104 protein-coding genes, 2 tRNA genes and 2 pseudogenes (1 of these 108 running past the window's edge) are annotated in these 115,343 nt (G+C 44.9%); 59 read left to right on the forward strand and 49 right to left on the reverse strand.

Annotation, left to right across the window (positions count from 1 at the left end):
* Positions 1–2,572: the 5' portion of a DNA polymerase I gene (gene polA, locus HYN59_RS02215; RefSeq protein WP_108776706.1), read on the reverse strand. 260 nt of this gene lie to the left of the window's left edge; the window shows 2,572 of its 2,832 coding nt (coding positions 1–2,572); the start codon lies at positions 2,570–2,572; its stop codon lies off the left edge, out of view.
* A gap of 501 nt (positions 2,573–3,073) precedes the next feature.
* On the opposite strand from polA, the gene HYN59_RS02220 reads away from it, so the two are divergent.
* Together HYN59_RS02220 and HYN59_RS02225 are read left to right on the forward strand one after the other, a co-directional pair.
* Positions 3,074–4,306 (forward strand): metallophosphoesterase, encoded by a 1,233-nt coding sequence (locus HYN59_RS02220; RefSeq protein WP_108776707.1) that lies wholly within the window; start codon positions 3,074–3,076, stop codon positions 4,304–4,306.
* 74 nt (positions 4,307–4,380) lie between these two features.
* The gene (locus HYN59_RS02225; protein WP_108776708.1) at positions 4,381–4,677 is read left to right on the forward strand and encodes a thioredoxin family protein; all 297 of its coding nucleotides are present in this window, start codon (positions 4,381–4,383) and stop codon (positions 4,675–4,677) included.
* Here the strand turns inward: HYN59_RS02225 and HYN59_RS02230 are convergent.
* From HYN59_RS02230 to HYN59_RS02240, 3 genes are all read right to left on the reverse strand, one after another.
* Positions 4,674–5,306: a polysaccharide deacetylase family protein gene (locus tag HYN59_RS02230; RefSeq protein ID WP_108776709.1), complete on the reverse strand. Its 633-nt coding sequence runs from the start codon at positions 5,304–5,306 to the stop codon at positions 4,674–4,676. The two genes, HYN59_RS02225 and HYN59_RS02230, sit on opposite strands and share 4 nt — an antisense overlap.
* A 104-nt stretch (positions 5,307–5,410) precedes the next feature.
* Positions 5,411–8,695, reverse strand: a complete 3,285-nt coding sequence (locus HYN59_RS02235) for a glycosyltransferase family 117 protein (RefSeq protein WP_108776710.1) — start codon at positions 8,693–8,695, stop codon at positions 5,411–5,413.
* A 211-nt stretch (positions 8,696–8,906) separates the two neighbouring features.
* Positions 8,907–9,932: a LacI family DNA-binding transcriptional regulator gene (locus HYN59_RS02240; RefSeq protein WP_108776711.1), complete on the reverse strand. Its 1,026-nt coding sequence runs from the start codon at positions 9,930–9,932 to the stop codon at positions 8,907–8,909.
* 415 nt (positions 9,933–10,347) lie between these two features.
* On the opposite strand from HYN59_RS02240, the gene HYN59_RS02245 reads away from it, so the two are divergent.
* From HYN59_RS02245 to HYN59_RS02255, 3 genes are all read left to right on the forward strand, one after another.
* Positions 10,348–11,082, forward strand: coding sequence for a ferritin-like domain-containing protein (locus tag HYN59_RS02245; RefSeq protein ID WP_181369495.1), 735 nt, complete (start codon positions 10,348–10,350; stop codon positions 11,080–11,082).
* Between the two features lie 18 nt (positions 11,083–11,100).
* Positions 11,101–11,934 carry a ferritin-like domain-containing protein gene (locus HYN59_RS02250; RefSeq protein ID WP_108776713.1) on the forward strand — a complete coding sequence of 278 codons (834 nt, stop codon included), beginning with the start codon at positions 11,101–11,103 and terminating at the stop codon, positions 11,932–11,934.
* Positions 11,935–12,142: 208 nt separating this feature from the next.
* Positions 12,143–12,745, forward strand: a complete 603-nt coding sequence (locus HYN59_RS02255) for a hypothetical protein (protein ID WP_108776714.1) — start codon at positions 12,143–12,145, stop codon at positions 12,743–12,745.
* Between the two features lie 140 nt (positions 12,746–12,885).
* Here HYN59_RS02255 and HYN59_RS02260 read toward each other — a convergent pair.
* Positions 12,886–12,967, reverse strand: a tRNA-Leu gene (locus tag HYN59_RS02260).
* 142 nt (positions 12,968–13,109) lie between these two features.
* Between HYN59_RS02260 and HYN59_RS02265 the strand changes: the two genes are divergently transcribed.
* From HYN59_RS02265 to HYN59_RS02285, 5 genes are all read left to right on the forward strand, one after another.
* Positions 13,110–14,498: a dipeptidase gene (locus HYN59_RS02265; protein WP_108776715.1), complete on the forward strand. Its 1,389-nt coding sequence runs from the start codon at positions 13,110–13,112 to the stop codon at positions 14,496–14,498.
* A 178-nt stretch (positions 14,499–14,676) separates the two neighbouring features.
* The gene (locus HYN59_RS02270) at positions 14,677–15,114 is read left to right on the forward strand and encodes a WG repeat-containing protein (protein WP_108776716.1); all 438 of its coding nucleotides are present in this window, start codon (positions 14,677–14,679) and stop codon (positions 15,112–15,114) included.
* Complete coding sequence (locus HYN59_RS02275; RefSeq protein ID WP_108776717.1) at positions 15,114–15,659, forward strand: RNA polymerase sigma factor; 546 nt, start codon at positions 15,114–15,116, stop codon at positions 15,657–15,659. The genes HYN59_RS02270 and HYN59_RS02275 overlap by 1 nt, the downstream gene beginning before the upstream one ends.
* The gene (locus HYN59_RS02280) at positions 15,649–16,611 is read left to right on the forward strand and encodes a hypothetical protein (protein WP_108776718.1); all 963 of its coding nucleotides are present in this window, start codon (positions 15,649–15,651) and stop codon (positions 16,609–16,611) included. The genes HYN59_RS02275 and HYN59_RS02280 overlap by 11 nt, the downstream gene beginning before the upstream one ends.
* An 80-nt stretch (positions 16,612–16,691) precedes the next feature.
* Positions 16,692–17,195: an endonuclease V gene (locus tag HYN59_RS02285; RefSeq protein WP_108776719.1), complete on the forward strand. Its 504-nt coding sequence runs from the start codon at positions 16,692–16,694 to the stop codon at positions 17,193–17,195.
* Between the two features lie 63 nt (positions 17,196–17,258).
* Here the strand turns inward: HYN59_RS02285 and HYN59_RS02290 are convergent, their stop codons facing one another.
* Positions 17,259–18,209: a hypothetical protein gene (locus HYN59_RS02290; protein WP_108776720.1), complete on the reverse strand. Its 951-nt coding sequence runs from the start codon at positions 18,207–18,209 to the stop codon at positions 17,259–17,261.
* Between the two features lie 126 nt (positions 18,210–18,335).
* Between HYN59_RS02290 and HYN59_RS02295 the strand changes: the two genes are divergently transcribed.
* The 4 genes from HYN59_RS02295 to HYN59_RS02310 all read left to right on the forward strand — a co-directional run bounded on the left by HYN59_RS02295 (position 18,336) and on the right by HYN59_RS02310 (position 23,072).
* Complete coding sequence (locus HYN59_RS02295) at positions 18,336–18,704, forward strand: BlaI/MecI/CopY family transcriptional regulator (RefSeq protein ID WP_108776721.1); 369 nt, start codon at positions 18,336–18,338, stop codon at positions 18,702–18,704.
* Positions 18,704–20,455: a M56 family metallopeptidase gene (locus HYN59_RS02300; RefSeq protein WP_108776722.1), complete on the forward strand. Its 1,752-nt coding sequence runs from the start codon at positions 18,704–18,706 to the stop codon at positions 20,453–20,455. The genes HYN59_RS02295 and HYN59_RS02300 overlap by 1 nt, the downstream gene beginning before the upstream one ends.
* 65 nt (positions 20,456–20,520) lie before the next feature.
* Complete coding sequence (locus HYN59_RS02305; protein ID WP_108776723.1) at positions 20,521–21,849, forward strand: M56 family metallopeptidase; 1,329 nt, start codon at positions 20,521–20,523, stop codon at positions 21,847–21,849.
* A 122-nt stretch (positions 21,850–21,971) separates the two neighbouring features.
* Entirely contained in the window at positions 21,972–23,072 is a 1,101-nt protein-coding gene (locus tag HYN59_RS02310; RefSeq protein WP_108776724.1) for a DUF4407 domain-containing protein, read from the forward strand.
* A gap of 221 nt (positions 23,073–23,293) precedes the next feature.
* Here HYN59_RS02310 and HYN59_RS02315 read toward each other — a convergent pair whose 3' ends face one another.
* From HYN59_RS02315 to ruvC, 6 genes are all read right to left on the reverse strand, one after another.
* Positions 23,294–24,052, reverse strand: a complete 759-nt coding sequence (locus HYN59_RS02315) for a PH domain-containing protein (RefSeq protein WP_108776725.1) — start codon at positions 24,050–24,052, stop codon at positions 23,294–23,296.
* Between the two features lie 46 nt (positions 24,053–24,098).
* Positions 24,099–24,470, reverse strand: a complete 372-nt coding sequence (locus HYN59_RS02320; protein ID WP_108776726.1) for an MmcQ/YjbR family DNA-binding protein — start codon at positions 24,468–24,470, stop codon at positions 24,099–24,101.
* Positions 24,467–24,826, reverse strand: coding sequence for a DUF4260 domain-containing protein (locus tag HYN59_RS02325; RefSeq protein WP_108776727.1), 360 nt, complete (start codon positions 24,824–24,826; stop codon positions 24,467–24,469). The genes HYN59_RS02320 and HYN59_RS02325 overlap by 4 nt, the downstream gene beginning before the upstream one ends.
* Entirely contained in the window at positions 24,823–25,587 is a 765-nt protein-coding gene (locus tag HYN59_RS02330; protein WP_108776728.1) for a cyclase family protein, read from the reverse strand. Before HYN59_RS02330 ends, HYN59_RS02325 begins: the two co-directional genes overlap by 4 nt.
* A 149-nt stretch (positions 25,588–25,736) precedes the next feature.
* Entirely contained in the window at positions 25,737–26,930 is a 1,194-nt protein-coding gene (gene hemW / locus HYN59_RS02335; protein ID WP_108776729.1) for a radical SAM family heme chaperone HemW, read from the reverse strand.
* Positions 26,931–26,933: 3 nt separating this feature from the next.
* Positions 26,934–27,518 carry a crossover junction endodeoxyribonuclease RuvC gene (gene ruvC, locus HYN59_RS02340; RefSeq protein ID WP_108776730.1) on the reverse strand — a complete coding sequence of 195 codons (585 nt, stop codon included), beginning with the start codon at positions 27,516–27,518 and terminating at the stop codon, positions 26,934–26,936.
* Between the two features lie 25 nt (positions 27,519–27,543).
* Between ruvC and HYN59_RS02345 the strand changes: the two genes are divergently transcribed.
* A complete protein-coding gene (locus HYN59_RS02345) occupies positions 27,544–28,506 on the forward strand; it encodes a lysylphosphatidylglycerol synthase transmembrane domain-containing protein (RefSeq protein WP_108779619.1) in 963 nt (320 codons plus the stop codon).
* A 50-nt stretch (positions 28,507–28,556) separates the two neighbouring features.
* On the opposite strand, the gene HYN59_RS02350 is transcribed toward HYN59_RS02345, so the two are convergent.
* The 4 genes from HYN59_RS02350 to HYN59_RS02365 form a co-directional block, all read right to left on the reverse strand.
* A complete protein-coding gene (locus HYN59_RS02350; protein WP_108776731.1) occupies positions 28,557–29,033 on the reverse strand; it encodes a hypothetical protein in 477 nt (158 codons plus the stop codon).
* Positions 29,034–29,238: 205 nt separating this feature from the next.
* Positions 29,239–29,312: transfer RNA gene (locus tag HYN59_RS02355), tRNA-Asp, on the reverse strand.
* An 86-nt stretch (positions 29,313–29,398) separates the two neighbouring features.
* Complete coding sequence (locus tag HYN59_RS02360) at positions 29,399–30,325, reverse strand: DUF58 domain-containing protein (RefSeq protein ID WP_108776732.1); 927 nt, start codon at positions 30,323–30,325, stop codon at positions 29,399–29,401.
* Positions 30,326–30,623: 298 nt separating this feature from the next.
* Positions 30,624–31,688, reverse strand: a complete 1,065-nt coding sequence (locus HYN59_RS02365; RefSeq protein ID WP_108776733.1) for an NADH:flavin oxidoreductase — start codon at positions 31,686–31,688, stop codon at positions 30,624–30,626.
* A 101-nt stretch (positions 31,689–31,789) separates the two neighbouring features.
* Between HYN59_RS02365 and HYN59_RS02370 the strand changes: the two genes are divergently transcribed.
* Positions 31,790–32,191 carry a winged helix-turn-helix transcriptional regulator gene (locus tag HYN59_RS02370; RefSeq protein WP_108776734.1) on the forward strand — a complete coding sequence of 134 codons (402 nt, stop codon included), beginning with the start codon at positions 31,790–31,792 and terminating at the stop codon, positions 32,189–32,191.
* Between the two features lie 129 nt (positions 32,192–32,320).
* Here HYN59_RS02370 and trxA read toward each other — a convergent pair whose 3' ends face one another.
* From trxA to HYN59_RS02390, 4 genes are all read right to left on the reverse strand, one after another.
* On the reverse strand, positions 32,321–32,638 hold the full coding sequence (gene trxA, locus HYN59_RS02375; protein WP_108776735.1) for a thioredoxin: 318 nt from the start codon (positions 32,636–32,638) through the stop codon (positions 32,321–32,323).
* A gap of 115 nt (positions 32,639–32,753) precedes the next feature.
* Positions 32,754–37,265 (reverse strand): DNA polymerase III subunit alpha, encoded by a 4,512-nt coding sequence (gene dnaE, locus HYN59_RS02380; protein WP_108776736.1) that lies wholly within the window; start codon positions 37,263–37,265, stop codon positions 32,754–32,756.
* A 250-nt stretch (positions 37,266–37,515) separates the two neighbouring features.
* Entirely contained in the window at positions 37,516–37,896 is a 381-nt protein-coding gene (locus HYN59_RS02385; RefSeq protein ID WP_108776737.1) for an RNA recognition motif domain-containing protein, read from the reverse strand.
* Between the two features lie 130 nt (positions 37,897–38,026).
* Positions 38,027–38,500, reverse strand: coding sequence for a DUF6252 domain-containing protein (locus tag HYN59_RS02390; RefSeq protein ID WP_108776738.1), 474 nt, complete (start codon positions 38,498–38,500; stop codon positions 38,027–38,029).
* A gap of 230 nt (positions 38,501–38,730) precedes the next feature.
* On the opposite strand from HYN59_RS02390, the gene HYN59_RS02395 reads away from it, so the two are divergent.
* From HYN59_RS02395 to HYN59_RS02470, 15 genes are all read left to right on the forward strand, one after another.
* Positions 38,731–39,282: a 30S ribosomal protein S16 gene (locus HYN59_RS02395; RefSeq protein ID WP_108776739.1), complete on the forward strand. Its 552-nt coding sequence runs from the start codon at positions 38,731–38,733 to the stop codon at positions 39,280–39,282.
* A 13-nt stretch (positions 39,283–39,295) separates the two neighbouring features.
* Positions 39,296–39,826: a ribosome maturation factor RimM gene (gene rimM, locus HYN59_RS02400; protein ID WP_108776740.1), complete on the forward strand. Its 531-nt coding sequence runs from the start codon at positions 39,296–39,298 to the stop codon at positions 39,824–39,826.
* 113 nt (positions 39,827–39,939) lie between these two features.
* Positions 39,940–40,647, forward strand: a complete 708-nt coding sequence (locus tag HYN59_RS02405; RefSeq protein WP_108776741.1) for a tRNA1(Val) (adenine(37)-N6)-methyltransferase — start codon at positions 39,940–39,942, stop codon at positions 40,645–40,647.
* 139 nt (positions 40,648–40,786) lie between these two features.
* A complete protein-coding gene (locus HYN59_RS02410; RefSeq protein ID WP_146185845.1) occupies positions 40,787–41,224 on the forward strand; it encodes a hypothetical protein in 438 nt (145 codons plus the stop codon).
* A 155-nt stretch (positions 41,225–41,379) separates the two neighbouring features.
* A complete protein-coding gene (locus tag HYN59_RS02415; protein WP_108776743.1) occupies positions 41,380–42,462 on the forward strand; it encodes an efflux RND transporter periplasmic adaptor subunit in 1,083 nt (360 codons plus the stop codon).
* Between the two features lie 25 nt (positions 42,463–42,487).
* Entirely contained in the window at positions 42,488–45,691 is a 3,204-nt protein-coding gene (locus HYN59_RS02420; RefSeq protein ID WP_108776744.1) for an efflux RND transporter permease subunit, read from the forward strand.
* Position 45,692: 1 nt separating this feature from the next.
* Positions 45,693–47,129, forward strand: coding sequence for a TolC family protein (locus HYN59_RS02425; protein WP_108779620.1), 1,437 nt, complete (start codon positions 45,693–45,695; stop codon positions 47,127–47,129).
* Between the two features lie 27 nt (positions 47,130–47,156).
* Positions 47,157–47,894 (forward strand): hypothetical protein, encoded by a 738-nt coding sequence (locus HYN59_RS02430; protein WP_108776745.1) that lies wholly within the window; start codon positions 47,157–47,159, stop codon positions 47,892–47,894.
* Between the two features lie 97 nt (positions 47,895–47,991).
* The gene (locus HYN59_RS02435; protein ID WP_108776746.1) at positions 47,992–49,170 is read left to right on the forward strand and encodes an acyl-CoA dehydrogenase family protein; all 1,179 of its coding nucleotides are present in this window, start codon (positions 47,992–47,994) and stop codon (positions 49,168–49,170) included.
* 346 nt (positions 49,171–49,516) lie between these two features.
* Positions 49,517–50,302 carry a DUF3050 domain-containing protein gene (locus HYN59_RS02445; RefSeq protein ID WP_108776748.1) on the forward strand — a complete coding sequence of 262 codons (786 nt, stop codon included), beginning with the start codon at positions 49,517–49,519 and terminating at the stop codon, positions 50,300–50,302.
* Positions 50,303–50,411: 109 nt separating this feature from the next.
* Positions 50,412–52,193, forward strand: a complete 1,782-nt coding sequence (locus HYN59_RS02450) for a hypothetical protein (RefSeq protein ID WP_108776749.1) — start codon at positions 50,412–50,414, stop codon at positions 52,191–52,193.
* A 182-nt stretch (positions 52,194–52,375) separates the two neighbouring features.
* Positions 52,376–54,412 (forward strand): M43 family zinc metalloprotease, encoded by a 2,037-nt coding sequence (locus tag HYN59_RS02455; protein WP_108776750.1) that lies wholly within the window; start codon positions 52,376–52,378, stop codon positions 54,410–54,412.
* Positions 54,413–54,547: 135 nt separating this feature from the next.
* Positions 54,548–55,576 (forward strand): sensor histidine kinase, encoded by a 1,029-nt coding sequence (locus HYN59_RS02460; RefSeq protein WP_108776751.1) that lies wholly within the window; start codon positions 54,548–54,550, stop codon positions 55,574–55,576.
* Positions 55,573–56,253 (forward strand): LytR/AlgR family response regulator transcription factor, encoded by a 681-nt coding sequence (locus HYN59_RS02465; protein WP_108776752.1) that lies wholly within the window; start codon positions 55,573–55,575, stop codon positions 56,251–56,253. The genes HYN59_RS02460 and HYN59_RS02465 overlap by 4 nt, the downstream gene beginning before the upstream one ends.
* A 187-nt stretch (positions 56,254–56,440) precedes the next feature.
* Positions 56,441–57,820, forward strand: a complete 1,380-nt coding sequence (locus tag HYN59_RS02470) for a T9SS type A sorting domain-containing protein (protein ID WP_108776753.1) — start codon at positions 56,441–56,443, stop codon at positions 57,818–57,820.
* 73 nt (positions 57,821–57,893) lie between these two features.
* Here HYN59_RS02470 and HYN59_RS02475 read toward each other — a convergent pair whose 3' ends face one another.
* The 9 genes from HYN59_RS02475 to HYN59_RS02515 all read right to left on the reverse strand — a co-directional run bounded on the left by HYN59_RS02475 (position 57,894) and on the right by HYN59_RS02515 (position 64,595).
* Entirely contained in the window at positions 57,894–58,220 is a 327-nt protein-coding gene (locus HYN59_RS02475) for a 2Fe-2S iron-sulfur cluster-binding family protein (RefSeq protein WP_108776754.1), read from the reverse strand.
* A gap of 93 nt (positions 58,221–58,313) precedes the next feature.
* A complete protein-coding gene (locus HYN59_RS02480; RefSeq protein ID WP_108776755.1) occupies positions 58,314–59,366 on the reverse strand; it encodes an NAD(P)/FAD-dependent oxidoreductase in 1,053 nt (350 codons plus the stop codon).
* Between the two features lie 90 nt (positions 59,367–59,456).
* A complete protein-coding gene (locus HYN59_RS02485; RefSeq protein ID WP_108776756.1) occupies positions 59,457–59,696 on the reverse strand; it encodes a NifU family protein in 240 nt (79 codons plus the stop codon).
* Position 59,697: 1 nt separating this feature from the next.
* Positions 59,698–60,828: an Mrp/NBP35 family ATP-binding protein gene (locus tag HYN59_RS02490; RefSeq protein WP_181369496.1), complete on the reverse strand. Its 1,131-nt coding sequence runs from the start codon at positions 60,826–60,828 to the stop codon at positions 59,698–59,700.
* A 233-nt stretch (positions 60,829–61,061) separates the two neighbouring features.
* A complete protein-coding gene (locus tag HYN59_RS02495; protein WP_108776758.1) occupies positions 61,062–61,397 on the reverse strand; it encodes an MGMT family protein in 336 nt (111 codons plus the stop codon).
* A gap of 12 nt (positions 61,398–61,409) precedes the next feature.
* Positions 61,410–62,045: a LysE family transporter gene (locus tag HYN59_RS02500; protein WP_108776759.1), complete on the reverse strand. Its 636-nt coding sequence runs from the start codon at positions 62,043–62,045 to the stop codon at positions 61,410–61,412.
* Positions 62,046–62,048: 3 nt separating this feature from the next.
* Positions 62,049–62,723: a tRNA (guanosine(46)-N7)-methyltransferase TrmB gene (gene trmB, locus HYN59_RS02505; RefSeq protein WP_108776760.1), complete on the reverse strand. Its 675-nt coding sequence runs from the start codon at positions 62,721–62,723 to the stop codon at positions 62,049–62,051.
* A gap of 145 nt (positions 62,724–62,868) precedes the next feature.
* A complete protein-coding gene (locus tag HYN59_RS02510; RefSeq protein WP_108776761.1) occupies positions 62,869–63,912 on the reverse strand; it encodes a sensor histidine kinase in 1,044 nt (347 codons plus the stop codon).
* Complete coding sequence (locus tag HYN59_RS02515; protein ID WP_108776762.1) at positions 63,912–64,595, reverse strand: response regulator transcription factor; 684 nt, start codon at positions 64,593–64,595, stop codon at positions 63,912–63,914. Before HYN59_RS02515 ends, HYN59_RS02510 begins: the two co-directional genes overlap by 1 nt.
* Positions 64,596–64,791: 196 nt before the next feature.
* On the opposite strand from HYN59_RS02515, the gene HYN59_RS02520 reads away from it, so the two are divergent.
* From HYN59_RS02520 to HYN59_RS02545, 6 genes are all read left to right on the forward strand, one after another.
* Positions 64,792–67,563, forward strand: a complete 2,772-nt coding sequence (locus HYN59_RS02520; protein ID WP_108776763.1) for a TonB-dependent receptor — start codon at positions 64,792–64,794, stop codon at positions 67,561–67,563.
* 57 nt (positions 67,564–67,620) lie between these two features.
* Entirely contained in the window at positions 67,621–68,979 is a 1,359-nt protein-coding gene (locus HYN59_RS02525) for a hypothetical protein (protein ID WP_108776764.1), read from the forward strand.
* A 97-nt stretch (positions 68,980–69,076) separates the two neighbouring features.
* Positions 69,077–69,451, forward strand: coding sequence for a T9SS type A sorting domain-containing protein (locus HYN59_RS02530; RefSeq protein WP_245895647.1), 375 nt, complete (start codon positions 69,077–69,079; stop codon positions 69,449–69,451).
* 127 nt (positions 69,452–69,578) lie between these two features.
* Entirely contained in the window at positions 69,579–70,610 is a 1,032-nt protein-coding gene (locus tag HYN59_RS02535; protein WP_108779622.1) for a T9SS type A sorting domain-containing protein, read from the forward strand.
* 75 nt (positions 70,611–70,685) lie between these two features.
* A complete protein-coding gene (locus HYN59_RS02540; protein WP_108776765.1) occupies positions 70,686–71,666 on the forward strand; it encodes a LuxE/PaaK family acyltransferase in 981 nt (326 codons plus the stop codon).
* 109 nt (positions 71,667–71,775) lie between these two features.
* Positions 71,776–73,065 (forward strand): T9SS type A sorting domain-containing protein, encoded by a 1,290-nt coding sequence (locus HYN59_RS02545; protein ID WP_108776766.1) that lies wholly within the window; start codon positions 71,776–71,778, stop codon positions 73,063–73,065.
* A 49-nt stretch (positions 73,066–73,114) separates the two neighbouring features.
* On the opposite strand, the gene tyrS is transcribed toward HYN59_RS02545, so the two are convergent.
* Positions 73,115–74,413: a tyrosine--tRNA ligase gene (gene tyrS, locus HYN59_RS02550; protein WP_108776767.1), complete on the reverse strand. Its 1,299-nt coding sequence runs from the start codon at positions 74,411–74,413 to the stop codon at positions 73,115–73,117.
* A 93-nt stretch (positions 74,414–74,506) separates the two neighbouring features.
* On the opposite strand from tyrS, the gene HYN59_RS02555 reads away from it, so the two are divergent.
* Positions 74,507–75,514 (forward strand): NAD-dependent epimerase/dehydratase family protein, encoded by a 1,008-nt coding sequence (locus HYN59_RS02555; protein ID WP_108776768.1) that lies wholly within the window; start codon positions 74,507–74,509, stop codon positions 75,512–75,514.
* Here the strand turns inward: HYN59_RS02555 and HYN59_RS02560 are convergent.
* From HYN59_RS02560 to HYN59_RS02570, 3 genes are all read right to left on the reverse strand, one after another.
* The gene (locus HYN59_RS02560) at positions 75,509–75,904 is read right to left on the reverse strand and encodes a DUF4296 domain-containing protein (protein WP_108776769.1); all 396 of its coding nucleotides are present in this window, start codon (positions 75,902–75,904) and stop codon (positions 75,509–75,511) included. The two genes, HYN59_RS02555 and HYN59_RS02560, sit on opposite strands and share 6 nt — an antisense overlap.
* Before the next feature lie 220 nt (positions 75,905–76,124).
* Complete coding sequence (locus HYN59_RS02565) at positions 76,125–77,465, reverse strand: dihydroorotase (RefSeq protein WP_108776770.1); 1,341 nt, start codon at positions 77,463–77,465, stop codon at positions 76,125–76,127.
* Between the two features lie 7 nt (positions 77,466–77,472).
* The gene (locus tag HYN59_RS02570) at positions 77,473–78,195 is read right to left on the reverse strand and encodes a polyprenol monophosphomannose synthase (protein WP_108776771.1); all 723 of its coding nucleotides are present in this window, start codon (positions 78,193–78,195) and stop codon (positions 77,473–77,475) included.
* 105 nt (positions 78,196–78,300) lie between these two features.
* Between HYN59_RS02570 and HYN59_RS02575 the strand changes: the two genes are divergently transcribed.
* Both HYN59_RS02575 and HYN59_RS02580 read left to right on the forward strand, forming a co-directional pair.
* Complete coding sequence (locus tag HYN59_RS02575) at positions 78,301–78,966, forward strand: DUF4271 domain-containing protein (protein ID WP_108776772.1); 666 nt, start codon at positions 78,301–78,303, stop codon at positions 78,964–78,966.
* Positions 78,967–78,983: 17 nt separating this feature from the next.
* Positions 78,984–79,733, forward strand: coding sequence for a uroporphyrinogen-III synthase (locus HYN59_RS02580; RefSeq protein ID WP_108776773.1), 750 nt, complete (start codon positions 78,984–78,986; stop codon positions 79,731–79,733).
* 350 nt (positions 79,734–80,083) lie between these two features.
* Here the strand turns inward: HYN59_RS02580 and pckA are convergent, their stop codons facing one another.
* Positions 80,084–81,685: a phosphoenolpyruvate carboxykinase (ATP) gene (gene pckA / locus HYN59_RS02590; RefSeq protein ID WP_108776775.1), complete on the reverse strand. Its 1,602-nt coding sequence runs from the start codon at positions 81,683–81,685 to the stop codon at positions 80,084–80,086.
* A gap of 79 nt (positions 81,686–81,764) precedes the next feature.
* The gene (locus HYN59_RS02595) at positions 81,765–82,151 is read right to left on the reverse strand and encodes a DUF423 domain-containing protein (RefSeq protein ID WP_108776776.1); all 387 of its coding nucleotides are present in this window, start codon (positions 82,149–82,151) and stop codon (positions 81,765–81,767) included.
* Between the two features lie 112 nt (positions 82,152–82,263).
* Here HYN59_RS02595 and HYN59_RS02600 point away from each other — a divergent pair, with 112 nt between their 5' ends.
* On the forward strand, positions 82,264–83,634 hold the full coding sequence (locus tag HYN59_RS02600; protein WP_108776777.1) for a saccharopine dehydrogenase family protein: 1,371 nt from the start codon (positions 82,264–82,266) through the stop codon (positions 83,632–83,634).
* A 306-nt stretch (positions 83,635–83,940) separates the two neighbouring features.
* On the forward strand, positions 83,941–84,411 hold the full coding sequence (locus HYN59_RS02610) for an Lrp/AsnC family transcriptional regulator (RefSeq protein WP_108776779.1): 471 nt from the start codon (positions 83,941–83,943) through the stop codon (positions 84,409–84,411).
* Between the two features lie 146 nt (positions 84,412–84,557).
* On the opposite strand, the gene HYN59_RS02615 is transcribed toward HYN59_RS02610, so the two are convergent.
* Both HYN59_RS02615 and HYN59_RS02620 read right to left on the reverse strand, forming a co-directional pair.
* On the reverse strand, positions 84,558–85,265 hold the full coding sequence (locus HYN59_RS02615) for a zinc metallopeptidase (RefSeq protein WP_108776780.1): 708 nt from the start codon (positions 85,263–85,265) through the stop codon (positions 84,558–84,560).
* A gap of 559 nt (positions 85,266–85,824) precedes the next feature.
* Complete coding sequence (locus tag HYN59_RS02620) at positions 85,825–89,475, reverse strand: class I tRNA ligase family protein (RefSeq protein WP_108776781.1); 3,651 nt, start codon at positions 89,473–89,475, stop codon at positions 85,825–85,827.
* A gap of 202 nt (positions 89,476–89,677) precedes the next feature.
* Between HYN59_RS02620 and HYN59_RS02625 the strand changes: the two genes are divergently transcribed.
* From HYN59_RS02625 to HYN59_RS02650, 6 genes and pseudogenes are all read left to right on the forward strand, one after another.
* Complete coding sequence (locus tag HYN59_RS02625) at positions 89,678–90,550, forward strand: cell division protein FtsX (protein WP_108776782.1); 873 nt, start codon at positions 89,678–89,680, stop codon at positions 90,548–90,550.
* A 112-nt stretch (positions 90,551–90,662) separates the two neighbouring features.
* Positions 90,663–90,890, forward strand: a pseudogene (locus tag HYN59_RS02630) (DUF3098 domain-containing protein); the annotation flags it as partial.
* Between the two features lie 120 nt (positions 90,891–91,010).
* A complete protein-coding gene (locus HYN59_RS02635; protein ID WP_108776784.1) occupies positions 91,011–91,817 on the forward strand; it encodes an undecaprenyl-diphosphate phosphatase in 807 nt (268 codons plus the stop codon).
* A 7-nt stretch (positions 91,818–91,824) separates the two neighbouring features.
* Entirely contained in the window at positions 91,825–92,526 is a 702-nt protein-coding gene (gene truB, locus HYN59_RS02640) for a tRNA pseudouridine(55) synthase TruB (RefSeq protein ID WP_108776785.1), read from the forward strand.
* Between the two features lie 2 nt (positions 92,527–92,528).
* Complete coding sequence (locus HYN59_RS02645) at positions 92,529–93,155, forward strand: hypothetical protein (RefSeq protein ID WP_108776786.1); 627 nt, start codon at positions 92,529–92,531, stop codon at positions 93,153–93,155.
* A gap of 52 nt (positions 93,156–93,207) precedes the next feature.
* Positions 93,208–93,801, forward strand: coding sequence for a YiiX/YebB-like N1pC/P60 family cysteine hydrolase (locus HYN59_RS02650; protein ID WP_245895649.1), 594 nt, complete (start codon positions 93,208–93,210; stop codon positions 93,799–93,801).
* 60 nt (positions 93,802–93,861) lie between these two features.
* Here the strand turns inward: HYN59_RS02650 and HYN59_RS02655 are convergent, their stop codons facing one another.
* On the reverse strand, positions 93,862–94,464 hold the full coding sequence (locus HYN59_RS02655; RefSeq protein WP_108776787.1) for a thioredoxin family protein: 603 nt from the start codon (positions 94,462–94,464) through the stop codon (positions 93,862–93,864).
* A gap of 90 nt (positions 94,465–94,554) precedes the next feature.
* Here HYN59_RS02655 and HYN59_RS02660 point away from each other — a divergent pair, with 90 nt between their 5' ends.
* The 6 genes and pseudogenes from HYN59_RS02660 (at position 94,555) to HYN59_RS02685 (ending at position 99,979) form a co-directional block, all read left to right on the forward strand.
* Positions 94,555–95,334 carry a patatin-like phospholipase family protein gene (locus tag HYN59_RS02660; RefSeq protein WP_108776788.1) on the forward strand — a complete coding sequence of 260 codons (780 nt, stop codon included), beginning with the start codon at positions 94,555–94,557 and terminating at the stop codon, positions 95,332–95,334.
* A gap of 191 nt (positions 95,335–95,525) precedes the next feature.
* Positions 95,526–96,232: pseudogene (gene pyrH, locus HYN59_RS02665) on the forward strand (UMP kinase).
* An 18-nt stretch (positions 96,233–96,250) separates the two neighbouring features.
* A complete protein-coding gene (frr, locus tag HYN59_RS02670) occupies positions 96,251–96,814 on the forward strand; it encodes a ribosome recycling factor (protein ID WP_108776789.1) in 564 nt (187 codons plus the stop codon).
* An 81-nt stretch (positions 96,815–96,895) separates the two neighbouring features.
* Positions 96,896–97,141, forward strand: a complete 246-nt coding sequence (locus HYN59_RS02675) for a hypothetical protein (protein WP_108776790.1) — start codon at positions 96,896–96,898, stop codon at positions 97,139–97,141.
* A gap of 45 nt (positions 97,142–97,186) precedes the next feature.
* Positions 97,187–99,670, forward strand: a complete 2,484-nt coding sequence (locus HYN59_RS02680) for a DUF5686 family protein (RefSeq protein ID WP_108776791.1) — start codon at positions 97,187–97,189, stop codon at positions 99,668–99,670.
* 42 nt (positions 99,671–99,712) lie between these two features.
* The gene (locus tag HYN59_RS02685; RefSeq protein ID WP_108776792.1) at positions 99,713–99,979 is read left to right on the forward strand and encodes a hypothetical protein; all 267 of its coding nucleotides are present in this window, start codon (positions 99,713–99,715) and stop codon (positions 99,977–99,979) included.
* Positions 99,980–100,007: 28 nt separating this feature from the next.
* Here the strand turns inward: HYN59_RS02685 and HYN59_RS02690 are convergent, their stop codons facing one another.
* Positions 100,008–100,334 (reverse strand): DMT family transporter, encoded by a 327-nt coding sequence (locus HYN59_RS02690; RefSeq protein WP_108776793.1) that lies wholly within the window; start codon positions 100,332–100,334, stop codon positions 100,008–100,010.
* Between the two features lie 174 nt (positions 100,335–100,508).
* On the opposite strand from HYN59_RS02690, the gene asnS reads away from it, so the two are divergent.
* Positions 100,509–101,945, forward strand: a complete 1,437-nt coding sequence (gene asnS, locus HYN59_RS02695) for an asparagine--tRNA ligase (protein WP_108779624.1) — start codon at positions 100,509–100,511, stop codon at positions 101,943–101,945.
* A 422-nt stretch (positions 101,946–102,367) separates the two neighbouring features.
* Here the strand turns inward: asnS and HYN59_RS02700 are convergent, their stop codons facing one another.
* The gene (locus HYN59_RS02700) at positions 102,368–103,738 is read right to left on the reverse strand and encodes a leucine-rich repeat domain-containing protein (RefSeq protein ID WP_108776794.1); all 1,371 of its coding nucleotides are present in this window, start codon (positions 103,736–103,738) and stop codon (positions 102,368–102,370) included.
* 221 nt (positions 103,739–103,959) lie between these two features.
* Between HYN59_RS02700 and rpoN the strand changes: the two genes are divergently transcribed.
* Both rpoN and HYN59_RS02710 read left to right on the forward strand, forming a co-directional pair.
* A complete protein-coding gene (gene rpoN, locus HYN59_RS02705; RefSeq protein ID WP_108776795.1) occupies positions 103,960–105,432 on the forward strand; it encodes an RNA polymerase factor sigma-54 in 1,473 nt (490 codons plus the stop codon).
* 3 nt (positions 105,433–105,435) lie between these two features.
* Positions 105,436–106,053: a hypothetical protein gene (locus HYN59_RS02710; protein ID WP_108776796.1), complete on the forward strand. Its 618-nt coding sequence runs from the start codon at positions 105,436–105,438 to the stop codon at positions 106,051–106,053.
* A gap of 4 nt (positions 106,054–106,057) precedes the next feature.
* On the opposite strand, the gene HYN59_RS02715 is transcribed toward HYN59_RS02710, so the two are convergent.
* The 5 genes from HYN59_RS02715 to HYN59_RS02735 form a co-directional block, all read right to left on the reverse strand.
* Positions 106,058–106,894 (reverse strand): tetratricopeptide repeat protein, encoded by an 837-nt coding sequence (locus HYN59_RS02715; RefSeq protein ID WP_146185846.1) that lies wholly within the window; start codon positions 106,892–106,894, stop codon positions 106,058–106,060.
* 25 nt (positions 106,895–106,919) lie between these two features.
* Entirely contained in the window at positions 106,920–107,615 is a 696-nt protein-coding gene (locus HYN59_RS02720) for a porin family protein (RefSeq protein WP_181369497.1), read from the reverse strand.
* A 159-nt stretch (positions 107,616–107,774) separates the two neighbouring features.
* Positions 107,775–109,022: a beta-ketoacyl-ACP synthase II gene (fabF, locus tag HYN59_RS02725; protein WP_108776799.1), complete on the reverse strand. Its 1,248-nt coding sequence runs from the start codon at positions 109,020–109,022 to the stop codon at positions 107,775–107,777.
* Positions 109,023–109,195: 173 nt separating this feature from the next.
* Positions 109,196–109,633 carry a PaaI family thioesterase gene (locus HYN59_RS02730; protein WP_108776800.1) on the reverse strand — a complete coding sequence of 146 codons (438 nt, stop codon included), beginning with the start codon at positions 109,631–109,633 and terminating at the stop codon, positions 109,196–109,198.
* 74 nt (positions 109,634–109,707) lie between these two features.
* Complete coding sequence (locus HYN59_RS02735; protein WP_108776801.1) at positions 109,708–110,298, reverse strand: TetR/AcrR family transcriptional regulator; 591 nt, start codon at positions 110,296–110,298, stop codon at positions 109,708–109,710.
* Between the two features lie 157 nt (positions 110,299–110,455).
* Between HYN59_RS02735 and HYN59_RS02740 the strand changes: the two genes are divergently transcribed.
* Positions 110,456–110,770: an HPF/RaiA family ribosome-associated protein gene (locus HYN59_RS02740; protein ID WP_108776802.1), complete on the forward strand. Its 315-nt coding sequence runs from the start codon at positions 110,456–110,458 to the stop codon at positions 110,768–110,770.
* 35 nt (positions 110,771–110,805) lie between these two features.
* On the opposite strand, the gene HYN59_RS02745 is transcribed toward HYN59_RS02740, so the two are convergent.
* From HYN59_RS02745 to HYN59_RS02755, 3 genes are all read right to left on the reverse strand, one after another.
* Positions 110,806–111,339 (reverse strand): low affinity iron permease family protein, encoded by a 534-nt coding sequence (locus HYN59_RS02745; protein ID WP_108776803.1) that lies wholly within the window; start codon positions 111,337–111,339, stop codon positions 110,806–110,808.
* 122 nt (positions 111,340–111,461) lie between these two features.
* Positions 111,462–112,538, reverse strand: a complete 1,077-nt coding sequence (locus HYN59_RS02750) for a glycoside hydrolase family 53 protein (RefSeq protein ID WP_245895651.1) — start codon at positions 112,536–112,538, stop codon at positions 111,462–111,464.
* Between the two features lie 118 nt (positions 112,539–112,656).
* Positions 112,657–113,529: an AraC family transcriptional regulator gene (locus HYN59_RS02755; protein ID WP_108776804.1), complete on the reverse strand. Its 873-nt coding sequence runs from the start codon at positions 113,527–113,529 to the stop codon at positions 112,657–112,659.
* Between the two features lie 187 nt (positions 113,530–113,716).
* Here HYN59_RS02755 and HYN59_RS02760 point away from each other — a divergent pair, with 187 nt between their 5' ends.
* Positions 113,717–114,295, forward strand: a complete 579-nt coding sequence (locus HYN59_RS02760; RefSeq protein WP_108776805.1) for a hypothetical protein — start codon at positions 113,717–113,719, stop codon at positions 114,293–114,295.
* Between the two features lie 52 nt (positions 114,296–114,347).
* Here the strand turns inward: HYN59_RS02760 and HYN59_RS02765 are convergent, their stop codons facing one another.
* On the reverse strand, positions 114,348–115,328 hold the full coding sequence (locus HYN59_RS02765) for a Gfo/Idh/MocA family protein (RefSeq protein ID WP_108776806.1): 981 nt from the start codon (positions 115,326–115,328) through the stop codon (positions 114,348–114,350).
* Positions 115,329–115,343: the final 15 nt, after the last annotated feature.

Raw genomic sequence — 115,343 nt, forward strand, 5'->3', positions numbered from 1 at the left:
CATTTCGCTCTGCGGCACCACGTACCACCTGGTTTTGGGAGTTGATGTCCTTCAGGTAGCGCCTGCGGCCGGATATGGTCTGTACATAACCCTGCGCGCGCGCGATTTCCACCTGGTCATTTATATAGCGCTTCAGTGTCGGGTAGGTTTGATAGTAGGCATCGATCAGGTCTTTCGATTCGGAACGGCTCAACGATGTCTGGTTGCTCAACCCGAATGCCGAAACACCGTACACAATACCAAAGTTTACCGTTTTGGCATGGCTTCGCTGCTCGCGGGTCACTTCTTCTAAAGCCACATTAAACACCTTGGCTGCGGTAGAAGCATGGATATCCTCTTTATTTTGGAATGCTTTCACCATTTCGGGGTCGCCACTTAGTGCGGCTATGATGCGCAGCTCTATCTGCGAGTAGTCGGCAGAAAGTATCGTGTGGTCGGCATCGCGGGCAATGAATGCCTTGCGTATCTGCCTCCCCCTTTCGGTACGGATCGGGATGTTTTGCAGGTTGGGGTTGTTGGAACTTAAGCGACCTGTAGCTGCCACGGCCTGCATGTAATCGGTATGCACACGGCCTGTCTTCGGTTTTACCTGAAGCGGCAGTGCTTCCACATAAGTATTCTGGAGCTTTACCAGCTGCCTCCAGTCGAGTATGTCCTGCACAAACGGATTGGTGAGCGCCAGGAATGACAGCACATCTTCGCCGGTGGCATATTGCCCTGTCTTGGTTTTCTTTTGCTTTACGCCACCTATTTTCAGCTTGTCGAACAATATCTCGCCCAGCTGTTTCGGCGAACCAAGGTTGAATTTCTCACCTGCGTTCTCGTATATTTTTTGTTCCAGTGTTTTAATGTCGCTTGCCAGTTCTGCCGAAAGCTCCTTAAGGTAAGGCACGTCAAGGTTGATGCCCTCCTGCTCCATGCTTGCCAGTACAGGCATCAGCGGAACTTCTATTTCGTCAAAAAGCTTTCGTGTGCCTGTCTGTTCCAGTTTTGGTGCGAACACTTCTTTCAGTTGTAATGTTATGTCGGCATCTTCTACCGCATATTCTTTTACAAGCTCTACGTCCACATCACGCATCGTTTTCTGGCCTTTTCCTTTTTTGCCGATAAGCGCCTCGATAGGCATCGGTGAATACCTAAGATATGTTTCGGCAAGAATATCCATGCCGTGGCGCATATCAGGGTTGATAAGGTAGTGCGCCAACATCGTATCGAAGAATTTCCCCTTTACAGTAATACCGTAGTTGGCAAGTATCTCCAGGTCGTATTTAAGGTTCTGGCCTACTTTCTCTATGTTCTCATCCTCAAAGAACGGGATGAACTTATCAACGATCTCCTGGGCTTCAGCACGGTCGGCAGGAACGGGAACATAAAAGCCTTTTCCTTTTTCCCACGAAAAAGACAGCCCGACCAACTCTGCTGTAAGGGCACAGATATCCGTTGTCTCGGTGTCAAAGCTCACAACCTGTTGCTTCATCATATCGCGTAGCAGCAGGCTGATGGCCATGTTGCCCTGTATCAGTTGGTAATGGTGGTCGGTCGTATCCAGCGTTTCATAAAAGCTCGGAGCGAGTTCTGCATTCGGGTCGGCGGCACCTTCGTCAAACAATGAGAATTGCTGTTCCCCGCTTGTAATTGTTTTTGTTGGCGAATAGCCTGTTGTGGCAATGGTATCGAATTCTTCCCCGTGCGAAAACAGCCTATGGAACTGCTCTGCCATACGGCGAAATTCCAGTTCGTTGAAAATTGCTTCTACCTTCTCGGTGTCGGGTTTCGTCAGCTCGTAGTCGGTTTCGTTGAAAGTGACATTGCAATCGGTTATAATGGTCGCCAGCTTTTTCGACATGATGCCTTTTTCCTTGTTGGCTTCAATGTTCTCGCGCATCTTGCCTTTCAGCTCGTGGGTATTGGCCAGCAGGTTCTCCATAGAGCCATAGTCTTTCAGGAATTTCTTGGCGGTCTTTTCGCCAACGCCCGGCAGACCCGGTATGTTATCTACAGCGTCGCCCATCATCCCAAGGAAGTCGATCACCTGTTCCGGCCTTTCGATCTCAAAGCGTTCCAGTACTTCGGGTACGCCCCATATCTCGATGCCGTTGCCCAGCCTTGCGGGACGGTACATGAATATATTTTCGCTTACCAGCTGTGCAAAATCCTTATCTGGTGTCACCATAAATACCTGGTAGCCTTGTTTTTCGGCTTGTTTTGCCACGGTGCCTATAAGGTCGTCGGCCTCACAGCCCGCTTCCTCGATAATGGGAATGTGCATCGCCCGGAGTATATCGTGGATATACGGTATCGCTAAAAGTATCGCTTCCGGTGTAGCGCTCCGGTTGGCTTTGTAGTCACCATAAAGCTCATTACGCACGGTACTGCCTTCCTTGTCGAATGCCACCGCAAGATGGTCGGGCTTTTCGCGCTTGATAACGTCCAGCAGCGAGTTGGTAAACCCAAAGATTGCCGAGGTATCCATCCCTTTGGAATTGATCCGTGGATTTTTGATAAAGGCATAATAACCACGGAATATCAGCGCGTAGGCATCGAGCAGGAAAAGTCGTTTCTGTTGTGACATGAAAAAAATATTTGACCGTAAAAATAATCAAACCGATGGAGAATTTCTAATTAAGATGAATTTAGAATAACCGATTACGGTCAAATTTCTTCTTTAAAAAGAATATTTAAATAAGACAAAGAGTTCTTCTTCTTTTGTCTTGAAACAAAAGAAGCAAAAATTCAAGGCTCCAAATATTTCACTTAAAATCTACGGCAAGCTTCTCCCATCGCGACCCGAGCCGCTCGAACAAAGTTCTTCGCTCGCGGGTCGCTCTCCTACTCCCAACGCTTAAGCTTCCCTTGATTTTTACGCGAAATATTTAATGCCTTAGCTTCACTCAGACCTGATCACTCTTGTGGAATGGCAGGTATTGGGAACGGAGTTAAGCTTCTCCTCCTTTGCTTCGCCAGTTCAGCTAAATCTTAGTGTGTAGATGTTCCCCGGAGTGAGGCCAAAACTACTGCAACATTCTTTGTAACATTTTGCCGCTTTATTCGTTTCTTTGTAAAAACATACCTAATGCGTCGCGCTTTCATCTTCATCCTCATAGCCATTATCCTTGGCGAAGTCTATACTTTCTTTGCAGTCAAAACAGTCGTTAAAGCCCGTTGGATGCTTTGGGCTTATGCAGGCATTTCACTGTTTATCATTGCGTTTATCATCTGGTCATTCACCCAGTACGACCGTACTGTGGGCCCTAACAAGCGCTCCCTCTTTACCGTTGGGCTGATGCTGCTTACGGTTGTCCCGAAAATGATCGTAGGCATAATACTCCTGGGCGAAGATGTATTCCGTATCATCGGCGGCCTCATCAGGTCGTTCCTGGGCAATGAGGAGCAGTCATTCTTACAGGAACGCCGGAAATTCGTAAGCCAGGTCGCTTTAGGCCTGGCCGCTATCCCATTCCTTTCGCTCCTTTACGGAATGAAATGGGGAAAATACAATTATAAAGTACGAAAAGAGACGATTTATTTTCCAGACCTGCCCGAAAATTTCGACGGGATGACCATCACGCAGATATCCGATATCCACAGCGGCAGCTTCGACGATGCCGAAGAGATCGGGCACGCCATAGACCTTGTCAACCAGCAAAACAGCGACCTCATCCTTTTTACGGGCGATATCGTGAATACCCATGCCGAAGAGATGCACCCGTGGATCGAGGCTTTCAAAAGAATCGAGTCGGCTCCCCTGGGCAAGTATTCAGTGCTGGGCAACCATGATTACGGGGAGTATGTAGAATGGCCTTCGCAAAAAGCAAAGCTCCAGAATTTCGAGGACATCAAAGACCTCCACAGGCAGATCGATTTCAAGCTGCTGCTTAATGAGCATGTAAAGATTGAAAAAGGCGGGCAGGAAATCATGCTGGTTGGCGTAGAGAACTGGGGCGTTAACTTTAAGCAGGCTGGTGACCTGAGCAAGGCTTCACAGGGGCTTACACCGGAAGACTTCAAGATACTTATGAGCCACGACCCGTCTCACTGGGAAGCCGAAGTGAAGAACCATAAAAACAATTACCACCTTACCCTTAGCGGGCATACCCACGGCCTGCAGTTCGGGATAGAGATACCAGGATTTTTCAAGTGGAGCCCAGTGGAATATGTCTACAAACAGTGGGCAGGACTGTACGAAAACGTTGGGCGTTATGTGTACGTAAACCGCGGTTTTGGCTTCCATGGCTATCCCGGCCGGGTGGGCATATGGCCAGAGATTACAGTTATTGAACTAAAAAAAGGCCAAAAGGTATCATAATTTGGTAATTATACTATATTTGTAATATAATTTGCTAATAAAACGGTTTTAAGTTAGTTTAAAATTTCAATTTTATGTCAAAATTTGGAGAACTTATAAACTCCCATGTGCCTGTACTTATCGATTTTTATACGGAATGGAATGAGCCTTCGGTATCCATGCACCCGGTTATAAGGGATGTTGCTGCCGCGCTTGGAGACAAGGCTAAGGTCATAAAAATTGATATCGATAAAAACCAGGAGCTGGCCGATGCCCTCAGGATAAAAGGCCTGCCTACACTGATGATCTACAAGGACGGGCAAATGGTATGGAGGCAAAGCGGCGAGCTGGATGCCAACACTATCATAGGCCTTGTACAGGAACAGATTTAGCATATAGCCGCGAACCGGAATCCCTTTTCTTTTAAATATTCAATTGCTTTTGGCAATGCATAGCGCATATTTATATTTGCCTTAATGCTGTCGTGGAATATAATGACACTGCCATCTGTGGTATTCCGTACTACATTATGGAGGCATTTTTCAGGACTGATGCTTTGGTCGAAGTCGGCGCTTAGCACATCCCACATTACGATCTTGTAGCCCATCTTCAGCACTTCTTTTTTCTGCGACCTTTTTATTTTGCCATACGGCGGACGGAACAATTTTGTCCCCGAAATGCTGCCTATCCATTTCTCGCAGGCTTCAATGTTTTCAAAATATGTAAAGTCATCCGTATTCCAGCCGTTGAGGTGGTTGAAGGTATGATTGCCAATAGAGTGCCCGCCTTCTACAACTTTTCTAAAGATATCGGGATGTTTTTGGATATTGTTGCCAATGCAAAAGAACGTAGCTTTAATATCATGCTCTTTAAGTACACCGAGCACCCATTCGGTTACTTCGGGCGTGGGGCCGTCATCAAAGGTGAGGTAGACGGTTTTGGTGTCATTGGAGATATTCCACACGTAACCGGGAAATAATTTCCTGATAAACCACCGCGTTTTTACCCAATAGAATTTCATAGGGCAAAGATAAAGTGTTTTGCTTTTATCTGATGTAAGAGACCCCAAAGGTTTTAAAAACCTTTGGGGTCTGATAATAAAAATCGCATCGGTATTAAAGAAGACTACAAATCCTCTCTCCTGTGCATCTTGAACCTGCCATTGTATTTGTTGAATACCTTTTTGGCAGCTTCATAGTATTCTTTATCGCCGTGATCATCCATGATATAAAGCAAGCTCCTGTAGCGCTCTATGCTGGTAATAATATCTATGTGCGCATCTTTCTGCTCTGATGGCGAATAACCGGCAAAGAAGTCGAGGTTTTCCTGGTATTTCTTGATCACTTTATCCAGCAGCTTGCGGGCTTCGGCTTTTTCGCCTATATCATAGTAGCCTCCTGCAAACGGCTCGAGCAGTGTATAGTATTCGTAATATTCTACCGGCATTTTTTTCATAGCGAGGTCAATGATGTTTTTCGCCTTGTCTTTCCTGCCCTCTTTTATTAAGGCTTCCATCAGCCTGGCCAGGTTGGTGCGGTAGGTAATACTGTTCTTGCGGGTTTCGGGGTCGTGGTAAATTTTCGGGCTTTCGCTGTTGCCCCAATCCCAAGACATCACGATATTGTACATCTTATCAGTGTCAATATAGCCCATATCCAGCGGACTGCCATCTTTCGGTATTGGTGTTTTTACCGGCACCAGCTTGTACACCATACCGTCAAGCTGCAGGTAGTCTTTCATCCACAGGTAATCATCGTCGCCAAAGCTGCCCCCAGTGAAATATATCGGCCTTTTCCAGTTATTACGGTAGAAGATATCGAGCATCATCAGGCGGTTTTTATACAGGGCATCACCTTTTATGTCGATATCAATATAAGGAACAATAGAATCGTATAATTTCGGCGAAACGAATTTATTTTTGATGATCTCGTCCCTATTGACCATCATACGTATTTTATTGGTCGGATAGAAATTTACCATGTGGCCGTTGCTCAGTTCCCTTTGCGCACGCGGGTCGTCGGTAGCAATGAATTTGATAAAGTCGCCAATCGCCCAGCGTGCATCGGTACCTTTATCAAAGAACATATAATCGCGTGTTCCCTGCTTGTACTGCTCGTGGGTAAACGAGATCGGCATCGGCTCCGACTCATAGGCCTTGGCCTTCATCTGGTCGATATACCAGTCCGTCATTAATAAGCTTGTGTTGACGATACGCACATCGGTACGGTAGCCTTCGATCTCCTGTGCATACCACAACGGGAAGGTGTCATTATCTCCAATGGTAAAGAGTATCGCATCCTTATCACACGACGACAGGTAGGCTTTCGCCATGGCAAGTGCAGTGTAGCGGTCGGAGCGGTCGTGGTCGTCCCAGTTTTGCGAAGCCATAAGCACCGGTGCAGCAAGCAATGTTACCCCTATAACCACAGGCCCGGCAATTTTTGGCTGCATGTATTTTTTAATGGTGTCGTATATCGCATAAACGCCAATACCTATCCATATAGCGAAAACATAGAACGAACCAACCAGCGCATAGTCACGCTCACGCGGCTCGAACGGCCTCTCGTTAAGGTATATCTTCAGCGCGAGCCCTGTAAACAGAAACAGCGCCAGCAATACATAGAAGCTCTTCGCATCTTTTTTGGCATGGAAAGCAAAACCGATAAGCCCAAGGATGAACGGAAGGAAGAAATACACATTGCGCCCCTTGTTGTTCGCCTGGTCAGACGGCAGGTTGTCCTGCGGTCCCCGGAAGATGGTATCTATAGGCTTGATGCCGCTTATCCAGTTGCCGTCAAGATTGTCATAACGGCCCTGTATGTCGTTCTGCCTTCCGGTAAAGTTCCACATCAGGTAACGCCAGTACATATAGCCGAACTGGAATTCGAACATATATTGCATATTGGATGCAAAAGAAGGCTTCTCTACAATAAGGTACCTGCTGTATTTGTTCAGGAATTTGTCATAGTCCTCAAGGTCTACATTTCCTTTGCGGAATTCCGTCCTGAACTCGGCAATAGCGCCCTCTATCTGGCTGCGTGCCTCTGCCATAGCCATACCAAGATCCTGCTCGCTCATCTGGTCTACAGGCAGGCCGTAGCGCGCGAGGTCGTCGGCAAAATCGTATGACGGGTCCAGCCTGAAGTCAAGCGGCTTGGTAAACCTCATATAGTTGGCGGCGTGCTCGGTGCTCCACATCCTTGGCATAAAGCCTTTGTGGTTGTCATCGGTATTTTGCTTAGCATTTTTATAGTTGTTCACTATAACATATTTGCCGGTTTTATAATCCCTCTGGTAGTTGGGCTTTTCGTCTTCATAAGGCCTTACCTTATCAAGCCCCGCGTAGGTATCCGAGAACATCGGTCCGTAAAAAAGTTTCTGCTCACCATACTGTTCCCTGTTATAATAGGCCAGTACCTCAGCCGCATCCGAGGGCTTGTTCTCATTGATGACAACATTCGCATTGGCACGTATCGGCAGCATCATCCAAGTAGAGAAACCGATAAGGATGAACAGTACGCACAGCAGCAAGGTGTTGTACAGCGCATAGCCTTTTTTCTTTGTATAGCTAAAGCCGAAATAAAAGAAAGCGATGATGGCAAGGGCAACGAAAATTGTCCCCGAGTTGAAAGGCATTCCCAACGAATTTACCATGAATATTTCGGTCTTCCCGAAAAGCGCCATAGTATAAGGGAGTAATAGCTTGAATATGAAAAGCAGTATGGCCACGATAACCACATTGGCTATGATGAAGCTCTTTACCGTAACTTTTGCGTAGTTCTTAAAGAAGTAAATGAATCCTATGGAAGGAATGACAAGGAGCGCCATGAAGTGCACCCCGAACGAAAGCCCTACAACAAGGGATATAATTAGCAGCCATTTGTTGCCACGCGGCGTATGCATTTCTTCTTCCCAGCGAAGGCCGAGCCAAAGCAGCAGTGCGATGAAAAGCGATGCCATGGCATATACTTCTGCCTCTACGGCATTGAACCAGAAGCTGTCGGAGAAGGTAAAAGCAAGGCTGCCCACCGCCGAAGCCCCAAGTATGGCAATCGCATTGTTATTGTTGAGTTCTGAAAACCTGCTGATAAGGTTGCGCAGTACTATGGTAAGCGACCAAAACATGAACAGTATGGTAAACGCGCTCGAGAATACCGAAACCATATTCACCGACAATGCTATTTTATCGTCATGGCCAAAGGCGAAAAGGGCAAAGAAAGCGCCTACCATCTGGAAAAGCGGCGCTCCCGGCGGGTGGCCTACTTCAAGCTTGGCAGCTGTGGCAATATATTCCCCGCAATCCCAAAAGCTCATGGTAGGCTCTACAGTCATTGCGTAGGTAATAAGGGCAATAGTAAAAACGGTCCACCCGAGGATGGTATTCCATTTTTTGAAATTGAATGTTATCATGAAGGATAGATTATTCCAGATTATTCTAACTGCAAAGAAACTATTTTTTTAGGAAAGGGAAGGAATTGCAGGCGGGATTTTATTACAGATGGGAAACGTAATAGCCTTACATTGTCATTTCAGCGATTCTCCCCCGGCAAGGCTGCAGCCAAAATGGCCAGGAATTAACGGGTATTAAAACTAAGGCCCCGCTATTGCAGGGCCTTTTGATTTATAGCTTGCGGGTAGATTCCCGTTGCCTTAGTTCGGTTTTTATAACACGGGTTTCATATTGCGGCTCCTCGCCTTCTTTGGCTTCGAGCCTTTTTATGAGCATTTCGGCGGCGGCCTCCCCTATTTCGGGGCCGTGCTGGCTGATGGTGGAAAGGCTTGGCGTAAGGCGGCGTGACCATACCCCATCGGCAAACCCTATTATGCACAACTCCTCAGGTATCTTTATGCCGCGCTTAATGGCAGCCTTCATTGCCATAACCGATGCGTGCTCATCGAGGGCAAAAATACCATCTACCTTTTTCGAATCGAATAGTTTTTTGAGTTTTTCATCAAAATCATCGGTGTTGTCGGTACGTATGATGATATCGTTATTAATATTGTAGCCCTTATCTTTCAGGGCTTTCATATAGCCTTCGGCCCTCAGCTTGCCCACGCTGAGGTTGTCAATGCTTGATACCAGCGCTATGTTTTTGCAATCCAGCTTTATGAGGTGGTTAACGGCATCCTTGGACGCTTCAAAATCATCCACTATCACTTTGTCGCAATTTATCTCATCGGAAATCCTGTCGAACATCACTATCGGCAGATCATCAGAGATAGCGTCCTTAAAATGCCTGAACTCCTGCTCTTTCTGCGTTTCTTCGGATATTGACAGTATAAAGCCGTCAATGGTACCGTTGCTCAGCATGTCCATGGCATGGATCTCTTTCTCAAGCGACTCGTTGGAAATACAGGTGATTACATTGTACCCTTTGTCATTGGCGCCTTTCTCGATACCGCTGAACACCTTTGCAAAAAACGGGTTCAGGATATTCGGGATGATCACCCCAATGGTTTTGGAGCGCTTGCTCTTAAGATTTACCGCAATATTATTAGGCTTATAGTTCTTAAGCTTTGCAAATTCCTGCACCTTGATCTTTGTAGGCTCACTTATCTCAGGGCTGTTGCTCAATGCCTTGGAAACTGTAGATACTGATACGTTCAGTTCTTTTGCTATCTGCTTCAGTGTTGCTTTTTGTTTCATGGCCTTCCGATTTTAGTTAATGTAAAGAAACGAAAAATTTAAAAATGAAAAAGGCATGAATTAGAGTTAATTGAAAAATTTGAAAGAAAAATATTTATCAGGCTTTAAAATTTGAGAGGAAAGCACTTACAAAAAATAAAAACCTTCACTTGAACAAAAGTTAACGCTATTGTAAATTTTAAGTATTCTCACTATTTGTACTGATTCTAACAGCATTCAAAAACAAACCCCAAACCGTGTTACCGGCTACTAAAAACAAGAAATCTATAAATCCGGAATTTCATAATTTATTCTTAAAATTTCTTTTTTCTTAAAAATCCGGCAAACCTATTAACAACTAATTAGCGTAAATAAAAAATATCTTTGAAAATCAACAAAACCACACCCACCATTATTAACCTAATTAATTGTTATTATGAAAAAAGTAGAAGTAAAGGAAGTCGGCACAAGCAGGAGAAGCTTCCTTAAGATCAGCGGGATCACCCTTGCAGGTGCAGGGCTCCTCCTGGCCGGTTGCAGCAGCGACGACGACAGTTCGAACAACGACAACCAGCTTCCGGGCGTAAGGGGCGATAAATTTGACCTTGGCGGGGGCGACTTAGGTATACTTACCTACGCGTACGCACTTGAACAGCTTGAAGCCGATTTTTACACAAAGGTGGTTAACGGCAGCATGTTCGGTACAATCTTTAATGCTGAAGAACAGGCAGTATTGGCCGATTTGTATGCCCATGAGGTTGTACACAGGGAATTCTTTAAGGCAGCCCTTACAGGAGCGCTCGAAGACGACAGCCGTTTGCTGCCAAACCTGGAATTTAATTATGCTTCTGTAAATTTCAACAACAGGGCAAGCGTTCTCGGCACTGCCAAAGCGCTTGAAGACACCGGCGTTTCTGCTTATAATGGCGCGGGAAGGTATATCCAGAACTCAGACTATTTATTGATTGCAGGCAAGATTGTTTCGGTAGAAGCAAGGCACGCTTCGGCCATCAGGAGCCTGCTCAACCCGGGAACCGACTCTTTTGCAGGTGACGATGTGGTAACTGCATCTAACGGATTGGACAAAGCAGAAAGGCCATCGGTAATCATACCGCAGGTTGCATCGCTAAACTTTATCCAGACACCTTTTACAGCCAACTTCTTACCATAACCATTAATTTACGAAATCATGAATATCATAAAATTTATAGAGTCGTTCACTAACGAAGGCATGATAAAAAGCCTTAGTGAAAAAGGCTCCCGCAGGGATAGTTTTACACAGTTCCAAAACATAGGAAAAACGGCAGCATTTGCAGCAGTACCTTTCGGACTTTCAGCGCTATTGGCCCCAACAAAAGCAAGGGCGGCATCGGCAGCATTTTTTACCGAGGCAGCAGCAACACCTACCGATGCATTAAAACTTGCATTGACACTGGAATACCTTGAAGACGAATTTTACCAAATGGCGCTTGATACCAATGGCCTTATCCCGGCTGCCGACCAGGCGATCATAGCACAGATAAGCCAGCACGAATCGGCGCACGTTGAATTTTTAAAGCAGGCATTAGGTAATGATGCCCCTGAAAAACCAACTTTCGACTTTACCGTTGGCGGCGCGTTTCCAACATTTACAGACTACAATACATTCCTTGCGCTTTCGCAGGCTTTTGAAGATACCGGCGTAAGGGCTTATAAAGGACAGGCAGCCAACCTGATGTCTAACGGCGACTTGCTGCAGGCTGCACTACAGATACACTCTGTTGAAGCGAGGCACGCCTCGCAGATAAGGAGGCTGAGGGGCCAAAAAGGATGGATTGTAGGCAATGACCGTGGAGGGCTGCCATCTCAGGCACAGGCTGTTTACGATGGCGAGCAGGAAACAATGCAGGCAGGCTTTAACACTGCTGTTGTGAGCAATGCCGGCAACCCTGTAATTCCTGCAGCCGCAGGGCCGGAATCTTTTGATGAGCCACTTACAGGCGACCAGGCAACAAGCATTGCCAGCCTGTTCATAGTGCCATAACGATAAAAATTAAGTTGATCTGCTGCCTACAGGATTATTTCCTGTGGGCAGTTTTTCGTTTTATCCATTTCTATAATGAAATTATATTGAAAACTGAATATCGCGACAAAGGAAACACCAATTTAGTCCGCTGTGCGCAAAGGAAATAATCCAAAAGATTATTCAGCAAAATTCTTATATTCGGCGCGCAATACAATTTAACTATCCCATGATTATTTTCGGAACCCGCGCCAGAAAAATTGCCGAACTAAAAATCAACACAACATGTACAAATTGCCAGACTGATGATTCCCTGGAGATGGACCTCTACCAACGATACGGGCATATTTGGTACATTCCCTTTGTCCCATCCGGAAGAACAGCAGTTTCTCATTGCGGCAATTGCAATACGGTCGAACAGGAACCCTATTTCCCGGCAGGATATAAGTCGGAATTCTTCAGGCTTAAAGATACCGTGAAAACCCCGTGGTGGACTTATTCAGGGCTCGGCCTGTTAGTTGCTTTAATTATTGTAATGTTTATAGTAATCGCAAACGACAATGCCCAGGATGCCGAATATATAGCGAAACCTAAAAAAGGCGACATTTATGAGATCAAACTTAACGATTCCCAATACACCCTTTACAAGGTAGACCGTGTTGAAGGCAATATGGTATTCTTATTTGAGAATGAATTTTTAGTAGATGACGAGTCGGGCATTTATAAACTGAAAGACAAGCCTTTTTACAAAGAAAGCTATCCGGTTGGGCTGACGAACCTGAAACACATGCTCGATGTTGGCGAGATACTGGAAGTTGAACGGGACGAATAGCCTCCGCAAAATCTTATATTGCTAAATCTCCACAGACGGATCAAAAATGCAATCCCACAATTTTTGGTATTGATCCCATAAATTTAGCTTCATATACAGGCAATAAAAAAGCCCCTGAGACATCAGAGGCTTTTTAGTTGTGCGGGTGATAGGACTCGAACCTACACACCGTGAGGCACCAGATCCTAAGTCTGGCGTGTCTACCAATTTCACCACACCCGCAGGAGATAATTAAACAGGTAATTGTTTCATTATTGTGGGTGCAAATATACGCATAGTTTCTTACTATCAAAGGAAAAATTGAAATTTTTTAAAATTTATTTTTTTGTACTTTTGACTGACAAACGTATATCACTAATTATAAATGGATAACATAAAAAATTATGTGCAGCAGCACAAGCAAAGATTTATAGACGAACTTATAGAATTACTGAAAATACCGTCTGTGAGTGCCGACAGCGCCTACTCACAGGATGTGATCAATACGGCCGATGCGGTTAAGGCCAGCCTCGAAAAAGCGGGCTGCGATAAAGTAGAGCTTTGCGAGACACCGGGCTACCCTATTGTATATGGCGAAAAGATAATCGACCCCAACCTTCCTACTGTTCTTGTTTACGGCCATTATGACGTTCAGCCGCCGGACCCGGTAGACCTCTGGACATCGCCGCCGTTTGAGCCTGTCATAAGAAAAACCGAGCTGCACCCGGAAGGCGCAATATTTGCCCGCGGTGCCTGCGACGACAAAGGCCAGATGTATATGCACGTAAAAGCGCTGGAGTATATGGTGCAGAACAACGCGTTGCCATGCAACGTGAAATTCATGATCGAGGGCGAGGAAGAAGTAGGTTCGCCAAGCCTTGCCTGGTTTGTAGAGCGCAACCAGGAGAAGCTGGCCAATGATGTGATCCTTATCTCAGACACGGGGATGATCTCCAACCAGCAGCCATCTATCACCACCGGATTGAGGGGACTGAGCTATGTTGAGGTGGAAGTTACCGGCCCGAACCGCGACCTGCATTCAGGACTATACGGCGGCGCTGTAGCCAACCCGATAAACATCCTTGCCAAGATGATCGCGCAGCTGCATGACGAGAACAACCATATTACCATTCCCGGATTTTATGATAAGGTAGAAGAACTTACCCGCGAAGAGCGTGACGAGATGGCCAAAGCGCCTTTCTCGCTAGATGCCTATAAGAAAGCGCTGGACATTGAAGATGTATATGGCGAAACCGACTATACTACCAACGAGCGCAACTCCATACGTCCTACGCTTGACGTGAACGGCATTTGGGGCGGCTATACCGGCGAAGGCGCCAAAACGGTTATTGCCAGCAAGGCTTTTGCCAAAATCTCGATGCGATTGGTGCCTGACCAGGACTGGAACGAGATCACGGAATTGTTCACCAAGCATTTTACAAGCATTGCACCGAAAGGCGTTACCGTAAAAGTGAAGCCTCATCATGGCGGCCAGGCGTATGTAACACCGATAGACAGCATCGGTTACCGTGCCGCTGCCGCTGCCTATGAGGAAAGCTTTGGCATCAAGCCGATACCGGTGCGTTCCGGCGGCAGTATCCCTATCGTGGCGCTGTTCGAAAAAGAGCTGAAAAGCAAAACTATTATGATGGGCTTTGGGCTGGACAGCGATGCCATCCACTCCCCTAACGAGCACTACGGCATATTTAATTATATGAAAGGCATAGAGACGATTCCGTTGTTTTATAAGCATTTTACGGAAATGAGTAAATAGGCCTCTCCCCAGCCCTCTCCAAAGGAGAGGGAGCAGCTTCACTCAAAATGGAGACACTTCTGTATAAAGGTTTAAATGATGAAAATCCGCTAATAAAAAAGCGGATTTTTTTTATACCTGTTACAACCCTTTTAGTTATACCCGCATCTTTATAGGAAAGAACCATAATAATCAGGGTATGAAAGCGATACTAACAAGCACTTTATTTATATTTACATTAAGCGCCTCTGCGCAAAATCTTGTGTTATCCCAGAAAGAACCATCACCTGAAAGCAGTTGGGTAAAAGTATACAACGAGGGGCTTATGGGGTATCTGGATGAGACAGGGCAGGAAATAATCCCTCCTGTGTATGAGGAGACAGGCCGTTTTGGGGAATATTGCATAAATATGGCAGTGGTGAGAAAAGACGAGCTTTATGGCCTTATAGATACCGATGGCAATGTGGTTGCCGAAGCACAGTATGACATGATAGGCCGCGAGGGTGAATACAAGCCTGGCTGGATATTGGTACAAAGAGAAGGCCTTTACGGGTTTATTGACCGTAGCGGTGAAGAGATCGTAACGCCTGCTTACACCGAAATAGGAGTGAAAAGCGATACATTAAAAATTAATTGATGTCCGAAAAGGAACTTATTTCCGGTTGCGCACGCCAGGATCGACTGGCACAGCACCATGCTTATACTGCGTATGGCCCAAAAGTCATGGGCATATGCAAGCGGTATATGAAGGACCGGGAGCGTGCCGAGGAGATGGCCATGAATACGTTTCTTTCCGTTTTCAAAAATATAGGGCAGTACAAAAACGAAGGGAGTTTTGAAGGCTGGATACTTAAGATCGCCGTAAATTGCTGCCTAATGGAACTACGCAAGAAAACCACCTTCAGCCTTGAAGTAACACACGATGCAATACAATTGCCCGCTCCTGATGAAACATCATCACACTCACACAATGACGATATTGAAGCCATGCTGAAGACACTGCCCGATGGTGCGAGGATTGTATTTAACCTCTATGCCATAGAGGGCTATAAGCATGCCGAGATCGCCGAACAGCTAGGCATCTCTGAAGGCACATCAAAATCGCAGCTGCACTATGCTAAGGAAAAATTAAAGCAGGCATTTTTCAGCCCTGCCGCTAAAACAGGAAGCCATGAAGGATAACGAATTATATGACTTTTTTAAAGACCGGAAACAGGCCTTCGATGAAGCGCCCGGCGACGCTTTATGGTCTAGAATAGAAAGCGGACTTGAAAAGGTACCTCAGCCTGTCGCACATAAAGGCGGACTGTCCGTGTTTAAAAAACTCTTATTTCTGCCGGTTGTGGGCATTGTGGCTGCAATAGTCTGGATGGTGGCTTATAACCCAAAAAATGCAGAAGAAACTGCAAAGCCACAGCGTATAGGAGTAACTTTGGATGAAAGTAACATTGTAAAAACCGTCGAGGATGCCGCTGTGAATAACCAATATAACAGCACTGATACGATAAAAAAGATTAAAGTGCCTGAACTTCAAACTGCTGTTAACCTTGCTCCTGCTCACAGTGCGTTACGTCCGGCTGATGCTGTAATAGCAAAAGATACTTTAAGGCTTACGTCTCACGCCGTAAAAATGGAAGCCGTGACTAACCTTTCCCCGCAGATAGTGCAGGTTCAGGAGGCGGATAACACAAAACTTAAATTGAAAGATGCTCTTGCTTTTAAGACTAAGGCATTTTTTTCTAAAGAGAAGCTAAGGAAAAAGGAAAGCTTAAATCCGGAGGCAGTATTTTTCTATACGGATAGTGTTCCAAAGGAAAAACAGAAAAACGAATTCGATATTACTGCCGTCTATTCATCGGCGGTAAGACAGGGCACGGCCAATGAGCTACTGATAACACCTGCAGATTCGCTTGGTTCTGAACTGAAAGTAATACAAACCGACACCAAAACAGAGCCCGGGCGTACTACCATTACCATAAAGCAGGCCGTGACAGATGCGCAATTTGACAGCTTTACCGAAAAAGTAAAAAAAGAAAAGACCCATAAGCCCGGCACCCTGATTATAATAACTGCGCCCGGCCACAAGCCATTCCGCTATAAGGTACCGAAGCCGGTTGGGGAGCTGGGGCCTTAGGAGTTTCCAGTCTCAGTCTCAGTTTTCAGTTTGTTTGTGACTGAAAACTGAGACTGAGACTAAATAACTACCTTAGCGCAATGATATTGGCATTTGACACGTATTACTACGATAACAACGCAAAAACTATTGCATTGCAATTTGCAGGATGGCAAGATACAGAACCGCTTTCCACCTATTCGGAAATCATTCAGGGCGTGGCCGATTATGAGCCCAGGGCCTTTTACAAAAGAGAGTTACCTTGCATATTGAGCCTTTTAAAACAGATAGACCTGTCACAGATAACAGTTATTGTTGTGGATGGTTTTGTATACCTGGATGACAAGGGCACCTTTGGACTTGGCGGGTATTTGTATTCTGCTTTGAAAGAGCAAATACCTGTTATAGGTGTTGCCAAGACTAATTTTGCCACTATTGAAAAATGCAAGGAACCAGTGTATCGCGGCGACAGCAAAAACCCGCTGTACATTACCGCAATTGGCACAGACCTGAACAGTGCTGCGCAAAATATCAGGCAGATGCATGGCAGTTTCAGGATGCCGGCATTACTGCAAAAGCTGGACGGATTGACGAAGGCTGTTTAGAATTTTTATTTTAATACAAGCTGAATTGATATAAAGCAGACTTTAACCCAAACTGCCTGATAATTATTCATAGGCAATTATAGTATATCCAAAACCGATATTGAAGTCGGGATATTTCTTTATCTCGTGCAGGTGTGGCTCGTTAATAGCATGCCACGAGTTATTATTGGAAAATGGCTCACGGATAAAAGTCAGCACTCCCTTTGGCCTTTCCACCAGTGGGAAATTTGGTTGGCAGTACTTAGGCCATTTCCGTACGCTGCCATCGGGATCTGTCGAGGTGAGATATCCTACTTCGTTGCTAAGGCTTCCATCGGGATTGACCCTGCCTAGAATGGTAATTTGCAGAAACATGCCATTCTCTGCAACCGGCAGCTCTTCTGTGAGGGTTATCCCGAAAGGCTCCTCTTTATTATTATTATCCACAATAGCTACCTGGCCCAAATCGAATAGCCTTTCGCCCGGCTGCCCACCGTTGTTTTCAAGTACTTCAATTTTTACAAAAGTGCGGAAAGGTACTTTATCAAAAGTACCAGGCCTTCCTTCTGCTTCGAATGCAGCCTTAAAAACGGGCAATATTATTTTGGAAAGATAAGCTTCCTTCTTATCCGACTTTACAAGGAAGGCATATTGCAGTCCTATTGACGACATATACATTGCGCCGTTGTCCCTGTGCAGTTTTGCCTTAATGACATCTTCACGCTTTTTTGATTTCTTTTTCGATACTACTACTTCTTTCAGTTCGATGGGTTGTGGCTCTAAAGTCAGCACATCGGTAATTGAAGAAATATCAGCCCTCTTTTCGCGGTAGCCGACGGATGACACCGTGATGGCCGTTACCGAAGTATCGGTGATAATCACACTGCCGTCTTCGCCCGCATAAATTCCATAACCATTGTTGAGGTTGATGCCTGCGTATGGGACAGGAGCTTTGGTTGAGGCATCTATAACAGTGAATTTCTTTTGCGCGAAAGCTGTTGTGACGATAAAAAAGAATGCGATTAAATATTTCATTGGTTGTTCAGTTGTGTGGTAAAGATTGGCAAATAATACTTTACATCAAAAAAAAATGCTCTAAAAGTTGTGCATATCATTTTTTATTCTACATTTGTAGAAACAATTCTAAAATTGTAGAGCACTATGCAACTAACAAAAACCGAAGAACAACTGATGGAACTCCTTTGGAAACAGGAAAAGGCCTTTATGAAAGACCTGTTAGACCTGTTCCCTGAACCCAAGCCTGCAACCACAACCGTGGCTACACTTTTGAAACGTATGGCCGATAAAGGCTTCGTGGGCTACAAGGAGTACGGCAAGAGCCGTGAGTACTTTCCGCTGGTGGAAAAATCCGATTACTTTTCTAAACAGGTAAACGGAATGATAAAAAGTTTTTTCAACAACTCGGCGGCACAGTTTGCGTCCTTCTTCACTAAGGAAACGAACCTAAGCGCAACCGAGCTTGAAGAACTCCGTAAAATCATCGACAAAGAGATTCAAAAGAAAAAATAATGATTGATTTCCTCATAAAATCTACGATAAGCATGGGACTGCTGCTGGCCGTGTACCATCTTGTACTGCAAAAAGAAAAAATGCATCGCTTTAACCGCTGGTACCTGCTTGGCTCGATCATATTCTCCCTGGCGCTTCCCTTCGTTACAATAGAGATTTATAGCGAAGCTGTGGCAGCGCCCATACCCGAAATAACGGATATGCCCGAAATAGCACCTGCACCTGTTACTGCTCCCGAAACAGATTACCTTCCTTACATCGGTTGGGGAATTTACGGACTGGTAACTTTAGTATTAATACTTCGTTTTATACGGAATGTCTCTCAGCTTACCAGGAAAATAAAGCAGCATGAAACTACTGCCCACGAAGGCGCTGTATTGGTGCTGCTCGATGAGGCCGTGCTGCCGCACACGTTCCTGCATTACATCTTCATTAGCAGGGCAGCTCATGAAAACCGCAGGATTGAACCGGAATTATTTACGCACGAACTGGTGCACGTCAACCAAAAGCATACGCTCGACATCTTATTTATCGAAAGCCTTAAAACACTGTTCTGGTTCAATCCGCTGCTTTATTTTTATAAAAAAGCGATACAGCTCAATCATGAATTCCTTGCCGATGAGATCGTGATTGCCGAAGCCAATGATGTGATCGGCTACCAGCAATTGCTGCTCCAAAAAGCAACACCTCTTACCTATTACCCTCTGGCGAGCAGCCTTAATTTTTCTGTAACCAAAAAACGTTTTACCATGATGACAAAAGCCACAACAAGATCGAAGGCATTAGTATTAAAACTTGCCTCGCTGCCTGTAATTGCAGGATTGATTGCCCTTCTTTGCATTGAAACAGTAGCCCAGGAAAAACCTTTAAATAACACACAGGCTGGCGGAGCTATTGCGAAAGGACGACAGGCTGTAAAGGAAAGACGCGATGCCTATTACAGCGGCGTGCGTATAGTTGTAGACGATAATGTGAATAAACGTAAAGTCGACAAGAAGTATGAAGAGCTTACCGAAGCTGAAAAAGACGGCTATATGCTTTATGCGCCTGAGGTTTATGCAGTGAAGCATCCGACTAAAAAAGAATTCGAGAGTTTTAAAAACAAAAAGGGATATGCCCTACAGATTGACGGAAAAGATGTGGATAACTCCATTTTAAACAAATACAAGCCTGAAGATTTTGCGTATTACTCAGGATATACGATGTCTAAAAAAGCGCTCACTAAGGCACATCCGCAGATATTCCACTACCAGTTGTATACGCCTGAATATTTTGAAAAGTACCTGAAAGGCACTAATGATCATTACCCTGAAGACACTTTTACAATGGCAATAACAAGCGAAAAGGAGAATGAAAAAGCAGTGGCCGAAGCAGGAAGGAGAAAAACTTTTAATAATGTAGAAACTGCAATGGACTATCTTCAGGAAGACAATGTGTACAGCGCAGAAAAACTGGATGTACAACCCGAATTCCCCGGAGGCATCAACGCCTTATACAACATTATTTTGAAGAATTTCAGGGTTCCGGACCTTGAAGGAGAGCATACGCTAAAAATATTTGTAAGCTTTGTAGTAGAGAAGAACGGAAGGATGTCGGATATAAAAGTTATTAAAGACCCGGGTCATGGCATGGGCGAAGAAGCTGTCGGCGTGCTGGGCCAGATCAAAGAAAAATGGACTCCTGGAAAGAAAGACAATAAAGTGGTAAGGACGTTCTATACATTGCCTATAAACATTGTGATCCAAAATTAAAAACCGGACCTACCATCAACTCTCCTGAAAACGCAAAAGCTACTTTATAATTCCAATACACGTTTATGAAAGATTTCATCATCACATCTACCATAAGCCTGGGCGTGCTGCTGGCAGTTTACCATCTGCTGCTTGAACGGGAAAAAATGCACCGGTTTAACAGGTTTTACCTCTTAGCGGCGTTGGCATTCTCTTTTGTGATTCCGTTTATAACGCTGCCGGCGGCGTTGGCGGTCATGCCAGCAGTAACGGAAAAAGCCACTGTATCCGGCCTGCTTTCGACGGGAGTTACCCCGGCAACAATAACTGCAGCAGCAGCGCCACAAGACGTGAATTATTGGACGTATACCGGCTGGGGATTATATGGGCTCATAGTGCTTGGGCTAGCCATAAGGTTTTCAGTCAATATAAGGCGCTTTTATAATGTGAAGAAACAAAGCAGGACGCTTGCATACGAAGGGGTTGCTTTGGTAATCCTTAAAGATAATGTACTGCCACATACATTCCTGGACAACATTTTCATTTCTGAAAAAGATTATGAGGAACGGTTTGCTGCACCGGAACTTTTAACGCACGAACTTACACATATTCACCAGCGGCACACGTTAGATATTCTTTTCATAGAGTTAGTTAAGATAGTATTGTGGTTTAACCCGCTGGTGTATTTGTACAAAAGGGCGATACAGATGAACCACGAGTTCCTGGCTGATGAAAACGTGGTCGGTGAACACAACAATGTGCCTGCCTACCAGCAGCTCCTGCTTGAAAAAGCAATCCCTTCGCCTGTATATGCGCTGGCGAGTACGATTAATTTCAATATAACAAAAAAACGATTTATCATGATGACAAAAACCACCACAAAAATAAGGGCAGCGATACTACAGCTTGCCATATTGCCGGTAATTGCAGCGCTAATGCTTTTGTCCTGCAGCACAAGTGATATTGTTGAAAGCAAAACCGCTGCGGCAATTGTTACCGAAAACATCACGCCAACCGGAAGTGTTGAGGTGACTACCGTGACTGAAGATGAAAAGAAGGCCTTACTGGTATCAGACCCGAAAACATTTGACGACCCTACAGCCGAATACAAACGTATAAAGATTACAGATAAAGAGAAAAACGGAAGCACGACGGAAAAGATCACTTATAGAAAAGATGAGCCGATGAATTATGACTGGGACCATAATAGTGAAGCAGCGAAAATAGACCCTAATGAGCTTGTCAGTATCGATGTATTCTCCATGTCGGATGCCCAAATTGATTCCCTGAAAACAACTAACCCGGGAAAATATGGCAAATATGAACCTAAAAGCTGCAGTGTAGTAGTTTATAAGCTAAAGGATGGAAAAACAATAAAAGAAGTCGTCCACCGAAAATCTGTGGCTTCCAATTGATATTGATATCCGCCCACCGTGGCGGATATTTTTTGCCTTAAACCAAAACATACCAGCCCGTTACAACATTGCATCGAAAAACGCGTTACATTTGTATCAATCATCATCAAAAACAATCAATCATGTTAAAACGTTTTTTCATCACCTGTTCCGGGGCCGACAAAGACCTCATTTACAGCTGCTCTAACGGCGAGCAGAACAAGTATGCCGGCATCGGTGCCACTGTATTATTCACCGCGCTCATGGCCTGGATAGCTGCCAGCTATGCGCTTTACACGGTATTCGACAATGTTTACACAGCCACTTTCTTCGGCTTAGTGTGGGGACTGCTGATCTTTAACCTTGACCGTTTTATCGTATCGACCATCCGTAAGCGCAACCGCTTTGGGCAGGAGCTACTGCAGGCCACACCTCGTATCCTACTCGCTATGATCATTGCCATCGTAATATCAAAACCTTTGGAAATAAAGATCTTCCAGAAAGAGATCGATACCGTATTGCTTAAGGAAAAGAATGATATGGCGCTTGCAAACAAGAAGCAGGTAGCCAATTATTTCCAGGGCGACCTCGACAAGAACAAGGCAGAAACAGACAGCCTGAAGTCGGCTATTACCAAAAAAGAGAAAGAGGTAAATGCACTGTACAGTACTTACATCACCGAAGCCGAAGGCACCAAAGGCACCATGAAGCTGGGTAAAGGCCCTGTGTATGCCGAAAAGCGCCAAAAGCATGATGCCGCCCTTGCCGAACTGGAAGCGCTGCGCAAAACCAATACCGACAAGATCGCCGCAAAAGAAAAGCAGGCCGAAACCCTGAAAGCCGACCTTGATAAAAAGGTGTCTGACAGCCAGCCGGTAATCGACGGCTTTGACGGGCTTATGGCGCGCATCAATGCTTTGGACAAACTGCCGTGGCTGCCATCGTTCTTTATAATGCTGCTGTTTTTAGCCATAGAGACCTCGCCTATAATTGCCAAACTGCTTTCGCCAAAAGGGGAATACGACTTTAAGCTCGAAGATGCCGAAATGGCCGTGAAGACCAATCTCGAGCAGAACAACTACCAGCGCGAACTGCTCCGTACAACCGACGCAGGCATCTATGACGATGTATATGCCGAGATACGCAGCGACAGGGAACTGTACAACTACAAGAAGAAAAAAGCCATTGAAATGCTCGAAATGCAGGCAGACCGGTTTGCAGAGAAGCAGAAGGGTGTGATGTAGATTGTCGGAGGTCCGGGGCCGGAAGAAATTGGAATGCGGATGACGCGGATTGGGCGGATGACCGCTGATTTTCAGCTTACACAATTATAAATCAATCCATTTGGGGTAGAGACGCATTGAATGTGTCTCCCACAATAATTTTACATTATGCGAGACGCAGGCACTGCGTCTCTACATAACATTTAAACAAAAAATCCTCGTTAATAGCGAGGATTTTTGTATTATAAGTGGCTTAGTATCTCTTTCTTCAGGGCATCATATTCGCCTTGCAGGATCAGGCCGTTATCAAGCAGTTTTTTGTAATTCTGCAATTTGTCAAAAAGCTCTTCCTTGCTGAGTTCGCTTAGCGACCTGTCTTTTGAAGCAGGCTTTTCCTCAATTGCAGGAGCAGCAACCGGTTCAGGTTCTGCTGCCGGCGGTTCGTTGTATACGTGAACCTGCGGCTGGATACCGGCAGGCATTATTTCGGTAAAGTCGTTCACCTCTTCGGTTTCCACTTCCTCGATCTCTTCAGCAGCAGCTACAGGTTCCGGCGCAATCGGGGCAGGTTCGGCAACAGGTTCCGGTTTTGCAGGAGCATTACCTTCTTTCAAAAGCTCCATCTGCTCCCTCGCGAAGGTATTTATCTTCCTTGCCTGTATTTTCGGGATATAATCTATGGTAACCGGGATGTCAGTTGTTGTGTTGAAAGAAAACTCAGAACCGAGTATGTTCTCCTTCACAAAGGTGCTGGCAATCTCCGACCACGAATAATCGGTGAATTCCATTGAAAGCCCTAAATTCTTAGGCTTACAGATGATTATCCTTTTGTTGGTAAGCACGATACTGTCGGGGAACACCGTGATGGCAGGTTTTTTCTGTACGCCAATATAGCCAATCTCTTCATTCCTCATCAGTATATCCTGTATCTTGGAAGTGATCTTTTCTACCGCTTTTGGGTCCTGCTCCTCGTTAAGGAAGTTTTTGATATGTTCTTTCATCAGATAAATAATTGTTGTCCAAAGTTACAAAGTCAGCCGGAAAATCCTAATTATCTTTTTGGGTAATTTCAGCCTGTGCCTTTTTTGTCAGGCTTTTAAACACCAGCTCATACGAATGGTCGATCAGTTTGCGCAACAGTTTTTGCGGCACATCGCCATTTACATCAATGGTGTTCCAATGCACTTTGCTCATGTGGTAGCCCGGCTTTATGGACTCGTATTGTGCGCGAAGCTCTGTGCCACGGTCGGGGTCGCACTTCAGGTTTACCGAAGGCCGGCCTCTCTCCCACTCGCTAAGCGATGACAGGGCAAACATCTTGCCGCCAACCTTGAACACCAATGTATCCTCATCGAAAGGAAAATGCTCGGTGACGCCTTTTTTGGAGAGGCAATAGTCGTAGTAATCCTGTATGGTCATGGTTTCTTAGTTTCGAGGTTTCCCAAATGGGTAAATTTAAAGCCTTCCTCATATTTGAGTCCGTAACCGAACATACGGTCCATTGAGGAATGGGCAAAAAGCATCACGCCTGCCAGTTGCATCCATTCGTTCTCCAGATAAATGCCAGCAATATAAACAGCAATAGCAATACCCCTGTGATGGAAAAAATTATACATCCACGCTCCGGATTTATTGCCGCCAAGATAGCCCAGCATGGAAAGGTCGGGTGCCAAGAGTAGCGCGGCAAACCACCACCATTCAAAATTAAGCAGGCTGAAGAGGTATATGCCTAATCCGAAAAGGGCGGCTTCTTCAAGTTTTATAAGTGTGTTCATATTATTTTATATAAAACCGGCTTGCTTGGGCTGGCATCATTCTCGAACGAAGCGATCTGCAGGTTCAGGAGGTAGCTGCCATCCGCTACGGTATCGGGTACAAAGATCATTTCAGTTATGGTGGCATCGTGGCGTGCATCACTGTTGAGGTTGGTCACATCTGTTACATTCCAAAAAGCTTTGTGCGCTACGAGCTTTCCTCCGTCCTCTTCCCTATCCACGCTTGGCAGGTCGATCAGCAGGTGCTTTATCCCGCTTTCGCGAAGGAACAAGGCAGCCGCTTCTTCCAGATAGGGCGGATTGGTATTGCTGTAGTTCTTTGATCTTTTGTTTAAATCATTTGGCAATGTGCGGATAACGATGGCTTCAACCGGTTTTCCTACAAGAGCTTTTTCAATCTGTGCTTTTGTTATTAGAAGATCTTCGCCCTGCGGTTCCGGCTGTATCGAAACCACTTCCGCCAAAAAGAAGAACTGCTTCAGTGCGCGGTTCACACTATAAAAATCTTTGGTGATATGGCCCAGGCATTCGGTGTGCGTACCGTGACCATGCGGGTTGAAGAAAATATTATTGAAATTGGTCGATGCGCCTTCGCTGACTTTTCCGGTCCAGTCGCCCATTTTTACCGGTTCGATAACGGGCTTGCTGAGGTACCATGCAATGGGGTTTTCCTCATTATACGTAAGGGGGATCGAGATATCGATGGGTTGTGAAAGGTCGACTTCGAAGGTTGTGTTGTTGTGGTTTATGGTTGCTTTCATTTGGCCTTATCCTCTGTCGGCCTATCGTAATAGTTTGTCATTCTGACGAAGGAAGAATCTCTAGTCATAATTAATTTGAGATTTCTCCACTACGCTGCGCTTCGGTCGAAATGACACACACGATGGCTTAAAAGGAATATATTTTAAGTTCAATCCAAATTTAGGAAAAACAGGTCACTTGCAATGCCATCGGCCAAAAACTTTCCGCTTTTGGTTGCTTTCAGGATACCGTTGTCGTTGGATAAAAGTCCCTGCTCTATGAATTTTGCGGCTTCTTTTTCGAGATGGTGCTTGTATATACTACCGATTTCGGTTTCGACCCGCTCCAGTGAAACGCCCCAAATGGTGCGCAGCCCGGTCATGATATACTCGTTATAGCGGTCGGCAATGCTGAGCTTTTCGGTTTCTGAAGGCAGCTTACCATCCTCCATTGATTTGAGGTAAAGCGTATTGTTGGCAACGTTCCAGCTGCGGTGCATGCCGTCATAGCTGTGGGCCGATGGGCCGACGCCGATGTACTTTTTGCCAAGCCAATAAGCTGTGTTATTCCGTGAAAAATAACCTTCCTTTCCAAAGTTGGACAGCTCGTAATGCACAAAACCATTCGCTTCAAGGATATCAACCAGGATCTGGAATTGCTCCTGTGCGGCTTCATCGCTTGGCGCGGAAATAATGCCTTTTTTCACGAGGGTATGCAATGCTGTCTTCGGCTCAACGGTCAGGGCATAACTGGATATGTGCGGAATTCCGAACGACAATGCTTTCTCTACATTCTCAATCCAACGCTCGTTGCCCATACCGGGAATGCCATAGATGAGGTCGATGGAAATATTATCGAAATGCTTTACCGCTTCAGCAATGCTCACTTCTGCCTGAAGCGCATTGTGGGCACGGTTCATCATCTTCAGGTCTTCCTCAAAAAAAGACTGTACGCCAATGCTAAGGCGGTTAACGGGGCTTTGGGATAATTGGATTATCCTTTCTGCCGAAAGGTCGTCTGGGTTGGCCTCAAGCGTAATTTCGGGATTAGAACCGACAGTATAATTTTGGTAAACCGCATCGATCAGGAATTGGATCTCTTCGTTCGAAAGCACCGAAGGCGTACCTCCGCCAAAGTAGATCGTTTCGACAGTTTCATTTTTAAATTCCTCCCGGCGTACGGTGATTTCTTTGGCTAATGCCAAAACCATCTCATCGCGTTTCTTCATTGAAGTCGAAAAATGGAAGTCGCAATAGTGGCATGCCTGCCTGCAAAACGGGATATGGATGTAGATGCCCGAAGCCCCCTGACCCCCAAAGGGGGAAAAGGACTGAAAAGCTGTATGTCCACTCTCATTTTCCATGTTCTATCTTCCGGCTACTCCCCCCTTGGGGGTCGGGGGGCTTATCCTCTCCTCATTCTGCTTTACAAAAGCATCCCAACCGGAATAGCTTTTGCCTGCAACGATCTTTCCGGAGTTGAAGAAATGGCATACCGCTGCTGCAAGGCCATCGGTACTGTCGAGGTTTTTGGGGAGCTCTTTCAGGCCCAGAAGCTGCTGTAGCATTTTAGCTACCTGTTCTTTACTGGCGTTCCCGTTACCCGTTATAGCCATTTTTATCTTTTTCGGCTCGTACTCGGTAATGGGGATCTGGCGCGAAAGGCCTGCCGCCATAGCAACACCCTGTGCCCTGCCCAGCTTGAGCATCGACTGTACGTTCTTGCCGAAAAACGGCGCTTCAATGGCGATCTCATCGGGATGGTGGGTCTCGATCAGCTCAATAGTACGTTCAAAGATGATGCGCAGCTTTACATAATGGTCGTCGTATTTGCTTAACTGGAGCTCGTTAAGCTGGAGGAATTCCATTTTTTTGTTGATGACCTTTATAAGGCCGAAACCCATGATGGTCGTACCGGGGTCGATGCCTAATATGATGCGTTCGGTTGCCAATTTTAAATTCTTTACTTTTGCGGGGATGTTGACCCTCTCGCGCAAAGCTAAACAATTCCTCGTACTTACGGCCAAACTTTTGATAGTTGGCGGGGCATTTTATTTCATCTACAGCCGCATTGCCGATAATGACCAACTGGACTGGTCGCGCGTTACCGAGGCTGCTTCGCAAAAAGACGCGACGGTGCTTATATTCGCCATACTGCTGCTCACGTTCCTGAACCGTTTCCTCGAGATACTCAAATGGCAAAACCTCGTTTCATGGCTGCTGCCTTTATCGTTGGGCAAAGCAACTGAACAGGTGCTTGCTGCAGTTACCGCTGCGATATTTACACCGAACGGCATTGGGGAATATGCTGCGAAGGCGCTTTATTATAAAAAGCAGCAGGCAAAAGACATCATCTTCCTGAACCTTGTATGCAACGGAGCACAGCTCATTATAGCAGTATTGGCCGGAATCATTGGGCTGGTTGTTTTTAATGCATTATACCATGTGATGGGAACAGGCACTCTCCTTGCAATAATCGGTGCATTGTTGGGCGTTTGCGGACTGGTGTTTGCGTCGCGCAACATTACCATCAAAGGCTACTCAATGCAGCGGCTGTTTGCCAAAGTCGGCGAAATGCCAAAAGCCATCCACCGTAAAAACATAATATTGGCTATAGGGCGTTACCTGTCTATCATCCACCAGCATTATTTTATATTCCTGCTGTTTGGTGTCGACCTGCCTTATCCGATAATGATAAGCGCTATTGCAGGGGTTTATTTCCTTGGGTCATCACTGCCTACATTCCAGCTGCTGGACTTTGCTGTGCGTGGGAGTGTTGCCATAGGGTTCTTCGGGATACTTGGCGTAAACGAATGGATCGTGGTATTTGCGGCAACACTGCAATGGCTGCTGAATATCGTACTGCCGGTTTCGGTGGGGAGCTATTTTGTTTTTCGGTTCAGGGCCTCACCCCAGCCCTCTTCAAAGGAGAGGGAGTAGCTTCACTCGGACCTGCTACTTCCTGCCTCAGACTTCGGACCTCGGACTTTTTACTTCACATCTAAAATTACAGGCAGGATAAATTGCGTGGTGACCGGTACGCCTTCTTTTTGGGCAGGCTCTATTTTTGGGAAATCTACCAAACGGGTTTTAAGGATGCTGTCTATTGTAGTGGTATTGTAGGAAACGCTGTCTGTGGGCATTTCGGGCTCAAATTTCAGTGTGGCATCAGGATATACAGTCACCTTAACATTGATCGTGTCTATTTCGGGATATAGCATAGAGATGGTATCTAGGTCCAGCTTTTCCTGCACCAGCCGCGCCATCAACTCAAAAAAGCATTCTTTTTTCTGCTCTTTGTCCAGTATAGGATCGCATTCAGCCATCGACGGATAACTGCTCACTTCCTTCCAGTTGATCTCTTTCAGGCGTTTTTGCAGCAGCGCATCCTCATCGGGCACCTGTTTTTCAAAATACTGGCAGGAGCTTAGGATAAGCAGGGATACTATGGCAATGGTTTTCTTCATTCATGCCAAAAATAGCGAAAAATTATTTAGCGGGACAAAATGGGCTAAAATCAAAAAAGCCCTCCGGTTAAGGAAAGCTTTTCATTGGTCTAACTACTAAACCTACCGCTCGCGCGGCATAAACAACACAACTGCATTCTGGTTTTTTCAAAAACCCAATTGGGCAAAAAAGCCTTTCTTTACGAAAGGCTTCTCCCAATTTAAGCGGTCTGGACGGGACTCGAACCCGCGACCCCGTGCGTGACAGGCACGTATTCTAACCAACTGAACTACCAAACCAGTGCTTTATTGCGGTTGCAAATATACAACAGATTTCTATTTATCCAAACGTTTTTGAAACATTTTGAAAATTATTTTTCAGCCCGTCAGCCAAACTTTTGTTTTTCAGCAAGGTATGTCGTCAAAATTTTTTCAAATTTTTCATCGACAGAGACAGGAACATACTTAATTCTGTACTGTATGCAGGTGTCGGCAACTTTTTTAAAGTAGGCCTCCACAAGCTTTTCATACTCTTCTTTTACGTTTTCGGCAAAAAGGTTCACCTGCTCCCCACTCTCCAGGTCGATAAATTTGCGTGGCGTGTTGTCAAAATCAAAGCTGAACTCCGTCTTTTTATCGATCACGTGGAATAAAACCACTTTGTGCTTGTTGTGCTTCAGGTGCTGCAGCGCATTGAACAACGCCTCATCGTTACCCGGCTGGAACATATCGGTAAACAAAATGATCATTGAGCGCCTGTGCATCTTCTGGGCTATCTGGTGCAGGAACGTGATCGTGTCGGTGGCTTTTGCCTGACCCGGAGCCGACAATATACCCTCCAGCTTGTTCAGGAGCATCCGGTGATGCCTTCCGCTGCCTTTTTCGGGCGCGTAGAACTCATACGTATCCGAATAGACACTCAGTCCCACAGCATCGCGCTGGCGCTTCAGCAGGTCCATCAGCACCGCCGAGGCCAGTACCGAAAACCCGATCTTGTTCTCATAGAACGGCTGCCCGTCCTTCAGCTTCGGATAATGCATCGACGAGGAATTGTCTACGATAATATGGCAGCGCAGGTTGGTTTCCTCCTCATAGCGCTTGGTGTACAGCCTGTCGGTACGCGCGAACAGCTTCCAGTCGATGTGCTTGGTGCTCTCCCCTGCATTGTATACCTTGTGCTCGGCAAACTCCGAAGAGAAGCCATGGAACGGGCTCTTGTGCATCCCCGATATAAAGCCTTCCACAATCTGGTTGGCCAGCAGCTCCAGATGCGAGAAAGCCGATATCTTTTCTAATTGCTCTTCTATCTTCATAATTCCAAATGTAGAAATTTTATTCCTAACAATATATATGGAACGCGGATAACACGGATTTAGGCGGATTGACGCGGATTTTTTTGGAGCGGCTGTTTAAGCGCTTTTCCAGGAAAGGCCTGGTCCTGCTGTCCGCTGTATCCCTCCTGTATCGGAAATACAGGCAGGCAGGTAACATCATGGGCTAAAGAGGGAAAGCTTTGTGTGTCTTTGGGCTTTTAGTGCATCTTTGCGAAATAGCTGTACACTTCATCTGGAAAATTTGTGGAAAAAGAAAAAGCCCCGAAGGGCTTTACTATTAATACAACGTCCCGGCGCTCGCCGCTTCAAAAGCTTTCAGTTCATCAAACCGTCCGGCTTTTACTTTCTGCACCCATTCAGGATCCTGCAATAGCGAACGGCCTACAGCCACAAGGTCAAAATCGCCGCGGTCAAAGCGGCGGAGCAACTCGTCCATACTGGCCGTCCCTGTTCCTTCGCCCTTGCCGAAAAATCCCATTACATCGCCGGTAAGCCCTACAGACCCAACAGTGATGCTCGGCTGCCCGGTTACTTTTTTCAGCCATCCGGCAAAGTTAAGGTCGCTGCCTTCAAATTCGTTTTCCCAGTACCTGCGCTGTGACCCGTGGAAGATATCCACCCCGGCATCAACCAACGGCAGCACCCAATCTTCAAGTTCCTGTGGCGTATGTGCCAGCTTTACAGTATAATCCTGCTGCTTCCATTGCGAAAGGCGCAGGATAATGACCATATCCGGCCCCACGGCTGCACGCATCGCTTTTACGACTTCCACGGCAAAGCGGCTGCGCTCCTTAATGGTTTTGCCGCCATATTCATCCGTGCGGTGGTTGGTGCCTTCCCAAAAGAACTGGTCAATAAGGTAGCCATGCGCGCCATGTATCTCAAATGCGTCAAATCCCAGGTTCTTAGCATCCAGGGCGGCATCAGCAAACGCTTTTATGGTATCCTGTATATCCTGTACCGACATGGTATCCGGGCTTTCGAAAGGCGCATCCGGCCTCCATTCGCCGTAGGGCGTATTGCCAACATGCCATAGCTGCGGCGCGATCTTACCTCCTGCAGCATGTACGCTTTCTACCACATGTTTCCATCCTTTTAGTGCCTGCTCACCGTAAAAATCAGGTATCGTCTTTATGTTTTTTGACGCAGGACGGTTGATAACAGTACCTTCCGTCAGGATCAGGCCCACACCGGCTGCGGCCCTGCGGGAATAGTAATCGGCATTTTGCTGTACCGGTACGCCATTGGCTGTCATGGCACGCGTCATAGGCGCCATCACAAAGCGGTTATCAAGGGTTAAATTCTTGTACTTAAACGGCATAAAAAGTGAGTCCATATTCATAAACCTATTGATTTTAAAGATTCTTATGCAAAATTACGCCATAATAGTCTACTTTTGTAACCAATGATAGTTTATACCGGTAACCTTTAAGTAACCACATAATGAAAAACGATGTTTTCCGATACAGCGACTGCCCCATGCACCGCTCCATGGCAATATTAGGCACCAAGTGGAAGCCGATTATCATCTACGCGTTGCGGGAGCGGAAGGCTCGTTTCGGGCAGCTACACACGGCTGTGGGATCCATTTCAAAAAAAGTATTGACTACCACCTTGCGTGAACTCGAAGCGGATGGCGTGCTGCTGCGTGAGGAATTCAGGGAATTGCCGCCACGTGTGGAATACAGCCTCACCGAAAAAGGACTTGCGCTCATACCGATCATCCTGAAACTGGCGGAGTGGGATCATATATATCATGAAGGGAGTGCAGCGCAATGCGGAAAAGATAATTTCACGCAAAGCCGAAAAGTCGCAAAGGCCCATGCTGAAAAAGATACTCTTTAAGTCGCAAAGCTATTGCTCGGCTATATTCTGTTCCCGATTTTGAATGTTAGCACATTACGGTAAAAGTATGGACAAAAAATAAAGCCCTAACATTATGTTAGGGCTTCAAACATCCAAAGAGGATCAATATTATAGTAATGCGTCGATAGCGTTGGTGTACGTTTGCTTAGGAGCAACGCCTACCTGCCTTCCCACAACTTCTCCGTTCTGGAAAACCAATACCGTAGGAATGTTCCTTACACCATATTTAGCTGCAAATTCCTGATTAGCATCAACGTCAACTTTGCCTACTACCGCTTTGCCTGCGTATTCGTTGCTAATCTCGTCAATGATTGGGCCTACCATACGGCACGGTCCGCACCATGCTGCCCAAAAATCTACTAATACCGGTTTATCTGATTTCAATACCAACTCATCGAAGTTAGCATCTGTTATTGCTTGTGCCATATTATTTTGTACTTAGAGTGATTTATACGTACAAATTTACGCAATTATACGTCAAAGATGTGTTAAACAATATTGGATTTAGCTATAGTAATATAGGCTAAATTTATTAGGAAATTTAATTCAGCCTAAATTGTAACTGCAGCTTATCCAGTTCCTGTAACAGCTCATTTGATATCTTCACCTTTAGCTTCCTGCTCGGCATGGTCAGTTTTGTAACTACCTGTATTTCCTCAACATCCGTCTCGATCACTGCATTGATTTCCGGGTCGTCAAACTCTCCCGCATTTCCGTCATCGGCACCCTCTGTAACAACGGCTGCCGTAGCGGCTATCTCTACTTTCTTCTTAACTTTTTCCAGTTCCATGACTTCAAAGGTCACCATATTGTCGCCTGAATTTTGCCGGAATATCTGGTTGAGCGTTTCAATGAGCTGTTCCTGCAGTTCGAGCACATTGAACTGGATGATGAGCTTTTTGGCAAATGATGTAAGTACATCCTGAAGGTACTGTATCGCGATGAATTGCAGCCTTGGCTCCCCCTTCTTGCCTTCCTGGTTCACCCAGCCTTCTTTTACCAAAACGCGTATATAGGTAAAGTTATTCCCTATAAGGAAATGCCTGAACTTTAGGTACTCCTCACCGTATATCCTGAACTCGTAGTTCTCGTCATACCCTTCCAGTACGAATGACGCCCAGCCTTTGCCGTTCTTGGCTACTTTATGCTGCACATTCGATATGATGCCTCCAAAGCTTAGGTTCTTGCCCACATGCTGCTCCAGGCTTTTCAGCGCGTCCAGCCTTGTGTTGCAGAAGTATTTCATCTCAAATTTATAATCATCCAGCGGATGGCCGGAAATGTAGATGCCTACTACTTCTTTTTCTTTGGCCAACTTTTCCATGGTACTCCACTCTTCGCATGGCGGCACTACCGGCTCAGGTATCTGCACTTCGCTGGCTTCACCAAAAAGGCTCACCTGCGAGGAGTTTTCGTTCTCCTGGAATTTCGAGCCATAACGCATTGCCTTCTCAAGGAAGGAAATATTCTCGCTGGCATCCATATAAAAGTACTGTGCCCTGTGGGTATTGATAAAGCAGTCGAAACCACCCGCGAGCGCGAGGTTCTCAAAGGCCTTTTTGTTGGCTGCACGCAGGTCGATGCGTTTTGCAAGGTCGAATATCGATTTGTATTTACCGTTCTTACGGTTCTCTACTATAGTCTCAACCGCACCGGAGCCAACGCCTTTGATGGCGCCCATCCCGAAACGCACAGCATTCTGGTCGTTTACGGTAAACTTATAAAAGGACTCGTTCACGTCCGGGCCCAGAACCTGCAGCCCCATACGCTTACATTCTTCCATAAAGAAGGACACCTGCTTGATGTCGTTCATGTTGTTGGAAAGCACCGCCGCCATATATTCGGCCGGGTAATGTGCTTTCAGGTAGGCCGTCTGGTACGCAATCCACGCATAGCAGGTGGAGTGCGACTTGTTGAAGGCGTAACTTGCAAAAGCTTCCCAGTCTTTCCATATCTTTTCGAGTATGGCAGGATCGTGGCCTTTTTCAGCAGCCTTATCTATGAACTTCGGCTTCATTTTATCAAGAACGTCCTTCTGCTTTTTACCCATTGCCTTTCGCAGTACGTCGGCCTCGCCTTTGGTAAATCCGGCCAGCTTCTGGGAGAGGAGCATCACCTGTTCCTGGTAAACGGTAATGCCATAGGTCTCTTTCAGGTATTCCTCGCAGGCATCAAGGTCGTATTTTATCTCTTCCTCGCCATTTTTCCTGCGGACGAAGCTCGGGATATATTCCAAAGGCCCCGGGCGATACAGTGCATTCATGGCAATAAGGTCGCCAAACACGGTAGGCTTCAGGTCCTTCATGTATTTTTGCATCCCGGGCGATTCGTACTGGAATATCCCTACCGTTTCCCCACGCTGGAAGAGCTCGTAGGTTTTCACATCGTCTATCGGGAAGGTATCCGGGTCAAGCTCGATGCCAGTACGGTATTTTACGAGCTTCGCAGTATCTTTTATCAGGGTAAGCGTTTTCAGCCCAAGGAAGTCCATCTTCAGCAAACCTGCGCTTTCCACCACCGAGTTGTCGAACTGCGTTACATACAGGTCGGAATCCTTTGCTACCGAAACCGGAACGAAATTGGTAATATCATCCGGGGTAATGATCACTCCACAGGCGTGGATACCCGTATTACGCAGCGACCCTTCGAGCACTTTGGCCTGCTGTATGGTCTCGGCACTCAGGTCGCCCGCTGTGGCCATCGCTATCAGTTCCTGTACCCGGTCGTACTCATCAGAGCGCAACGCCGACTTGAGTGCCGCGGGGTCGAGGTTGAATATCTTGTCGAGTTTCAGGTTCGGTATCAGCTTGGCGATCTTGTCGGCCTCAAAGAGCGGGAGGTCGAGCACACGGGCAGTATCACGTATGGATGATTTCGCCGCCATCGTACCGTAGGTAATGATCTGTGCTACCTGATTCGCGCCGTATTTGTTGATTACGTAATCCATAACGCGGCTGCGGCCCTCGTCATCAAAGTCGATATCAATATCGGGCATCGATACACGGTCCGGGTTAAGGAAACGCTCAAAAAGAAGGTCATACTTAATCGGGTCGATATTGGTAATCCCAAGGCAATAAGCCACCGCCGATCCCGCCGCCGATCCCCTGCCGGGACCTACAGAAACCCCCAGGTTGCGGGCTTCGGCAATGAAATCCTGTACGATAAGGAAGTAGCCGGGGTATCCGGTATTCTCAATGGTCTTTAATTCGAAATCAAGACGCTCCCGTATGTCTTCGGTAATCTCGCCATAGCGCCTCTCAGCACCTTTATAAGTAAGGTAGGCCAGGTATTTGTTCTCTCCGCGCTTGCCGCCGTCGGCTTCATCTTCAGGCACCAGAAATTCTTCGGGAATATCGAATTTAGGGAGGAGCACATCGCGGTAAAGTGAATAGGCCTCTATCTTATCTACGATCTCCTGAACGTTGATTATGGCTTCGGGAATATTGGAGAAGAGCTTTTTCATTTCTTCGCCCGACTTGAAATAGTACTCGTTGTTCGGTAGCCCGTAACGGAAACCACGGCCACGGCCTATCGGGGTGGCCTGCTTCTCGCCGTCTTTCACACATAACAAAATATCATGCGCGTGGGAATCTTCCTTGTTTACATAATAGGTATTATTGGTAGCAACGAGTTTTACATTATTCTTTCTGGCCAGCGCTATCAGCGTTTGGTTCACGCGGTTCTCATCTTCCTGCCCGTGGTTCATGATCTCTACATAAAGATCATCGCCAAAGGCTTCCTTCCACCATAGCAATGCTTCTTCGGCCTGGTTCTCCCCCATGTTAAGTACCTTGTTGGGCACCTCTCCATACAGGTTTCCTGTAAGGACTATGATATCCTCCTTATACTTAAGGATAACATTCCTGTCTATCCTGGGCACGTAGTAAAACCCGTCGGTATACGCTACCGACGACATCTTAGCAAGGTTATGGTATCCCTTTTTATTTTTTGCCAAAAGCACGATCTGGTAGCCGTTGTCTTTGCGGGTCTTGTCTTTATGGTCATCGCACACAAAGAACTCAACACCTACTATCGGCTTGATGATTACCTCTGTTGGCTCTTCACCATTCTCTACCGCGGCTTTGTTCTTTGCTTCGGCAGCTTTGTTATGATTGAACACATTGCTCACAAAATGGAACGCGCCCATCATGTTGGCATGGTCGGTCATGGCGACGGCCGGCATTTTATGCTTTGCAGCGGCCTTTACGAGGTCGGGAACCGCAATGGTGCTTTGCAGCACCGAGAACTGCGTATGGTTGTGCAGGTGCACGAAGTCGACATCTTTAAGATCCTGCTTAACGGCAGGTGTATTTGACTGTGTTATTTCAGCTGACTTCAGTTTTTCAAGACGGAGCCTTACTTCTTCTGAAGCCTTCTTTAAATTGATATGCTTAAGCCCTATCAGCTGTATAGGCTGCGGGTTTTTTTCGCGGAACTCGTGAAAGTAGGTTGGGTGAACATCCAGCTCTTCCTGCCTGAAAGTTTCCCTTTTAAGAAGTTCCAGGAAACAGCGTGTGGTAGCCTCAACGTCGGCAGTAGCATTGTGCGCTTCGGCAAAAGGCTCTCCGAAAAGGTACTCGTGCAGCTCTGTAAGCGTAGGGAGCTTGAACTTACCGCCACGCCCGCCGGGCAGCTTCAGCATTTCGGCAGTGACCTCTGTACAGGTATCCAGCACTTTCATTGCCGTGAGGCCGCAATCCATAGAATGGCGGTGGAATTCGCAGCCCATAATGTTTACGTCGAAACCTACATTCTGGCCTACGATGAACTTAGAGCGTGAAAGCGCAGCATTGAATTTTTCCAGCACTTCCTTCAGGCTATGGCCCTGCTCCTGCGCCAGCTCTGTAGAGATCCCGTGGATGCGCTCGGCATCATAGGGTATATTGAAGCCCTCGGGCTTTATTATATAATCCTGGTTCTCTATAAGCGCACCCATATCGTCGTGCAGCTGCCACGCTATCTGTATGCAGCGGGGCCAGTTGTCGGTATCGGTAATCGGGGCATCCCAGCGTTTGGGCAATCCGGTGGTTTCAGTGTCAAATATCAGGTACATAACCGGGTATGGGTTTGGAAGTTAAAAAGAATGCGCTCGATGGCAGACTTTTCAAAAATACATCATTTAGCGGGAATAGGAAAATCGAATTATCAACAGGCCTCGCCCCAAACCTTCTTCAAAGAAGGGGAGCACCCAGATGTGCTAAAGGCCAACTGTCAGGCTGAGTGAAGCTGCCCCTCCTCCGGCGTAAGGCAAAACAAAAAAACCACCCCGAAGGATGGTTTTTGTATATGCTTTATACTAATGACTAGTAGCTGCCTCCGCGGTTGTATCCGCCACGGTCTCCGCCGCCACGGTTATATCCGCCGCCGCCGCCACGGTTATTGTCCCTGTTGAAACCACCGCCGCCTGGACGGTTGTTGTTAAAGCTCCTTCTCTCACCTTCCGGTCTTGGCTCTGATTTGTTAACCACGATTGCCCTTCCGGATACGGTTGCACCATTCAGCTCATCAATAGCTTTTTGGGCTTCTTCTTCGTTTGGCATCTCAACGAAGCCAAAACCTTTACTCCTGCCGGTAAATTTATCTGTAATGATCTTTACAGAATCTACCGATCCATAAGCCTCAAAAGACTCTCTTAAATCTGCCTCCTCAATGCTGAATGGAAGGCTTCCAACGAATATGTTCATAAAAAATTAATTAATTTATTTTATTTTGCGGCTTTGTACCGTTTACAAATATAACCTTATTTCGTTATAAATAACCGTATTATTTTTTTTTAATAAAATTTTAATATAACGATTAACGGCAAATGTATGTTTAAGGAGCCGCAGTAATGGGAACCCTGAAGAATACGCCCTGCTGGAAATTCACTACATTACCATCCTCATCTTCTGCATTAAAGTAGAATTTTCCTGTAACATACCCGGCAGCCACATTGGTTTCCCTTGGATCTGCACTTATAGTTATCTGCCCGTCGCCAATGCCTGCACCTGCAGTATAAGACATATCAATATCATCTACAAATAAGGTATAAGAAGCCTTGCTTGTATTACCCACCCCGAACGTATACACACCCGGATCTATACTCTGCGTTTTCAGCGTTATGGTCTCAAACCCATTCGTCGCAGATACAGTAAGGGAATTATCTGTTCCCTTAACAGCTGTAAACTCGGTAGCTTTCCATAACTCATTATCTTTAAGTCCCTGCACGGCGGGATTGTTAAATTTCACGTCTTCTTCACATGAGGTTAAAACAGCCAGCAGCACTATAAGCGATAAAATCTTTTTCATTATTAAATAGTTAGAAGGGGTAACTCAAATTTTACAACGACAAAAATAGTTTTTTATAGAATATATCCTAATCAAAATGGAAGAAATCATAATAATTTTTTAATATTTTTAAATCCACACCTCGCAAATATTCAAAAAAACAGGTATATATAGTATTTGAAGACTAAAGTTTATTATCTTTGCGCCCTTATTAACGGAGGTCGGGTACCTCAAAATTTAATCTAAAGATTATGCCTGTAAAAATCAGACTACAAAGACACGGTAAAAAAGGTAAACCATTTTACTGGGTAGTAGCAGCGGACAGCCGCTCTAAAAGGGACGGTAAATTCCTTGAAAAACTAGGAACTTACAATCCAAACACCAACCCTGCAACTATTGAGCTTAACCTTGACACCACTGTAGAGTGGCTATGGAACGGTGCACAGCCAACGGATACTGCAAGGGCAATCCTTTCTTATAAAGGAGCACTATTGAAGCACCACCTTGAGGGAGGCGTTCGCAAAGGCGCGCTTACCCAGGAGCAGGCTGACGAGAAACTAGCAAAATGGCTTGATGAGAAATCAGGAAAAGTTGATGCTAAAAAAGACGGACTTTCTAAAGCTGACGCTGATGCTAAGGCAAAAGCGCTTGCTGCTGAGAAAAAAGTAAATGAAGAGCGTATCGCTGCAGCTAAACAAGCTGAGGCAGATGCAGCAAAAGCAAACGAGCCTGTAGCAGAAGAAGCTGAGGAAACTGCTGCTGAAGCATCTTCAGAAGGAAACACAGAAGAAACCCAGGCTTAATTTTACCGGCGCAATGCGTAAAGAAGATTGTTTCTATTTAGGCAAGATCGCCAAAAAATTCAGTTACAAGGGAGAAGTGCTGGCCTGGCTGGACACGGACGACCCGGGTCTCTATCAAAATATGGAATCAGTGTTCGTTGAATTCAACGGACACCTGGTTCCATTTTTTATTGAAAGCAGCTCGCTGCACAAAAATGATTTCCTCCGCATCCGTTTTGAGGACATCACCAATGAAGATGAAGCCGACAAAATTATGGGCTGCGCGATATACTTACCGCTATCCATGCTGCCGAAACTGGAAGGCAACAAATTCTATTTCCACGAGATCATAGGCTTTACTGCCGAAGACCAAAGGCTTGGCGATATCGGCACTATAGTTGGCGTGAACGACACTTCATCACAAGCACTTTTTGAAATCAAAAAAGGCGACATCGAAATACTTGTCCCGATGATCGACCACTTCATAGTGAAAGTCGACAGGGAAAACAAAAAGATCATCCTTGACACCCCGGAAGGGCTGGTGGACTTGTACCTTAATAGTTAATAGTTTTTGTCGGAAGTCCGAAGTCTGAGGTCGGATGTAAAATACCGGCTTCATACTAGTAATACTGCATCGGACTTCAGACCTCCGACTTCGAACTTTTAATAAACAAAAAAATGTTCTCCTTCAAGCAATTCAACATACAGCAGGACAAGTGCGCCATGAAAGTGGGCACTGATGGCGTATTGCTTGGCGCGTGGGCTCCGCTGGATCACAACCCCTACTCTATCCTTGATATTGGCGCGGGCACAGGGCTTATTGCCCTTATGCTGGCACAGCGCAGCAATGCCGAACAGATAGACGCGCTTGAAATTGACGATGATGCTTATGAGCAGGCTGTAGATAACTTTGAAAGCTCTCCTTGGGGCGACAGGCTGTTTTGCTATCATGCCGGCCTGGACGAATTTATGGAAGAGCCGGAAGACGAGTACGACCTCATAGTCTCAAACCCTCCTTTTTATACCGAAGACTATACCAGCGGCAATGAACAACGCGATACGGCACGGTTTGCATCCTCACTCCCTTTTGAAGACCTGGTCGAAGCTGCCTCTTTATTATTATCGGATAACGGTGTTTTTGCAGTGATCCTCCCTTTTAAGGAAGAGGAAAAGTTTTTGGCGCTGGCCAAAGAGAATGGATTGTATCCGGTAAAGATTACCCACGTAAAAGGAACGCCAACCACCGAAACCAAACGCACCCTGATGGCCTTTTCGAGGCAGGAAAATACACCTCCTGATATTGATGAGCTCGTTATTGAGACCGAACGCCATAAATACACCCCCGCGTATATTGCTCTTACTCAGGATTTTTACTTAAAAATGTAAAATAGGCTGTAAATAATCTTCTTAAATGAAGAAAACATAAAATAATTACCTGAACTCTAACGTTTTCGAAGATACTGCATGAATTTTTACTGTTAAACATTTGTTTACAAACATTGCTTTTTATAATTTTGTCCACAATATGAAGAAGTTCCTGATTCAATCTTACTTATGGCTTTCTGTTCTCTTTTTAGGAGGACATGCAGAGGCATTTGCGAAGCAGGATGCTTTTTTGCAAAACACACCAAAAAATTCTGCGGGAAAAGAGCTTGACAGTTTTCACTCTACATCGATCGAAAACTATGCGGCGCTCATCAACTACGCTACCCTGCATTTTGAAAAGCAAAATGACAAGATAGAATCTTTTGACAACGAGGAAGAGGAAGAAGAACTTTCGATCTCCAGGCTTCCGTTCTACAAAAAATATATCGAGCTTAATAAGCAATTTTCAACGCCTTATTACGCGAACACCCCCGAACTTAGTTACCAAAGCCTTAAAAAAAGCGTGCCCACAAGCAGGCCTTTTTTGCATTATACCCCACAAAGGCGGTACATTATGTTCAGGGTGATCAGGATATGATGTAACTCCGGGCATTCTGTTGCCTAAATCTTCACACTTTTACTATGCTGATTATCGTGGTGTTAGCCATCGAAATATGCATTCGTATTGTTCACACAATACTTTTTTTCCGAAACTCAAAACCAAAATAGCGTTCCGCTTAAAAGCAATTAACAATGAAAAGAATCATCGTAATGATGGGCTTGTGTGCAGTATTGTTCACAAGTTGCCAGTCTAAAGAAGAGACAAAAGAAGAAGAAACAGAATTCCTTGTGACCAATCCTGTTCAAAAGGACACCCTGATCACCAAAGATTATGTAGCCCAGGTGCGCTCCATCCAGCACATTGAGCTAAGGGCACAGGAAAGAGGTTACCTGGAAAAAATTTATGTGGATGAAGGCCAGGCTGTAAAGAAAGGCACGCTGCTTTTCCGTATCATGCCAAACCTTTATGAAGCCGAAATGCAGCGTGCACAGGCAGAAGCCAACTTCGCTGAGATTGAATACCAAAACACCAAAAGGCTGGCCGACAGCAAAGTTGTAGCCCCTAACGAATTGGCCATGGCCAAAGCAAAACTGGATAAGGCCAAAGCCGAGCTTTCGCTTACCAAAGTACACTTACAGTTCACCGAGATCCGCGCCCCTTTTGATGGGATCATCGACCGTTTCCACGTAAGGCTTGGAAGCCTTGTTGATGAAGGCGACCTGCTTACCGAACTTTCGGACAACAGCAAAATGTGGGTTTACTACAACGTACCTGAAGCCGAATACCTTGCCTACAAAGAAAAGCTGAAAAACACCAATGAAAAACCGCATGTAGGCCTGTTAATGGCTAATGGTGAGTTATTCGATTATCCGGGTGTGGTGGAAACCATTGAGGCCGACTTTAACAACGAGACCGGTAACATTGCGTTCAGGGCTACATTCCCGAACCCTAAAGGGTTATTAAGGCATGGAGAGACCGGTAACGTGCGTATGACAGAGCCGTACAAGAACGCGCTTATGATCCCGCAGAAAGCTACTTTTGAAGTACTTGAGAAAAAATATGTATTTGTGATCGACAAGAACAATGAAGTAAAATCGAGGGAAATTACCATTGCTGCAGAATTGCCGCACATATTCATCGTAAAAGAAGGCCTTACTACAGGCGACAAAATACTTCTTGAAGGCCTTCGCCTTGTAAAAGAAAACGAAAAAATTAAGTACAAGTTAGAGAAACCGGAATATGTGCTTTCTCACCTTGAGCTATACGCTGAATAATTGAACAACTTAAAAAGAAAAAAACATGTTTAGTAAATTCATACAAAGGCCCGTCTTTGCGATTGTGATCTCGATCATGATCGTTTTCATGGGATCGTTGTCAATTATGCAGCTGCCAACATCGCAATTTCCAGAAATTGCGCCGACAACTGTGAATATCTTTATCGCCTATCCGGGCGCGAGTGCCGACGTATTGGTTAAATCGACCCTTATTACGTTGGAAAATGCCATCAACGGTGTGCAGGATGCACGTTATGTAGCCACCGATGCGACCAGTGCCGGTGAAGCAACACTAAGGATCATCTTTGAACCGGGCACCGACCCTAACCAGGCGGTTATCAGGGTTAAGACCAGGGTTGACCAGGTTATGCCGCTGTTACCGGAACTTGTACAGCGGGAAGGGGTTGTTATCACCCCTATCCAGCCGAGTATGTTGATGTATGTGAACCTGTACGCGAAGAATAAGACCATGGATGAAAAATTCCTGTACAATTATGCGAGCGTAAAAATGATCCCTGAGATCAACAGGATCAAGGGTGTGGGACGTACACAGATATTGGGTAGCCGTACTTACGCAATGCGTATCTGGCTGAACCCTGAGCGTATGAGGGCATACAATATCTCTGTAGACGAGGTGATGAAGGCGCTGGGCGAGCAGAGTATCGTAGGGCGTCCGGGACGTATCGGGCAGAGCTCAGGTATCCAGGCTCAGTCGCTTGAATATGTACTGACATATAAAGGCCGTTTCAGTGAGCCTTCGGAATATGAGAATGTTATTATCCGTGCCAATGCCGGTGGTGAAGCCATCCGCCTGAAAGACATTGGCCGTGCCGAGCTGGGCAGTGAATTCTTCGATATCTACTCGAACCTTGACGGGCACCCTTCGGCATCCATCGTATTGAAACAGAATTACGGTAGTAACGCGAGTGATGTAATCAAGAACGTGAAATTGAAACTGGAGGAAATGAGGCAAACCTTCCCTCCGGGAATGGACTATAAGATCAGTTATGACGTATCGCAGTTCCTTGATGCATCGATCGAACAGGTAGTGCATACACTAAGGGATGCGTTCATCCTTGTGGCTATCGTGGTATTCATCTTCCTTGGCGACTGGCGTTCTACCCTGATCCCGATCCTTGCTGTGCCGGTATCCCTCATCGGGGCATTCTTTGCCATTCAGATGTTCGGCCTTTCCATCAATCTGGTAACGCTGTTTGCACTTGTACTCGCTATTGGTATCGTTGTGGATGACGCGATTGTCGTCGTCGAGGCGGTGCATGCCAAGTTTGAGGAATTCCCGCATATATCGCCATATCTTGCCGTGAAAAAAGTATTGGGTGAGATCACCGGGGCGATCATCGCGATCACTGCGGTAATGGTGTCGGTATTCCTTCCTATATCGTTCATGTCGGGCCCTGTAGGTACATTCTACCGCCAGTTCTCTATTACCATGGCGAGCTCGATCGTAATTTCGGCTATTGTGGCGCTTACGCTGACACCTGTATTGTGTGCCATGCTTTTGAAAAACCACCATGGCCATGAAAAGAAAAAGAACATCCTTACCAAAGGCCTTGACAGCTTTAACCGCGGCTTTGATAAAATGACCGGTAAATATGTAGGCTTGCTGCGTAATATTGTTAGCAGGAGATTGGTTACCTTCGTAGTACTTATCGCGTTTTGTGCCGGTACCTTCTATGTGAACAAGATACTTCCGGGAGGCTTTATCCCGATTGAAGACCAGGGTACCATCTATGCGATCATCCAGACACCTCCGGGCTCTACGCTTGAAACCACAAACCAGGTTTCGCAAAGGCTTCAGAAAATATGTGAAGAGGTAGATGGTGTAGAATCGGTTTCATCGCTTGCAGGTTATGAGATCATGACCGAAGGCCGCGGATCCAACGCCGGTACCTGTCTTATCAACCTTAAGCCTTGGCATGACAGGAAACATAAAGTTACCGAGATCATGGAAGAGCTGGAAGGCAAGACCAGGAACCTTGGGGCAAAAATTGAGTTCTTCGAGCCGCCGGCCATCCCGGGTTTCGGTTCTTCGGGAGGTTTCTCAATGCGTTTGCTTGACAAAAATACGACTACCGATTACCAGGATTTCGACAAAGTGAACAAGCAGTTTATGGATGAGCTAGGCAAGCGTAAAGAGCTTACCGGTTTATTTACCTTCTTCGCGGCCAACTATCCGCAGTATGAATTGGTGATAGACAACAACCTTGCGATGCAGAAAGGCGTATCTATCGGTGAAGCGATGGAAAACCTTAACATCATGGTAGGTAGTACTTACGAACAGGGCTTCATTAAGTTCAACCGTTTCTTTAAGGTATATGTACAGTCCGACCCTAAATTCAGGAGGCTTCCATCAGACATCCTTAATATGTTCGTGAAAAATGATAAAGGCGAAATGGTACCTTACTCTGCTTTCATGAAGCTTGTAAAAGGACAGGGGCCGAATGAGATTACCCGTTATAACATGTACAACTCTGCAGCGATCCAGGGGCTTCCTGCCAAAGGCTACACTACGGCCGATGCCATCGCCGCCGTTAAGGAAGTTGCCGAAAAGCTGCCGAAGGGCTACGGTATTGCATGGGAAGGCCTTTCGTATGACGAGGCCAACAGGGGTAACGAATCGGTTTACATCTTCCTTATCGTACTGGCGTTCGTATACTTTGTGCTTGCTGCGCAGTATGAAAGCTTCATCATCCCGCTTGCGGTTGTGTTCTCGCTTCCGGTAGGGGTTTTCGGAACATTCCTTATGCTTAAGCTAATGGGACTTGAAAACAACATCTATGCACAGATCGGGCTTATCATGCTCGTCGGGCTCTTGGGTAAGAACGCAGTATTGATCGTAGAGTTTGCCGTCCAGAAGCGACACGAAGGCTTTACGATATTTGAAGCAGCCATTGAAGGTGCCAAGGTGCGTTTCCGTCCGATCCTGATGACCTCATTCGCGTTCATCGCAGGTTTGATCCCGCTGATCATCGCCACAGGTGCAGGTGCTATCGGTAACAAGACTATTGGTGGCGCTGCACTGGGAGGTATGCTTTTCGGAACCGTATTCGGAGTAATTATCGTACCTGGATTATATTACATCTTTGGTTCCATGGCAGACGGACGGAAACTGATCAAGTTTGAAGACGAAAGTTCCTTATCCGACTCGCTTGCCCACCAGGTAGATAATTTCGCTACAAATAATGATGAAACTAATGAAACCAAATAGTATGGTTAAGAAGATAATATACAGAGGCCTCGTCGTAGCCGCAGTTGCGATAGCCTTTACAGCATGTAAACTCCCGGGCGTAGTGCAGCGGGATGAGAACAGGAACGTTCCGGCCGCCTATGCGACCGGCATGTCGCAGGATACTACAAATACCGCCCAGATGAAATGGAAGCAGTATTTTACCGACCCGAACCTTGTGTCCCTTATTGATACGGCCCTGCAAAACAACCAGGAGCTGAATATCACGATGCAGGAAATACAGATCGCCAAGAACGAGATACGTGCCCGTAAAGGGGAGTACCTTCCGTTCGTAGGGCTGGGTGCCGGTGCAGGCGTAGACAAAGTAGGCCGGTACACCAATATTGGTGCACTGGAGGCTACGACCGACATCACGCCGGGCAAGGAAATGCCGGAGCCGCTGCAGGACTACAGGTTTGGCGCTACCGCATCATGGGAGATCGATATCTGGAATAAATTGCATAATGCTAAAAAGGCAGCCGTGAACAGGTACCTTTCTACTGTAGAAGGCAAGAACTTTATGGTGACCAACCTTATCGGTGAGATTGCTGCTACCTATTATGAGCTGCTTGCGCTGGATAACCAGCTGGCTATTGTAAAGCAGAACATTGAGATACAGACGAATGCTTTGGAAATCGTGAAGCTGCAAAAACAGTCGGCCCGTGTTACCGAGCTTGCCGTGCGCAGGTTCCAGGCACAGGTGCTTAACACACAAAGCCTTCAGTACGACATACAGCAGAAGATCGTGGAGACCGAGAACAGGATAAACTTTCTTGTGGGCCGTTTCCCGCAGCCGGTACAGCGCAGCAACCAGGCTTTTACCGACCTTGTGCCACAGATAGTACAGTCAGGTATCCCTTCGCAGATGCTGGCTAACCGCCCTGATATCCGTCAGGCAGAGCTTGACCTTATGGCAGCTAAACTCGATGTAAAAGTGGCTAAGGCACGCTTCTACCCGCAGCTTGGCATTTCGGCAGGCATAGGCTACCAGGCGTTTGACCCGTCGTACCTTATAAAACCGAAATCATTGCTGTATACCCTCGCGGGCGACCTTACCGCACCGCTCATCAACAGGAATGCGATAAAGGCGGCTTACTACAGCGCTAACTCGAAACAGATACAAGCCGTTATCAACTACGAGCGTACGATACTTGAAGCGTATATCCAGATAGCCAACCAGGTTTCGAGAATAAGCAACCTGCAAAAAAGCTACGACCTGAAAGCACAGGAAGTGGACGCATTGAACCAGTCGATCACGATATCGAACGACCTTTTCCAATCGGCACGTGCAGATTATATGGAAGTACTACTGACCCAGCGTGATGCGCTTGAGTCGAAATTTGACCTTATTGAAACAAGGCTTCAGCAGATGAATGCCACAGTTACCATCTATCGTTCTCTTGGCGGCGGATGGAATTAAGATGCTTTGTTTATTAATTGGTTTGGTTTGAGTGAAAGTCCCGGTGTAAAAGCCGGGCTTTCTTTTTTTAAATTAAATACTGTTGTTAATCCGGTATTTAGTATTTTTGGACAGCCATTTATTATGACACGACATTTTATCACATTACTACTGCTGTTGCTTTTGCTGTCCTGCAGCAACAAACCTGATATTGTATTGCAGTATCAATTTAGCGAACATATTATTGACTATGACGGAAGCGATAAATATGATACCAGGATAGGTTACCGTGAATTTTTTCCTGAATTTGCAGTAATGAATTACGAGGTGGCACATGCAGATTTTGTGGCAACAGACAGCACAGTAAATGTTTGGAAAGATGGCAAACTGGTTAAAAGATATAATGATTTCAGTTATACCCACGGCTATGGGCTAAAAAAATATAAAGTTTCAGATTTTATTTATGATAGTTATGGGCCGGAGGTTATTAGCCATTGCAGTTGTTGGCCAAAAGATAAGCCAAGGGGATCTTGGGAAATATCAATTGGGAATTATGAATACTCAGTTTTCGAGGAAAATGGGAAAAATTTTGTCGCCATTTGCGATAAAGATAAAATGCAGGTTTTGCCATTAAGAGATGTGGAAAACAGTATTGGGCCGCCAATTATCAATTTTCATTATTTCTATTATGATAAATCGCCTGAAATGTTTGTTTACACTCCCATTGCCGATTATCGGGAAGCAAAAGCATATTGCCTTGATGTATATAGTGTAACAAAACCGTAACCTTTGCTTATATTTCATTTTCGATAGAATATCACACATTTTTTTATTGATTTGTTAGAATACTTCTTTACTTTTGCCCCTATTAAAACAAAACTACATGAAACCTGATCTTTTCCAGGCACCTGACTACTACCTGTTGGACGAGCTGCTGACAGATGAGCATAAAATGGTGCGCGATGCTGCCCGCGAGTGGGTTAAGCGTGAAGTTTCCCCGATAATAGAAGACTATGCCCAAAAAGCAGAATTCCCAACGCAGATCATAAAAGGCCTTGCCGATATTGGCGCTTTTGGCCCTTATATCCCTGAAGAGTATGGCGGCGCAGGCCTTGACCAGATCTCTTACGGGCTTATCATGCAGGAGATCGAAAGGGGCGACAGCGGCGTACGCTCTACCGCATCGGTACAATCGTCGCTGGTAATGTACCCTATATGGAAATATGGCAACGAGGAGCAGCGTATGAAATACCTGCCGAAACTTGCCTCAGGCGAATTCATGGGCTGTTTTGGCCTTACCGAGCCTGACTATGGCTCGAACCCAGGCGGGATGGTGACCAACTTTAAAGATAAAGGCGACCACTACCTGCTTAACGGTGCCAAAATGTGGATCTCTAATGCACCATTTGCCGACATAGCGGTAGTATGGGCGAAAGACGAGAGTGGCCGTATCCACGGGCTTATCGTAGAGCGTGGAATGGAAGGCTTTACTACTCCTGAAACACACAACAAATGGTCGCTAAGGGCATCTGCTACCGGCGAGCTTATATTTGACAATGTAAAGGTTCCGAAAGAGAACCTGCTTCCTAATAAATCGGGGCTTGGTGCGCCGCTTGGCTGCCTTGACTCGGCACGCTACGGTATTGCATGGGGCGCTATCGGCGCTGCAATGGACTGCTACGATACGGCGCTTCGCTACTCACAGGAGCGTATCCAGTTCGACAAGCCTATCGGGGCTACACAGCTGCAGCAAAAGAAACTGGCCGAAATGATTACCGAAATCACCAAAGCTCAGCTCCTTACCTGGAGGCTTGGCGTACTTCGCAATGAAGGCAAAGCCACTACAGCACAGATCTCTATGGCAAAGCGTAACAATGTTGATATGGCACTTACCATAGCTCGCGATGCGCGCCAGATGCTGGGCGGTATGGGTATTACCGGTGAATACTCTATCATGCGCCACATGATGAACCTTGAAAGTGTTGTAACTTATGAAGGTACACACGACATCCACTTACTTATTACAGGTATGGATGTTACTGGTTTTGCTGCGTTTAAATAAGAATAGATTATATAAAGAACATTTAGTTCCTAATTAATATACAGGCCCCAAAGGTTTAAAGCTTTTGGGGTCTTTTCATTTTCATTTACATAGCAAGTGGGAGCATGTATTTCATTTCGACCGAATGGAAAGCAAAATATGGCATATATGCAAAACTTTTCAACAATAACCTTTTCGTAGGGAAATCAGAATTAAAAAATCAGTTAAACGTTCAATATTTCTTAAAATACGGCGTTATATTTATAAATTCCAATAATAGTCAGGCACTATATTTGTATTGGTAAAAACAATTACAACGGTGTTCCTAATAAGAGCCTCTTTCATAATTTTGTAAAAAACTAATGCTATGAATATTTCTACGATCAACAACAGCATCCAGCCCCAAAGGGATCTGTTGTTACAGCATTCCTTATACACTAAGGTAAAAACTATTGACGATCTGAAGCATTTTCTTGAAGGGCATGTTCATGCAGTTTGGGATTTTATGTCGCTGCTTAAGGCGTTGCAGTCAAAGCTTACCTGCACCACTACCCCATGGCTGCCTGTAGGCAACCCCGAGATACGATACCTTATCAATGAGATCGTGCTTGCAGAGGAGACCGACATTAATGCCGAGGGGCAAAGGCAGAGCCATTATGAAATGTACCTGGATGCCATGAAGGCATGTGGCGCTGATACATCGGCCATAGAAGCCTTCCTTGATGATGTGGTGGAGACCCAGAATATTTTTGTATCCATCAAAAAAAGCGGGCTGCACGAAAACATAAAGGCATTTCTCGATTTCACGTTCAGGGTTATCGATAAAGGCCATCCTCATGAAATTGCAGCGGCATTTACCTTTGGCCGCGAAGACCTTATACCTTCAATGTTTACCGAGATACTGAAGAACTTCAGGGAAAGTTTCCCCGAAGCCAATCTTGATAAGCTCATTTATTACTTCGAGCGCCACATTGCCCTGGATGCCGATGAGCACGGGCCAATGGCAATGCAGATGGTTACTGAGCTGTGCGGCTCCGACTCAAGGAAATGGAAAGAGGTGGAAGAAGTATCGGTACAGGCGCTCGAAAAAAGGATCGCCCTGTGGGATGCGATCGAGGAAAATATACTCCAGCACGACCTCGCTTCGATATAAGTTAAAGTTGATCCCCGCCATTATAAGCGGGGATTTTTTATGCCTTGTTGTGTCGCGGTTAACATAATTTTAACTACATTGAGAGCTTATTAAATTAAAATCTATAAATATGTCATATCTAAACATTACTGTAGGAAACATTGCGGAATTAAAGAATTATCCTGTTGGTACAGATGAAATTACTGCTTTTGTTCAGGCATATACCAACAGAGGCGATGGAGGTGGTGGGACTTTCATTTTTAAACGTCCTTTATCAGGTATAGCGACAGATGACGGCGGCATCTTTATTGCGCCCACTACTCAAACCTCAGGTCATGAAGGTATGTGGATTCGGCAATTTACAGGGTTTATCGATGTTAGGTTTTATGGTGTAATGGGCGAGAATCCCAGTGTTGATGCTACAGATGGCTTTCAGGCAGCCATTAATTATGCTGCAAAAAGCACAGCGAATTATCCTGCCAACCCTTTCATTTACAATAAAAGCAACGTAGTCTTTGTACCTAATGGAGAGTATAAAGTGAAACAACTTACTTTAAAAACAGGTGTTACACTTATGGGTAGTTCCTCCGAGCATACTAAAATTGGAGTACATCCTGACTCAACAGCCGATTATTTAATACAGATGGCGCCAGGAGTTAACCGATCAGTTAATATTAGTGGAATTTGGTTTGTTGGAAATAGAGTGGCAAATTTTAACCCTCTTACAGGTAAGCTCATAGGTGGTTTGAATTTTACGGCCCAACTCGATGGCAATCCCGATAAAGTTTCAGGAGGACTTTGGGAATCTTCTATTAAAAATGTGCTAATTACAAATTTTACGCGACATTCTCTACTTTTTGGAGGTGGAGGGGATGAGATAGACTACCAATATAATCTCATGAACCAATTCATTACACTTGAAAACGTTTTTATAGAAGGAGTATCGGACCTTAAACCAGATTTTCCGACATTCGATATTCCAAATTCATTGCAAATTATAGGACAAAATGCACAATTCTCGTTTACTAATTGCAGAGTCGATAGTGGCCCATATAAAGTTGCAGCCGGAGTACCAAATTACACAATTAATGGCATCAATGTTTACATAGGCCCGCTACAGAATGGTATTGTAAGTCCATGTATAATTACTTTCAATACATGTACTTTTCAGTTTGGGGAACATGCGATATTCATACAGGATTCTAGTAATATTAAAATTGATGGTTGTTGGTTCGAAAACCTTAACAGAGCAATTGTAGCAAAGGGTTCTAGCATAGACAAAACCGCAAAAGCTATTAATATTCTCAATAATTATTTCCTTTATAGTGCAACACCATATAAAACCGTACCTAATTCAGGACGTGTTATTTTGGCCGAATTTGCACACGTTAATGTACATAATAATCAAGTCATGGATCCTCGCAACAATTCGGGACACACATACTTTGTATCTGTTGAAAATATAAATAATACAATAGGTATTAACGGAAGTGGAAATTATTTTAATAACGCACCAACTAATCTAGGGGATACACAAGGCATAAAGCGAAATATAGATATTTCAAATCTTACAACTACTGAAAACCTTGTTACTTCAAAAAATGACATTAATTTGATATCGTCGCGCATGGTTATATTAGCTACAGGTACGAGCCTAAAAATTGTAAACGAAATTAAATCTAACGCGGTAGGAGGTGAATTCATAATTATTCAGGCAGTAGGAGGTAATATAAAATTTACTGAACTCTATAACATAAGACTAGGCTTATTAGCTGGTGGAACTGGACAAATTACATTAAATAATGGGAGATTTGCACTTTTCGCAAAAATTGATGGATTCTACTATTCAAAATCCACACCTAACGGACCTAAAGATTTTTTTGATATTTACCAATTAATAAATATTAATTAACCGAGATATGGAAAACTAATCATGCTTAACTGTCTCTCTTATAGAGGTCAATTATTGATCACAAGCGTAAAGCCACTATATAATATAATCCCCTATGAAGGGGATTTTTTATGCCTTGTTGTGTCGCGGTTAACATAATTTTAACTACATTCGGCGCAATTATCAATCTCACCTATTATTAAATGAAATTAAACTTTACCATCAAAGCCGGTTTGCTCGGCCTGGCTTTCATTTCCCTCGGAGCCAACGCACAGACACATCCAGCCAAAAGGTTTGGAAAGCCAGTAGAATTTGCAAAATGCGGCGTTACGGAATACGAATCGCTTTTGCAGCGAAAAGATCCGCAAAGGGCGAACAAGCAACAGTTTGAACAATGGATAGCGCCAAAAGTTGCCGAAGCAAAAGCAAGGCGCCTGCAGAAAAGCGGGCAGAATACTAACACTGTTGTAACTATACCGGTGGTAGTACATGTAATACACAATGGAGACCCTGTTGGAACAAACGAAAATATTGCCGATGGACAAATCCTGTCACAGATTACAGTTCTTAACCAGGATTTCAGGAAAATGCTGAATACTCCCGGCTACAACGACAACCCTGTGGGAGCTGACCTTGAAATTGAATTCTGCATGGCGCAACGCGATCCGGCAGGACTCAATACATCGGGTATCATCCGTTATGAACTTGGCTCTGATGAAGGTTGGGATATGGAGGATGTCGAAGTCCTTAAAACCCAAACCCAATGGGACCCTACAAAATACCTTAACCTTTGGGTTGTGAATGAAATATATGTTGGAGGCTTTCTTCAGCTGGCGGGATATGCACAATTCCCCACCGACTCCGGACTGGATGGGCTTGACGACGGAACGCCTGTAACAGCCAATACCGACGGTGTTGTAATCGCTGCCAATTGCTTTGGCTCGGTAGACGTTTATCCCGGCGGAAATTATTTCCCGAATAAAGACAAAGGAAGGACAGCTTCGCACGAGATTGGGCACTTTTTTGGCCTTAGGCACATTTGGGGAGATGAAACAGATTGCATGGGCAACGACTTTTGCGACGATACCCCAGCAGCTGCTGATGCTAACCAGGGATGTCCTGATGCCGACTGGGATTCATGCCCTAACGATGCGGGCCACGATATGGTGCAGAATTATATGGACTATACCGACGATGCCTGCCTGAATATTTTTACACTGAACCAAAAAGACAGGATGATGGCCGTGCTGGCTAACTCACCAAGGAGGGCTTCGCTTACAACATCTAACGGCTGCGTACCGGGCGAGGTCTTCAACACTGACGGCTCTTTGAACATTCAGGGTGTGAATCCGGGGTGTGGCAGTACATTCGCTCCGCAGGTTGTGCTTAAAAACACAGGCAACACAACGTTGACTACCGCTGCCATTAATTATTACATTGATGCCCAGGCACCGGCAGTGTACAACTGGTCAGGAAGCCTTGCTAACGGACAGCAAACAACCATCCAGCTTCCTGAGTTTACTGTTGCACCGGGAAGCCATACTTTTAACGTTGCCATAGATTCGGCTAACGGTATTGACGACCAGGCGCCTGCAAACGACAACAAGTCGCAGGCATTTACCATTGTTGGAGCATACAACACTTCATCGGTTATAGTAACTATTATGACGGACGATTTTGGAGAAGAAACTATTTGGGCAGTAGTAGACGGCGATCAAAACCCAATCGCGGCGAATATCGATTTCAATACGGGCCAGTTTGACACTTATGGGCCTAATGAGCTTCACACTATAACGGTGCCGATTCCTGCAGACGGATGTTATTCATTTGGCGTATTTGACCTTCAGGGTGACGGAATGTGCTGCGAATATGGCGAGGGCTACTACAGGGTGGAAACAGCCGAGGGTATACTGATCGCTGAAGGCGGACAGTTCGGACAGCAGGAAACCAAAGATTTCAGGATTGACAGCAATCTTGGCCTTGGAGAAAAAGCAGAAGGGCTTAACCTCATCAGCCTGTACCCGAACCCTGCGAGCAGCCAGCTTACGATTGCTCTGCCACAGGCATTGGCGCTTCCTGATAGCTACACCATATACAACAGCCTTGGCCAGGTTATGGGCAATGGCAAATTTGCTTCGGCTACGCAACAGGTAAATGTTTCCGGCTATGCCAACGGTGTTTACTTCATCAAAATCGCTTCGGGCGAAAATTCACGAACACTACGATTCATTAAATCCTAGACATTAACAATTCTATTTAAATAGCCCCCGCCAATAAAGCGGGGGCTATTCATTTACCGCGGTAATAGACCGTTTTACCTCATAATTTCGCGTCAGCGGTATTTTCTCAGTAATTTTGGCGCAATATTTCCTGTAATGGCAAAAAAAACGCAAACCTACCTTCTTCATATACTGGGCAGTGTGCTCTTCCTGAGCATCCCGATACTGTCGTCACCGGATCGCGAATCGCCCGGCCTGTTTCACATAGCGCCTTTTCAGCGCGATTTTAGTACCTATGTATTGCTCCTTGCTTTTTTTTACGCAAACTACGTGTACTTTATCCCAAAGCTGTATTTCTCTAACCGACGGCTGCTTTTCTTTTTAGCAATTACAGGCTGTTATTTTACAATAGCATTGCTGCCATGCTTTGTTTTGGGCAACGGACGTATGCCCTCTGCTATGCCACAGCACGAATTTCACCACCGGGACTACGGACACCATTTTGTGCCTTTTTTCCGTGGCGGGTCGGTGTTCCAGTTCCTGCTTGTATTTTTCCTTTCTTTCTTTATGCGGGTAAGCCAGCGCCTGGCAACGATTCAAAGTGAAAAGCTAAAGACAGAGGTCTCTTACCTTAAAGCACAGATTAATCCACATTTCCTGTTCAATACATTAAACAGCCTGTATGCGCTGGCCCTTGAAAAATCGGATGCAGCACCTGAGGCTATACTGAAGCTCTCGGCCATGATGCGGTATGTGGTTACTGAAAGCAGCCGCGACATTGTACCGCTTGAAAGCGAGATAGGGTACCTGAAAAATTACATCAGCCTGCAACAGCTGCGTATGGACGGCGGCACGCCTTTTTCATTTATCATTACAGGCGATCTTACCGGCAAAAGGATATCGCCAATGCTGCTGATCCCATTTATAGAAAATGCCTTTAAGCACGGGCTGAATCCCGAGGAGGATACCTTTATAGCTATCGCTATCGACGTTACGGAAAAAGAACTGGAACTGAGCGTTAAGAACAACAAAGTAGCTGTAGCAATACCGCTTGAGGAAAAAAGCGAGCAGGGTATAGAAAATACCCGGCAAAGGCTGGAATATCTTTATCCGCAAAAGCACAAATTGGCTATATTTGATACTGATGCTTCCTTTGAGGTTAAACTAACACTTACATTGGCATGATAAAAGCCATAGCCATAGACGATGAGCCCCTGGCCCTTAAGGTCATAGAGCATTTTTGCAGGCAATCGGCAACTGTTGAGCTGGAAAAAACCTTTACCAATACGGCAGAAGCCTTAAAGTACCTGAATAAATTTCCGGTAGACCTCCTGTTTCTTGACATCCAGATGCCGGGAAAAAATGGGCTCGACTTTTACAGGCAGCTTGACAACGATATAATGGTAATATTTACCACAGCCTATAGCGAATATGCGGTAGAAGGTTTTAATGTGAATGCTGTTGATTATCTTCTGAAGCCTTTCTCGTTCGAGCGGTTTATGACAGCGACAGAGAAAGCCACAAAAGAACAGAAAGCAAGGCAAAACACAACAGAGCACAACCACCTCCTGATACGTGCCGATTACAAACTGCACCGTATAGAATTTAGTGATATACTGTTGGTAGAAGGGCTTGATGACTATATCCGGATCCACCTGAAAGGCAAAACTCCTATAACCACCCGGCTATCAATGAAAAGCATCCTTGAAAAACTGCCAGATTCAGAATTTTTAAGGGTACACAGGTCGTATATAGTCCCATTGAGAAAAATTAAAACAATTTACAATAAAACCATACAAATTGACGATTTCGTTATTCCTATCGGCGACACTTATAAAGACGAAATAAATAAACGCATTTAACATTTACTTAACGTTTACCGCTGCATTTAGTGTTTTTACCTACATTTTTTGCATTTCGCAGCACTTTGATTTACGTTTGTATACTGATAATCAGCTACTAATTTTAACGTTTTTTATTTGGAATAACACTGATTTTAAGTACCTTTCGAGACTTTTTTAAAACATTTTTATTACTTTTTACCCAAACATGAAAAAAACTATCTATAGTAAACTTGCTTTACTAGCCATCTTCCTTACATTGGGCTACACTGCTAATGCCCAAAAACAGGCAAGGGCATTTGGAAGGCCTGTAAAAGCAGCCCCAACCGAAAGCGGCCACATACGATGTGTATCAACAGAATACGAAGATTACCTGCAGGAAAAATTTGAAGACAGGGCTACAAAAGAACAATTTGAACAGTGGATTGCAGGAAAAATTGCTGAGGAAAAATTACACAGGCAGGCATCCCCAAGCAATGAAGCTATTGTAATCACGATACCTGTTGTTGTACACGTAATACACGACGGCGATAATGTAGGCTCAGGTGAAAACATTAAAGAAGGACAGGTACTTTCCCAGATCACGGTTCTTAACCAGGATTACAGGAAAATGGCCGGCACACCCGGATTCAACAGCGATGAGGTAGGCGCCGATGTCGAGATAGAATTCTGCCTTGCCAAAACAGCGCCCGATGGCACGCTTACCAATGGTATTGACAGGGTAAACCTTGGAGTGTCTCAATGGGGCAACGATGATATTGAGAACATCATGAAACCTGAAACAATATGGGATCCGACTAAATACTTTAACATCTGGGTATGCCGTTTTGGACTTGACCTTAGCGATGTACTGGGTTACGCGCAATTCCCTGCCGCATCTACCCTTCAGGGCCTTAGTGGACCTTATACCGCCAACACTGATGGCGTTGTGATTGGGTATCAAAATTTCGGGTCAAGGACTATTTTCCCTGGAGGCACTTATCAGACACCTTATGACAAAGGCCGTACTGCAACACACGAAATAGGCCACGCACTTGGCTTAAGGCATATTTGGGGCGATTATGATGGGTGTAGCTCTGCACCTCAAAACGGGGATTACTGTGCTGACACGCCAGTCTCTGAAACAGCAAATGACACATGTCCTGACGGTTTTGACTCCTGCCCATCGTTAGCCGGAGTGGATATGACCAATAACTATATGGACTATACCAGGGACAACTGCATGAACTTATTTACAGCTGACCAAAAAATAAGGATCAGGACGGTAATGCAAAACTCACCAAGAAGGGCTTCGCTCACTACCTCTACAGTATGCCAGCCACCTCTCGGAGTTCAGGATTTTGAATTGCTTAACGGTATAAACCTATATCCGAACCCTGCCCAGGATATCCTGAACATTGCAGTGGAAAATGGCGAACTGCCTGACAGCTTCACGATCTACAATAACCTTGGCCAAACGATTGCCACAGTAAAAGTAAGCAGCAACGCTAACCTTACTGTTAACACTTCTTCTTATAGCAATGGTATTTACTTTATCAAAATAGATAAAGGCAGCCAGTCTAAGAAACTGAAATTCGTTAAGAACTAACACTAACGAATACCATATACAAAAAGCGGGGCATTGATTGCCCCGCTTTTTTATTGATATAAATTCAAAATCCTTATTCCTCCGGTGCCAATTCCAGCGCTAATCCATCCAGCTCTTCCGTTATCGGTATCTGGCAGCCAAGGCGGCTGTTGGGCTTTACATTGTATGCTTCCGAAAGCATGGCCTCCTCGTCAGGGCCCATTTCGGGAAGGGCAACATCATTAAGGATATAGCACTGGCAGGAAGCGCACATGGCCATTCCGCCGCAGATGCCAATAGTGCCTTCGGGTGCCAACTCATAGGCCCTGCACACTTCCATGATGTTCATGGCCATATCGGTTGGAGCCTGCACTTCGTGTACAATGCCTTCGCGGTCGGTTATTTTTAGGGTTATTTCCATTTTCTTAGTTTGAATGTTGAATGTTTAAATGCTATAAAGTTTTTAAGCGTAACGATAAGACTTTTTAACTTTCAACATTATAACATTCAACTATTATTCTATTGCCTTGACTACCTGCTTCTCTGCTTCTTTTCTTGTACCATCAAAGCCGTCGACACCGCTTACGGTCGTGTATTTAAGGACATACTTCTTTCCGGGGTTCAGCTTGTTGTACACGCTCTGGCACATCAGTGTCGCCTCATGGAAGCCGCATAATATCAGCTTTAGTTTTCCGGGATAGGTATTGATGTCGCCTATCGCATAGATGCCCTCAATATTCGTTTGGTAATCCAGCGCGTTGTTTACCTTAATAGCGTTCTTTTCTATTTCAAGGCCCCAGTTGGCCAACGCGCCAAGTTTTGGCGTAAGCCCGAATAATGGTATAAAATAGTCGGTTTCTATCTTAGCGTGGGCACCATCTACCTCAACATCCAGCGCCTCCACTTTTTCGGAACCATATATACCGGTCACTTCGGCCGGAGTTATGAGGCGTATCTTGCCTGCTTTTTTCAGTTCCTGTACTTTCTCTACCGAGTCGAGCGCACCGCGGAACTCATTGCGCCTGTGCACGAGCGTAACCTCGGATGCTACATCGGCAAGGAAAACGCTCCAGTCCAGCGCGGAGTCGCCACCGCCTGCAATAACGATACGCTTGCCGCGGAAAAGTTCAGGGTCCTTAACAAAATACTCTACGCCCTTATCTTCGTAGAATGCAATATTTTCAATTAGTGGCTTACGGGGTTCAAAGCTGCCCAACCCACCGGCTATGGCAATGGCTTTGGCATGGTGCTCCGTACCTTTATTGGTAGTTACTAAAAAAGTTCCGTCTTCCAGTTTTTGTACTGTTTCGGCCTTTTCATTTAGTGTAAAGCCCGGCTGGAACTGCTTTATCTGCTCCATAAGGTTATCTACCAGGTCGCCCGCCAATACAGAAGGAAATCCGGGAATATCGAAGATCGGTTTTTTCGGGTAAAGTTCTGTAAGCTGCCCTCCCGGTTGCGGAAGGCCATCGATAATATGGCATTTCAGCTTGAGCAGCCCTGCTTCAAACACGGCAAAAAGCCCTGTAGGGCCCGCACCGATTATTAATATATCTGTTGTGATCATTATTAAGTTTTGGATATAAGCATTTCTAAAGCAAAGTTCTTTAAAACAGCTTTCCTAAAATATGATGGTTATCAGCTTTCGCCAAAATATTTATGCAACGTTTACTACCGTCTCGATCTGCGGGGCATACTTTTTAATGGTAGTCTCCACGCCGGCCTTAAGGGTCATCTGGTTCACGCTGCAGCCTACACAGGCCCCTTCAAGGCGCACTTGCACGTGCTTGTCATCCTCAATACTGATAAGCGAAATATTCCCTCCGTCAGATTCAAGGAACGGGCGGATCTCATCGAGGGCCCTTTCTACACTGCTTTTAATTTCTTCTGTTGTCATTTTATTTCTTTTTTACTGCTGAACAGCCAGCCATCGTCGTTATTTTGATTGCTTCGGTTGCCGGAAGGTTCTCGTTCCTGTTTACCGTTTCCTGCACTACCTCGCGGGCAAGCGCTTCAAAGGCGGCTTCGAGCGGGGTCGCGGTCTGCAATGCGGCAGGGCGGCCATAGTCGCCGGCCTCGCGGATGCTTTGTACTAAAGGCACTTCGCCAAGGAACGGCACCTCAAGGTCTTCGGCAAGGTTCCTTGCGCCTTCTTTACCAAAGATATAGTATTTGTTATCAGGAAGCTCTTCGGGCGTAAAGTAAGCCATATTTTCGATGATCCCCAGTACCGGTACATTGATGCTTTCCTGGCGGAACATGGCTACTCCTTTTTTGGCATCGGCCAAAGCCACCGCCTGCGGCGTGCTTACCACTACTGCGCCCGTTACCGGAAGCGACTGCATGATAGAAAGGTGTATATCTCCCGTTCCCGGCGGCAGGTCAATCAGCATGAAGTCAAGCTCACCCCAGTCGGCATCAAATATCATCTGGTTCAGCGCCTTGCTGGCCATTGGCCCGCGCCATATTACCGCCTGCTCAGGGCTGGTAAAGAATCCTATCGACAACAGCTGTACGCCGTAATTTTCGATTGGCTTCATTTTCGACTTTCCGTCCACCTGTACAGATATAGGGCGCTCGCGCTCCACATCGAACATGATAGGCATTGATGGCCCGTAGATGTCGGCATCAAGCACGCCTACCTTAAAGCCCATTTTGGCAAGGGTAACCGCAAGGTTAGCCGTTATGGTCGATTTACCCACACCGCCTTTACCCGATGACACCGCAATAACATTGCTGATACCCGGTATGCCTTTCCCTTTGATCTCCGGCTTTTCAGGAGTTTCCACTTTTACATTTACCTTTACTTTCGCATCGGCATATATTTTTTCCTGTATGGTTTTGATGATATCGGCTTCCGCGCGCTTGCGGATGTGCATGGCAGGAGTATGCATCACCATTTCTACCACTACCTCATCACCAAATGTGAGTACATTTCTCACAGCACCACTTTCTACCATGTTCTGGCCTTCTCCGGCAAGTGTTATGGTTTCGAGGGCACTAAGTATTTCTTTTCTGTCTAGTTTCATGATATATCTAACAGCCTCTTATTAAGACTAATTTCAAACAGCAAAGATAATAGGAAAAGGTGATACGGGAAAGTTTTTTTGCTGGAAGTGTGGGAAGTCCGAAGTCGGAGGTCCGATGTACTGAGCTGGAAGTTAAAGCGTGAACAACGAGGATGAAAGGTTGTAAACTAATGCCACATAACGTTTTAGGCACCAGACATCGGACCTCCGACTTCGGACTTCCCACCTTCGACCTAAAACCCCAGCTCCTTCACCGGGTCCCAGAAGAGCTTTTCGAATTTTACGACTTTGTTTTCCTTTACTTTCACACCTTCATTTTCCAGCAGCTGCTGCATGAGGTTGGTGCCTTCAAAATGGTGCTTGCCCGATAGCAGGCCTACACGGTTTACCACACGGTGTGCCGGGACATCATCGCGGCCGCCACAGGCATTCATCGCCCAGCCTACCATGCGTGCCGATCTTGCTGCACCCAGGTATTTTGCAATAGTGCCATACGATGTAACCCTGCCTTCGGGTACCTGCTTTACGACCTCATACACGCGTTCGAAAAAGTTATCGTTATCCACCATGGCAGTTTAATTTTATTGGCTGCGCAATATCCTGATAAGCGTAAGGACGGAGACCAGGCCTGTTACCCCACCAATGAAATAGTTGACATTCTTCATGAAAAAGTCGGCCTTGTGCTCTAATTTTTTAAAGAAGACAATGTAGAGGTAAAATATGGAAAACGAACCGACTACCACGCCTATTACAAAGAGCGACACAAACAGGTTGGTAAAGTAAAAGTATTTATAGGCCGAAAAAGAAACGCTTATAAACACGTAATAGGGTATCGGGAAGAAATTGAGCGCCGAAAGCAGTGCCCCCAGGAAAAAGTTGCTGGTGCGGCTTTTCAGCTTTACGATGTCTTTACCTTTTTTTATTTTTTTCTTCTTTGCGATAAAGAGAAAATATAAAGTGAGTATCGAGAAGATAACGAGCCCGGTCTCTTCGAGTATCGCAATAATATCGGGCCGGCTATTAAGGAACTTTGCAAATGATACGGCAATATACGTCTGGAAAAAGACCACTACGGAAGCGCCAAGCGCAAAAACAAGGGCTCTTTGCCTTCCTTCCTTCAGGCTGATCTTGGCTGCCGTCATGTTGAGCAGCCCCGGAAGGGCTACACCTATGGATGACATGACAAAGCCCAAAAGCAGCGGAAGGAGTATCTCCATAAATTATTTTATTTTGAAGCGTATGTAGGTTATTGCCTTGTTCTGCTCCAGGTATTGCTGCTCATAAAAAGTCTGGATGCCCGTAACGATCTCGGGCGCACCCTCGTTGCGGTACACATGGTGATTGGCATAAATAACCTCGTGCCCCTCGCCATGAAGCAGACCAAGGGTATAGCCGTGCATGAATTCGCTGTCGGTTTTCAGGTTTACCACGCCATCCGGCTTGAGTATCTTTTTATAGCGCTGTAGGAATTCGGTATTCGTAAGCCTGTGCTTGGTACGCTTGTATTTTATCTGCGGGTCAGGGAAGGTGATCCATATCTCTGACACCTCGCCATCGGCAAAGAAATTTTCGATAAGCTCTATCTGTGTGCGAAGGAACGCTACATTGTCCAACCCTTTTTCTAAGGCTGTTTTGGCCCCTCTCCAAAAGCGGGCGCCCTTAATATCTATACCTATGTAATTGTTTTCGGGGTACCTTTCGGCCATACCGATGGTATATTCGCCTTTGCCACATCCCAGCTCGAGCACTATAGGCTTGTCGTTCTTAAAGAATTCAGCATTCCAATTCCCTTTCAAAGGAAACTCCCCTGCCATCGCATCTTCCCGCCTGGGCTGCAATACATTCCCAAACGTTTCATTTTCCCTGAACCTTTTTAATTTGTTCTTACTTCCCACGCTTATATTTAAATTTCGGTAAAATTAGGGAAATATATGACAATGGGAATAATTTTAGATTGCACTTATTAAGATAGTTTTGAACGGCCGGCACTCTGCCAAAGAGATGGGGCAGCTTCACTTTCGCTGAAAAGAGGTCATGCAATTACTTCATTTTCTCCAGTGTAAAAGAAAATTCTGACCCTTCGCCAAATTTGCTTTCCACATAGATTTTTTCGTCGTGGCCTTCTATGATGTGCTTTACAATAGAAAGGCCTAAACCTGAGCCGCCTTCGGTACGGGCACCGCTCTTGTCGACACGGTAAAAACGCTCGAACAGGCGCGGGATGTGTTTTTTCTCGATTCCCTCGCCATTGTCTTTTATCCTGACGATGATCTTGTTGTTCACCAGGTCTTCGATACTTATTTCGGTAGTACCGTTTTCGCGGCCGTATTTTATGGAGTTCACCACAAGGTTGGTAATCACCTGCTGTATCTTTTCGCGGTCGGCATATACCATTACAGGCTTGATGTACTTCATGTCGAACATGAGCATAATGTTTTTCTTATCGGCTTTCATCTCCAGCAGGTCGAAAACATTCTGCACCACTTCAACAATATTGAATTTTGTATAATTTAGGTTCAGGTCTCCCACCTCAAGCTTGGTTATCATATCGAGGTCCTGTACGATATAGATAAGCCTTTCCACACCTTTTTCGGCACGCTGCAGGTACTTTTTGCGGAGTGTTTTATCGTTCATCGCGCCATCAAGCAGTGTTAACAGGTAGCCCTGCACTGTAAACAGCGGGGTTTTAAGCTCGTGGGATACATTGCCCAGAAATTCGCGCCGGTATTCTTCGCGTATTTTCAGCGTTTCGATCTCGATCTTCTTATCCCGCGCGAATTTTTGCACCTCGCGGGTAAGCGTGGCCATATCTGTGGTGATGGATTTGTTGCGGAAGGTGCTCGACTCGAGCAGCGAAACGTCGTCGTATATTTTTTTTACCCTGCGGTAAATGAACCGTTCTACGCGGTACTGTATAACAAAAAAAGAAAATATGAAAAGGGAAACTACAAAGATGGCAATGAAATCCCACCGGAGGATATCGAAGAAATACATCATCCCCGCAAGGAACCCGGTTGAGAACAGCGTAATGTATAATGCTGACTTAACAGCAAACTTGTATGTTTTCTTAAAACTTATTGCCACTAAACCTCCAGCTTATAGCCTACTCCTTTTATTGTTTTAAACAGATCCTCCCCTATTTTTTCGCGAAGCTTGCGAATGTGAACGTCTATTGTCCTGCCGCCTACCACTACCTCGTTGCCCCACACTTTGTCCAGTATCTCTTCCCTTTTGAATACCTTGCCCGGTTTTGAAGCCAGCAGGTAAAAAAGCTCGAATTCTTTTCGCGGGAGCACGATTTCGCGGTCTTCCATAACGATCTTGTATTCTTCGCGGTTTATCTCTATTGCGCCTACACGCAGTACATCGTCTTTGCTTTCATCATCCTTAAGCCTCCTTAGCAGCGCTTTTACTTTGCTCACAAGCAGCTTCGGTTTTATTGGCTTGGCGATGTAATCATCTGCCCCGGCATCGAAACCTGCCACTTGCGAATAGTCTTCACTGCGGGCAGTAAGGAACGTTATGATCACATTACTGAGCTCCGGCATCCTCCTTATATTTTCTACCGCTTCCATGCCGTCCATTTCGGGCATCATCACGTCCATTATTATTAGGTGCGGCAACTCTTTTTTGGCTTTGGCAATAGCCTCTCTGCCATTGGCCGCCGTTACCACCTGATAGCCTTCCTGTGAAAGGTTATACCCCACTATTTCCAGGATATCCTGCTCATCGTCAACCAGTAAGATCTTGATGTCTTTTTTCTTCATAGTAACACGTATGTGTATGTTTTGCGGTGGTAAAGGTAAAGATAATACAAAACCGTCAAACGTGTTAACCGTAATTTAATGTCTTAACAATTTAATAATAAAAACCAATTCTAAAGCTAACAATTCAGTAACATCTGATTTAGATACTAGGCCCAACTTTGCACGAAAATTTAGGAACAACAACAACACGACACGAATGAAATTCAAATTTCTTTTAATTGCACTATTTACATTTTTCGCGGGGTTGGCCCAGGAGAATGCGACCATTAAAGGAACTGTTACAGACAGGGACATGAACAATGAAACCTTACCCTTTGCGACAGTAATGGTAAAAGGCACGAAAATTTTGGCCACAACAGACGAAAACGGCAGTTATACCCTTACGGTACCTGCAGGCACACACACTATTGTTTTCAGCTTTCTCGGGTACCTGGATGCTTCGGTGCAGGTAACGGTAGCTGCAGGCGAAACAAAAACGGTAGACCAGCAGCTTCACTCGGACAGCGTACAGCTGAACGATGTGATTATTGAAAAAGTGGTGAACCGCGAAAAAGAATCTACACTACTGGTAGAACAGCAAAAAGCCATCGAAATGAAGCAGGCTATCGGCGCACAGGAACTTACAAGAAAAGGAGTAAACGATGCTGCCGCCGCTGTAATAAAAACTACCGGCGTATCTAAACAGGAAGGCGTTAACAGCGTATTTGTGCGGGGCCTTGGCGACCGTTACAATTCCACAACACTCAACGGTTTGCCGCTCCCATCCGAAAACCCTTTGTATAAAAACATCTCTTTGGACTTCTTCCAGTCAAATATTATTAAAAACATCAATATAAACAAGACTTTTTCGGCCAACCTGAGCGGTGATAATTCAGGGGCGAATATTGATATTACTTCAAAAGAATTGGAAAGCAAAGCACTGCTTTCGGTACAGGGAGGCGCCAGCATTAACACAAGCGCTATTTCGGCCGATAATTTCCAGGTTGCAGACGGCGCCTACAGCTATTTTGGGTTTCTTAAAAACGGAAAGGATGTCCCTATTACCGACCTGAACCAATATACATTTAAATCAAACTTTAAGACCAATACCATTTCAAGCCCTGTTAATACGAATTTCAACATTACTGGAGGCGGGAAAATTAATGTAGGGGAAGGTAATAACACGATTTCATTTTTTGGGGTAGCAAGCAATATTACCGACTATGCCTACAAAAAAGGTTTCGTGGGTGTGGCAACAAATACCGGCGACTACCAACAGCGCATGAATATGGATCGTTATGATTACAAAACCACGCAGTCACTACTCGGAAACGTTAAGTTCAAGCACGATAAAGGAAGTGTTTCCTTAAACTCGCTGCTCATTCATAACAATAATCAATTCGTAGGTAATTATTTGGGATATAATAAAGACATCAACGATGCACTGGGTACCGACATAGCTGAGCAATCGCTTATAACCCGTCAGCAAAACAACAACAATAATTTAATAACCAACCAATTATTGGGTGATTACAAATTTAGCGACAAAATAAGCGCTAATGCGGGCGTTGTTTACAGCACCATGCGCGGAAGTGAGCCGGACAGGAAAACCAACACCTACGCAATGACGGAAACCGGGCACTACATTTTGGGCACGAATTCTTACGCAGATAACAACCGCTTTTTTTCGACACTAGACGAAAATGACTTAGGTGCAACGGCAGAAGTAAATTACAGCGTTAACCCTGAAGCAAACAGCCCAATGATCATTACGTTAGGCGGGAACTACAGGAAAACAGACCGTACTTTCAATTTTACTGAATTTGATTATAAGCAAAACGGATTAACCGTAGACCCAAATAATCCTGATTTGGTACTTAACCAGGAAAACTTTAATTCAGGCGCGTTTAGTCTTATTACCTTACGGGGCGGCACCAACATAAACCCTATGTATTACATTGGCAACCGCAAGATCGGGGCCGGCTATGCGCAGTTTCTTTATCCTGTAAACGAAAAACTTACCATACAGGTGGGCCTTCGCGATGAGCAGGTAAAACAAACCATTATCTGGGACACGAACATAACCAGTACGGTGACCGACCTTACAACGCCACCGTCGCTTATAGACAAAAACTACATATTGCCAAGTGCAAATTTAAAATACAGCTTTAACGAGAAAAACGCATTGCGCTTTGCTGCGAGCAAAACCTACACCATGCCACAGTTTAAGGAAATGGCAAACTTCCTGTACACTGATGTTAACTTTAACGAGCGCGGAAACCCGTATTTAAAGCCTTCTACTGTTTACAATGCAGACATTAAGTACGATTACTACCTGTCTCAAAAAGAGATTATTTCGATAGGCGGTTTCTATAAGTACATCCAGGACCCTATTTTGAGGATGATCATGAACACACCCGGTCTTGATTATTCGTATGTAAATACTAATAAAGCCTATGTAGCGGGTGCCGAGATCGAAGCCCGGAAAACATTATACAGCGTTGAAAGCGACATCCGTAACAAAGACCTTTCTTTCGGTTTAAATGCTTCTTATTTATACAGCGAGCAAACCCAGGAAGACGTAACTACCGGCGCAGTATCGGCCTCTTTCACAAACCGTAAAGGAAAAATGCAGGGAGCTTCGCCATTGCTTGTAAATGCCGACCTTAGTTACAACACCAGCACCGAAAACACCTCACTTTTGTCTACCCTGGTATTTAATTACTTCTATGACAAAGTATATTCTGTAGGTACAACAGGCCGCGAAAACCTGGTAGAGAAGTCAGTCCCGACTCTTGATTTCATCAACCGCTTTGAGTTGAAAAAAACCAAAATGACAATAAGCCTTGGTGCGCGTAACATATTGAATCCAAAATACAGGCTTACACAAGAGGCCACATCAAACGTAACAGGCCAGACGAGCGATGTATTGATAAGCAGCTACCGCAAAGGCGCCGTTATTATGGCCGGGCTTAGTTGGCAGCTATAATTTTCTGAACTATTAAATCCCAATATTAACACACTTAAATTACTAAAATTAAAAAAAATGAAAAAAATGTTAATGTTTGCTGCTATTGCAGCGATGGCAGTTGGTTGTAGCGATGACAGCGACAACAACAATAACAATGGCAACCAGGTTGCTGACGGTTACATTTCGTCTCTTACAGATCCTGATTATGATGCCAACAATCTTAAGGGCAAAATAAACGCCGACATTACCCTGCCTGCAGGTAACTACAAGCTTACAGGCCGTCTTATCGTGGTTGATGGTTCGGTATTGACTTTAACTCCGGGTTCTACATTTACTGCTGATGCTACAAATGCAGGCGGTGGAACGAACGTATCTGTAGAGGTAAACCGTGGCGCTAAACTAATGGCTGTAGGTACTGCAAGCGCGCCAATTGTCTTCACTTCGGTTAACAAACACACGGGCGACTGGTCCGGAGTATTTTTATGTGGTAAAGCAACCCTTGTAAATGCTGCGAGCGGTACACGTGACGGTTCATTTACACAGACTACCGAGCTTGGAGACGAGCTTTATGGCGGTAATAACGATGCCGATTCATCAGGACACCTTGAATATGTAGAGATTGGCTATGCTGGTGCGCGTATTAATGCAACAAAAGAAGGAAACAACCTGTCTCTATACGCTCAGGGTACAGGCACTATCCTTAAAAACCTTTACCTTCACGATGGTTCTGATGACAACATCGAATTCTTTGGAGGCCGTGTAAATGTAGAGAACATTTTGGTGGTAAACTCTGCCGATGATACTGTAGACTGGTGTTTAGGATGGACAGGTACTGCTACAAACATAATTGAAGTTCGTGAGGCTGGTTTTAATGACATTACAAACGGTTCCGGTATGATGGAAGGCGACGGAGGTTTCGCTGACCTTGCTTCAACTCCCCTTGTTACAACTAATCTGTCTAACCCTACATTCACTAACATTTCTGTAGGTGTGTACAACGCTAATGGTGTTGACTCAGGCTCTTCAAGCGGTGCTGCTTATTCACTTCGTGCCGGCTTTACTTTCCGTACAGGCTGTAAAGTTACTATTAACAATGGGAAAGTGCTTTGGGGCAGTGCAGCTGCTAACCCTGTAAACGGTTTATTTAAATTTAATGATGGTACAGGTACTGCCCTTGCTCCAGACGTTAAAATTAACCTTAATTATACTGGCGCTAATTTCATTGGACAAACCGGTGTAATAACATCTGTAGACAGTCCAATTCCGGGTGCTAATTACAATGAAGTTCTTGTAAACGGCAATGTTGCTTATCCTGGTTTTGTACTGGGTAATTTTTCACAGCTTGTTTTCAACAATACAGCTGCAACAGGTGCAGACAAATCTGCCTTTGCCTGGACAGGTTATGACTTCGCTACTAAAGCTCCGGGCCTATAATCAACCGGTTTAAGCTATGCTATATAAGAGGCTGCCAATGGCAGCCTCTTCTGTTTAAAAAAAATGGTTTGGCTGCATATATTCTTTGGTACAATATTTGAAATATTTTATATATATTTACAAAATCAATCACCACTATGTCAAAAAATACTTTTATATTACCTTACTGCTGTTCTGTTTGTTTTCGCTTGGCGCTAAAGCCCAGGAAAACAAAGGGGTTGCTGCTGCCGGCAAGGAAGCTATAGAGGGATTGAACATTTACCCCAACCCTGCAACTTCCGACAGGATTTACATCACTTCCAAGTCATCTCAAAGCAAGGATGTGGAGATCTACGATGTGCTTGGTAAGAAAATACTGCAAAGCACCCTTTCCGGAAAAGAACTTAACATCACAAGCCTTACTCCGGGTGTTTACATCATCAAAGTTAAAGAAGGTGATGCCTCTGCCACCCGCAAACTGATCGTTAAGTAATTAACTTACTTAACACGAAGTTAACTCGCTGATAAAAATGTCTTAATTTTACTACGGGCTTTTCTATTGAACTAAAATGTTCCTATATTTGTACAGGAGAAATATCAAAAAATTAAAAACTAACGACATGAAAAAAATCTACACTTTAACATTATTAATGGCCGCCGGACTATCGTTCGGGCAGACATTTGACGCCTTTACAGGTACAGGACCCCTGACCGCAAATGGATGGACACACCATAGTGGATCGGCTTCTGATCAGGTAACAATACTTACTACATCAAGTGATAGTGGCAATAGCCTATATTACCCTGGCCTTGCAGCATCTACCGGAAATCGTATCGCTATTGCAGCAGGAAATAATGAAGATTTAAATAAGCCACTTGCGACACCTGTTACTGAAGGTTCTGTTTACTATTCTGCACTTATAAAAGTTCAAAACACTACAGGCTTAAACGAAAATGGAGTAGCAGGCGACTACTTTCTTGGTTTTACAGTAAATACAGGTAATGGCATGGCTCCAAATCCTGAAGTTACCGCTTTTTATGGCCGTCTTTACGTGAAAAAAGGGACTGCTGAAAACACTGTGAATATTGGTGTTTTAAACACAAGCGGCGGAACTGTTGCTCCATCTTATGTTGCAACTAATTTTGCAGTTAACACTACGTTGTTTGTAGTTGTAAAATATGAATTTGCAACCAATACTGCTACTCTATGGGTAAACCCTACACCTGGAAGTACAGAAACAGCTGGTACAACAAATGCAACAGGAAGTTCTGCAGCGCCAACAATCCTGGGCGGGATGTTTATAAGAGAAGGCGGTAACGGCACTGCCGGAACTGGAAACATAGAAATTGACGAATTAAGGGCAGGCACTACATTTGCGGGTGTAACCCCAACAGGAACTGCCGGAGTTAAAGAGAGTGCAATCGCAGGCCTTAAAGTATATCCTAACCCATTGACAGGAAACATACTTAATATCACATCTAACGCTAATGCTGCAAAAACAGTTGCGATATATGACGTTCTTGGAAAACAGGTTATAAACACTACAACTTCTAATACAAGCATCAACGTAAGCAGCCTTACAAGCGGTGTTTATATGGTAAAAATCACTGAAGAAGGCAAAACAGCTACTAAGAAGTTAGTAGTTCAATAATCTTCTCAAACATATTTGGAAAAGCACTGCTTCGGCGGTGCTTTTTTATTTTGTATTTTTGCCAAAACTTCCGCATTGATTACTTCCTCCGACATATTTGCCATTTCTTCCAAAAAAGAGTTTGAGAAGATCACCTTAAAGGTTTTCCGCCACCAGTACGATAACAATACCGTTTATCGTGATTTTTGCGGCTTCCTGAATAAGAATAAACAGAATGTAAAGTCGGTAAAGGATATCCCTTTTCTCCCGATACAGTTTTTTAAGACGCATGATGTACTGAGCTCCCGGGAACCTGTACAGACAACATTTACCAGCAGCGGCACCACCGGGATGACAACCAGCCGCCATCTGGTAACCGACATTAACTATTACGAGCAGAGCTTCCGGTTGGCGTTCTCACAGTTTTATGGCAATATAGAGAATTATGCTGTTTTAGCGCTGCTGCCCTCCTATCTGGAACGCGAAGGGTCATCGTTAATTTATATGGTGGAAGACCTCATACAGGGCTCTAATAACCCTGACAGCGGCTTTTACCTGCACAACTACGATGAACTCATTGCAAAGCTTACAAAGCTGGATTCCGAGGGCCAGAATGTATTACTTATAGGAGTTACCTATGCGCTTCTCGATCTTATTGAAAAGCAGGATTTCAACCTGAAGAACACCATCATAATGGAGACCGGCGGTATGAAAGGCCGTCGCCGTGAGATGATCCGCGAAGAGCTGCACGAAGTGTTATGTAAAGGCTTTGGTGTGGGCGAGATCCATTCTGAGTACGGGATGACGGAGCTGCTGTCGCAGGCCTATTCCCTGGGCAACGGCATTTTTGAGTGCCCACCCTGGATGGACATCCTTATCCGGGATACCGAGGATGCATTGACGTATGTCGATTATGGAAAAACCGGCGGCATCAACGTGATCGATCTCGCTAATATAAATTCCTGCTCTTTTATCGCTACACAGGACCTCGGAAAAAAATATACTAACCAGTCGTTTGAAGTGCTGGGCCGCTTTGATAACTCAGATATACGGGGATGTAATTTGATGGTGGTGTAGGAATTATTGATTTTATTTTACCGAATCACTTGTCGGGAATTCCTTATTTATGAAGCTTTTATTTTTGTTAAATGTTGAGTAGATTTGCTCAAACATTAAAAAAGCTTTTATGAATAAAATAATTACTTTAAGAAATCTGCTCAGCCTCATTTTTTGTATCAGCATTTTTGCCAATGCAAAAGCCAACACAATTGCTCTTCCGTTAGATGCACCCGTAGCAACCGAAGCGACTGATATTACATTCCATAGCTTCACAGCGCATTGGAATGAAGTGGCCGGAGCAGACAACTATATAATTGAGATCAGCACAAGTAGTGATTTCTCTACAATCCTGCCCGGTTGGAATGACTGGCTAATTTGGGGAACATCACAGGAAGTACATAATCTTACCGGCACTACTACCTATTATTACCGGGTGGTCGCTGTTTCCGGTAATACATTTTCTGCCTATTCAAATATTATTGAAGTGACAACAGGCTGTGGGCCGTTTATTTATGCCGCAGACAATATTGATGAATATTGCGGTGTTACGACAATAGGAGATTTGCCGTTATCGCTAAATGATTATCATTGGTATTTATCCGAAACCGGAGGGGAGCCTTTGACCGCAGAGACCGTAATCCCTTCAGGAATAATTTACTACACAAACTACTATGACAATTGCGAAAGTCCAAGGCAGCCCTACCTGGCGCAAATAACAATAGCAGACACCCCTGTGATCGAAGATAATGAAGTGGCAGTATGCCATAGCGGCACTGTTGACGATATAACGCCTGAAGGGTCGGGTTATAAATGGTATGCCGATGCTGCAAGCGGGACGGCACTTGCGGGCGGGACGGCGCTTGCCAACGGCACCTTATACGTATCGCGGGTAGCAGGCAATTGTGAAAGCGAACGGGTAGCCATAATGGTTGAAATTGCGAACCCTGCTGTACCACAAGGCGAACAACAACAAACATTCATTACCGGAGAAGCGCTTTCGGACGTTGAGGTTACTGCTAATGATGCCCTTGTATGGTATGCCGATGAAGCGCTTACCACAGAGCTCCCTGCTACTACAGCACTTACAGACAACACCACCTATTATGCCATTAACCAGGATGGATCCTGCATGAGTGAGCCATTGGCAGTAACTGTAAGCCAGCTCGCGGGTATAAATGAATTCGGAATGCAAGGGGTGAGAGCCTACCCGAACCCGGTAAACGATATCTATACTATTACCTATACAGAGCCTATTAGTACTCTGTCTGTTTATAATATGCTTGGGCAGCCTCTGGCTACAAGCCAAAACGGAACAGCGTCGGTACAGGTAAATATGGCTCCATACGCACAGGGAACGTATTTTATAAAGCTCACATCGGGCGTTAAGGCAGCAACCTTAAAAGTGGTAAAGCAATAGACTAATACAAAAACAAAAAATGCCCGGCAACACCGGGCATTTTGTTTTATTACCTAACAGTAATAACAAAATATTTCTTCTTGCCGTGCTGCACCAGTATATATTTGCCGAGGATGATATCTTTATCAGATAGCAAATAACCTTCTGCTACTTTTTCTTTATTTATAGAAATAGCATTTGCCAATACCGCTTCCCTTGCTTTTCCGCGTGAAGGGAATATATTAGTCGTATCGGCAAGCGCCAATACGATATCAACGCCTTCCTGTAGTTGTTCGCGCGTGATTTCAGCGCCCATAAATTCCCCGAAAATATCGGTAAAGAATTCCTCACTTTCATTTTCCATATCTTCGCGGTTAAAGTTAGAGAAAGCAAAAACCGATCTCTTAACAGCTTCCTCAAGATCTTCCCTGGAATGCACGAAAGTCGTTACCTCTTCGGCCAGCTTTTTCTGAAGCACCCTAAGATGTGGAGCGGTCGCATGCTCCTCGATCAGGGCATCTATCTCTTCTTTAGAAAGGAAAGTGAATATCTTTATATATTTCTCAGCATCGGCATCGCTCGTATTCAGCCAGAATTGGTAGAATTTGTAAACTGATGTCTTATCGGCGTCCAGCCATACATTGCCGCCTTCAGACTTGCCGAATTTAGAGCCGTCCGCTTTTGTGATCAGAGGGCAGGTCATCGCGTAGGCTTTTGCGCCTTCGTCGTTCATCCTGCGTACCAGTTCGGTCCCTGTAGTAATGTTGCCCCACTGGTCGCTTCCTCCCAATTGCAGCAGGCAGTTGTATTCTTTATGCAGGTGGTAAAAATCGTACCCCTGTATCAGCTGGTAGGTAAATTCGGTGAATGACATACCCGACCCTGCTTCACCTGTAAGGCGCTTTTTAACCGAATCCTTAGCCATCATGTAGTTCACCGTGATACGCTTACCTACATCGCGCACGAACCCGATGAATGAGAACTCCTTCATCCAGTCGTAATTGTTCACCAACACGGGAGCATTCGCATCCGCCGAATTGAAATCAAGGAAACGCGACAGCACTCTTTTGATACCTGCAACGTTCTTTTCAAGTGCAGCTTCGTCAAGCAGGTTACGCTCATCCGACTTGCCCGAAGGGTCGCCTATCATTCCGGTAGCGCCGCCAACTAGGGCAATAGGCTTATGCCCGCATTTTTGCAGGTGCACCAAAATGATGATAGGCACAAGGCTGCCGATGTGCAACGAGTCGGAAGTTGGGTCAAAGCCAATATAGGCCGTGGTCATTTCCTTATTCAGTTGCTCTTCAGTTCCCGGCATAATGTCGTGTACCATGCCTCTCCATCTCAGTTCTTCTACAAAATTTTTCATGTCTGGTTTTTAATAAGCTGCAAAAATACAAACCTGTGTGAAAAAACGGGAACAAATAAGGATAAATGCGCAGTAAAAATTACATTTGCATCTATGATATTAGTAACCGGCGGTACAGGATTGGTGGGTGCCCATTTGCTGCTCCAGTTAGCGGCTAATGGCGGACAGGTGCGTGCGTTGTACCGCGGCCAGAGCTCCATCACAAAAACAAGGAACCTTTTTACTCATTACAAAAAGCAGGAACTGTTTGATACAATCGAATGGGTACAGGGCGACATTACCGATGTCCCTTCGCTGGAAGATGCTTTTGCAGGCGTAGAATATGTGTATCATTGCGCGGCCTTCATCTCTTTCGATCCCCGGGATGAGGAGCAGCTGCGGAAAGTGAACATCGAAGGCACTGCCAATATGGTAAACCTTTCCCTAGCTTACGGCATAAAAAAATTCTGCCATATCAGTTCCATTGCCGCTTTGGGCGACACCAAAGAGGATGGCGACACTATTACCGAAGAGACCGAATGGAACCCCGAAATAAAGCATGGCGACTATGCCATCAGTAAATATGGTGCCGAAATGGAAGTATGGCGTGCCTGGCAGGAAGGCCTGAATGTTGTAATAGTAAATCCGGGGCTGATATTTGGCTATGGTTTTTGGGAACAGGGAAGCGGTGCCGTGCTGCGTGCAGTAGACAAAGGCCAGTATTTTTATACTAACGGCACCTGTGGCATTGTTGCCGTGGAAGATGTCGTAGGGATAACGACGCTGCTAATGGCTTCTGAAATATCAGGCGAACGCTACATTGTGGTTTCAGACAACCTTTCATATAAAGAAATTCTTGACACGATTGCCGACGGAATGAAGAAAAAGCGTCCTTCAATATACGCCACAAAGCTAATGGCTGCCGTTGGGTGGCGGATAGACTGGCTGATATCAAAACTGCTTATGCGGAAAAGGATGCTTACAAAAGGCATGGCGAGATCATCGTACGCCACAGATAAATACACCAGCGAAAAGCTTACTACCGAAACAGGCTACGAGTTTACGGCTATGAAGCCTTATTTGAAGGAACTTGCCACACAGTACTCCGGCCAGCTTTTATGACCTGTTCCGTGCTCTTATCTTTGGGCCGGTACCGGTGGTTGCCGGGGATTCTTTCTTTTTAAAGCCGTATTTTATTTTATCCTGCTCTATTTTTTCCTTTACCTTTTTCTGGATACCTTCATATACATCAAGGTCTGATGCATAGTATTCATTGCTTTGCACAAACGTAAGACTGTCGGTCTTGTATTTATTATAAATGTAATTCCTGTTGTCTATCTTATTATCGTCAAGCGCCTTTGGGGTATACGAGCTTATCGCCTGCAAAAGGGTAATATCATAAAGTATATTCACCATTTCATCTTCTGATAAAAGGTGTTTTGGCTTTTCTGCTTTTTCTTCCCCGCAGGAAAAGAGCAGTGCAGACAGTGCTATGTATACCAGCTTTTTCATAAGCTATCCAATTTTATATCGATCAACATTTAAAGCGACCATATCCGGCTTTTTCTACCACAAAGGGCACAAAGTTTTTTCACTAAGGACACTAAGACCCGCTGTATATTTTAGAGGACACAAGGCTTTGGGTATCGCTTTGTGCGCTTTATTTTAATACAGCCTTGTGAACTTTGTGAAAAATCCTTAGTGATCCTTTGATAAAATTAAATATAAAAGATTATCTGTCAAACAACAGCCTTTCGCCGCAGCGGATATCTTTCACCTTAAAGTTATTATATACAAGGTTGCCATTTACAAAAGTATGGGTAATCCTTGATTTAAAGTTAACCCCTTCGAATGGTGACCAGCCGCATTTGTATAAAATATTTTCTTTCTTCACGTTCCATGGTAGTCCGGGGTTCACGATAACAAGGTCCGCATAATAACCTTCCCTGATGAAGCCGCGCTTTTCCACACGGAATAATTTGGCAGGGTTGTGCGCCATTTTTTCCACGATCTTCTCTACCGATATCTTCTTTTGATGGTAGGCCTCAAACATTGCTACTACGGCATGCTGCACCAGCGGCCCTCCTGAAGGCGAGCTTGTATATGGGTTTTTCTTTTCGTCTAATGTATGCGGGGCGTGGTCGGTTGCAACCACATCGATCCTGTCATCAAGCAATGCATCCCAAAGTGCCTGTCTGTCCTCGGCTGTTTTTACTGCCGGGTTCCATTTGATAAGCGCGCCTTTCTTTTCATAATCGGCATCGCTGAACCAAAGATGGTGGATGCACACTTCGGCAGTTATTTTTTTCTCCTCAAGCGGAATTTTATTGGTAAACAATTCAAGCTCCTTTGCCGTAGATACATGGAAAACGTGCAGCCTTGCCCCTGTTTTTTTGGCAAGCTCTACCGCCCGTGAAGACGATATGTAACACGCCTCGGTACTGCGTATAAGCGGGTGGAATTTCACGGGGATATCATCGCCGTATTCCTCCTTGTACTTTTCAAGATTCTGGCGTATTGTTGCTTCGTCCTCACAATGCGCTGCAATGAGCATGGATGTGCTGCTGAATATTTTTTCGAGTACGGCCTCATCGTCAACCAGCATATTCCCTGTGGAAGAGCCAAGGAACAACTTGATTCCCGGCACGTTCTTCGGGTTGGTTTTCAATAGCTCTTCAAGGTTGTCATTGGTACCGCCCATCATAAAGCCGTAATTGGCATACGATGTTTCTGAAGCCCTTTGGTATTTATCCTCAAGCAATTCCTGCGTAACAGCATTCGGAACCGTATTAGGCTGCTCAATAAACGAGGTAATACCGCCCGCTACCGCTGCACGCGATTCGGTTTCGATCGTCCCTTTGTGCGTAAGGCCCGGCTCACGGAAGTGCACCTGGTCATCAATAGCCCCGGGTATCAGAAAGCTCCCTTCGGCATCGATGATCTTTACATCCGAAAACTTCGCGCTGATGCTTTCGGCAATTTCTTTAATAAACCTGTCTTCAATTAAAAGATCGCCTTCAAAAATGGCTCCTTCATTTACAATTTTGGCATTCTTAATTAAAATCCTGTTCATTGATCTCTTATAGTCTGTTTAGCATTTTTTTCATTCTCAGCGATATCACCCCAAAGATAGCTTCTTTAAAGATAGCGCCGCTCATTTTAGATTCGCCCATGGTACGGTCGGTAAATATGATAGGCACTTCCACAATATTAAAGCCGTTGGCATAGGCCCGGTATTTCATTTCGATCTGGAAGGCATATCCCACGAATTTTATCCTGTCAAGGTTCACGCTTTCCAGCACCTTTCGCTTATAGCAGATGAACCCGGCAGTAGCATCGCGTATTGTCATCCCTGTAATGGTGCGCACATAGGCCGACGCGTAATACGACATCAGCACGCGGCTTAATGGCCAGTTCACCACATTCACCCCGGTAACATAGCGCGACCCTATAGCCATATCGGCGCCTTTTTTGCAGGCATCATATAACCGTACAAGGTCGTTGGGGTTATGCGAAAAATCGGCATCCATCTCAAAAATATAATCATACTTCCTGCTGATGGCCCATTTGAACCCATGAACGTAGGCCGTTCCCAACCCTGATTTTCCGGCCCTTACTTCCAGAAAAAGGTTTGCGGGATATTCCTGCTGCAATTCCCGTACCTTTTGTGCAGTGCCATCCGGCGAATTATCATCCACGATCAGCACGTCGAAAGCGGTATCAAGCGATAATACTGCCCTTATGATAGGTTCTATATTGTCAATTTCGTTATAAGTCGGAATTATAACTATCCCATCGCTCATCTGGTCCGCTGAATTTTTGTGCAAAAATAACGTATTTCTAACGTGTGAAGCATAATTAAAGTATAATTAAAATAAGCGAATGCAAAAAATAGTAATTTTGCGGCTATGACAGAACTGGTTTTAAACGTTAGGGCAGTTGGAGGCAGGGATTGGGCAACCATCCTGTTCGTGGTGTGCTTTGGCCTGATCGCCATCAACAGGGCTGTTTTCGAAACCCGTTTCGCTGAGTTTATAAAACTTGCCGTATCAGATAAATACACGAAGATATACAAAGACGGGGGCAACCTGCTGAGCTGGTTTACCATTTCGTTCTTCTTCATACAGGTCATCTCGTTTACGTTCCTTTTACAGTTTTTATTACACTACTTCAAGCTGGCAGAAAAGACAAGCTGGATATCCTTCATACAATTGTTCACCCTGATCGCGGTGTTCATCCTGGCAAAATACCTGATTGAAAAGATAATTGCCACATCATTCAATATTGAAGAATTCAATGAGCAATTCAACCTGCACAAGGTAAATTACAGGACGTATATCGGGCTTTTGCTGCTCCCTGTTAACATTATATTGTTTTATAATGACGATATCCATCCGTATGTTTTATACGGAATCATAGCAATTATAGTAGCTGCAAGCATTATATCCTACCTGCTTTCATTAAGGCTGTATCAAAATTTGATACTCGGCAAATTGTTTTATTTTATTTTGTATCTTTGCGCACTTGAAATAGCACCCTATTATTTCATGTATTATTGGTTTACAAAAAGTTAGTAAAGAATTCGCAATATATGAAAGTGAAAACTATCCTGGTTTCGCAGCCTGAACCTAAAGTAGATAATTCCCCCTACTTTGAAATTCAGCAAAAATTAAAAGTAAAGGTTGACTTCAGGCCATTTATCCACGTAGAGGGTGTAAGCGCAAAAGATGTCAGGGCGCAAAAAATCGACCTTAATAATTATACCGCCATAATACTTACCAGCAAGAACTCTATTGACCATTTTTTCCGCGTGGCCGAAGAAATGCGCTTTAAGGTCCCTGAAACGATGAAGTATTTTTGCCAGAGTGAGGCCATTGCCTTTTACCTGCAAAAATATGTGGTGTACAGAAAAAGAAAGATCTATGTAGGGCAAAAGGACTTTAGCGACCTTTCCCCTCTTATCAAAAAATATAAGGACGAAAAGTTTCTCCTGCCGGCATCCGACCAGTTGAACTTTGATGTGCCGCAAACACTGAATACCCTTAAAGTAGACTGGACCCCGGGCACTTTCTACAAAACGGTAATGAGCGACCTGAGCGACCTGAAAGATGTGTACTACGATGTACTGGCTTTCTTCAGCCCTACCGGGATCAAATCGTTATTCAAAAATTTCCCCGACTTTGAGCAAAACAACACACGTATAGCGGTTTTCGGGCTTACCACACAAAAAGAAGCGCTCGATCACGGCCTCAGGGTTGACATCATGGCACCAACTCCGGAAACGCCATCTATGACGATGGCTTTGGAGAAGTATATTATTAAAGCCAATAAAGAGAAATAAGAGAATATTACTTTATAAATGAAAACCGCCTGATTGATTGGGCGGTTTTTTTGTTATGATCCATACCTGCCTTTATTTTTTCTAATCAGTACTAATATTGACACAAAGATCATATTTATTATAAACAAGCTGAAGAGATCAGCATTACTTATTGTTTTAATTCCCTGACCAATAACTTTACTTTCGAAATAAAAATATATTGCAGACGAGTCAATCAGCAACAACATCCATAAAAGTATCTGGTAGAGGGCTTTCATATTACAAACATAAGCAATTCCTCAATAAACAAAAAGCTGCCCTTTTTACGGGGCAGCCTTTCTTTCCAAAAAACATCTATTCTAAAATTCACATTATGCCAACGGTCCGCCGGCCATAATTTCTTCATTGGCAAATTCCTCGAATTTCGCAAAGTTCTTCCTGAATGCAGCCGCCAGTTCAAGTGCTTTTGCATCATAAGCTTCCTTATCTTCCCATGTGTTCCTTGGGTTAAGGATTTCCGCAGGGACGTTAGGGCAGCTTTGTGGCTTTGCAAGTCCAAATACCGTATGGTCCTGGTATTCTACATTATCAAGTTCGCCGTTCAGGGCAGCAGTAATCATTGCCCTTGTATATTTTAATTTCATCCTGTGGCCGGTGCCATAAGCGCCACCAGACCACCCGGTATTGATAAGCCAAACGTTTACGCCGGCATCTTTCATTTTTTTGATTAGCATCTCGGCATATTTTGCAGGGTGCAGCGGCATGAACGGCGCACCAAAGCATGCAGAGAAGTTAGGCTGCGGCTCATTAACACCTGCTTCGGTACCGGCAACTTTAGCCGTGTAGCCTGAGATGAAGTAGTAAGCAGCCTGTCCCGGAGTCAGTTTAGAGATCGGAGGCAGGATACCAAATGAGTCGGCACTAAGGAAGAATATATTTTTAGGATTGTGCCCTATAGAGCCCGGCTGTATGTTGTCGATATGATAGATCGGGTAGCTTACACGCGTGTTCTGCGTAATCGAAATATCGGTATAATCTACCTCGTTCGTGCCCGGCTTGAAGATTACGTTCTCCAGTATCGCACCTCTTTTGATAGCCCTGAAGATATCCGGCTCGTTCTCCTCAGTCAGGTTGATCACCTTGGCATAACAGCCGCCTTCAAAGTTGAATACAGTATTCTCATTTGTCCATCCGTGCTCATCGTCACCTATCAGCTTACGCTCAGGATCGGCAGACAATGTAGTCTTACCTGTTCCCGAAAGTCCGAAGAAAATAGCTGTATCGCCATCTTTACCAACGTTAGCGCTGCAGTGCATTGGGAAAGTATCTTTAAACACAGGAAGAATGAAGTTTAGTGCAGAAAATATGCCTTTTTTCATTTCGCCGGTATAGCCTGTACCACCTATAAGTGCAATTTTCTTAGTAAAGTCAAGTATCGCAAAGTTGTGTGAGCGCGTACCGTCTGCAGCAGGATCTGCCATAAAGCCCGGCGCACATACTACATGCCAGTCGGCTGTGAAATCCTCCAGCTCCGATTCTTCCGGACGAAGGAACATATTGTAGCAAAACAGGTTCGACCAGGCAGTTTCGGTAACCACCCTTACATTAAGCCTGTAATTATCATCGGCACAAACATAGCTGTCGCGTACAAATACTTCTTTACCGGAAAGATAGTCGGCAACTTTCTTATAAAGCGCGTCAAATTTAGCGCTCTCAAAAGGGATGTTTACATTTCCCCACCATACTTTATCTTCGGTAATGCTGTCTTTTACAATAAAACGGTCCTGTGGCGACCTCCCGGTGAATTCCCCTGTATTGATGGCAAGGGCACCTGTTGAGCTTTCAACGCCCTGGCCTCTTTCAATCGTAATATCATGAAGCTCGTCCGGAGACAACTGATATCTTACATTAGCATCTTTAATTCCTAAGTTATCCAACGAAATCGTTTTCGTAAAAAGGCCGTAATTATCCATACTTTTTAGAATAAGTTGAGTTGTTTCAAAGGGCAAAAGTAAAAAATAAATTGTTACAAAGTAAGAATTTGAAGAATTTTTATCCTTTTCGCCTCATTATATGCAAAAACAATACAGCCCATGCCGATATAAGTAACAATCCTCCAATAGGCGTTATAAAACCGATTTTCTTAAAATCAAAAGAAAACAGTGAATTACAAGCTAAAAAATAGATGGAAAATGAAAAAAACAGGACTCCCGTCAGCACTAATCCCAAAATTGCCTTTTTAGCTTTCTGCGAAACCATAGGGGTGATCCCGACAAACAGCAAAAACAGTGCGTGGTACATTTGGTAACGCACACCCGTCTCAAAAACCGCTACCTGCTCAGGCGCAAGCAACTCCTTGAGGCTGTGGGCACCGAAAGCGCCAAGTATTATCCCTATTGCACCCAAAACGCCCGCCGCTGCTATGATTTTCCTGTCCATTTTATTTTGATTTGATGGTAAAGTTAAAAAGTTTTCGCACAATTAACACCGAAAAGTTTTTAGAAAAATAACATTTGGACTACTTTCGTGTTATAATTGGGAAAATACTACTATGAGGAATATTTTGATTATTGGCGCAGGCCGTTCCGCTTCGTCATTAATAGAATACCTGTTGAACAAATCGGAGGCGGAGAACCTTCATATCACGATAGGCGACCTTTCTGCAGAGCTTGCACAACGCAAGACCAAAGGGCATCCACGGGCTTCGGCCATCACGTTTGACATTTTTGACGAAAATCAAAGAAAAGAAGAGATAAGCAAGGCCGATGTGGTCATATCCATGCTGCCGGCACACCTGCATTTTGAAGTAGCGAAAGACTGCATTACTTACAAGAAACACATGGTTACGGCTTCCTACATCAGCCCGGCCATGCAGGACCTTGACGCGCAGGTAAAAGCAAACAACCTTATTTTCATGAACGAAATAGGGCTCGACCCCGGCATCGACCACATGAGCGCCATGAAAATCATTGAGGAAATAAGGGATAAAGGTGGCAAAGTGCTGTTGTTCGAATCGTTCTGCGGCGGACTTGTTGCCCCGGAAAGCGACAACAACCTGTGGAACTACAAGTTTACCTGGAACCCGCGCAACGTAGTACTTGCCGGACAGGGAGGCGCAGCGAAATTCATACAGGAAGGCACCTACAAATACATCCCGTACAACAAGCTCTTCCGCCGTACGGAATTTATGGATGTGGAAGGCTATGGCCGTTTTGAAGGCTATGCTAACCGCGATTCGCTTAAATACCGCAGTGTTTACGGCCTTGATGATGCACTCACACTGTATCGTGGCACGCTCCGCAGGGTGGGCTATTCCAAATCATGGAATATGTTCATACAGCTTGGCATGACCGACGATACCTATGTAATGGAGGATACGGAAACAATGAGCTACCGCGAATTCACCAACTCATTCCTGCCTTACCATCCTACCGATTCGGTGGAACTGAAGCTTAGGCATATCCTGAAGATCGACCAGGACGACATCCAGTGGGATAAACTGGTGGAACTCGACCTTTTTGACGACACTAAGATAGTTGGCCTTCGCAACGCAACACCCGCCCAGATACTGGAAAAAATACTATCTGACAAATGGACGCTGAAGCCGGACGATAAAGACATGATCGTAATGTACCATAAGATCGGCTATGTGCTCGAAGGTAAAGAACACCAGATTGATGCCACTATGGTTTGCATCGGCGATGACCAGACTTATACTGCAATGGCAAAAACTGTAGGACTGCCTGTAGCCATGGCGGCGCTACAGATACTCAATGGCAATATAACCACTCCGGGCGTACAGCTTCCGATAAACCGCGAAGTGTACCTCCCGATACTCAAAGAACTGGAAGAATTTGGGGTTGTCTTCAATGAAAAGCATGTTCCGTACGAAGGGTATAACCCCGACAATGTAGCAAGCTAGCCCCACTTAACTAACCCAAACTCCGAAACCTCCCGCTAACTACGGGAGGTTTCACTTTTTATCATCTCTTTCCACTACATAGGCGAGCATAAGCACGCAAATCTTCTTTCCGGCAACGAGGAATTGTTTCTCGCAAAGGCACAAAAACGCAAAGCTTAAGACCCTAATATTGCGTCGCAATATTTTGCGTCTTAAAATATATTGTCTCGGCATGAGTCTTGGCGGCTTAGCGCTTTGCGTGAAATTAAAAACATCTTTATTCCAAATTGGAATTGAATCTTTATATTTGATTACAAATTGCAACCCATGAAGATCAATTCACTACAAATAGAAATAGACGGAATCGATAAAGAGATATTGCGCTACCTCATGGAAGATGCCCGTAAGCCCATACTCCAGATAGCTGCAAAGATCGGTATATCGGGTGCGGCCATCCACCAAAGGCTGCGCAAGCTGGAGCAGGCCGGTGTGATAGCGGGTTCGCGGTTTATTGTGGACACCAAAGTTTTGGGCTACAGTACCATGGCTTTCGTGGGCATTTACCTCGAAAAAGCATCCAACAACCCGGAAGTAGTGAAAGAACTCCGCAAAATCCCTGAGGTATTGGAATCGCACTATACTACAGGAGACTGGTCCATACTCATCAAGATCATTTGTAGGGATAACGAGCACCTTATGCAGCTTCTCAACCACAAGATACAGCCCATCAGCGGGGTATCACGAACGGAGACGTTCATTTCGCTGGAGCAGCAGATTGAGCGGCAGATACAATTATAGCCCCCTAACCCCCGAAGGGGGAACTCCACTCAAACCGATTAGCAACCGTGGGAAATTCCCCCTTTGGGGGTCAGGGGGGTTGAGTAAAAAAATAAAAAAACCGCCCGGAGTCCGGACGGTTTGGGGATAAATATATAGAAAGGGGATTAATCCCTTGAACCTCCGAATATCCTGAGGCCAAAGTATACCAGCATTGCGAGCGAGCCTATTGCTGCTACAACATACGTGCGGGCGGCCCATTTGAGGGAATCTTCTGCGCCGGCATATTCCTGTTGGGTAAGCATGTTTTTATTCTTTAGCCAGGCTAAAGCACGGTTGCTGGCATCATATTCTACCGGAAGTGTAATAAAAGTAAACAGTGTAGTAAGTCCATACAGCAACAATCCCGCAACAGCCATATAAAAACCAAAGCCCATGTGTGCACCCGCTGCCAGCACAAGGCCGAGCACCAATAAGATTTGCGAAAGGTTAGACGCTACGTTCACCACCGGCACCAACTGCGAACGGAATGCGAGCATACTATAAGCCGTGGCATGCTGCACGGCATGGCCTACCTCGTGCGCCGCAACCGCAGCAGCGGCCGCATTGCGTTGGTTATATACTGCCTCGCTCAGGTTTACTGTTTTGTCTGCGGGGTTATAGTGGTCCGTCAGCCTTCCAGCGGTCGAGATAACGCGCACGTCATAAATGCCGTTGTCGTTCAGCATTTTCTGTGCGATTTCTGCCCCGCTCATATTATTGCGAAGGTGGACTTTAGAATAATATTCAAACTTGCTTTTCAGCCTCGAGCTTACAGCAAAACTTACAAGGGCGATAGCGCCCAGGATGATCCAATACAAAGCATCTCCGTACATTTTCTTTTCGTTTATTGATTTGTGTACATTTCATCAAATTACGAACCAAATGATATTAAGGAAAAGTTAATGACAGTTTGGCGGTTTAGCTGACGGAATTGCAGTTGTTTATTTTCAGTAACACGGAGTGCATTATAATAAGCGTAGTTCCTGCTGTATGCACTATATCCCTGTCCGCAGCGACGGTAGGGAGGATACGCCTGCCTCCCGGCAGGCAGGTTCCTTCAAGGCTAAAGGAAACTTTGGGCGTCTTTGAACGTCGGGAATTGCCAATATAACGTGGCGGTAGAGACACATTGAATGTGTCTCACATAAAACAAATCAATGCGCTAGACACAGGCACTGCTCTACTGAAGTGGTACAAAACAAAAACTCCGGAGAGACTATTCTTTCCGGAGTTTCCAACCTGCAAGGTTTTGAAGAACCTTGTAGGTTTAAGTTGTAACAAATAAGAATACTTTTTCCATTTCGACGCAGGAGAAATCTCAATTTATTCGCAATATTTTCTGAGATTTCTCTCTCCGCAAGCTCCGATCGAAATGGAAAAACGGTTAGTTCATTACGCCACAATGTTAATGATCCTGCCCGGAACGACAATCACCTTTTTAGGTGCTGCGCCGCCCAGCTGCTGGGCTGTCCGCTCGTCGGCGAGGATGGCTTTTTCGATGTCTTCTTTACTCATATCCATCGGCAATTCGATAGTGAAGCGGGTCTTGCCGTTGAACGATACGGGATACTCCTTGCTGCTCTCCACCAGGTATTCCGGGTTGAAGATTGGGAACGGCACCTGCGAGATGCTGCCCTGATGGCCCAATCGGTGCCAAAGCTCCTCTGCGATGTGCGGGGCGTATGGCGATATCAGTATAGCCAATGGCTCGAGGATTACGCGCTCGTGGCAATTCATGGCGGTAAGCTCATTCACGGCGATCATAAAGGAGCTCACCGAGGTATTGAACGAGAAGTTCTCGATATCCTCCTGCGTTTTCCTGATGGTCTTGTGCAATGTCTTGTAGGCTTCCTTACTTCCCGGATTGGCGGTCACAATAAGCCCGTTATCATCAAAATACAGTTTCCAAAGCTTTTTCAGGAACCCGGAAACACCGGTGATACCCGCGGTATTCCAGGGCTTGGCTTGTTCTAATGGTCCGAGGAACATTTCGTACAGGCGAAGGGTATCGGCACCATATTGCTCACAAATGTCGTCTGGAGTTACTACATTGTATTTGGACTTGGACATTTTCTCGACTTCGCGGGAAACTTTGAAAATAAGGCTTTCATCGGTTAGAAAAATAGCATCTTTATAATCAACTCTCCATTTTGAGAATAGAAAAGTATCTAATTCATTCCCTGCATTAACTGTAGAGATGTCAACATGTATCAAATTTGTAAAAATTTCAGGAGTATTTTCAAATTTACCAGACTCCAACTGTTTTCTTAATGTATCAAACCTCCTATCATTCCAAATTAGTTTCAAAACTTGTTTTTCAATCTCTGATGAATTTAACCCAGAAGTAACAAATATTGCAGGATAATACTCAGACGAGGTAGGGGTATCTTCAATCAAATCTTTAGGATTTATATATTTAAACACAAATCCAACCCTTTGAATAAACGCGCTCATCCCCAATATCATTCCCTGGTTGATCAGCTTTTTAAAAGGCTCTTCCTTCGTAATAAAGCCCCTGTCCTTTAAGAACTTATTCCAGAAACGGCTGTACAATAAGTGGCCCGTGGCATGCTCGCTTCCGCCGATGTACAGGTCAACGTCCTGCCAGTAGGCTTCCGCTTTATCGGATATGAATTCGTCGTCGTTGTGCGGATCCATATAGCGCAGCCAGTACCATGAGCTGCCTGCCCATCCCGGCATGGTGTTGAGTTCCAATGGGAATACCGTCACGTTATCGATCAGGTCGTTGGACACTACTTTATTCTCTGCAGTACTCCACGCCCATTCGCGGGAGTTGCCCAGTGGCGGCTGACCGTCTTCAGTTGGCAGGTATTTCTCCACTTCCGGAAGGTGTACCGGTAAATGCGCTTTGTCGATCATCTGCGGCAGGCCGTTCACGTAATATACGGGGAACGGTTCGCCCCAGTACCTCTGGCGGCTGAACACGGCGTCGCGAAGGCGGTAATTGGTCTTGCCCCTGCCCTGTTGTATGCCTTCCAAAGCCTCGATTACTGCCTTTGTGGCCTGCTTGTAGTTTAGCCCATCCAGGAAGTCCGAATTCATCAGCTTCACATTGTCTTTCGAACCATATGCCTCCGCGGAAATATCCACATCGTCAAAAATGTTCTTTATGGCAATGCCGAAATGCTTCGCGAAGTCGTAATCCCTCTGGTCACCCGCAGGCACGGCCATTACCGCGCCCGTACCGTAACCGGCAAGAACGTAGTCCCCTATCCAGATTGGAATAGGCTCTTTGGTAAACGGATGCTCGGCATAGGCTCCCGTGAACACGCCCGAAATGGTCTTTACATCGGCCATACGGTCGCGCTCACTGCGTTTTGCCGTAGCTTCCACATAGGCATCCACAGCTGCTTTCTGATCCGGTGTCGTGATCTTTGCCACGAGCTCATGCTCCGGCGCCAGTGTCATGAATGTCACCCCAAAGATCGTATCAGGGCGCGTGGTGAATACTTCTATTTTGTATTGGCTTTCTACATCTTCGCCTACTTCGGAGAAGATGTCGCGGAAGAAGGAGCGAATGCCAAGGCCGTCTTTGTGATCTGTCCTCCCCCCGGCACTCTCTTCAGACCTCACCCCCGGCCCCTCTGAAGAAGACCCAGTCAGAGTATCGTCCTTATTCGGCCTCACCCCCGACCCCTCTCCAAAGGAGAGGGGAGCGAGATCCGATATTTCATGATATGATTTACGGTTATCTAAGGCAATACGAATATTCGAAACAACAGAATCCGTATCATCAATAACTTCTTCATTCGAAAAACGAAGCACCTTAAACATATATTTCTGTTCAAGTTCTAATGTGCGCTCCTCATCAAGAGTTGTTTGTTCCGGATCATTATGATAACCTCCGTCAACTTCAATGATAAGCCTCTTTTCAATAGATATAAAATCTGCAATATACTTTCCAATAGCGTGCTGTCTCCTAAATTTATCACCTAACTTTCTATTTCGCAAAGCTTCCCATAATAAAGCTTCTGCCTTGGTTAGTTCTTTACGATTTTCTTTACTGTGCTGAATAAGTTTCCCGGCAATTGACTTATCAGCTGTACGGTATCCCATTTCACCTCCTACTTCTCCAGCATGAGTTCCCCTCTCCTTTGGAGAGGGGTTAGGGGTGAGGCCAATTTTAGGGGTGAGGTCTGATGGAATTACGTTAAAAATAACCGAAGCCCCTACCGACTTCCCTATCCAGTTCCTTTGGCTTTCTTTCAGGCTTTCCGTCCAGTCGATAGTTTCAAGGCCCTGCAATAACCTTTCGGCATACGCCGATATCCTCATGCTCCACTGGGTCATTTTCTTGCGGATAACGGGATAGCCGCCGCGTTCGGAAACGCCGTTCACTATTTCGTCGTTGGCGAGTACTGTTCCCAATGCAGGACACCAGTTCACTTCGGTTTCGGCAAGGTAGGTAAGGCGGTATTTAAGAAGGATGCGCTCCTGTTCTTCTTTGCTGTAGCCGTTCCAGGCATCGGCAGTGAATACATGGATATTGTCATCGCTTACGGCATTGACTTTAGCATTGCCATTGCCTTCAAATTCCGCGATAAGGGTGCAGATGCTTTCGGCTTTGTCGGTATCTTTATTATACCACGAGTTGAACAATTGGATGAAGATCCACTGCGTCCATTTATAATATTCCGGGTTGGAGGTACGCACCTCGCGGTCCCAGTCGAATGAGAATCCTATCTTGTCGAGCTGCTCACGATACCTGTTGATATTGGTCTCGGTAGTAATCGCAGGGTGCTGCCCGGTCTGGATGGCATACTGCTCTGCCGGAAGGCCAAAGCTATCGTAGCCCTGCGGGTGCAGCACATTGAAGCCTTTATGGCGTTTGTAGCGTGCATAGATATCACTGGCAATATAGCCCAGCGGATGGCCTACGTGCAGCCCGGCACCTGATGGGTAGGGAAACATATCCAGCACATAGTACTTGGGTTTATCGCTTATATCTTCGGCACGGAAAGTGCCGTTCTCTGCCCAGTATTTTTGCCAGCGGGCTTCAATTTCGTTAGGGTTGTATCTCATTTTTTGTGAAAAGTTCTTAGTGTCTGAGTTTCTTAGGTCCTTAAGGTGAAAGGGCAGGCAGCATCTCAGCCACTTAGCGCCTCAGTACCTAAGCACCTGCGGACGCAAATTTACGCTTATTGTACGAAAGTCAAAACTTTGCCCGTTATAAACTATGTATAAACAAATTCTTTATTTATTTTTACCGCTAAAACAGAAACCTATGGCATCATCTTTCGAAAAATTCCAGAAAAGGCGCGTTATCACCTCCTATTTTTCGGTAATACTCTGCATTTTCATCGTGCTTACCCTTTTGGGGGCGCTGGGGCTTTTCGTTATCAATACCGACAAGATATCGAGCCATGTGAAGGAGAACATCCCGCTTACCGTCTATTTTAAAAGGGAAGTGCCCGACAGCCTTAAGCAGGCTTTTGGCACCGAACTGAAAAATTCTGCCTTCATTAAGGACCAGGTGTATATCTCTAAAGAAGAAGCCGCTAAGAACAACCCGGATATCGTAGGTGACTATGAGACCCTTCTGGACAATAACCCGCTGCTGGATTCCTACGACATCCACCTGAAGGGCGGTTATGTACAGCCCGACAGCATTAAGGAAATAGAGATAAAGCTGCGCGCCAACCCAATCGTGGGCGACGTGAGTTATGATAATGTGCTGGTAGAGATGGCTAACCAGAACATCCAGAAGATAACGTTTTGGATACTGATCATCAGCGGTGTGCTGGCTATCATTGCGATGCTGCTTATCAATAGCGCATTGAGGCTGTCCATTTACTCCCACCGCTTTACGATAAAAACCATGCAGATGGTAGGCGCCACAAAATCGTTTATACGTAAGCCGTATGTATGGAAAGGCATGAGGCTGGGCTTTATAGGTTCTATCCTTGCGATACTGGCACTCGTTTACATAGTTTACTGGCTCGATGGCGAATTCCCTGCGCTGCACATCTGGGAAGACTGGATCCCTACAGCGATCGTGCTTGCTGGCGTACTGGTTTTCGGGATCATTATTGCAGCGATAAGCACATTCTTTGCAACGCAACGATTTTTGAACTTAAGGACGGATGACCTTTATTAAAAATTCCAAATAGCAAATCCCAAATTACAAACCTGAGAAAGTTTCAAATAGCAAATAACAAATTACAAACGGAGGGGACGTTCAAAAAACCTGAAACCTGAAACAAAATAAAATGAATAACGAAATAAAAACCCACTTCCTTTTTGAAAAGGTAAATTATAAAATATTGCTTATCGGACTTGGCGTTATTGCGCTTGGCTTTATCCTTATGGCAGGAGGCGGCAGCGATGACCCGAAGGTATTCAGCGATGCAATCTTTAACTTTCAAAGGATCAGGCTTGCACCGACAGTAGTACTTATAGGTTTCGGCATTACTATTTATGCCATACTTAAAAATCCGGCTGGTACTCCAGTTGCTGTCATAAAAGAAGACGCCAAAGCCGGGCAGCCTGCCTCATCAAACGACAGGCTTGTAGAGGAGCAGCCAATCAAGAATTTTACCAACAAAAAGAAAAAATAAATGGATCTTATCCAGTCGATCTTCATTGCCATTATTGAAGGGCTTACCGAGTATTTGCCTATTTCGTCTACCGCACACATGGTTTTTGTCAGCTCGTACTATGGCATACAGGATGATGAGTTCGTAAAGCTGTTCCAGGTATCCATACAGTTTGGGGCGATATTGGCGGTAGTAGCATTGTACTGGCGGAAATTTTTCGATTTCAGCAAACTTGGATTTTATGTAAAGCTGGCCTGCGCCGTAATCCCGGCATTATTGTTAGGCAAGTTGTTCGATGATATGATCGACGATGTATTGGGAAAGCCGAAACCAATCGCTATTATGCTTATTGCAGGCGGTGTCATACTGTTATTCATTGACAATTATTTTAAAGAGCCTAAAGTCTTCAAAGAAGAAGATATCTCTATAAAGAAAGCAATTACCATTGGCTTTTGGCAATGCCTTGCCATGATGCCGGGAACGAGCCGTGCCGCAGCTTCCATCATCGGGGGAATGCAGCAGGGGCTTACCCGCCAGGCCGCAGCCGAATTCTCCTTCTTCCTTGCGGTGCCAACAATGCTTGCTGTAACCACATATTCCATTTTCCTTAAAGAATACGGAAAAGCCAGTGAAAAAGGCTATGAGCTTTTGATGCAGGGCGACAACCTTAAGCTGTTCGCAATTGGTAATATCATCGCTTTCGTAGTTGCCATTATTGCCATCAAAGCATTTATAGGCGTTATCAAAAAGTACGGGTTCAAACCGTGGGGCTGGTACAGGATCGTAGCAGGTTCGCTACTGTTGGCCTATTTTACAATCTATAAATAATCCTCCATTGGCCACACCCGAAGAATTCCAGGAAGGAAAAGTTGTCCTTATCGATAAGCCATTGCACTGGAGCTCTTTCCAGGCGGTGAACAAAGTGAAATGGAGCCTGAAAAAACACCTTGGCCTCAAAAAGATAAAAGTGGGCCATGCCGGTACGCTCGACCCGTTGGCGACAGGACTATTGATCGTATGCACCGGGAAATTCACCAAGCGCATTACCGAGTTGCAGGGCATGGAAAAAGAGTACACCGGTACGTTTTACATCGGGGCTACTACCCCATCCTACGATCTGGAGACCGAAGTAAACGAAACCTTTTCTATTGATCACATTGATGAAAAGCTGATCCACGATACGCTTCCGCAATTCATAGGCGAGATCGATCAGAAACCACCCGTGTTCTCTGCCATAAAAAAAGACGGGAAGCGCCTGTATGAGCACGCCCGCAAAGGCGAAGAAGTAGAAATAGCTTCGCGCAAAACCACAATACACGAATTTGAGATCACACGCATTGCCCTGCCGGAAGTCGACTTCAGGGTGGTGTGCAGCAAAGGTACTTATATCCGCTCGCTGGCTTACGATTTTGGATTGGCTCTAAATTCAGGCGCACACTTAACGGCATTGCGGCGAACTAAAATTGGCGCATTCTCCGTTGATGATGCTATATCACCCGAAACTTTTGAAAACAGCCTTGAAAATCCCACTGCTTAAACATGGCATATAACTTCAAAACTGTTGTTAGCTGTCTTTTATTTTTAACATCTTTTTACTGCAATGCGCAGGACGATGAAAAAAAAGAAACAGTATTTATTACTCAGTCCGATCCCGGGGATAAAGCGGTGCCGGAATTCTATTTTGGGCAGCTTTCACTGTCAACACCTTTAAGGGGGAATCCATACCGCGATGAGATAAGGGCCGACTATGCAGCGCGTGGTGAGGAATATAAGCCAACAGTTTTAGATTATGTATTGCCCAACGGACTTAGCGCGCATATCGGTTTCGGCGTTCATTATAAATCATGGATCGGCTTTAGCACTAATACCGGGATCGACTGGATCGCTACCGAAAAAATAGTAGCTGCACCTGTGTATGGGAGCATTTTTTTTACCCCTCAAATTTGGGAGGAAACCAACTTATACTTGCAGGGAGGCTATGGTTATTCGTTCGCACTTGGGCGTGGAGACCTGTCAGGAGCCTACCAGAAATACAGGCTTGGCCTCATCTTTGATAATACCGGCTCTATATTCCTCGACGTAAGCATGAGCAATTTCCCGCTGCACGAACTGGAAAAAGTGGGAGCAATAAGCCTGGGAGTGGCCATTACTAATTTTGGATTATGAGATATCTGGCACTACTTTTTTAATTTTCACAACAGCTGTTTCCGCTCAAAAAGTGGAAGGTGATTCCGTAAGCTTCCTGAAAGACGGCGACCTCATATTCCAGGACATGGACTGCGGGCCATTGTGTGATGCGATTGAAGCCGTGACCGAAGGTTATAAGGGAAAAGACTTTAGCCATATGGGAATGGTGTACTTCCGTAACGATAGCTTATATATTATTGAAGCCGCGGGCAGCTCAGTGCGGCTGACAACATTGAAAAAGTTTTCACAAAACACTTCGAAAGAAATGCCTGTTTTCCGGCTGAAAGAGAAATACCGGAAACTGATACCGGCAGCAGTCGCATTTTCATTACAACAAATCGGTGTACCATATGATGAGGAATATGTTTACGACAATGGGGCTTACTACTGTTCGGAGCTTATCTACGACGCTTTCATGTTTGCCAATGGAGGAAAGCCTTTTTTTCAAATGACACCAATGACCTACAAGCAGCCCGGCACGAATGAATTTTTCCGTGCCTGGGTGGAATACTATAAATCAATTGGTAAACCTATCCCTGAAGGACTGCCGGGTTGTAATCCGGGCGGAATGTCGGTGTCGGATAAGATTGAGATAATCGCCCCCTTACCCCCAAAGGGGGAATAACCGGATAAGCTTAACGGATAATTCGCACTTTAGAATTTGAGTGAAATTCCCCCTTGGGGGTTAGGGGGCCTGTTCCAGCAGCAACATTAGCTCCTCCATCGTACTTATTCCCTTATCATGCAAATACCATTTTTGCAGGTCGGCTTTGGTTTCGGCAGGTATATGCCCGAATTTTTCTTTGGCATCCAATATAAGCTGGGCCGCACCCTGAGGCCTTGGGCCCCAGCTTCCTCTTACGGCAATTGTTGCAGGTTCAACTAAAATCAATTTTGGGATCGAGCGCGCTCCGTTGGTAAGGAAATTATCCATGAGCTCAATATTCTCGTCGCGCAAAACAATGCGCAGGTGCAGTTTATCCGAAGCTTCTGCAAGCTTGTTGATCACGGGAAGTATCTGTGCCGCATCGCCACACCATCCTTCGGAAATTACTAAAAGTGTGTATTCTTTTGTAAGGCCGCGGAGCCTTTCTTCTATTTCCCCGGGTATCGTAATGGTCTTGTCGAGACGGTTCATACGCACCTCATTGAGTGTGCTGTAATGGGTAAGGTCTTCACTTTGTGTGTCGCCGGTAGAAAGGCCTTCAAGAAGCAGTTGCGATACGTGGTTTCGGTATTCTTTGTAGCTATAGCTGTTACCAAGGCTTTTTTCGATCAGTACTTTCATAATTTGTGTCAAATTAACGATACTTTATCCTTACAAAAAGAAAGCCATATACCAAAAAACTGTAATTTAGTCAGGTTAATACCTTACATAATGAAATTTGACGGAAGCACTATAGGCCTTATCCTTTCGGGAGGCGGCTCTAAAGGCATTGCCCATGCGGGTGTACTGAAATTTTTTGATGAAGCCGGCATTGTCCCAAGCCATATAGCAGGAACCAGTTCGGGTGCCATAGTGTCGGCTTTATATGCCTGGGGTAAAAAGCCTGAGGAAATTCTGGAATTTTTTAAATCCATTTATTTTTTCCACTGGAAACATTTCACTTTCCGCAAAGCAGGTTTTATTGATTCGGAAGCTTTTAGGGATTATTTTACATCCATCTTTAAAGATGCCACCCTGGGCGATATGAAATTTAAAATGCACCTTACCGCGACCGACCTTGTTTCAGGCAAGCTAAGGATCTTTGGGGCTGAGACCAAAATTGCCGATGCCGTACTGGCTTCTTCGGCATTTCCAGGAATCATATCGCCTTATGAAATTGACGGCAAGCTGTACAGCGATGGCGGCATCATAAACCACTTCCCGACTGATATATTGCAAGGCAGGTGCGAAACGCTCATCGGCATTTATGTAAGCCCCATACAGAAAATCGAGGCCTCCGACCTAAAGTCTATAAAATCGGTGACCACCAGGGCCTACGACCTGCTTTCGGCCAACAGCAACATGCAGAAATTTACCTTGTGCGACTGGGTGATCAGCCCGGATGAACTGGCGCTATACAGCACTTTCGAAACCAACAAGGCAAAAATGGATGAGATATTCCAGATAGGGTACGAGGCTGCGAAGAAGTCGTATGGGGAGTTGATTGTGTAAAGCCTCCCCTTAGTCCTCTCCCCGACCTCTCTCCCAGGGAGAGGGGAGCTCAGACGCATTTGCCGGAATGAGTGAAGCTGCTCCCTCTCCTTTGGAGAGGGCCGGGGTGAGGTCAAACTCTTTCATATTGTTAAATTTCTATTTTGCGAAAAACTTTAATTACTATATTTGCACCATTCAAAATATACCCTATGAAATACAAGAGGATCCTGTTGAAGTTAAGCGGCGAAGCCCTTATGGGAGACAGGCAATATGGCATCGACCCGAAGAGGCTTGCAGAATATGCCGACGAAATAAAGCAGATACACGATAAAGGTGTGGAGATCGCCATTGTTATTGGCGGCGGCAATATCTTTAGGGGTGTAGCCGGTGCAAGTAACGGTATGGACAGGGTACAGGGCGATTATATGGGGATGCTTGCCACCGTAATAAACGGTATGGCGCTACAGGGCGCCCTTGAAGATGCCGGTATGCTGACCCGCCTTCAGACTGCCTTAAAAATTGAAGCTATAGCCGAGCCTTATATTAAAAGGAGGGCTGTACGCCACCTTGAAAAAGGGCGTATCGTAATATTTGGCGCGGGTACCGGAAATCCATATTTCACTACGGATACCGCCGCTGTACTAAGGGGGTGGAAGTGCACGCCGATGTGATACTGAAAGGCACACGTGTGGATGGCATTTATACTGCCGATCCTGAAAAAGACGCGACCGCTACAAAATATGACACACTTACCTTTGACGATGTATTAAAAAAAGGGCTTAATGTAATGGATACCACTGCCTTTACCCTTAGCCAGGAAAACGAGCTGCCTATCATTGTGTTTGACATGAACAAGGCCGGCAACCTGGTTAGGATATGCGAAGGCGAACTGGTAGGGACTACCGTAAATGTTTAATTTTTACCGATAAGAATTATCATGGAAGAAATCGATTTTATTTTAGACAGCACAAAAGAATCAATGGAAGGCTCTTTGGCCCACCTTGAAAAGGAATTCCTTAATATCCGTGCCGGCAAAGCCAGCCCGGCCATGCTCGGCGGCGTAAAGGTAGATTACTATGGTGCGGCAACACCGCTTTCGCAGGTAGCCAACATCAACACACCGGATGCGCGGACAATAACCATAACGCCATGGGAAAAAAGCATGCTGCACCCTATAGAGAAAGCCATCATGATCGCCAACCTTGGGTTTAACCCAATGAACAATGGCGACAACATCATTATCAACGTTCCCGCGCTTACCGAAGAAAGAAGGCGCGACCTGGTAAAACAAGCCAAAGGTGAAGCGGAAGATGCTAAGGTAGGTGTACGTAACGCCCGTAAGGATGCCAATACTGACATCAAGAAACTGGAGAAGGACGGCATGAGCGAGGACATTTGCAAAAGCGCAGAGGAAGACGTGCAGAAGCTTACCGACAGCTTTATCAAGAAGATCGATGAGCTGCTGGTGCACAAAGAAGCCGAGATCATGAAAGTATAATGCAAGCCCCGGTATAGGGGCTTTTTTATGCACCATAAATTCAAACAAAAACCGTTATCTTTACATATCAAATAAATTGCCATGGATATAGCTGCGAAAAAACTGGAATTGCTGGACTGGGTAATGCACCTCAGGGATAATGCCATGTTTGAAAAACTGCTTGCATTGAAAGCGGAAACAGATCAGGAAATTGTTGCTTATACTGTGAGTGGAGAACCTTTAACCCTGGAACAATACAAGGCAAAAATTGACAAAGGTATGCGCGATATTCAGGAGGGGCGCTACATGACCCATGAAGAATTACTAAAAGAAATGGAAACCTGGTAATTCTTAAATACCTATAACTAAAGACCTTTTCTTTAGTACACATCCATGAAAACCCTTACCCTGCTGCTTTTCTTTTTTACGTTATCCGTTGGCGCACAAACTGCCATTACGGTTACAGTAAAAGATGCCGAAAACAATAGCCCCCTTCCTTTCGCTACCGTTGAATCGAATGGCAAAAGCTTTATCGCCGATATTGACGGCAAGGTTGTCGTAACACATTCGGGCGTGATAACCGTAAGCTATACAGGCTATACATCGCAAAAGATTACTCCCGCAGCCGGGCGTAAATTTTATACGGTAAAGTTGCAGCCCCACATTGAACAACTGAAAGAAGTAGTCATAAGCGTTTCCAACCCTGCCAATGATATCATCGGCAGGGCGATAAGGCGAAAGCCAATCAACGACCCGCAGCAAAAACTCAGCAGCTTTAAATATAAATCTTACGACAGGCTTATCATCACCGCGAACCCCGACTCGATAAGCGGGAAAGTCGACTCTATATTTACCTATGAAAAAACGGGACGGCGGTTTGAAAAGGTCGATTCGGCAGGCTTTAAATTCAAAAAAATAATTGACAAACAGCACCTTTACCAGACTGAGAAGGTATCTGAATTCAAATTCAATAAAGAGCAGGGGCTAAAAGAAGATGTCCTGGCTACGCGTATGGCCGGCTTTAAAAAACCGCTATATGAATTCATTGGCCTTAAGCTGCAATCCTATTCGGTTTACTCCAATAAAATAGACCTTTTTGAAACCAAATATGCAGGTCCTTTGGCCTACGATGCCCTGTTGTATTACAATTATCGCATACTCGATACCGTTACCATCGACAACCGCAGCACTTATATGGTGTACTTTGTACCGAAACGGAAAAGCAAAAAAAGGCTGAAAGGCATCCTCTATATTGACACTGCCAATTATGGCGTGGCAAAGGCTGTGCTCCGGGTAAGGAACATGCTCGACATAACCTCGACACATTATTTTACGTATGAAAAAGACCAGGAACTTTGGTTCCCTGATAAAAAGACATTACAGATCGTAAAAGGGAACAATAAGGAGGATATAAAGATACTTGGCGAGACCATAAAGTTTGATGCCGTAACCGGCAATAGTAAAGAAAACCGCGAAAAAGAACCATCGGATTTTGTGTACCTGCTTTCGGAATCGTCTAATTTTGATAAGCAGTTCAACATTCCGCTCACCATCAGGCGCACTGCGGTTGCCATTGAGATACAGGACCAGGCCACAAACCGCCCTGAGGAATACTGGAATACTTTCCGCCGGGACACGCTGGACGCGCGCAGTATAAAGACCTATGTAGCGCTTGATAGTATTGTAGCAAAAGATAACTGGGAACAGCGTATCATCCTGGGCAGGAAGATTGTAAACGGATACCTGCCGGTGGGCTTTGTGGACATTGACCTCAGGCAGATCGTAAAATACAACAACTACGAAGGTTTCCGTGGAGGCATTGGCGGGGTGACCAATGATAAATTCTTTGAGATCTTCCGCCTGAGCGGTTATGGAGCCTATGGATCAAAAGACGGGCAGTTCAAGTTCAGTCTGGGCGCGGCATTGCGGCTGGGCAAATTTTCCAATTCATGGATAGGCGGTTCGTATACCGATGATGTAAAAGAAATTGCGAGTACCTCATTCGCCACCGACAAAAGGGTTTTCAAGATTTATGACCCACGACCGATAAACATCTCTACTTTCTACAACCACCAAACGTGGCTTGGATACATCGAAACCAAGATAATACCAAAGACCGAAAGCGTTTGGCAGCTTACCCGCAGCCGTATCGACCCGAAATTTGATTACGTATACACACCGAACGGTAACCCTTTTTCCGTATTCCACCTCACTACCGCATCCGTCGCCTTGCAATGGAACCCTTTTAGCGATTTCATGCAGACCCCGAACGGCAGGCTGGAAGTTGAAAAGCGCTTCCCGAAGTTTGCCTTCCAGTACACCCAGTCGGTTGCCGGGTTGCTCGATAGCGACTTTACCTTTGGCAAGCTGGATTTCAGAGCGGAATTTGAACAGAAGTACCTCAACGGTCAAAAGACATCGGCCCTTATACAAACCGGGGTTGCCGTAGGCAATACGCCCCTGACACACCTGTACAGTACATCGCCGAACAACCTGGACAAAGACGGTGTGCTGGAGCGCATTACCTTAGCCGGCAAGAATAGTTTTGAGACGATGTATTTTAACGAATTCTTCTCAAGCCAATATATGATGGTACAGCTAAAGCATGGCCTGACACGGTTCACCATCTTCCGCAGCCTGAAGCTATCCCCCATGCTGGTGACCCGTTTTGCGTGGGGTAACATGAATCATAAGGAAGAGCACGTGGGCCTGCAATACAACACGCTTGAGAAAGGGTATTATGAAAGCGGGCTCGAATTCAATGAAATATTCAAAGGGCTGGGACTATCAGCATTTTACCGCTACGGGCCGTACCACCTGCCTATTGTAGACAGGAATATTTCGGTGAAGGTATCGTTCGTGCTCAATTTGTTTTAAGTATGTCCAAATTCAAACTTTAGAAAACCGGTGAAACCCATATTGAAAATAGAAAATATCTTTAATCCAACTTTTGGAGGAACGTTCTTTATTGGTACACTTACCGGACAAAAAGATCTCTTCAGGCAGAGTAAATGGCTATTACGCGGCAATAAAGGTTACAGTGAAATAATTTCAATACAATCGGAGCAAATGCCCGCAGGCCAAGCAACAGGTAAACGAATTTTTGTGTCTGATACATTCTTTGATAAAAGCCATTTATCAAACGATGAAAATCTTGAATTAGAGTTTATGAGTTATATCGACTAATGATAAGATATATTTCTGAGGCCAAACACTAATGCGTCACAAACTTCAGCCCCACAATAGAGGCTATTAATGTCGTCAGGAAGAACAGCCTCCAGAAATCGGAAGGCTCTTTAAAAACAAAAATACCTACGAGCACTGTACCTACAGCGCCCACGCCTGTCCATACCGCATAAGCCGTACCTATTGGCAGCGTTTGGGTAGCCTTGTACAGCAATAGCATGCTAATTGTAAGGCACAGCAGGAATCCGCCCATCCACCAGTAGTAGGCATTGCCCGCGGCTTCTTTGGCTTTGCCCAAACACGAAGCAAAGCCAACTTCGAACAATCCGGCAATAACAAGTAATGTCCAGTTCATGGTAATTTATTTTCTGCAAAGATACTTCATGAAAAAAAAGCTAACCTGATTATTTGTGAAAATTCGTGTAATTCGTGGCAAAAACCCGTTTTGGTTTTTATGCTTTTCATTACATTTGCAGGCATTTGCGCAATTGGCGCATCACCCAAAAAACAAAGACTAAATTTTTTTAAAATGAAGCACATTAAAGTTAAAGACCTGCTGAACAGCGCAAAGCCGCTTGATGATGTATTAGTAAAAGGATGGGTAAGGACTTTCAGGAATAACCAATTTCTTGCTATAAATGATGGCTCGACCATAAATAATATTCAGTGTGTAGTAGACTTTGAAAACACATCACCTGAAATGCTTAAAAGGCTTACGACTAGTGCGGCAGTTGCAATCCACGGCAATCTGGTAGAAAGCCAGGGTGCGGGTCAAAAATATGAAGTACAGGTTACTAAACTTGAAATTTTGGGCGACAGTGATGCTGAGACATATCCAATCCAATTGAGGAATAAGCCAAGTCTTGAATTTTTGAGGGAAAATGCCCACCTGCGTGTGCGTACAAATGTATTCGGTGCGATCATGAGGGTACGCTCTGTACTGTCATTTGCCATTCACCAGTATTTCCAGGAAAAAGGCTTTGTGTATGTAAATACCCCTATCATAACCGGCTCTGATGCCGAAGGTGCTGGCGAAATGTTCCGTGTAACTGCATTACCTGCTACAGGGGCACCGTTGAATGAAGAAGGCAAAGTAGACTACAAACAGGATTTCTTCGGGAAGGAGACCAACCTTACCGTATCGGGACAGCTTGAAGCTGAAACCTATGCTATGTCACTTGGGCAGGTGTATACGTTCGGGCCTACGTTCCGTGCGGAGAACAGTAATACTTCGCGCCACCTTGCGGAATTCTGGATGATAGAGCCGGAAGTGGCCTTTAACGACCTTGATGCCAACATGGACCTTGCGGAAGACTTTATCCAGTATGTTATAAAATATGCGATGGACCGTTGCCAGGACGACCTTGCCTTCCTGAACCAGCGCCTTGCCGATGAGGAAAAGCAAAAGCCAACTGCCGAGCGCAGTGAAATGGGGCTTTTGGAAAAACTACAGTTTGTACTGGACAATAACTTCAAGCGTGTGAGCTATACCGAAGCTATCGACATCCTGAAGAACAGCAAGCCGAACAAGAATAAAAAGTTCAACTATATTATTGAAGAATGGGGTGCCGACCTCCAAAGCGAGCACGAGCGTTTCCTTGTTGAAAAGCATTTCAAATGCCCGGTAATATTGTTTGACTACCCTGCGAAGATCAAGGCTTTCTACATGAGGCTGAATGAGGACAATCAGACGGTTCGCGCCATGGACATATTGTTCCCCGGCATTGGCGAGATTGTAGGCGGATCGCAAAGGGAAGAGCGCCTGGATGTGCTGCAGCAAAAGATAGCCGACCTTGGCATCGATGAAAAAGAATTATGGTGGTACCTTGATACCCGCCGTTTCGGTACGGCAGTGCATAGCGGCTTCGGGCTTGGCTTTGAGCGCCTGGTGCTGTTCGTAACCGGTATGACCAACATCCGCGATGTAATCCCTTTCCCAAGGACACCGCAGAACGCAGAGTTTTAAGAATTACAAACCTCCTTCGGGAGGTTTTTTATATTTGTAAAAAGTCTTTCACTATGAAACTATAAAGACCCTTTTAATGAAGAAGTAGTGATTGCCCGTGCAGAAATAGCTAATGAAGAGTGGTTTCTAAATTCGGGACGGCTTGATTTTAGAAAGCCGGAGATTACTCAAATTATGATTCCTACCAAAAGAAGAATTATTAAGCCCAAAAAAAAGGACATCGCTACCTTGTGAAAGGCAGCTATAAACTTATTAAAAATAATAGACAACGAGATTATCATTAGTGTATTTGATAAGGCAGCATCCAAAGAATAAATATGAAATCACAAAAGATAGTTTTTCAAGGACACCGCAAAACGCAGTGTTTTAAAGATATGCAAGCCTCCCAATGGGAGGCTTTTTAAGACTGCTTATAACTAATATTAATCAATGCTACAGTTTCCCGCTAAGATACCGGCTGCATTAACCGGATTATAATTGTCCATTATCCATACTGGGTTCTCGGGATCATATGGACGGGATTGCAACAAAAGCAATATGTTCTGTAAGGCACAAAGATCTTTTAATGAAGCATTATTCATAACTTCAAATCCGTTACCTATATATACCGCTACGTTTTGCAAACCATTAAGAGACTCCAGCATAGGATTCGCTTTAATACTAAAATTATCTTTAAAAACATTTACGGATGATAACTGTTCTATAGAACTAAGACTGTTATTGCCCCATAAGTGTAATACGGAAATTTCTGTTATATTTTGCATTCCTTCTAACGAAGAGAGATTATTATTATCCCATAATATGACTGTCCCTATTTTTGTAAGCTGATGAAGAGCCAGGTTAGTAAGATTTTGGTTAGTAGCACAATAAAGATAATCGATGGAATTAATACTGTTCATTCCTTCCAGAGAAACAAGCGAATTATTATTTGTAATTTCCAGGTGTTTTATTATAGTTGCCTGTTCAAGCCCTTGCAATGATGTAAGGGCGTTATTGTTATGGATTTTTATATCGTTTATTGATGTAATATTATTAAGCCCATTCAGTGAAGATAGATTAGGATTATCGGCTATTACAAGACTTTCTATAACTGTGACCGAAAGTCCATCCAATGATACAAGGTTGCTATTATTTGCCACTGCGAGCAATTCCAATTCGTTAAGTTGATTTAACGTACTTAGATTTGTAATCACATTAGAACCGGACAAACCCAAATCGTCAATTTTTACACAATTTTCAAGTCCGTTAAAGCCTGAGAATAATGGATTATCATTTACCTGTAAAGAGTGAATGTAAGTAAGATGCTCAAGACCAGTAAGGGTTTGAAGAGCATTATTGGAAGAAATAGTAATTATTCCTGTTTGGTCTTCTAACGATCTTAGACCATGTAAATTAGATAGTAAATTATTATTACTAATCTCAATATCGCCTTTAACAGCTTTAACATTGTGCAATCCCTCCAAAGATTGCAGATTTGGATTATTGACAATAATAAGTTTTCCATCAATTGTTTGCAATGTTGAAAGCCCTGAAAGGTCAGTAATATCGCTTGGAGAATTTGAAGAACCGATAGTTATATCTCCAATGGCACACGGGGCAAACGAAACAAAAGTATTAACATCTGCCTGTGTCTTCAAAGTTACACCCCCTGCATATCTGCAAGCGTAGTAGGGATCAGGATTAACCGGATCAGGATCTACAGCCGTTGGATCTTCCGGTTTAGTATCATCACTGCTGCATGAAGCGAATCCAAAAAATGCAAATGCCAAAATCAAAAGTATATAATTTTTCATAGGCTATTTTTTAGCTAGTTAACGAATCTGCATGTTAAACGTAAATATACCTATTTTATTACCACTTTAATCACTATTTGGATTACAATTGTTTAATAGAAGTGAGTTTAAACCCTTACAGCAGAAATCCTGGTTCACTCGTTTATAATTTTATCCAAAAACGCATCAACAGTTATGCCAGTTTTTTGTAATTTTATCCTGTACAAATTATCGCCCTTACCATGCTCAAACAGAACTTACAATTTAAATTATCACAAAAACTATCCCCGCAGCAGATACAGTTGATGAAGCTTATCCAGCTGCCTACGCAGGCCTTTGAGCAGCGCCTTAAGGAAGAGATGGTAGAAAATCCTGCCCTCGAAAGCGGCAAGGAGGATGAATTTGAATATGAGAACGATGAATTTGACAACAATGATGAGTACGACGATTATGATGATTATGAAGGTGAGCGCATTGATGCCGATGAAATAAACATTGATGAATACCTGAGCAACGACGAAACTCCCGACTATAAGCTGCAGGCCAACAATTACAGTGACGACGACGAAGACCGCAGCATGCCGTTTGCCGCTACGGTGAGCTTCCACCAGAACCTTACCGACCAGCTGAATACTTTTATACTGAGTGAAAACGAAAGGGATATTGCCGAATTCCTCGTGGGCAGCATCGACGATATGGGCTACATCCGCAGGAGCATACCCGACATTGTAGACGACATGGCATTTACGCAGGGAATCTATACGGATGAAAAGACCGTAGAGCGCATACTGCACATCATCCACCAACTGGAGCCCGCAGGGGTTGGCGCACGCGACCTTCAGGAATGCCTTTTGCTGCAACTGAAAAGCAAGACCCCTACAAGTTCGGTTGAACTTGCCATAGATATTATTGAGCACCAGTTTGATGCCTTTACCAAAAAGCATTATGACAAACTACTCCAAAAATATGACATCACGCAGGAGCAGCTTCGCAAGGCTATTGATGAAATAGAGCACCTGAACCCCAAGCCGGGTGGCGCTTATGAAAGCAACTCGAGAACCGTGGAGCATGTAGTGCCCGATTTTGCTATAAAGATCGTTGACGGGGAACTTGAACTTACCCTTAACGGCCGTAACGCCCCAGAACTGCACGTTTCTAAAGACTACCAGGAGATGCTGCAAAGCTACAAGGACAGCCGGGACAAATCGTCGCAGCAGAAGGATGCCGTGCAGTTCATAAAGCAAAAGCTCGATTCGGCCAAATGGTTCATCGATGCCATCCGCCAGCGCCAGGAAACGTTATTCGTCACCATGAACGCCATCATGCATTACCAGGAGGAATATTTCCTGGATGGCGATGAGGCCAAGCTAAAGCCGATGATCCTGAAAGACATTGCCGACATGGTCGGGTTGGATATTTCGACAGTATCACGTGTGGCCAACAGCAAATATGTGGAAACGCCTTACGGCACCAAGCTCATCAAGGAATTTTTCTCTGAAGCGATGAAGAACGACCAGGGCGAGGATGTTTCGACCATAGAGATCAAAAAAATATTGCAGACCGTTATTGAGGACGAGGACAAGCGCAAGCCCCTGCCCGATGACAAGCTGGCCGAGATACTGAAAGACAAGGGCTACCCTATTGCCCGCCGTACCATTGCTAAATACCGCGAACAGCTCGACATACCTGTAGCCCGGATGAGGAAGAAAATATAAGCCATGAAAAGGCTGCTAACTGTTTTTTCCCATCTCTTCCATCCGCTTTTTATCCCGGCCTATGCTACGCTGTTCTATTTTGTGATCACCAAAGATTTTTTTTACCAGCACGAAATTTACTTAGTGTTCATACAGGTGCTTATCCTTACCATGCTGCTGCCAATGTCGGTATTTTACCTGCTAAGGTCTCTGAGCCTGGTAAAGACAAAAATGCTTGTGGATAAAAAGGAACGGAAGCTGCCACTGGCTTTTTATGCCGTATTGCTTTTCATCCTGATCAAGCACAGCTTTTCGGTGCTGGTGCTGCCGGAGCTGTACTACTACTTTGTGGGGGTACTCGTAAGCGTAGTGCTTGCGCTTGCCTTATTGCTGTTTGGCCGTAAAGCAAGCCTTCACATGATCGCGATCTCTTCGCTTACACTGTTTATAATAGGGATATCGGCCTACTATCATGTAACGTTCCTGTACCTTATCGCCTTCTGTATCATCTGTTCAGGATTTGTGGCTTCTTCGCGGCTCCGGGACAATGGGGATGGAATGGGGTCGGTCATATTAGGCACCGCTATAGGGATACTGCCGCAGGTTGGGCTTTGGTATTTCTGGCTGGTGCCGACTTTATAATATATCAATTTTTAAGAGCCTCAAGCATCTTGTAAAAATCTGACCTCTTAATATCTTTTATAGCCTGCTTTTTATCAAACACACCGCTTGTATCGTCACCCCAGCCCACATACATCTTAGCGCCTAAAAAAGTAATGAAGTAATTCGTATAATCGTCTTTTTTTTCGCTTTCAATAGCTTTTAAAGATCTGTCGAATTTTGCTTTTACATCCTTTTCTTCAGAAAGATAGATCTTAAGTTCATCCAGAATTCGTTCAGTGCCGTTTAGTGCATACGAAAGCAGCTTTTCACGTGCTTTATCCTTATGCCCTGTTTTCTCATAGAGAAGTGCATAATTTAGAGCCAATTCAGTCTCATTGCTGCACCCTTTGTTTGCACAAAAATGAATGTATGGATATTTTTCATCAGAAAGTATCAGGTACTCAAGAGCTTTTTCATAATCCTCTTTAGCAATATAGATCCGGCAAAGGTCGCGGCTTGCCTTATATTTATAATTAGCATAAGGACTAGCCATAATGTCACCCCCAATGAGATCATCTTCTTTTAGATCACTCGCAAGGATCCTTTCATAAGAAGGTATTGCATTCATATAATCTTCACCGGCTGCATAAACATAGGCAACATTATAAAGTGCAAGAGGGTAAAGGCTGTCCTTGGGATGATTATCAACTATATATTTAAACGATGATGCGGCGTTCTGATAGTCTTCATTTCCGGCATATGTTATACCATCATCAAAATATTCTCTTACTGTTTTTTGGGAATATGACTTTACTGTCACTATAAATGTCATTATCAGTAAGGCTATATTAATTCTAACTTGCGATCTATCAATATTCATGATGTGGAATTTAAATGTACCGACACTATAGTATATAAAATATCAGCCCCAGGTTAAGCGACTGCAGCTTTAGCTTATCGCCATTTTCCAGGATGGCATCTTTATATATGGGAGTGAGGCCGTAGTAGGCATACAGGTTCCAGGTATTCCATCCCGCAGAGATATAAGCCCCATAAGCAATACGATTGATATTGTTGTCCTTACGGATTTTTACTGTCCCGCCTTCAGCAGGCTCATACTGCGCTTTGTCATATAACAGGTAGCTCACTTTGAATCCTGCATAGATGCGCCAGAACTTATGGCTTATGGAATCGGAATTGCGCCAGCGTAATTCCAAAGGCACTTCAAGATAGTGAAGCACAAGCTTGTTCTTATCAAAACTGCCTTCCTTTACCGGGTGGTACACATTTTCCCCGCCCATATTCTCCACAACAAGGTTGTGCTTGATATTGCTGTACGAATAACCAAGCCCGAGCGCTACAGAGTGGTTCCTGCGTTTATTGATAGGCATGTCCCTTAAAAAACCCGCCGAAAGCCCGGTAGAAAAAGAGTATTGCGAATACCCCGCGGGCTTGCCCTGCATGATGTTATACGAGATCGTGGCATAGAACTGGTCTTCCCTGTATTTTGGGTCGGCAAACGCCGGAACGCTGTCAACTTCTATGGTATCTTTCAGCCGTTCGTTCACCTGCGCAAAAGACGTGAGGAAAACAATATTCATTATAAAAAGACAAAAATACCGCATCATGTAGTTTACCGGATAGTTATACTACAAAGATGCAAAAGTTTAGCGTGGGTTGTATGCTGCCAACAGATTTTTATGACATCACCGGCAGTGTCATAATAAACCCGGATCTGAAATGGTTTGTGCGTATTGAAATTAATCTGCCTTCTTAAAGATAGTACTCGCGGTATGCCCCCCAAAACCAAAGGTGTTGTTGACGGCATATCCTATTTTTTTGCTGACAGGCTTATCCAGGATGATCGAAAGGCCTGCCGGTATTTGCGGATCCAGGTTGGTAGTATTTATCGTTGGGGGAATAATGTCATTCTTCACCGCCAGTATACTGATGATGCTTTCTATAGCTCCGGCCGCGCCGAGCAAATGGCCGGTCATGGATTTTGTTGCACTTACTGGAACGTCAATCCCGTTGAAAACCGTAGCAATGGCATTCAGTTCACTTAAGTCGCCCTGCGGTGTAGAGGTAGCATGGGCATTGATATAATCAATGTCCGATGGGTGTAACCCGGCATCCGACAAAGCTTTCTGCATACCTAAGGCTGCACCAAGCCCATCGGCAGGTGTACCGGTAAGGTGGTAGGCATCGGCAGCCATCCCGCCACCTACTATCTCTGCATATATTGTTGCTCCCCTTGCAACGGCATGTTCCCATTCTTCCAGTATCAGCGCACCCGCACCTTCCCCTGCTACAAAGCCATCGCGGTTGGCATCAAAAGGTTTTGAAGCCGATTGCGAGTTGTCGTTATTTTTAGATAACGCATGCGATGCATTGAACCCGCCGATAGACGACTGCGTTATTGCCGCCTCGCTCCCGCCCGCGATCATGATTGTGGCTTTGCCTAAACGAATGGTATCGAAAGCCGAAATTATGGCAGTATTGGAAGAGGCACAGGCCGAGACGGTAGCATAATTAGGCCCGTGCAAACCGTAGCGGATAGAAAGCACACCCGCCGCAATATCCACTATCATTTTCGGGATAAAGAACGGATTGAAGCGTGGTGTACCATCGCCGGAATAGAACTCCTTTAACTGTTCCTCAAAGGTACCGATACCACCATTGCCGGATGCCCATATGACGCCAACCCCAAAACGTTCCTTTTGTGGCATCGTACTAAAATCCAATCCGGAATCTTTTACAGCCTCATCGGTTGCGGCAATGGCATATTGGGTAAAGAGGTCGTATTTGCGTGCTTCTTTTCGGTCGACATATTGCTCAATGTCAAAATTCTTTACCTCGCAGGCAAACTGCGTCTTGAATTTCGATGCATCGAATTTCGTGATCGGCCCTGCACCGCTTTTCCCGGCAAGGATATTTGCCCAGAATTCCGGCACCGAATTGCCCAGCGGCGTTATCGCACCCAGGCCTGTTACTGCTACTCTTTTCATTTTCTAGTTTTTAAGATTCGATTTAACCACATAGACACATAGGATTAAAAAACCGGAAAAAGATGGTTATTTTAGTATCGCATAGATGAAGCGTCGCTTCAACTTAGTGAACCTGCATTTCCTTCAGTACTGTCAAAGCCTATAAATCCTATGTTTCTATGTGGTTAAATTTTTTATTTTTTAATTGGCGTTTTCAACAGATTGGTATAGCCTTTTGCCAAAAGTTTAGTGCGCTCTTTATTCCATACTTCACATTCGGCATTCACGATCTGGCTGCCTCTTTTCAGCACTTTTGTTTTAGCAATAATAACATCGCCTTCGCGCGCCGGCGCAAAATAATCCACCGCCAGGTTTATCGACATATGGAAGAACGCTTCGCCATAGCATATCAGCGTAGCGCCAATAGCATCGTCTATCATCGCTGCCGTCACACCGCCGTGGAGCGTTCCGAACGGATTTGTCATTTCCTTACGGATGGCATATTCAAATGTCAGGCTGTCCTGCTCTACCGCGGCCATAACCGGCTTTAGCCAGCTCATGAATGGTGATGGCGAATCTGACACCTCCCTGCCTATATGCTGCCTTAAAAATTCTGCTGCTTTTGTATTCATAATTTCTATTTTGTACCATTCGGTATATTAATAAATATTTTATATACCAATTGGTATATTTTATGCCAAAAAAATTATTTCGCTATCTTATCTATCATTTTTTCAGCCTGTTTCATGGCTGTTTTAAAGCCTTCCATCTTGCCCGTAACTTTTGTTATCATAATGCCGCCTTCAACCAACGCTATAAAAGCCAGGGCAAAATCTTTGGCAGCGGCACCTTTGCGCACCTGCCCTTTTTCCTGTCCTTCCTTAATAATGTTCTGAATTGTTTTATGCCATTTTTCTATGGCAGATGCTGCTTTACTGCGCAGTGCTTCGTGGGTATCATCCGCCTCAATGGCTGTATTCAATACAGGGCAGCCACCTTCGAGTGCGGGGAACAATATGAATTGTGAATATAAAGTCAGGTATACTTTGAGCTTATCAATGGCATTGGGCTTATCGTCTATTTTCTTTTTGATGATAGAAGACATCAGCCCAAAATTGTAATCGAAAACCGCCAAGGCCACTTCATCCTTATTACTGAAGTTTCCATAGATGCTGCCTTTGGTAAGCCCGGTAGCTTCTGTAATGTCCGAAAGTGACGTACCGGCATAGCCTTTCCTGTTGAAAACGGGTGCTGTTTTCTCTATGATGAACTGCCTTGTTTTTTCTGCTTTAGTCATTGCTTCGAATTACATATACAAAATTATACCAATCGGTATAATTAGCAAAATAAAATCGTATTTATTTTCAGGAAATGAAAATACTAATCTTATCCTAATTGCTCGCGTAAGCCGATTTTTTTGCGTATTTTTATATGTATAATTAAATTCAAACACTATGCAGATTAACATAAACACCGACAACCACATTGAAGGTGCCGGAAGGATCGAAAACTATTTCTCTGAAGTATTGCACAACGCCCTGAAACGTTTTGAAGACAAGATAACAAGCCTGGAAGTTTACTTGGGCGACGAGAATGCCGATAAAACCAAAGGCGCCGACAAACGCTGCACTATTGAGGCACGTGTAAACGGGATGAACCCACTGGCGGTAACCAACCACGCCGAATCGGTAGAGTTTGCCATAAAAGGCGCTGCTGATAAAATGAAGCACCTTTTGGAGCACACTTTTGATAAAATACGCACACACTAAACAATAGTGCGGGCTAAACCGGAAACCTTCAGGACTTATTTGCCTGAAGGTTTTTTATTTGCAGTTTCCTTAGGCGATGCCTTTTTGGAAATAACATCCTGTCTTATTTTTTTCGACTTACTTTTCACTTCGTTGTTCTCCTCAGCCTCGTCGAGAGAATGCGACTCGTGCAGGTTCTGGCCCTTTTTGCTCAGCTCACCCAGCTTGCAATAATATTTCTTAATGATCTCCATTTCCTCCTCGGTCATGTCCTCAATGTCGATAAGACGGTTGCTGGCAAGCTCATTACATGCCACAAGCTCGTTCAGCTTCAGTTGTATGGCCAGCGAATCCTTATTTTGCGATTTCTGGATAACGAACACCATCAGGAACGTAATGATCGTTGTGCCTGTGTTGATAACCAGCTGCCACGTTTCGGAATAATCGAATATAGGGCCGCTTATCCCCCAAACGATCACGATCAGCAGCGCTATAGCAAACACAGAACTACTGCCTGTAGCTTTGGTGACTTTTGCAGCGAACTTATCAAAAAAATTATTTATTCCTGATTTACTTTTTTTCTTTGCCATGGTAGATATTATTTTGTACTAAAATTACGAATAAGGATAATACAAAGAAAAGCCCTCCAAAATATTTATGAAGGGTTTGGGAAAGAACTTAAAGTAAAGCCCGGCTATTAACTTCAGCAAGCTTACTTATAAAAAGTATCCATCGCGGGAAGCGCTTTGCCTTCAAAATCCCAAAGCGCAAGGTTCTCACCCGCAGAGCCATTGGTTGCTTCTGCTCCCCTAAATGCCACCCACTCGGTGCCCCAATAGCAGAAACCCATGCCTGCGTTTTTTGCAATGTTCCGTATATCCAGCATATAGCTTTTCTGTCCGTCGGGTGTGGCGGGATAGGACGGGATGATCTGGTCCTGCGTGCCGATAGTGTTATTAGTCAAATCGTTCCAGCCTAATGTAAACGGATACGACGTTTCTGCGATAACTACCTTCTTATTATGGGCCTGGCCCAGCTGATGCATTTTTGTTTGCACATTGGCAAGGCTTTTTCCATGCCAAACGGGGTAGTACGAAAGCCCAATATAGTCATAATCTACATCGGTAATCTTATTAAAGAACCAGTCGGCACTGTCGGCAATGCCCGCATAATGTATCATAATCTTTGTGTCCGGTGCATTCTGGCGGATCGTAGCGCTGATGCCGTTCACCAGTTGCAGGTAGCCTGCTTCATTCTCAACCAAATTGCCGAGGGGATACATGAAGCCTGTATTGGTTTCGTTGCCAATCTGGAAAATATCGGGATGTATTTCGGCTAAAACATTCGCGGTATAAAGCATAGCCTGATCGGTTAGCTGCTGAAGATTGAGTCCTGCCCACTCTGCCGGGACTGCCTGTTGTGAAGGATCGGCCCAGGTATCCGAAAAATGCACTGTAAGCCATACTTTCATACCCCGTGCTTTTACCCTTTGGGCAAGCGCTTTTACCTCTGCCATCCCCGAATGAGGTGTGGAAGGATTCTTCCAAAGCCGGATCCGGATGGTATTTACGCCTGCTTTTTTCAGCGTGAGCAACGCATCTTCGGGCTGGCCGGTGCCGTTCTTATACACATAGCCTGATTGTTCGATTTCCGGAAGGAACGACATATCAGCTCCGCGGATGAAATTATCTTCCACTACAGGCCCGCTGCTTTTACTGTCATCGCTCCCGCAGGAAATCATAAATACTATGATGATGACGAACGGCACGGCATAAATAAGTTTTTTCATGGCTTTCCCATTGATTAAATCATGTTACTACCAAATGTACAGGTTATCCTGATATAAAGATAAGAGTACTTACAGCTTTTGTAATAACATCATTTTGGCGATGAAGACACAGGGATGCTTAGGAAACTACTTCACGCAATTCCTTCCGGTACTGCGAAGCGCTCTTGCCGGTAAATTCCCTGAAGGCTTTATTGAAGTGGCTGAAGTTGTTAAAGCCGCTTTCATAGCATACATCAGCAATTGGGATGTGTTTTTCGGCCAATAACTTGCAGGCGTGAACGATGCGGTACTCATTGACAAATTGTGTGAAGGTCTTTTTCGTTACCTTTTTAAAATAACGGCAAAAAGAAGGCACCGTCATGCTCGCCATGCCGGCAACTTTGTCAAGGGCTATTGGCTGCCTGAAGCTGTCCTTCACAAAATTAAATACCATATTAATGCGGTCGTTATCCTGCACCTGCGTTTCCATGGCAAACCCCTCAGCATTCAGAATTTTATAGTCGTCGGAGCGTTCGAGGTACTTAAGTATCTTTATTATAGACAGCAGTCTTTCAAACGGCTGCTGCCCTTCCATTGCCTCAAGTTCTTCACCCACTATCCTTTTAGTTTTGCCGCCAAAGGCAATGCCGCCCCTGGAACGGACTAAAAGGCTTTGCAATCCTGTGGTCTCGGGAAGCATCATAAAAGCCTCGCCCAGGAAATCAGGCCGCATCTGTACTACGGTCTCGTTCTTATTGCCTGTAGCCTCGTCAGTAAAGCCACAATGCGGGAGGTTGCTGCCGATGAGGATAAGGTCCCCATCCGTATAATAGGAGATATGGCTGCCTATCTGCCTTTTCCCGGCGCCGCCATTGACGAATACCAACTCTACCTCGGGATGGTAATGCCACACATGGGCTTTTACGTTGGCATTTTGTACATATTTTGAATAATAGAACGAACTCCCAAAGTTGGGTTCTATCACTTCAAACGTTGGCACTGCAACTTTCATACTTAATTATTTACACCTGCAAAAGTACTAAAATACAACTATATTTCCTCCATTTTATTATATAACGTTTTAGTTGGTTAAAATAGCACACATATTGGCAAATACTGCTGTAATTCAACCGAAAGCAAAGAATTAATTTAGCACTAAGAAATTCAGGAAAAATTCATCAATAAAAAATCATCCAGGTATGAAAAATGTAATTAAAATGGGATTTGTAATGGCGTTGTTCCTTACTGCCCTGGTAGCAAATGCAGCTGACAGCAAACTTTCGCTAAGCGTAAGGAGCGGCGGCAAACTGGTAAACTTCAGCATCAATGAAGTGAAGAACGTTGATGTGACCATAGCAACAAAAGATAAAGAAGTTCTTTTCTCTGAAAGGCTAAAAAGCAGGGAAGGCAAAATCAGCAGGACTTATGACCTTACAGCTTTCCCTGACGGCACCTATTTTCTTGAGGCAGCAACGGGCAGTGAAATAGCTACTTACGAAGTGACCATCGCCAACAACGGTGTGATCATTTCTGAAAAAGCGGTTGCCGAAGTGTACAAGCCTTTGCTTAACGCTAAGGACGGCATGGTTACCGTGATCCTTCCGGATGGTAAAGCACCTGTAGCTATTAAGATATACGACGAGAACAATGTGGAGCTTTACAATGGTACTGTAGCCCGCACTACAAAGTTTGACGTTAACAGCACAACGGCTAAAAACGTAACCCTGGTTATGACCTACAATGACAAAATGTTCGTTGAGACTATTGCCGCACGATAATATTGGTTTGTTTGGTTACATACATGAAGAAGCAGCTTTAGGGCTGCTTTTTTTATTCTATCGTCCCCAATATCCTGTCCATTACCCAGCCGGTATGCGCTCCTGTCATCCCTGTTGAAGGATGGATCGCATTACCCAAGAGGTGCTCGCGCATATTCTGCACATGGTACAGCTGAATGTTTTCCGGGTGCCCGATTACGACCTCTTTCCTTCCCGCATCATTACTAAGTACAAGCGGCACCTCATCAAAAACAGCGAACTCCATTTTCCCTTTACTGCCGTAAATGGTTGCGCTGTCGGCTCTTTCCGAAAGGCCGAAATTCCAGGTTCCGGTTCCGGTAACGCCGGACTCATGCAGCCAAGAAGCGGTCACGGCATCTTTGGCAGAATACAATCCCTGTTGGTTGAGGCTGCTCCCCGAAACTTCTTTTGCATTACCGAACAGATAGAGAAACAGGTCGAGCCCGTGGCTGGCAAGGTCATCAAAATAACCGCCGGGGGCTATGGCGGCATCCGTTCGCCAGTTATATTCTCCTGAAAGGTCTTTTGGTGAAGGTGTCCTGCCCAAATGCCAGTTGATATGGCGCACTGTGCCTATCTGCCCTTCTTCTATCCAGTTTTTAATTTGTAAAAACCTTGGCAGCGAACGGCGGTAGTACGCAACAAATAAAGGCAATCCTTTACTTTCAAAAGCATTGCAAATAGCAACACATTCGGCATAGGTAGGCGCCATCGGCTTCTCGATGCAGCAGGGCTTGCCCGCACCGGCAACTTTGAGTGCGTAATATTTATGGGTATCAGGCGGCGTGGCAATATAAACGGCATCTACTTCGGGGGCGTTTATAAGTGCATCTGCATCAGAATAATGTTTTGGCACACCATGCCTTTTTGCATAGTCTTCGGCTTTTGCAGCATCGCGGCGCATAACGGCATGCAGTTCAAAACCTTCTGTCTTCTGGTAGGCCGGGCCGCTCTTGCGTTCGGTAACGTCGCCGCAGCCAATTATTCCCCAACGGATCGTTTTTTGGTTCATAGTTTGTTTTTTGGA

Source organism: Flavobacterium album, from assembly GCF_003096035.1.
Classification (GTDB): domain Bacteria; phylum Bacteroidota; class Bacteroidia; order Flavobacteriales; family Flavobacteriaceae; genus Flavobacterium; species Flavobacterium album.

Bases quoted from the DNA above. Each gene is read 5' to 3' on its own strand.
- HYN59_RS02320 (WP_108776726.1), bottom strand. From the start codon at position 24,470: ATGACCATACAGGATTACTACGACTATTGCCTCTCCAAAAAAGGCGTC.
- HYN59_RS02635 (WP_108776784.1), top strand. From the start codon at position 91,011: ATGGATCTTATCCAGTCGATCTTCATTGCCATTATTGAAGGGCTTACC.
- HYN59_RS02745 (WP_108776803.1), bottom strand. From the start codon at position 111,339: ATGGCAAAGAAAAAAAGTAAATCAGGAATAAATAATTTTTTTGATAAG.
- HYN59_RS02420 (WP_108776744.1), top strand. From the start codon at position 42,488: ATGTTTAGTAAATTCATACAAAGGCCCGTCTTTGCGATTGTGATCTCG.
- HYN59_RS02520 (WP_108776763.1), top strand. From the start codon at position 64,792: ATGAAATTCAAATTTCTTTTAATTGCACTATTTACATTTTTCGCGGGG.
- HYN59_RS02610 (WP_108776779.1), top strand. From the start codon at position 83,941: ATGAAGATCAATTCACTACAAATAGAAATAGACGGAATCGATAAAGAG.
- HYN59_RS02240 (WP_108776711.1), bottom strand. From the start codon at position 9,932: ATGAAACAAAAAGCAACACTGAAGCAGATAGCAAAAGAACTGAACGTA.
- HYN59_RS02370 (WP_108776734.1), top strand. From the start codon at position 31,790: ATGAAAAACGATGTTTTCCGATACAGCGACTGCCCCATGCACCGCTCC.
- HYN59_RS02295 (WP_108776721.1), top strand. From the start codon at position 18,336: ATGCAACTAACAAAAACCGAAGAACAACTGATGGAACTCCTTTGGAAA.
- HYN59_RS02230 (WP_108776709.1), bottom strand. From the start codon at position 5,306: ATGAAATTCTATTGGGTAAAAACGCGGTGGTTTATCAGGAAATTATTT.
- HYN59_RS02655 (WP_108776787.1), bottom strand. From the start codon at position 94,464: ATGAAAGTACTGATCGAAAAAAGCCTTGGTAACAGCTATAGCTACAAA.
- HYN59_RS02490 (WP_181369496.1), bottom strand. From the start codon at position 60,828: ATGAAACTAGACAGAAAAGAAATACTTAGTGCCCTCGAAACCATAACA.
- HYN59_RS02495 (WP_108776758.1), bottom strand. From the start codon at position 61,397: ATGGTGGATAACGATAACTTTTTCGAACGCGTGTATGAGGTCGTAAAG.
- HYN59_RS02475 (WP_108776754.1), bottom strand. From the start codon at position 58,220: ATGGAAATAACCCTAAAAATAACCGACCGCGAAGGCATTGTACACGAA.
- HYN59_RS02580 (WP_108776773.1), top strand. From the start codon at position 78,984: ATGAAAGTGAAAACTATCCTGGTTTCGCAGCCTGAACCTAAAGTAGAT.
- HYN59_RS02385 (WP_108776737.1), bottom strand. From the start codon at position 37,896: ATGAACATATTCGTTGGAAGCCTTCCATTCAGCATTGAGGAGGCAGAT.
- HYN59_RS02435 (WP_108776746.1), top strand. From the start codon at position 47,992: ATGAAACCTGATCTTTTCCAGGCACCTGACTACTACCTGTTGGACGAG.
- HYN59_RS02620 (WP_108776781.1), bottom strand. From the start codon at position 89,475: ATGAGATACAACCCTAACGAAATTGAAGCCCGCTGGCAAAAATACTGG.
- HYN59_RS02730 (WP_108776800.1), bottom strand. From the start codon at position 109,633: ATGAATACAAAAGCAGCAGAATTTTTAAGGCAGCATATAGGCAGGGAG.
- HYN59_RS02600 (WP_108776777.1), top strand. From the start codon at position 82,264: ATGAGGAATATTTTGATTATTGGCGCAGGCCGTTCCGCTTCGTCATTA.
- HYN59_RS02300 (WP_108776722.1), top strand. From the start codon at position 18,704: ATGATTGATTTCCTCATAAAATCTACGATAAGCATGGGACTGCTGCTG.
- HYN59_RS02450 (WP_108776749.1), top strand. From the start codon at position 50,412: ATGTCATATCTAAACATTACTGTAGGAAACATTGCGGAATTAAAGAAT.
- tyrS (WP_108776767.1), bottom strand. From the start codon at position 74,413: ATGAAAAATTTTGTAGAAGAACTGAGATGGAGAGGCATGGTACACGAC.
- HYN59_RS02265 (WP_108776715.1), top strand. From the start codon at position 13,110: ATGGATAACATAAAAAATTATGTGCAGCAGCACAAGCAAAGATTTATA.
- HYN59_RS02290 (WP_108776720.1), bottom strand. From the start codon at position 18,209: ATGAAATATTTAATCGCATTCTTTTTTATCGTCACAACAGCTTTCGCG.
- HYN59_RS02595 (WP_108776776.1), bottom strand. From the start codon at position 82,151: ATGGACAGGAAAATCATAGCAGCGGCGGGCGTTTTGGGTGCAATAGGG.
- HYN59_RS02755 (WP_108776804.1), bottom strand. From the start codon at position 113,529: ATGAAAGTTGCAGTGCCAACGTTTGAAGTGATAGAACCCAACTTTGGG.
- HYN59_RS02760 (WP_108776805.1), top strand. From the start codon at position 113,717: ATGAAAAATGTAATTAAAATGGGATTTGTAATGGCGTTGTTCCTTACT.
- HYN59_RS02415 (WP_108776743.1), top strand. From the start codon at position 41,380: ATGAAAAGAATCATCGTAATGATGGGCTTGTGTGCAGTATTGTTCACA.
- HYN59_RS02710 (WP_108776796.1), top strand. From the start codon at position 105,436: ATGAAAAGGCTGCTAACTGTTTTTTCCCATCTCTTCCATCCGCTTTTT.
- HYN59_RS02365 (WP_108776733.1), bottom strand. From the start codon at position 31,688: ATGAATATGGACTCACTTTTTATGCCGTTTAAGTACAAGAATTTAACC.
- pckA (WP_108776775.1), bottom strand. From the start codon at position 81,685: ATGGATAATTACGGCCTTTTTACGAAAACGATTTCGTTGGATAACTTA.
- HYN59_RS02220 (WP_108776707.1), top strand. From the start codon at position 3,074: ATGCGTCGCGCTTTCATCTTCATCCTCATAGCCATTATCCTTGGCGAA.
- HYN59_RS02500 (WP_108776759.1), bottom strand. From the start codon at position 62,045: ATGGAGATACTCCTTCCGCTGCTTTTGGGCTTTGTCATGTCATCCATA.
- HYN59_RS02720 (WP_181369497.1), bottom strand. From the start codon at position 107,615: ATGAATATTGTTTTCCTCACGTCTTTTGCGCAGGTGAACGAACGGCTG.
- HYN59_RS02690 (WP_108776793.1), bottom strand. From the start codon at position 100,334: ATGAACTGGACATTACTTGTTATTGCCGGATTGTTCGAAGTTGGCTTT.
- HYN59_RS02410 (WP_146185845.1), top strand. From the start codon at position 40,787: ATGAAGAAGTTCCTGATTCAATCTTACTTATGGCTTTCTGTTCTCTTT.
- HYN59_RS02535 (WP_108779622.1), top strand. From the start codon at position 69,579: ATGAAAAAAATCTACACTTTAACATTATTAATGGCCGCCGGACTATCG.
- HYN59_RS02680 (WP_108776791.1), top strand. From the start codon at position 97,187: ATGAAAACCCTTACCCTGCTGCTTTTCTTTTTTACGTTATCCGTTGGC.
- HYN59_RS02270 (WP_108776716.1), top strand. From the start codon at position 14,677: ATGAAAGCGATACTAACAAGCACTTTATTTATATTTACATTAAGCGCC.
- HYN59_RS02425 (WP_108779620.1), top strand. From the start codon at position 45,693: ATGGTTAAGAAGATAATATACAGAGGCCTCGTCGTAGCCGCAGTTGCG.
- HYN59_RS02565 (WP_108776770.1), bottom strand. From the start codon at position 77,465: ATGAACAGGATTTTAATTAAGAATGCCAAAATTGTAAATGAAGGAGCC.
- HYN59_RS02250 (WP_108776713.1), top strand. From the start codon at position 11,101: ATGAATATCATAAAATTTATAGAGTCGTTCACTAACGAAGGCATGATA.
- HYN59_RS02280 (WP_108776718.1), top strand. From the start codon at position 15,649: ATGAAGGATAACGAATTATATGACTTTTTTAAAGACCGGAAACAGGCC.
- HYN59_RS02715 (WP_146185846.1), bottom strand. From the start codon at position 106,894: ATGAATATTGATAGATCGCAAGTTAGAATTAATATAGCCTTACTGATA.
- HYN59_RS02480 (WP_108776755.1), bottom strand. From the start codon at position 59,366: ATGATCACAACAGATATATTAATAATCGGTGCGGGCCCTACAGGGCTT.
- HYN59_RS02545 (WP_108776766.1), top strand. From the start codon at position 71,776: ATGAATAAAATAATTACTTTAAGAAATCTGCTCAGCCTCATTTTTTGT.
- HYN59_RS02470 (WP_108776753.1), top strand. From the start codon at position 56,441: ATGAAAAAAACTATCTATAGTAAACTTGCTTTACTAGCCATCTTCCTT.
- HYN59_RS02395 (WP_108776739.1), top strand. From the start codon at position 38,731: ATGCCTGTAAAAATCAGACTACAAAGACACGGTAAAAAAGGTAAACCA.
- HYN59_RS02750 (WP_245895651.1), bottom strand. From the start codon at position 112,538: ATGAAAAAACTTATTTATGCCGTGCCGTTCGTCATCATCATAGTATTT.
- HYN59_RS02555 (WP_108776768.1), top strand. From the start codon at position 74,507: ATGATATTAGTAACCGGCGGTACAGGATTGGTGGGTGCCCATTTGCTG.
- HYN59_RS02345 (WP_108779619.1), top strand. From the start codon at position 27,544: ATGTTGACCCTCTCGCGCAAAGCTAAACAATTCCTCGTACTTACGGCC.
- HYN59_RS02360 (WP_108776732.1), bottom strand. From the start codon at position 30,325: ATGAAGATAGAAGAGCAATTAGAAAAGATATCGGCTTTCTCGCATCTG.
- HYN59_RS02570 (WP_108776771.1), bottom strand. From the start codon at position 78,195: ATGAGCGATGGGATAGTTATAATTCCGACTTATAACGAAATTGACAAT.
- trxA (WP_108776735.1), bottom strand. From the start codon at position 32,638: ATGGCACAAGCAATAACAGATGCTAACTTCGATGAGTTGGTATTGAAA.
- HYN59_RS02235 (WP_108776710.1), bottom strand. From the start codon at position 8,695: ATGATAACATTCAATTTCAAAAAATGGAATACCATCCTCGGGTGGACC.
- HYN59_RS02675 (WP_108776790.1), top strand. From the start codon at position 96,896: ATGGATATAGCTGCGAAAAAACTGGAATTGCTGGACTGGGTAATGCAC.
- HYN59_RS02615 (WP_108776780.1), bottom strand. From the start codon at position 85,265: ATGTACGGAGATGCTTTGTATTGGATCATCCTGGGCGCTATCGCCCTT.
- HYN59_RS02735 (WP_108776801.1), bottom strand. From the start codon at position 110,298: ATGACTAAAGCAGAAAAAACAAGGCAGTTCATCATAGAGAAAACAGCA.
- HYN59_RS02765 (WP_108776806.1), bottom strand. From the start codon at position 115,328: ATGAACCAAAAAACGATCCGTTGGGGAATAATTGGCTGCGGCGACGTT.
- HYN59_RS02325 (WP_108776727.1), bottom strand. From the start codon at position 24,826: ATGAACACACTTATAAAACTTGAAGAAGCCGCCCTTTTCGGATTAGGC.
- asnS (WP_108779624.1), top strand. From the start codon at position 100,509: ATGAAGCACATTAAAGTTAAAGACCTGCTGAACAGCGCAAAGCCGCTT.
- HYN59_RS02330 (WP_108776728.1), bottom strand. From the start codon at position 25,587: ATGAAAGCAACCATAAACCACAACAACACAACCTTCGAAGTCGACCTT.
- hemW (WP_108776729.1), bottom strand. From the start codon at position 26,930: ATGGAAAATGAGAGTGGACATACAGCTTTTCAGTCCTTTTCCCCCTTT.
- HYN59_RS02575 (WP_108776772.1), top strand. From the start codon at position 78,301: ATGACAGAACTGGTTTTAAACGTTAGGGCAGTTGGAGGCAGGGATTGG.
- HYN59_RS02515 (WP_108776762.1), bottom strand. From the start codon at position 64,595: ATGAAGAAAAAAGACATCAAGATCTTACTGGTTGACGATGAGCAGGAT.
- fabF (WP_108776799.1), bottom strand. From the start codon at position 109,022: ATGAAAAGAGTAGCAGTAACAGGCCTGGGTGCGATAACGCCGCTGGGC.
- HYN59_RS02455 (WP_108776750.1), top strand. From the start codon at position 52,376: ATGAAATTAAACTTTACCATCAAAGCCGGTTTGCTCGGCCTGGCTTTC.
- HYN59_RS02315 (WP_108776725.1), bottom strand. From the start codon at position 24,052: ATGAAAGAACATATCAAAAACTTCCTTAACGAGGAGCAGGACCCAAAA.
- HYN59_RS02460 (WP_108776751.1), top strand. From the start codon at position 54,548: ATGGCAAAAAAAACGCAAACCTACCTTCTTCATATACTGGGCAGTGTG.
- HYN59_RS02285 (WP_108776719.1), top strand. From the start codon at position 16,692: ATGATATTGGCATTTGACACGTATTACTACGATAACAACGCAAAAACT.
- HYN59_RS02625 (WP_108776782.1), top strand. From the start codon at position 89,678: ATGGCATCATCTTTCGAAAAATTCCAGAAAAGGCGCGTTATCACCTCC.
- HYN59_RS02225 (WP_108776708.1), top strand. From the start codon at position 4,381: ATGTCAAAATTTGGAGAACTTATAAACTCCCATGTGCCTGTACTTATC.
- HYN59_RS02305 (WP_108776723.1), top strand. From the start codon at position 20,521: ATGAAAGATTTCATCATCACATCTACCATAAGCCTGGGCGTGCTGCTG.
- HYN59_RS02560 (WP_108776769.1), bottom strand. From the start codon at position 75,904: ATGAAAAAGCTGGTATACATAGCACTGTCTGCACTGCTCTTTTCCTGC.
- HYN59_RS02350 (WP_108776731.1), bottom strand. From the start codon at position 29,033: ATGAAGAAAACCATTGCCATAGTATCCCTGCTTATCCTAAGCTCCTGC.
- HYN59_RS02445 (WP_108776748.1), top strand. From the start codon at position 49,517: ATGAATATTTCTACGATCAACAACAGCATCCAGCCCCAAAGGGATCTG.
- HYN59_RS02390 (WP_108776738.1), bottom strand. From the start codon at position 38,500: ATGAAAAAGATTTTATCGCTTATAGTGCTGCTGGCTGTTTTAACCTCA.
- dnaE (WP_108776736.1), bottom strand. From the start codon at position 37,265: ATGTACCTGATATTTGACACTGAAACCACCGGATTGCCCAAACGCTGG.
- HYN59_RS02645 (WP_108776786.1), top strand. From the start codon at position 92,529: ATGGCATATAACTTCAAAACTGTTGTTAGCTGTCTTTTATTTTTAACA.
- HYN59_RS02310 (WP_108776724.1), top strand. From the start codon at position 21,972: ATGTTAAAACGTTTTTTCATCACCTGTTCCGGGGCCGACAAAGACCTC.
- HYN59_RS02465 (WP_108776752.1), top strand. From the start codon at position 55,573: ATGATAAAAGCCATAGCCATAGACGATGAGCCCCTGGCCCTTAAGGTC.
- rimM (WP_108776740.1), top strand. From the start codon at position 39,296: ATGCGTAAAGAAGATTGTTTCTATTTAGGCAAGATCGCCAAAAAATTC.
- HYN59_RS02255 (WP_108776714.1), top strand. From the start codon at position 12,143: ATGATTATTTTCGGAACCCGCGCCAGAAAAATTGCCGAACTAAAAATC.
- HYN59_RS02275 (WP_108776717.1), top strand. From the start codon at position 15,114: ATGTCCGAAAAGGAACTTATTTCCGGTTGCGCACGCCAGGATCGACTG.
- HYN59_RS02525 (WP_108776764.1), top strand. From the start codon at position 67,621: ATGAAAAAAATGTTAATGTTTGCTGCTATTGCAGCGATGGCAGTTGGT.
- HYN59_RS02245 (WP_181369495.1), top strand. From the start codon at position 10,348: ATGAAAAAAGTAGAAGTAAAGGAAGTCGGCACAAGCAGGAGAAGCTTC.
- HYN59_RS02485 (WP_108776756.1), bottom strand. From the start codon at position 59,696: ATGACAACAGAAGAAATTAAAAGCAGTGTAGAAAGGGCCCTCGATGAG.
- HYN59_RS02660 (WP_108776788.1), top strand. From the start codon at position 94,555: ATGAAATTTGACGGAAGCACTATAGGCCTTATCCTTTCGGGAGGCGGC.
- rpoN (WP_108776795.1), top strand. From the start codon at position 103,960: ATGCTCAAACAGAACTTACAATTTAAATTATCACAAAAACTATCCCCG.
- HYN59_RS02740 (WP_108776802.1), top strand. From the start codon at position 110,456: ATGCAGATTAACATAAACACCGACAACCACATTGAAGGTGCCGGAAGG.
- HYN59_RS02405 (WP_108776741.1), top strand. From the start codon at position 39,940: ATGTTCTCCTTCAAGCAATTCAACATACAGCAGGACAAGTGCGCCATG.
- HYN59_RS02700 (WP_108776794.1), bottom strand. From the start codon at position 103,738: ATGAAAAATTATATACTTTTGATTTTGGCATTTGCATTTTTTGGATTC.